This is a genomic window from Desulfoferrobacter suflitae (assembly GCF_022603395.1).
GTDB lineage: Bacteria > Desulfobacterota > Syntrophobacteria > Syntrophobacterales > Syntrophobacteraceae > Desulfoferrobacter > Desulfoferrobacter suflitae.
Genome location: NZ_JAIBKA010000002.1, coordinates 115,043 through 230,385, shown reverse-complemented (window position 1 = coordinate 230,385; position 115,343 = coordinate 115,043). Strand labels below are relative to the sequence as shown.

Annotated in this window: 85 protein-coding genes, 2 tRNA genes, 1 pseudogene and 1 riboswitch (2 of these 89 running past the window's edge); of the genes and pseudogenes, 55 read left to right on the top strand and 33 right to left on the bottom strand. The window is 55.3% G+C overall.

Translation table 11 applies throughout. From position 1 onward, the window contains the following. Both hemC and cobA read left to right on the top strand, forming a co-directional pair. On the top strand, window positions 1–757 hold the 3' portion of the coding sequence (gene hemC, locus K1V27_RS03895) for a hydroxymethylbilane synthase (RefSeq protein WP_258928215.1). 182 nt of this gene lie to the left of the window's left edge; 757 of the gene's 939 nt are visible here — the last part of the coding sequence; the start codon falls outside the window, past its left edge; it ends in the stop codon at window positions 755–757. A gap of 41 nt (window positions 758–798) precedes the next feature. Further along, window positions 799–2,388 carry a uroporphyrinogen-III C-methyltransferase gene (cobA, locus tag K1V27_RS03890; protein ID WP_258928569.1) on the top strand — a complete coding sequence of 530 codons (1,590 nt, stop codon included), beginning with the start codon at window positions 799–801 and terminating at the stop codon, window positions 2,386–2,388. Window positions 2,389–2,568: 180 nt separating this feature from the next. Here cobA and K1V27_RS03885 read toward each other — a convergent pair whose 3' ends face one another. After that, on the bottom strand, window positions 2,569–3,369 hold the full coding sequence (locus K1V27_RS03885) for an MlaA family lipoprotein (protein WP_258928214.1): 801 nt from the start codon (window positions 3,367–3,369) through the stop codon (window positions 2,569–2,571). A gap of 306 nt (window positions 3,370–3,675) precedes the next feature. On the opposite strand from K1V27_RS03885, the gene ftsH reads away from it, so the two are divergent. After that, a complete protein-coding gene (gene ftsH, locus K1V27_RS03880) occupies window positions 3,676–5,646 on the top strand; it encodes an ATP-dependent zinc metalloprotease FtsH (protein WP_258928213.1) in 1,971 nt (656 codons plus the stop codon). Window positions 5,647–5,660: 14 nt separating this feature from the next. Here the strand turns inward: ftsH and K1V27_RS03875 are convergent, their stop codons facing one another. Together K1V27_RS03875 and K1V27_RS03870 are read right to left on the bottom strand one after the other, a co-directional pair. Further along, a complete protein-coding gene (locus tag K1V27_RS03875; protein ID WP_258928212.1) occupies window positions 5,661–7,181 on the bottom strand; it encodes a leucyl aminopeptidase in 1,521 nt (506 codons plus the stop codon). 47 nt (window positions 7,182–7,228) lie between these two features. Further along, window positions 7,229–8,083, bottom strand: coding sequence for a HesA/MoeB/ThiF family protein (locus tag K1V27_RS03870; RefSeq protein WP_258928211.1), 855 nt, complete (start codon window positions 8,081–8,083; stop codon window positions 7,229–7,231). A 404-nt stretch (window positions 8,084–8,487) separates the two neighbouring features. On the opposite strand from K1V27_RS03870, the gene serC reads away from it, so the two are divergent. The 4 genes from serC to K1V27_RS03850 all read left to right on the top strand — a co-directional run bounded on the left by serC (window position 8,488) and on the right by K1V27_RS03850 (window position 12,647). Continuing rightward, entirely contained in the window at window positions 8,488–9,573 is a 1,086-nt protein-coding gene (serC, locus tag K1V27_RS03865) for a 3-phosphoserine/phosphohydroxythreonine transaminase (RefSeq protein WP_258928210.1), read from the top strand. 633 nt (window positions 9,574–10,206) lie between these two features. Beyond that, on the top strand, window positions 10,207–10,584 hold the full coding sequence (locus K1V27_RS03860) for an STAS domain-containing protein (protein ID WP_258928209.1): 378 nt from the start codon (window positions 10,207–10,209) through the stop codon (window positions 10,582–10,584). 21 nt (window positions 10,585–10,605) lie between these two features. Then, window positions 10,606–11,601 carry a zinc-dependent alcohol dehydrogenase family protein gene (locus K1V27_RS03855; protein WP_353740525.1) on the top strand — a complete coding sequence of 332 codons (996 nt, stop codon included), beginning with the start codon at window positions 10,606–10,608 and terminating at the stop codon, window positions 11,599–11,601. Between the two features lie 35 nt (window positions 11,602–11,636). Beyond that, window positions 11,637–12,647 (top strand): protease inhibitor I42 family protein, encoded by a 1,011-nt coding sequence (locus tag K1V27_RS03850; protein WP_258928207.1) that lies wholly within the window; start codon window positions 11,637–11,639, stop codon window positions 12,645–12,647. 9 nt (window positions 12,648–12,656) lie between these two features. Here K1V27_RS03850 and K1V27_RS03845 read toward each other — a convergent pair whose 3' ends face one another. The 6 genes from K1V27_RS03845 to K1V27_RS03820 form a co-directional block, all read right to left on the bottom strand. Beyond that, window positions 12,657–14,999: a PEP/pyruvate-binding domain-containing protein gene (locus tag K1V27_RS03845; protein ID WP_258928206.1), complete on the bottom strand. Its 2,343-nt coding sequence runs from the start codon at window positions 14,997–14,999 to the stop codon at window positions 12,657–12,659. Next, window positions 14,975–16,222, bottom strand: a complete 1,248-nt coding sequence (locus K1V27_RS03840; RefSeq protein ID WP_258928205.1) for a Glu/Leu/Phe/Val family dehydrogenase — start codon at window positions 16,220–16,222, stop codon at window positions 14,975–14,977. The genes K1V27_RS03845 and K1V27_RS03840 overlap by 25 nt, the downstream gene beginning before the upstream one ends. Window positions 16,223–16,346: 124 nt before the next feature. Next, entirely contained in the window at window positions 16,347–17,324 is a 978-nt protein-coding gene (locus K1V27_RS03835) for a P1 family peptidase (RefSeq protein ID WP_258928204.1), read from the bottom strand. 4 nt (window positions 17,325–17,328) lie between these two features. Then, window positions 17,329–18,165 carry an HD domain-containing protein gene (locus K1V27_RS03830; RefSeq protein WP_258928203.1) on the bottom strand — a complete coding sequence of 279 codons (837 nt, stop codon included), beginning with the start codon at window positions 18,163–18,165 and terminating at the stop codon, window positions 17,329–17,331. Between the two features lie 54 nt (window positions 18,166–18,219). Next, the gene (locus tag K1V27_RS03825) at window positions 18,220–18,738 is read right to left on the bottom strand and encodes a cyclic nucleotide-binding domain-containing protein (protein WP_258928202.1); all 519 of its coding nucleotides are present in this window, start codon (window positions 18,736–18,738) and stop codon (window positions 18,220–18,222) included. Further along, complete coding sequence (locus tag K1V27_RS03820; protein ID WP_258928201.1) at window positions 18,716–21,211, bottom strand: ABC transporter ATP-binding protein/permease; 2,496 nt, start codon at window positions 21,209–21,211, stop codon at window positions 18,716–18,718. Before K1V27_RS03820 ends, K1V27_RS03825 begins: the two co-directional genes overlap by 23 nt. A gap of 407 nt (window positions 21,212–21,618) precedes the next feature. On the opposite strand from K1V27_RS03820, the gene K1V27_RS03815 reads away from it, so the two are divergent. Further along, entirely contained in the window at window positions 21,619–22,812 is a 1,194-nt protein-coding gene (locus K1V27_RS03815; RefSeq protein WP_258928200.1) for an FprA family A-type flavoprotein, read from the top strand. A gap of 161 nt (window positions 22,813–22,973) precedes the next feature. Here K1V27_RS03815 and K1V27_RS03810 read toward each other — a convergent pair. Continuing rightward, a pseudogene (locus tag K1V27_RS03810) lies at window positions 22,974–23,249 on the bottom strand (HU family DNA-binding protein); the annotation flags it as partial. A gap of 300 nt (window positions 23,250–23,549) precedes the next feature. Then, window positions 23,550–23,627: transfer RNA gene (locus K1V27_RS03805), tRNA-Pro, on the bottom strand. Window positions 23,628–24,294: 667 nt separating this feature from the next. Between K1V27_RS03805 and K1V27_RS03800 the strand changes: the two genes are divergently transcribed. The 6 genes from K1V27_RS03800 (at window position 24,295) to K1V27_RS03775 (ending at window position 37,304) form a co-directional block, all read left to right on the top strand. Continuing rightward, complete coding sequence (locus tag K1V27_RS03800) at window positions 24,295–30,348, top strand: SdrD B-like domain-containing protein (RefSeq protein ID WP_258928199.1); 6,054 nt, start codon at window positions 24,295–24,297, stop codon at window positions 30,346–30,348. A 299-nt stretch (window positions 30,349–30,647) separates the two neighbouring features. After that, a complete protein-coding gene (locus K1V27_RS03795) occupies window positions 30,648–31,856 on the top strand; it encodes a multicopper oxidase domain-containing protein (RefSeq protein WP_258928198.1) in 1,209 nt (402 codons plus the stop codon). A gap of 13 nt (window positions 31,857–31,869) precedes the next feature. Then, the gene (locus K1V27_RS03790) at window positions 31,870–33,153 is read left to right on the top strand and encodes a multicopper oxidase domain-containing protein (RefSeq protein ID WP_258928197.1); all 1,284 of its coding nucleotides are present in this window, start codon (window positions 31,870–31,872) and stop codon (window positions 33,151–33,153) included. 18 nt (window positions 33,154–33,171) lie between these two features. Beyond that, entirely contained in the window at window positions 33,172–34,230 is a 1,059-nt protein-coding gene (locus tag K1V27_RS03785; protein WP_258928196.1) for a cupredoxin domain-containing protein, read from the top strand. A gap of 291 nt (window positions 34,231–34,521) precedes the next feature. After that, window positions 34,522–34,989, top strand: a complete 468-nt coding sequence (locus K1V27_RS03780) for a hypothetical protein (protein WP_258928195.1) — start codon at window positions 34,522–34,524, stop codon at window positions 34,987–34,989. A gap of 191 nt (window positions 34,990–35,180) precedes the next feature. After that, window positions 35,181–37,304, top strand: coding sequence for a hypothetical protein (locus K1V27_RS03775; RefSeq protein ID WP_258928194.1), 2,124 nt, complete (start codon window positions 35,181–35,183; stop codon window positions 37,302–37,304). 473 nt (window positions 37,305–37,777) lie between these two features. Here K1V27_RS03775 and K1V27_RS03770 read toward each other — a convergent pair whose 3' ends face one another. Next, on the bottom strand, window positions 37,778–38,179 hold the full coding sequence (locus K1V27_RS03770) for a hypothetical protein (RefSeq protein ID WP_258928193.1): 402 nt from the start codon (window positions 38,177–38,179) through the stop codon (window positions 37,778–37,780). A gap of 6 nt (window positions 38,180–38,185) precedes the next feature. On the opposite strand from K1V27_RS03770, the gene K1V27_RS03765 reads away from it, so the two are divergent. The 13 genes from K1V27_RS03765 (at window position 38,186) to K1V27_RS03705 (ending at window position 55,997) form a co-directional block, all read left to right on the top strand. After that, window positions 38,186–39,622, top strand: coding sequence for a S8 family serine peptidase (locus K1V27_RS03765; RefSeq protein WP_258928192.1), 1,437 nt, complete (start codon window positions 38,186–38,188; stop codon window positions 39,620–39,622). A gap of 390 nt (window positions 39,623–40,012) precedes the next feature. Then, the gene (locus tag K1V27_RS03760) at window positions 40,013–40,699 is read left to right on the top strand and encodes a nitrous oxide reductase accessory protein NosL (RefSeq protein WP_258928191.1); all 687 of its coding nucleotides are present in this window, start codon (window positions 40,013–40,015) and stop codon (window positions 40,697–40,699) included. A gap of 350 nt (window positions 40,700–41,049) precedes the next feature. Next, window positions 41,050–41,586, top strand: coding sequence for a nitrous oxide reductase accessory protein NosL (locus K1V27_RS03755; RefSeq protein WP_258928190.1), 537 nt, complete (start codon window positions 41,050–41,052; stop codon window positions 41,584–41,586). Window positions 41,587–41,728: 142 nt separating this feature from the next. Continuing rightward, a complete protein-coding gene (locus tag K1V27_RS03750) occupies window positions 41,729–42,031 on the top strand; it encodes a hypothetical protein (RefSeq protein ID WP_258928189.1) in 303 nt (100 codons plus the stop codon). Continuing rightward, window positions 42,028–43,164, top strand: coding sequence for an ABC transporter permease (locus K1V27_RS03745; RefSeq protein ID WP_258928188.1), 1,137 nt, complete (start codon window positions 42,028–42,030; stop codon window positions 43,162–43,164). Before K1V27_RS03750 ends, K1V27_RS03745 begins: the two co-directional genes overlap by 4 nt. A 23-nt stretch (window positions 43,165–43,187) precedes the next feature. Further along, the gene (locus K1V27_RS03740; RefSeq protein ID WP_258928187.1) at window positions 43,188–43,874 is read left to right on the top strand and encodes an ABC transporter ATP-binding protein; all 687 of its coding nucleotides are present in this window, start codon (window positions 43,188–43,190) and stop codon (window positions 43,872–43,874) included. Continuing rightward, complete coding sequence (locus K1V27_RS03735; RefSeq protein WP_258928186.1) at window positions 43,871–44,872, top strand: hypothetical protein; 1,002 nt, start codon at window positions 43,871–43,873, stop codon at window positions 44,870–44,872. The genes K1V27_RS03740 and K1V27_RS03735 overlap by 4 nt, the downstream gene beginning before the upstream one ends. A 107-nt stretch (window positions 44,873–44,979) precedes the next feature. Beyond that, window positions 44,980–46,629: an efflux RND transporter periplasmic adaptor subunit gene (locus K1V27_RS03730; protein WP_258928185.1), complete on the top strand. Its 1,650-nt coding sequence runs from the start codon at window positions 44,980–44,982 to the stop codon at window positions 46,627–46,629. 36 nt (window positions 46,630–46,665) lie between these two features. After that, window positions 46,666–50,577, top strand: coding sequence for an efflux RND transporter permease subunit (locus K1V27_RS03725; RefSeq protein WP_258928184.1), 3,912 nt, complete (start codon window positions 46,666–46,668; stop codon window positions 50,575–50,577). Window positions 50,578–50,835: 258 nt separating this feature from the next. Further along, complete coding sequence (locus tag K1V27_RS03720) at window positions 50,836–51,879, top strand: HlyD family secretion protein (RefSeq protein WP_258928183.1); 1,044 nt, start codon at window positions 50,836–50,838, stop codon at window positions 51,877–51,879. Then, complete coding sequence (locus K1V27_RS03715) at window positions 51,876–53,678, top strand: ATP-binding cassette domain-containing protein (protein WP_258928182.1); 1,803 nt, start codon at window positions 51,876–51,878, stop codon at window positions 53,676–53,678. The genes K1V27_RS03720 and K1V27_RS03715 overlap by 4 nt, the downstream gene beginning before the upstream one ends. A gap of 34 nt (window positions 53,679–53,712) precedes the next feature. After that, entirely contained in the window at window positions 53,713–54,873 is a 1,161-nt protein-coding gene (locus K1V27_RS03710) for an ABC transporter permease (protein WP_258928181.1), read from the top strand. Between the two features lie 14 nt (window positions 54,874–54,887). Continuing rightward, window positions 54,888–55,997: an ABC transporter permease gene (locus K1V27_RS03705; RefSeq protein WP_258928180.1), complete on the top strand. Its 1,110-nt coding sequence runs from the start codon at window positions 54,888–54,890 to the stop codon at window positions 55,995–55,997. A 75-nt stretch (window positions 55,998–56,072) separates the two neighbouring features. On the opposite strand, the gene glgX is transcribed toward K1V27_RS03705, so the two are convergent. From glgX to K1V27_RS03690, 3 genes are all read right to left on the bottom strand, one after another. Then, window positions 56,073–58,199 (bottom strand): glycogen debranching protein GlgX, encoded by a 2,127-nt coding sequence (gene glgX, locus K1V27_RS03700; protein ID WP_258928179.1) that lies wholly within the window; start codon window positions 58,197–58,199, stop codon window positions 56,073–56,075. A gap of 44 nt (window positions 58,200–58,243) precedes the next feature. Beyond that, on the bottom strand, window positions 58,244–58,684 hold the full coding sequence (locus K1V27_RS03695; RefSeq protein ID WP_258928178.1) for a universal stress protein: 441 nt from the start codon (window positions 58,682–58,684) through the stop codon (window positions 58,244–58,246). A gap of 121 nt (window positions 58,685–58,805) precedes the next feature. Next, window positions 58,806–59,978 carry a hypothetical protein gene (locus K1V27_RS03690; RefSeq protein WP_258928177.1) on the bottom strand — a complete coding sequence of 391 codons (1,173 nt, stop codon included), beginning with the start codon at window positions 59,976–59,978 and terminating at the stop codon, window positions 58,806–58,808. A gap of 282 nt (window positions 59,979–60,260) precedes the next feature. Here K1V27_RS03690 and ahbB point away from each other — a divergent pair, with 282 nt between their 5' ends. Next, entirely contained in the window at window positions 60,261–61,247 is a 987-nt protein-coding gene (ahbB, locus tag K1V27_RS03685) for a siroheme decarboxylase subunit beta (protein WP_258928176.1), read from the top strand. Window positions 61,248–61,253: 6 nt separating this feature from the next. Then, the gene (locus K1V27_RS03680; RefSeq protein WP_258928175.1) at window positions 61,254–61,592 is read left to right on the top strand and encodes a hypothetical protein; all 339 of its coding nucleotides are present in this window, start codon (window positions 61,254–61,256) and stop codon (window positions 61,590–61,592) included. Between the two features lie 97 nt (window positions 61,593–61,689). On the opposite strand, the gene K1V27_RS03675 is transcribed toward K1V27_RS03680, so the two are convergent. Beyond that, window positions 61,690–62,202, bottom strand: coding sequence for an FKBP-type peptidyl-prolyl cis-trans isomerase (locus K1V27_RS03675; RefSeq protein ID WP_258928174.1), 513 nt, complete (start codon window positions 62,200–62,202; stop codon window positions 61,690–61,692). A gap of 30 nt (window positions 62,203–62,232) precedes the next feature. Then, window positions 62,233–62,877, bottom strand: a complete 645-nt coding sequence (locus tag K1V27_RS03670) for a tetratricopeptide repeat protein (protein WP_258928173.1) — start codon at window positions 62,875–62,877, stop codon at window positions 62,233–62,235. A gap of 295 nt (window positions 62,878–63,172) precedes the next feature. Here K1V27_RS03670 and K1V27_RS03665 point away from each other — a divergent pair, with 295 nt between their 5' ends. The 6 genes from K1V27_RS03665 (at window position 63,173) to K1V27_RS03640 (ending at window position 68,384) form a co-directional block, all read left to right on the top strand. Next, window positions 63,173–63,409, top strand: a complete 237-nt coding sequence (locus K1V27_RS03665) for a dissimilatory sulfite reductase D family protein (RefSeq protein WP_258928172.1) — start codon at window positions 63,173–63,175, stop codon at window positions 63,407–63,409. 187 nt (window positions 63,410–63,596) lie between these two features. Then, window positions 63,597–64,871, top strand: coding sequence for a dissimilatory-type sulfite reductase subunit alpha (gene dsrA, locus K1V27_RS03660; protein ID WP_258928171.1), 1,275 nt, complete (start codon window positions 63,597–63,599; stop codon window positions 64,869–64,871). Window positions 64,872–64,882: 11 nt separating this feature from the next. Beyond that, window positions 64,883–65,983 (top strand): dissimilatory-type sulfite reductase subunit beta, encoded by a 1,101-nt coding sequence (dsrB, locus tag K1V27_RS03655; RefSeq protein ID WP_258928170.1) that lies wholly within the window; start codon window positions 64,883–64,885, stop codon window positions 65,981–65,983. A 68-nt stretch (window positions 65,984–66,051) separates the two neighbouring features. Beyond that, the gene (locus tag K1V27_RS03650) at window positions 66,052–67,527 is read left to right on the top strand and encodes a cobyrinic acid a,c-diamide synthase CobB (RefSeq protein WP_258928169.1); all 1,476 of its coding nucleotides are present in this window, start codon (window positions 66,052–66,054) and stop codon (window positions 67,525–67,527) included. A 13-nt stretch (window positions 67,528–67,540) separates the two neighbouring features. Next, window positions 67,541–67,858 (top strand): TusE/DsrC/DsvC family sulfur relay protein, encoded by a 318-nt coding sequence (locus tag K1V27_RS03645; RefSeq protein WP_258928168.1) that lies wholly within the window; start codon window positions 67,541–67,543, stop codon window positions 67,856–67,858. Window positions 67,859–68,198: 340 nt separating this feature from the next. Then, complete coding sequence (locus K1V27_RS03640) at window positions 68,199–68,384, top strand: ferredoxin (RefSeq protein ID WP_258928167.1); 186 nt, start codon at window positions 68,199–68,201, stop codon at window positions 68,382–68,384. Window positions 68,385–68,588: 204 nt separating this feature from the next. On the opposite strand, the gene K1V27_RS03635 is transcribed toward K1V27_RS03640, so the two are convergent. Then, on the bottom strand, window positions 68,589–69,056 hold the full coding sequence (locus tag K1V27_RS03635; RefSeq protein ID WP_258928166.1) for a cytochrome c3 family protein: 468 nt from the start codon (window positions 69,054–69,056) through the stop codon (window positions 68,589–68,591). A gap of 307 nt (window positions 69,057–69,363) precedes the next feature. On the opposite strand from K1V27_RS03635, the gene K1V27_RS03630 reads away from it, so the two are divergent. From K1V27_RS03630 to K1V27_RS03615, 4 genes are all read left to right on the top strand, one after another. Beyond that, the gene (locus tag K1V27_RS03630; RefSeq protein ID WP_258928165.1) at window positions 69,364–69,651 is read left to right on the top strand and encodes a DUF3303 domain-containing protein; all 288 of its coding nucleotides are present in this window, start codon (window positions 69,364–69,366) and stop codon (window positions 69,649–69,651) included. 3 nt (window positions 69,652–69,654) lie between these two features. Beyond that, window positions 69,655–69,938, top strand: a riboswitch (cobalamin riboswitch). A gap of 115 nt (window positions 69,939–70,053) precedes the next feature. Then, the gene (gene cobT / locus K1V27_RS03625) at window positions 70,054–71,127 is read left to right on the top strand and encodes a nicotinate-nucleotide--dimethylbenzimidazole phosphoribosyltransferase (protein ID WP_258928164.1); all 1,074 of its coding nucleotides are present in this window, start codon (window positions 70,054–70,056) and stop codon (window positions 71,125–71,127) included. Then, on the top strand, window positions 71,114–71,524 hold the full coding sequence (locus K1V27_RS03620; RefSeq protein WP_258928163.1) for a hypothetical protein: 411 nt from the start codon (window positions 71,114–71,116) through the stop codon (window positions 71,522–71,524). The genes cobT and K1V27_RS03620 overlap by 14 nt, the downstream gene beginning before the upstream one ends. 182 nt (window positions 71,525–71,706) lie before the next feature. After that, window positions 71,707–71,782: transfer RNA gene (locus tag K1V27_RS03615), tRNA-Ala, on the top strand. Window positions 71,783–71,990: 208 nt separating this feature from the next. Here K1V27_RS03615 and K1V27_RS03610 read toward each other — a convergent pair. The 4 genes from K1V27_RS03610 to lpxC all read right to left on the bottom strand — a co-directional run bounded on the left by K1V27_RS03610 (window position 71,991) and on the right by lpxC (window position 77,277). Next, the gene (locus tag K1V27_RS03610; protein WP_258928162.1) at window positions 71,991–73,358 is read right to left on the bottom strand and encodes a sigma-54-dependent transcriptional regulator; all 1,368 of its coding nucleotides are present in this window, start codon (window positions 73,356–73,358) and stop codon (window positions 71,991–71,993) included. 63 nt (window positions 73,359–73,421) lie between these two features. Then, a complete protein-coding gene (locus tag K1V27_RS03605; protein ID WP_258928161.1) occupies window positions 73,422–75,647 on the bottom strand; it encodes a sensor histidine kinase in 2,226 nt (741 codons plus the stop codon). 11 nt (window positions 75,648–75,658) lie between these two features. Further along, the gene (locus K1V27_RS03600; RefSeq protein WP_258928160.1) at window positions 75,659–76,240 is read right to left on the bottom strand and encodes a DUF4390 domain-containing protein; all 582 of its coding nucleotides are present in this window, start codon (window positions 76,238–76,240) and stop codon (window positions 75,659–75,661) included. 86 nt (window positions 76,241–76,326) lie between these two features. Further along, window positions 76,327–77,277 carry a UDP-3-O-acyl-N-acetylglucosamine deacetylase gene (gene lpxC / locus K1V27_RS03595; RefSeq protein ID WP_258928159.1) on the bottom strand — a complete coding sequence of 317 codons (951 nt, stop codon included), beginning with the start codon at window positions 77,275–77,277 and terminating at the stop codon, window positions 76,327–76,329. 418 nt (window positions 77,278–77,695) lie between these two features. On the opposite strand from lpxC, the gene thrC reads away from it, so the two are divergent. Then, a complete protein-coding gene (gene thrC / locus K1V27_RS03590) occupies window positions 77,696–79,204 on the top strand; it encodes a threonine synthase (RefSeq protein WP_258928158.1) in 1,509 nt (502 codons plus the stop codon). A 104-nt stretch (window positions 79,205–79,308) separates the two neighbouring features. Further along, on the top strand, window positions 79,309–79,866 hold the full coding sequence (locus K1V27_RS03585; RefSeq protein WP_258928157.1) for a gamma carbonic anhydrase family protein: 558 nt from the start codon (window positions 79,309–79,311) through the stop codon (window positions 79,864–79,866). Here K1V27_RS03585 and K1V27_RS03580 read toward each other — a convergent pair. Then, window positions 79,863–80,120 (bottom strand): hypothetical protein, encoded by a 258-nt coding sequence (locus K1V27_RS03580; RefSeq protein ID WP_258928156.1) that lies wholly within the window; start codon window positions 80,118–80,120, stop codon window positions 79,863–79,865. The genes K1V27_RS03585 and K1V27_RS03580 overlap by 4 nt on opposite strands. 221 nt (window positions 80,121–80,341) lie before the next feature. Here K1V27_RS03580 and K1V27_RS03575 point away from each other — a divergent pair, with 221 nt between their 5' ends. The 3 genes from K1V27_RS03575 to K1V27_RS03565 all read left to right on the top strand — a co-directional run bounded on the left by K1V27_RS03575 (window position 80,342) and on the right by K1V27_RS03565 (window position 84,258). Beyond that, window positions 80,342–80,755, top strand: a complete 414-nt coding sequence (locus K1V27_RS03575) for a hypothetical protein (protein ID WP_258928155.1) — start codon at window positions 80,342–80,344, stop codon at window positions 80,753–80,755. Between the two features lie 667 nt (window positions 80,756–81,422). Then, window positions 81,423–82,733 (top strand): L-lactate MFS transporter, encoded by a 1,311-nt coding sequence (locus K1V27_RS03570; RefSeq protein ID WP_258928154.1) that lies wholly within the window; start codon window positions 81,423–81,425, stop codon window positions 82,731–82,733. 178 nt (window positions 82,734–82,911) lie between these two features. Continuing rightward, window positions 82,912–84,258 carry a serine/threonine protein kinase gene (locus K1V27_RS03565; RefSeq protein ID WP_258928153.1) on the top strand — a complete coding sequence of 449 codons (1,347 nt, stop codon included), beginning with the start codon at window positions 82,912–82,914 and terminating at the stop codon, window positions 84,256–84,258. An 11-nt stretch (window positions 84,259–84,269) separates the two neighbouring features. Here the strand turns inward: K1V27_RS03565 and K1V27_RS03560 are convergent, their stop codons facing one another. The 3 genes from K1V27_RS03560 to K1V27_RS03550 all read right to left on the bottom strand — a co-directional run bounded on the left by K1V27_RS03560 (window position 84,270) and on the right by K1V27_RS03550 (window position 88,563). Next, the gene (locus tag K1V27_RS03560) at window positions 84,270–84,839 is read right to left on the bottom strand and encodes a GNAT family N-acetyltransferase (RefSeq protein ID WP_258928152.1); all 570 of its coding nucleotides are present in this window, start codon (window positions 84,837–84,839) and stop codon (window positions 84,270–84,272) included. Between the two features lie 9 nt (window positions 84,840–84,848). Beyond that, window positions 84,849–85,601 carry a metallophosphoesterase family protein gene (locus K1V27_RS03555; protein WP_258928151.1) on the bottom strand — a complete coding sequence of 251 codons (753 nt, stop codon included), beginning with the start codon at window positions 85,599–85,601 and terminating at the stop codon, window positions 84,849–84,851. 127 nt (window positions 85,602–85,728) lie between these two features. Then, the gene (locus K1V27_RS03550; RefSeq protein ID WP_258928150.1) at window positions 85,729–88,563 is read right to left on the bottom strand and encodes a DEAD/DEAH box helicase; all 2,835 of its coding nucleotides are present in this window, start codon (window positions 88,561–88,563) and stop codon (window positions 85,729–85,731) included. A gap of 179 nt (window positions 88,564–88,742) precedes the next feature. On the opposite strand from K1V27_RS03550, the gene K1V27_RS03545 reads away from it, so the two are divergent. From K1V27_RS03545 to K1V27_RS03535, 3 genes are all read left to right on the top strand, one after another. Next, window positions 88,743–89,213, top strand: coding sequence for an acyl-CoA thioesterase (locus K1V27_RS03545; RefSeq protein ID WP_258928149.1), 471 nt, complete (start codon window positions 88,743–88,745; stop codon window positions 89,211–89,213). Window positions 89,214–89,330: 117 nt separating this feature from the next. Then, window positions 89,331–90,647 carry a UDP-glucose dehydrogenase family protein gene (locus K1V27_RS03540; RefSeq protein WP_258928148.1) on the top strand — a complete coding sequence of 439 codons (1,317 nt, stop codon included), beginning with the start codon at window positions 89,331–89,333 and terminating at the stop codon, window positions 90,645–90,647. A gap of 64 nt (window positions 90,648–90,711) precedes the next feature. Beyond that, window positions 90,712–91,527 (top strand): glutaminyl-peptide cyclotransferase, encoded by an 816-nt coding sequence (locus tag K1V27_RS03535; RefSeq protein ID WP_258928147.1) that lies wholly within the window; start codon window positions 90,712–90,714, stop codon window positions 91,525–91,527. Window positions 91,528–91,630: 103 nt separating this feature from the next. Here K1V27_RS03535 and K1V27_RS03530 read toward each other — a convergent pair whose 3' ends face one another. After that, window positions 91,631–94,507 carry a PEP/pyruvate-binding domain-containing protein gene (locus K1V27_RS03530; protein ID WP_258928146.1) on the bottom strand — a complete coding sequence of 959 codons (2,877 nt, stop codon included), beginning with the start codon at window positions 94,505–94,507 and terminating at the stop codon, window positions 91,631–91,633. 278 nt (window positions 94,508–94,785) lie between these two features. Here K1V27_RS03530 and K1V27_RS03525 point away from each other — a divergent pair, with 278 nt between their 5' ends. From K1V27_RS03525 to K1V27_RS03500, 6 genes are all read left to right on the top strand, one after another. After that, window positions 94,786–96,159: an NAD(P)/FAD-dependent oxidoreductase gene (locus K1V27_RS03525; protein WP_337833346.1), complete on the top strand. Its 1,374-nt coding sequence runs from the start codon at window positions 94,786–94,788 to the stop codon at window positions 96,157–96,159. 193 nt (window positions 96,160–96,352) lie between these two features. After that, entirely contained in the window at window positions 96,353–96,853 is a 501-nt protein-coding gene (nuoE, locus tag K1V27_RS03520) for an NADH-quinone oxidoreductase subunit NuoE (RefSeq protein WP_258928144.1), read from the top strand. Beyond that, window positions 96,837–98,768, top strand: a complete 1,932-nt coding sequence (locus K1V27_RS03515) for an NADH-quinone oxidoreductase subunit NuoF (protein WP_258928143.1) — start codon at window positions 96,837–96,839, stop codon at window positions 98,766–98,768. The genes nuoE and K1V27_RS03515 overlap by 17 nt, the downstream gene beginning before the upstream one ends. Beyond that, entirely contained in the window at window positions 98,765–99,448 is a 684-nt protein-coding gene (locus tag K1V27_RS03510; protein ID WP_258928142.1) for a 2Fe-2S iron-sulfur cluster-binding protein, read from the top strand. Before K1V27_RS03515 ends, K1V27_RS03510 begins: the two co-directional genes overlap by 4 nt. Before the next feature lie 407 nt (window positions 99,449–99,855). Beyond that, complete coding sequence (locus tag K1V27_RS03505; protein ID WP_258928141.1) at window positions 99,856–101,997, top strand: SulP family inorganic anion transporter; 2,142 nt, start codon at window positions 99,856–99,858, stop codon at window positions 101,995–101,997. A 12-nt stretch (window positions 101,998–102,009) separates the two neighbouring features. Next, complete coding sequence (locus K1V27_RS03500) at window positions 102,010–103,248, top strand: response regulator (protein ID WP_258928140.1); 1,239 nt, start codon at window positions 102,010–102,012, stop codon at window positions 103,246–103,248. On the opposite strand, the gene K1V27_RS03495 is transcribed toward K1V27_RS03500, so the two are convergent. Next, a complete protein-coding gene (locus tag K1V27_RS03495) occupies window positions 103,245–103,877 on the bottom strand; it encodes an MBL fold metallo-hydrolase (protein ID WP_258928139.1) in 633 nt (210 codons plus the stop codon). The two genes, K1V27_RS03500 and K1V27_RS03495, sit on opposite strands and share 4 nt — an antisense overlap. A 522-nt stretch (window positions 103,878–104,399) precedes the next feature. Between K1V27_RS03495 and K1V27_RS03490 the strand changes: the two genes are divergently transcribed. Beyond that, the gene (locus K1V27_RS03490) at window positions 104,400–107,192 is read left to right on the top strand and encodes a glycosyltransferase (RefSeq protein WP_258928138.1); all 2,793 of its coding nucleotides are present in this window, start codon (window positions 104,400–104,402) and stop codon (window positions 107,190–107,192) included. Window positions 107,193–107,395: 203 nt separating this feature from the next. Here the strand turns inward: K1V27_RS03490 and K1V27_RS03485 are convergent, their stop codons facing one another. From K1V27_RS03485 to K1V27_RS03465, 5 genes are all read right to left on the bottom strand, one after another. Next, window positions 107,396–108,277: a glycosyl hydrolase family 65 domain-containing protein gene (locus K1V27_RS03485; RefSeq protein ID WP_258928568.1), complete on the bottom strand. Its 882-nt coding sequence runs from the start codon at window positions 108,275–108,277 to the stop codon at window positions 107,396–107,398. Beyond that, window positions 108,265–109,770, bottom strand: coding sequence for a glycoside hydrolase family 65 protein (locus K1V27_RS03480; protein WP_258928137.1), 1,506 nt, complete (start codon window positions 109,768–109,770; stop codon window positions 108,265–108,267). Before K1V27_RS03480 ends, K1V27_RS03485 begins: the two co-directional genes overlap by 13 nt. A 141-nt stretch (window positions 109,771–109,911) precedes the next feature. Next, window positions 109,912–110,670: an HAD family hydrolase gene (locus tag K1V27_RS03475; RefSeq protein WP_258928136.1), complete on the bottom strand. Its 759-nt coding sequence runs from the start codon at window positions 110,668–110,670 to the stop codon at window positions 109,912–109,914. A gap of 51 nt (window positions 110,671–110,721) precedes the next feature. After that, entirely contained in the window at window positions 110,722–112,494 is a 1,773-nt protein-coding gene (locus K1V27_RS03470) for an aldehyde ferredoxin oxidoreductase N-terminal domain-containing protein (RefSeq protein ID WP_258928135.1), read from the bottom strand. After that, window positions 112,487–112,912, bottom strand: coding sequence for a 4Fe-4S binding protein (locus K1V27_RS03465; protein ID WP_258928134.1), 426 nt, complete (start codon window positions 112,910–112,912; stop codon window positions 112,487–112,489). The genes K1V27_RS03470 and K1V27_RS03465 overlap by 8 nt, the downstream gene beginning before the upstream one ends. Window positions 112,913–113,350: 438 nt before the next feature. Between K1V27_RS03465 and K1V27_RS03460 the strand changes: the two genes are divergently transcribed. Continuing rightward, window positions 113,351–115,343, top strand: partial view of a 2-oxoglutarate dehydrogenase E1 component gene (locus K1V27_RS03460; protein ID WP_258928133.1) — the 5' portion only. 731 nt of this gene lie beyond the right edge of the window; the window shows 1,993 of its 2,724 coding nt (coding positions 1–1,993); the start codon lies at window positions 113,351–113,353; its stop codon lies beyond the right edge, outside the window.

Genomic DNA, 115,343 nt, shown 5'->3' with positions numbered 1-115,343 from the left:
GTTTGTCAAAGAAATTGAGGATGCCCTATTGAACCGGTCGGTGGACCTGGCCGTCCACAGCATGAAAGATGTCCCTGCGGATCTGCCGGACGGGTTGTGCATGGGTGCCATCCCCCCCCGGGAAGACCCGCGAGACGTTCTGGTGGCAAGCCGCGGGCAGAGCCTGTCGCATTTGCCGGAGGGGGCTAGAGTGGGCACCAGCAGCCTGCGGCGTGCAGCTCAATTGAAGAAATTGCGCCCCGATTGTGCCATAGAATCGTTGCGGGGAAACCTTGACACGCGCCTGCGCAAGGTCCGGGAAGGGATGTACGACGCCGTTGTGTTGGCGGCTGCAGGACTGCATCGGATGGGGTGGGAGGATCGAATCACCTGCTACCTCGATCCCGACGTGTTTGTTCCCGCCATAGGCCAGGGAGCCATCGGCATAGAAATTCGCAGTACCGATGAATACTTGCAGCGCCTGCTTGGACCGCTCCATCACACCGACACGGCTGTCGCTGTGAGGGCTGAGAGGGCTCTTCTGAAAGAGTTGCAGGGCGGATGCCAGGTGCCCATTGGCGGTTATGCGACGGTCTCCGGGGGCATGGTAGAGCTCACCGGGCTGGTGGCGTCTCTGGATGGTCAGGAAATGTTCCGGTTCACCAGGAGCGCAGCTCGAGAACAGGCCGAGGCGCTGGGACGCAGCCTGGCCGGTGAGATTCTCGCAGCAGGCGGGCGAAGAATCTTGGAGGAAATCTACCGGGACGGGGCGGCCTAAGCCCCTGCCTGTTGAACCCGAGGAGCGGGTGTGATTTGTCAGTGACAGACTTCAATAGCAAAGAGGTGCCGCACGTGGGTCGAGGAAAAGTGTATTTGGTGGGGGCGGGACCCGGAGATCCGGGTCTTTTGACGTTGCGCGCAAAAGAGCTGCTGCAGCAGGCCGAAGTGGTCATCTATGATTATTTGGCCAACGCAGAGTTCCTGCAATATGCTCCCGTCGAGGCCGAAAAGATTTATGTGGGCAAGCAGGGCGGCGACCATACTCTAAGTCAAGAGGAGATCAATGCACTGCTGATTGAAAAAGGCCGTCATCGGCAGGTCGTGCGGCTCAAGGGCGGTGACCCGTTTGTTTTCGGACGCGGAGGAGAAGAGGCCGAGGTGTTGATCGCCGCAAACGTTGCATTCGAGGTTGTGCCCGGGGTCACCGCGGCGGTTGCTGTGCCGGCCTACGCCGGCATTGCTCTTTCCCACCGTGACTATACGGCCAGCATGGCCTTCATCACGGGTCACGAACGAGACGACAACGATGAGTCCAAGATCAACTGGGAAAAACTTTCCACCGCCGTAGGGACCCTGGTCTTTTTTATGGGGGTGAAGAATCTCCCCGAAATTTGCCGGCAGCTCATCGCTCACGGTCGTTCCGAGGAGACTCCGGTGGCGGTCATACGTTGGGGAACGACTCCGGAACAGGAAACTTTGGTGGGCACACTGAAAACCATCGCCGCAGAGGTGCGGCGGACCGGCATGAAGCCCCCGGCGATCATTGTGGTGGGCGAGGTTGTCCGTCTGCGCGAAAAACTCAACTGGTATGAATCAAAGCCACTGTTCGGCCGCCGCATTGTGGTGACCAGGGCACGCCAACAAGCGAGTGAATTCAAATCACAGCTTGCCGCCCTGGGGGCGCAGTGCATCGAATTCCCCACAATCGAGATCCAACCTCCCCCGACCTGGGAATTACTCGACCGCGCCATTACAAATCTGACCACCTACCATTGGTTAATATTCACCAGTGTGAATGGGGTCCAATTCTTCATGCAACGACTGTCTGCCGCCGGCAAGGATGCCAGGGAACTGAAAGGCATCCGGTTGGCGGCTATCGGCCCCAAGACGGCGGAAATGCTTGGCAAGTTTGGTTTGCGAGCGGACTTTGTGCCGGCGGAATATCGGGCGGAATCGATTTTGCTGGGACTCCAGGGTGAAAAGGTGGCCGGCCGGAAGTTTCTTATGCCGCGCGCCATGGTGGCGCGCGACGTTTTGCCGGAGACGTTGAGGGAAAAAGGAGCCCTGGTGGATGTGGTGCCGGCCTATCAAACGGTGCTGCCCGCAAAGCGCAGCTCCCCTGTCCTCGATCTGCTGCGCAGGGGAGCGATCCACTGCGTGACCTTCACTTCTTCGTCTACAGTCAGCAATTTTTTCAGCCTGCTCGACCGGGAAGAAATGCTGCCCTTATTGGCCGGGGTTACAATCGCCAGCATAGGGCCCATCACTACGGAAACGGCTGAAAGATTCGGCTTGAAAGTCGATATCATGCCCTCGAATTTCACAATTCCTGCTTTGGTGGAAGCGATTTGCGCATATTTTGAGAGCGGTCGGAATGCCTCACTAAAACAGCATAACCGCATAGATTAGGTGTACATTTTGGACACCCTATCGGGTGGAGCTGGATTTATGGCGGTCAGTTGGCGGCAGCACTAAAAAAACCGGGCGAGCCGCGTGCGGCTCGCCCGATTGAATATGTCGCTGATGTGCTGTTTCCATTACGAAGGCAACCGCAGCCCGGGGGCTGTGATTACCGTGTTGCTGCCCGGGTTACTGCCTGACCAGATTCTCACGATACTGGATGAAAGCGTTGCGCATGGAGACATAGGGATCGAGCGAGGCTTTGAGAAAGTCCTCATATTCCCCGAGCCGCAGAGAAATCGCGTTGAACTGCTGTAACGCCTTGATGGCACCGACTCCATACCAGGGGATCGGGAGATAGAAAGTAGGGTCTGTGAATGCGTCGCCGACCAGACCAAAGCTGTTGCGCAAACTGGATGGGCCAATCACCGGCCAGACAATGTAGAATACGGGTTTCATCCCATAATGGCCGAGCGTCTGTTCGAAATCCTCTTCGTAAGGGCCCAGATTCGCCGTGCACTGTTTCTCAACGAAGTCATAAAACCCTGCAAAACCAAAGGTCGAATTGAGGACAAAGCGTGCTGTTTCTGCTCCTGCCCGGGTGATTTTAAGCTGGAGTATGTTGTTCACCAAGCGGACGGGGAAGATAAAATTGTAGAATGCGTTGCGTAGACCGATTCTTCCGGGTTCCGGGATGATCTTTGCGTAAACCTTGCCTACCGGTTTCAGGAACCAGAAATATAATTTGTCATTCAATTTGAACATTGCCTGGTTGAACGGTTCCAGCGGGTCTGCGATGGCCGCTTCTCCTGCCTCGGGCCAAGCCATAAAGGTCTCCACCGGATACAATTCCTTCATGTTTTGAGCATGGGCGGCGTCTGTTGCAACGAACGACAACCTGGTTGCGACCACATCACTCAAAGCAGGCCATAATAATGCAACAAAAACAGCAGCAGCCGAGATGATTAGAGCCCTTATGCCGGCCTTCATGTAACACCCTCCTTAACATTCCGTTTTGAAAGCACCCGTTGCCTCCGCGATTTGCGAACCATAATATCACGAAGTGCAAAGTAAGCAACCAAATGAAAGAGGCAAGCACGATAATTTCCTTTTTTCACGTAACTTTTTCATTGGGTTTTTTGTCGATGGTTGAGCAACGTTTCCTTGCGTGCAGCCGAGGCAGTAGGTATAAATTGACAGTTCCCGACGGCTGATGGCAAAGATCGGAGCAACCTGGACCGAACATGGAACGTAGGAATTGAACTGACAATCGGCGTTGAATAGAGAGGGTCATGCATGGCTCGGCAATCCAAAGATGATTCCAGTCCCATGGACAAGATCATGAATCGCCTCAAAGGGGCCTCAGGGGGCGGCGGCACGCCGCCGTCCGGTTCTTCGCAGAAGAAGATTCATTTTTCCTTCTGGTATTTCCTGCTGGCTTTGCTGCTGCTTTCCTGGGTGCAGAGCTATATGGCCGAACCTTTGCGCGAACAGATTCCCTATTCGCAGTTCAAACAATGGGTTAAGGAAGGTAAGGTGAACAACCTGGTAGTGGGGCCGGAAAAGATCCGCGGTGATATTACGGCCGAAGGCCAGACGCCGGGCGCGAAGGCGGAACCGCAAACGCCCGGCAAGCCTGTAAAGCACTTTGTGACCAATCGGGTCAACGATCCGGACCTTATCCCGCTGCTTGACGAGAAAGGCATCACCTACAGCGCCAAGTTGGAAAACAAATGGGTCCAGGTGCTGCTTTCCTGGCTGCTGCCCCTGGCTATTTTCATTTTCTTTTGGAGCTTCCTCATCAGGCGGATGGGCGGTGGTCCCCAGGGTGTGCTCTCTGTTGGCAAGGCACGAGTGAAGATTTTTGCCGAGAAGGAAGTGGGCGTAACCTTTGGGGATGTCGCCGGAATCGACGAGGCAAAGGCGGAACTGCAGGAGATTGTGGAGTTCCTGAAGACACCGGAAAAATTTCAGCGGCTGGGGGGCCGCATTCCCAAGGGGGTGCTGTTGGTGGGTGCTCCGGGTACAGGGAAGACCTTGCTCGCCAAGGCGGTCGCCGGGGAAGCGGGGGTGCCGTTTTTCAGCATGAGCGGTTCGGAGTTTGTGGAGATGTTTGTGGGGGTTGGCGCCGCACGGGTGCGGGACCTATTTTCGCAGGCCAAGGAGCATGCGCCGTGCATCATCTTTGTGGATGAGCTGGATGCGCTCGGCAAAGCGCGTGGATTAAACCCCACCGGGGGGCATGATGAGAGGGAGCAGACTTTGAACCAGTTGTTGGTGGAGATGGACGGCTTTGATCCCAGTTCCGGAGTGATCATAATGGCGGCCACCAACCGGCCTGAAATCCTTGACCCTGCGCTGCTGCGCCCCGGCCGCTTCGACCGCCATGTGGCCATTGATAAGCCGGATATCCGCGGTCGCGAAGCGATATTAAAAATTCACACCAAAGGGGTGACGCTGGGACCGGATGTGGATCTGAGCAAAGTGGCGGCCATGACCCCCGGCTTTGTCGGGGCCGACCTCGCCAACCTGGTGAACGAAGCGGCGCTGGTTGCCGCGCGGCGCAATGCGGATGCGGTTGCCATGGCGGATTTCCAGGCAGCGGCGGATCGAATCATCGGCGGTCTGGAAAAGAAAAATCGGGCGATGAATCCCAAAGAAAAGGAGATCGTCGCTTATCACGAATCAGGGCATGCATTGGTGGCCATGTCGGTGAAACATGCCGATCCGGTCAATAAAATTTCGATTATTCCGCGGGGCATCGCAGCCCTGGGCTACACTCAGCAACTGCCCACCGAAGACCGCTACCTGATGACGCGCAATGAACTGCTCGATCGGTTGCAGGTGCTTCTGGGCGGCAGAGTGTCCGAAGAGATCATCTTTGGGGATATCTCCACAGGGGCCCAGAATGATCTCCAAAGAGCCACGGACATCGCGCGAAGCATGGTGACCGAATACGGAATGAGCGAACGTCTGGGTCCTCTCACCTACACCCGCGAGCCGCGTTCCGCCCACCTGGACCTCGGGCTGGGACCGCGCGAAAGGGACTACAGCGAGGGCACGGCGCGGGAAATCGATGCCGAAGTGTCCCGTTTGATCAGTGAGGCGCATCAGCAAACCATCACTATTTTAAAAGAAAAGAAGGACTTTTTGACGCGATTGGCAAAGATCCTGCTCGAAAAAGAGGTCCTCGAAGGGGAGGAGCTGAAAAAATTGATAGCTGAAGTCAGGGGCTCCCCCATGACTCCGGCCAGACAAGACCCGTAAGGCAGGCCAAGAAGCTACCCACACTGTTTTGTGGGGTGCCACCGACGCGCCAGGTCGACCAGTAATCGAACACCGAAGCCGGTCGCCCCCTTGGGCGCACTGACTAAATCTTTTTCGGTCCAGGCGGGACCGGCTATGTCCAGATGGGCCCACGGCACATGGTCCGGAACAAACTGTTTCAGAAAAATCCCGGCGACTATGGCCCCACCCTTCCTCTCCCCAACATTCTTGAAGTCGGCCACATCGCTCTTGAGGTCGTCGAAGTAGAAATCCCATTGAGGAAGAGGCCAGAGGCGATCGCCCACTTGCATTCCGATCTCCTGTATCTTCGCCACAAGCGCATCCTCGTTGCCCATCACGGCTCCGACCCGGTCGCCCAGGGCGACAATGCAGGCCCCTGTCAGGGTGGCAATATCCACCATGGCGCAAGGTTTCAGGTCAAGGGCATAGGCCAGGGCATCACCCAGGATCAATCGGCCTTCGGCATCGGTGCTGATGACTTCCACCGTGACACCGGACATGGAACGGAGCACATCGCCGGGTTTGTAGGCCTTGCCGTCAGGCATGTTCTCTGTGCAGGGCAGGATTCCCACGATGCGCCTGGCCAATTTCATTTCTCCAATAATCTGAAAAGCCCCCAGGATCGCCGCAGCTCCTGCCATATCATGCTTCATCAGCTCCATCTTGCTGCTCGGCTTAATGGAAATGCCGCCGGCATCAAAGGTAATGCCCTTGCCGATCAAAACCAGAGGCCGGTCTTCTTCAGTGCCGCGGGGACGGTGCTCCAATACAATCATGTAGGCGGGTTCCCGGCTGCCCTGAGCAACGGCGGTAAACAGTCCCATACCCATCCGGCGGGCGGCGTCGAGGTCAATCAATTGCATCTGAAAAGCGAATTGATGGGCAAGCTCGCGCGCCTTGTCGGCCAGGAATCGAGGGGTCACAATGTTTGCCGGCGCAACGACCAGGTCTCGTGCCAGGCAGATGCCCCGCGCTGTTCGCTGCGCATCGTTTAGAGCTTCCTGCAGATCGTCGCCCGGTTCCTGCCCGGCCAGAAGGCAAAGCGTTTCGGGAAAAGCATCGGGCTCATCGTTTCTCGTCTTCAGTGCGCCATAGCGGTACAGACCCGTTTCCGCCCCTATCAAGGCCTCTCGCAGCGCCGTAGCGCCATCCAGCGGAAGGCCTTGCAGAGCCGGTAAAGGCAGCGCCGGATGGCTGATGCGTAACTCCCTGCATTTGCGCACGGCGACCGCTGCCGCATTTCTCAGCTTTTCCCGGTCGAATTTTTCCGCCGGTCCCAGCCCGACACATATCACCCGCGCTATGCAATGATCTCTCGGCCCGTAATAGATCGACGTCTCTTGGTGCTTACCTTTGAAATCCCTCAATGGGGTCAGCTCTGCCTGCCACCAGGGTTGACTGTCAAGCCATTGTACAAAGCCCGGCAACAGCGGCCGGGAATCTTCGAACGTAAAAAAGAGAATGGCCTCGGCTTGCCAGTCCGCAAGGGGTGAAATTGACCAGTGCACATGCATCAAATGCTCCTTGATTTTTTGGGTTTCGTGGCGGCGACAACCCCGTCTCAATCCGTTGACTCACACGCCAAAGGAATCAGCTCTGTCCGCCCGCTTTCTCCATCAAAATAGAGTAGTTTGTCGCAATAAACGGGATTCTTTCCGGCAAGCAGCCTCATGGCCTCAAGGGCTTCCAGGCTGCCGATGATCGCGGCGCTCGGGCCAAGCACCCCGGTGGCCTCTTCGGCTGGATCTCGCGAGCGCAATCCCCCGTATACGCTTTTCAAATCACACGAGGAATGCGGCATAAAGGTGCTGATTTGGCCCCACCAGCCGGCGACCGCCGCGTGTATGAAGGGGATTCCCTCCTCGCGTGCGGACTCCGCCAAAAGAAAGCGACCGGCCAGATTGTCCAGCGCATCTAGCACCAGATCATTGTCCCGCACCAGCTCTGCTGCGTTTCTCTGTTCCATGATCAAATTGACCGGTTCAACCCGGATCAGGGGATTGATCTTTTGGGTTTCCCGGGCGGCGATCAGCGCTTTGGAGTGCGACAGGTTGGAAACGTTGCTGAGTAATTGACGATTCAAATTGCTGGCATAGAAGACGTCGCCGTCCACAACCCGGAGGTGTCCGACTCCCGCGCGTGCAAGCAGTTGAATGATGATGCCTCCCAGCCCGCCACAACCGCAAACGAGCACCCTGCCGGCGCAAATGGAGTGCTGTTCGCTGAGTTTCAATGCGGTTAAGTTCTTGAGGTAACGCAGGGGGATGATCCCTTCCCGCAGGGCTGCCATCTGAGCTGCAGGCGGTGAAATGTTTGCCTGGCACGCCCAGCTTAGCAGCGGCTCGTCCTCGATGACGCGTTGCGGACTGCCAAAATAGTCAAGGCAATGGGCTCGCTCCAGCAGGGTCGCAGTCATCTTCTCTTGCGCTCTTATCCACCCTTTGGTTACGTGTTTTTTGGACCGCCGGATTTAAGTGGAGCCGGCACGGGCAGCATACAATCAAGGCAGCTCCGGCTGCAATATCATACTCGCGTCGGGCGCATTTTTGCCCTGGTCATCCAGAACGGAACCTCTGCCGCGAACACGCCGGCAATTTCTGCATGAAGTCACCTGTAAACCCGGGGGGAAATTGTAATTGACAAAATTCGGCTTGCTCATTAGCGTAGCACCTCTACACCGAAACTTTGCCCGGGAGGCTGCCCGAGCACGCTTTCTGCGCGGAGTGCAGTCACCCGGGACTGCTCGTTCCGGCAGGGCGTAACCCCCGCGGGCTGCATATTCTCTAACAGGCGTTGCAATGGTGCAGGGAGGACTTGATCATGGCACAGCGCATATACAATTTCAATGCGGGACCGGCGACCTTGCCGCTTCCGGTTTTGCAGGAGATTAGAGACGAGCTGATTGATTTTCATGGTTCGGGCATGTCCATATTGGAAATCAGTCATCGTTCCAAATGGTTTGAGGAGGTGTTGGACGATGCCATTGTCCGGACCAAGCGATTGCTCAAGCTGGACGATCGCTATCATGTGCTGTTCCTGCAGGGCGGCGCCAGCATGCAGTTTTGCATGGTGCCGATGAATTTGGCTCTGGAGGGCAGGCCCCTCGACTACATCGACACCGGAACCTGGTCGACCAAGGCCATCAAGGAAGCGAGGATTCAGGGCAAGCAGGTGAATGTCATCGCCAGCTCCGAAGATCGGGAATACACGTATATACCCGGACAGTTCGAGGTCGATCCCGATGCCGCTTATCTGCACCTGACGTCCAACAACACCATACGCGGCACTCAGTGGCACCAGTTTCCGAATACCGGAAAGGTGCCCCTGGTGAGCGACATGTCTTCGGATATTTTCAGCAGAGTGTTCGATCCGGCGCCGTTCGGCTGCTTTTATGCCGGCGCCCAGAAGAATGCCGGCCCCGCGGGAGTCACCCTGGTGGTCATGCGCGACGATATGGTGGAGCGCTGCCCGGAAAATATCCCCACCATGTTGAAATACAGCACGTACGCGAGCAAGAAATCCATGTTCAACACCCCGCCCTGCTTCGGGATTTACGTGGTGCAACTGGTCACGAAATGGCTCGAAGAGACCATGGGCGGCATTGAAAAAATGGCCGCATTGAATCGCAAAAAGGCTGAGTTGTTGTATGCCTGCATCGACCGGGAGGATTTCTACCGGGGTACGGCTGATGCCGATTCCCGATCCTTCATGAATGTTACTTTTAGATTGGCCGACCCGGATCTGGAGTCAAAATTTATCAGTGAAGCCACCGCTGCAGGGCTGGGCGGTCTCAAGGGACACCGCTCGGTAGGCGGTTGCCGCGCCTCCATCTATAATGCTCTGCCCCTGGAAGGAGTCGAGGCGTTGGTACAGTTCATGCGCGACTTTGTACGCACAAACGGTTGAGACACAAAAACAATGGGAGTCAGTCTCCTGCAGCTTCTTGCACCGTTTGGGTAGATATGGGCTTTTTCGGTAAGCTCATCATCAGCATCACTATCATTGTCGTTTGCACGCAAATCGGCAGAAAATATCCCTCCCTGGCCGGTCTCATGGCAACCATGCCGTAGACCGGCCTGATTGTTTTGGTGTGGCTGCATGCGGATTCCTCCGGCAACTATGAGCTCATGACAAGCTACACCAAGGCCGCATTGTGGGGGATTCTGCCGAGCATCCTGTTTTTTCTGACGGCCTTGGCCTGCTTCCAAAAGCACCTGTCTTTGCCCGTCGTGCTCGTCGCGAGCTTCAGCGTGTGGCTCGCTGGTGCGATCGTGCATCAGTGGTTCTTGCGTTAGGACTTGCTGGTACCACCAGCCACCCGCTGAATTGCCCGACCTCCCTCCTGCGTTTCCAAAAACTGCAGGGGCCTTTCTCGTCTGAATGGAACACAAAGTTAAATTTTATTCTTGAAATTAAAGTATTGGGAAAAGTATGGTCATCCGCAAAGGCTTGCAGTGGAGGAGCTGCCTTTTTTCGGATTCTTGTCGCAAGGATCGGGCAGGCAGCCCGGGGGGCTGTATGTGCATGGGAGACAACGCTATGCCATTGGAGGTCAGTTCTAAGGAAAAGGAACCGGGAGTGTGCGTCGTGCAGCCGGTGGGATCGCTGGATTCCAACACGTACATGATCTTGCAGGAGCATCTGCATACTCTTTTTGCGCAAAGTTGCCCGGACATCATCATCTTCGACATGGAGGGAGTCAATTTCATCAGCAGCATGGGGGTCAGGGTCATTGTCAAGACCGGAAAGCGGCTCAGGGAGAAGGATGGAAAGCTGCTGGTGAGCAACCTCCGACCACAGATAAGGATGGTTTTTGATATCATCAGGGCCCTTCCGCCTGAAAGGATCTTCACCAGTCTGCAGGAACTCGATGACTACCTGGCTCATATGCAGAGGAAAACTGTGGAAAAGGGGTGACGCATGGAAATTCCTGACAAAATGGGCGCCATGGTGCTGGAGAATCCGGGAGAACCGCTGCGCTACAGGGAATTACCTGTTCCTCGACCCGCACCCGAACAGGTACTGCTGCGCATCCATGCCTGCGGCGTGTGCCATACGGACTTGCACATCGTCGATCGAGAGCTCCCCCATCCCAAGCTGCCCCTCATTCTGGGCCACGAAATTATCGGCACGGTGGTTCGCGCCGGCCAGCGGGTGGACAAGTTCAAGACGGGAGACCGGGTTGGGGTGCCGTGGCTGGGCTCTACCTGCGGTGCGTGTCGCTACTGCAGGCGAGGCCAGGAGAATCTCTGTGATCATGCCCAGTTTACCGGGTATACTCTGGATGGTGGTTACGCAGAGTATGCCGTAGCGGATCAGCGTTACTGTTTTACCATTCCCGCCAGCTACCGGGATGCCGCAGCGGCCCCGCTGCTCTGCGCCGGCCTGATAGGCTACCGCACCTATCGGATGGCCGGCAGAAACCTTGAGAAAATGGGAATCTACGGATTTGGCGCAGCGGCCCACATTGTAGCTCAAATTGCCCTGTTTGAAGGGGTGCAAGTGTATGCGTTTACCCGTCCGGGAGACCGGGAGGCGCAGGATTTTGCCAGACGGCTCGGCGCCGTTTGGGCCGGGGATTCGACCCAGTCTCCTCCGGATCAACTGGATGCGGCCATCATTTTTGCTCCGGTCGGCTCTCTGGTGCCGGAAGCCTTGCGTGTGACGGCCAAAGGGGGTTCCGTGGTGAGCGGCGGAATTCACATGAGTGATATTCCTGCCTTTCCTTACCGGCTGCTGTGGGAAGAACGGGTGGTGCGTTCGGTGGCCAACCTGACCCGACAGGATGGAGAGGAGCTGTTGGCCATAGCACCGCAGGTGCCGGTGCAAACCGAAGTGCAGCTGTATACCCTGAAGCAGGCCAACCAGGCGCTGGATGACCTGCGCAACGGAAGAATGGAAGGCGCGGGGGTCTTGAAAATATCTCCGGATTGATCCATTGACATGTCCCCGGAGTCCAGGGAGGAGCCATGAGAAGACCGCATAAGCTCGCCGCTTTTTTCTGCATTCTTGTCAACCTCTTTATTCTTGCGGGTTGGGCCGCTGGCGCTCAAGAAACAAAGCCAAAGCAGGCGGTCGGGCCTGCCAGCGTGTGGCAGCCGGGCGCCGAGGCCATGGATAGTATACGGGGGGAATGCGCCGATTTTACCGGGCAGGTTTTTGAGGAATGCTTCATAGCCGCTATGGCCACATACGGAGCCTCGGTCGAAGCGGCTGCGTTTGCCAGGGGATCGGGCAACCTGGCCTATGTCAGAAATTTTCAGGAGAGCGGTAGAGTCGATATTGCTTACGTTGAATATCCCTTTCGGGCCAACGAGAACCAGGGCATTTTGCTGGTGAACGGCTTCCCTCAACTGATTGATGTGGATAACTTCAACGTTTTGCCGCGGGGCGAACTGCAGAAGGATCCGCTCTATGTTCACCTGGTCAGGGAGTTCCCGAATATCTCGGTGTGGCCGGGAGACCGCTCGAGCGACCAGGACATATCGGCGGAAGCACTGGCCGGCGGGGGGCAGCGCTTTATTCTGAATTACCGTCTCCTGGACGGATGCCATGCCTGTGAACTGCTCGGCCAGGCAAAATTTGCTTTTCGCTTTGACGGCCTGGGGAATTTTACCGGTACCAAGCTCGTGGGCGTGGAAAGCCTGGTGGAGGAGACGCAGGTGAACAGAGCGGACGACTCTCATCAACAACACCTGATTGTGGATGAGGGAGAACAGTTTTCGGTCAGCCTGGATTCCAATCCGACCACCGGGTATCATTGGGAGCTGGCGGAGCCATTGGACGAAAGGGTGGTCAGATTGATTGGGGATGTTTATCAGGGGCCTGAGACCAAACTGGTCGGTGCCGGCGGCAAGGAAGTCTGGACCTTCAGGGCGGTGGGTACGGGCGAGGCGACCATCGCCATGAAATACGTGCGCCCCTGGCAAAAGGATGTTCCCCCTGAAAAGACCGCGCAATTTGCCGTCACCGTTCGCTGAAGTCCGGCCCTACTGGTCTGCGTGACTCCAGAACCCGATTCCCTGCTGCCCCTGACCATCCTGGTATACCTGGAGGCAGCGGCCGTCGGTGCGGGCGGGCACGTCAATGACGCGCACCACATCCCTGCAGGCGGCGAAATCAGGCACCAGGGATGCGAGAAGATTGGGGGCCTCCAGGAGAAATGCTTCGCGGAAAACCGTTTCGGGTCGATCCGGATAGATGGCCAGAGGTAGAATACTCGCCTCGACCAGGTCGTTGAAAAAGTGCGTGCCGTAAGAAACTTCGGGTGTCGACCCGTCTTCCTTGAAGGCGACCTCCGCCAGAATCAAAGTGTGATTGATGTCTTCGTAGCCCACTTTGACCCCTTGATTGATATCGCTGCTGCCCCATCGGGTGGGGCCAAACAAAGCGTAACGCTTGCCCTTCAGCAGCCGGTTCACTTTGCCGACCAGCCGGGCGATCAGCATTTTGTCTTCGTATGTGTCGAGCAGAGTGTACGCTTTGGGATCGACATAGACGATATACTCGACATCCCTGACGATACCGTTGAACACGCCGACGTTGTTGGTGAAGAGAATGGCGTCCGGGGCCACATTGTCCGGCAGCACCACCCGGCCTATTTTCTCGCCCACCGCAAGGGAGCGGCATTGCAGGATATACAATCTGTCATCGTCCCAGGCGAATTCGACATCGACCGGGTGGCCGTAAGCTTCCTCCAGTCTGCGCAGCACTTTTTTCATGAGAGGAACGAAGGGGGTCTTGGTCAGGAAATTTTCAAAAGTGATGATGGAATTCTGCAGTGCAACCGTTTGGGTCTTGTACATGGGCGCGGCCATGTGCTCATTGGCATAGCTCGAAAGGGCGTAGTACAGGTCGGGATAGTCGATCCGGCCAAATAAATCCACGTATGGGATGGTTTCCACCCGGCGCGCTTCAAGGTTGATGACGTCGATCAGCTTCTGGGAATACTTGCGAATTCGTGCCGGTTCGACTTCGGGCCTGAGGGTCGGGTGGCTCAGGGGTACCATGCGCGGATAGTCCGACTCCACGGGATCCACGGCGCGCGTTCCCAACCCCAGAACCATGCGCACCATGCCTTCTTCTCTGATGATTCGAGGCGTCCAGGCATAGGCGTTTTGCGAAAAAGCCACGCCGCCCGCAAAAGGGAAAAAATAAGGTCCGAAGCGGCGCCCGACGACCTTCTGCACCAGGGCGCTCATCCTCTCGTCGAAATCGATCAGTTGGTGATCGCGCCGATAGAGGATGGCAGCCGGGCTGAAGATGCTCATAAGAACCCGCTTGAGCCCCCACATGAAGTCATTGAGACGATTTTGCAGCTCTCCCTGATTGGCCAGGAAGACCGATTCATACTTGCCCGAGAAGGCGTAGCCGAAACTGTCTTCCAGCAGGCTCGAAGAACGGACAATCAGGGGGTGCTCCCCAACCTTTTGCAAAAATTCGCGAAAATCCTCGATGACATCGGGAGGAAAGGAAGCCTTTTTGAAAAGCGCGGACATGTTGCGGTATTCTTCTTCGATGGTCTCACTGGCTTTGTACTTTTGGCTGTGAAACGAATAGAGCCGGTTGTAATCCAGAAAATCGGAAAAATTGCCCGAATTAAAATAATAGGATTCCGGAACGTGAATATATTTCTCCAGTTCGGGATCGCACTCCTGCAGCCGCGGCAGAATGATTTTGTAGGCCAGGAACATGCCCGCCGCTTTGCCCCCTATTTTGCCGGATCGACGGCGGTTCCAGTAGCAGTGATCGATCAGTTCATCGATGTCGCGAATGGTGATATGGTTTTTGGCAACGCCGACAAAGGGCAGCTGACTGGAAATGAAGTGACTGATCAGCGCGACCCGCACTCCTTCTGCCTCACTGGGGGGAATGTACAGGTTGCCCTGGGGAATCTCACAGAACGCTTTGAGGGCCTTTTTGATGCGTGCAGAAGTCGCATCCTCTCGATTGACCACTTCATGAAGATGTTGAAATGCTTCGAGCTTCCTCGCCAGATTGATGTGGTTATCGATCTCCGACTGGGTGAAGTGGCGGGCAAAGTATAGATCGATCAAGGCGTTCTTATATTCGTTCAGAGCTTCCCGGTCCGCGTCCCGCCCCTCTTCGCGCAGGGCCCGTCGCGCCTCGCGCTCAAGCGCTGCGTCATTGACGATGCCCCGCTCCTCGAGGGCAGTGAGAAAAATGCCGCGGATCTCCCTTTGCAGGGATTCGTAACGCACGATGGTGCGAACGATGCGATGCACTTTTACGAGCTCGGCAACACAGCTGGACTCTGACAATTTCAAACCTCCGCCCGCTCGAATCGTTACACCCAGCCGCGCAGCTTGCATGCTTCCGCCACCCGGGCCACCGCAACGAGGTAGGCTGCCCGGCGCAAGCTGATTTGCTTCTTTTGACTCATCTCATACACACTCTGGAAGGCGTGCGTCATCTTCTTGTCCAGGCGCCAGTGCACTTCCTGCAGTTCCCAGTAGAGATTGTTCGAGTTCTGCACCTGCTCGAAATAGGAGACCGTGACGCCGCCGGCGTTGGCCAGGAAATCCGGCAGAACAATAACCCCCTTGTCATTGAGGATGCCGTCGCCGTCAGGAGTGGTCGGTCCATTGGCCAGTTCACAGCAGATCCTGCACTGTATTCGAGGAGCATTGTCCCGCGTGATGACATCTTCCAACGCAGCCGGAAACAGGACTGTTGCGTCCAACTCGAGAAGTTCCCTGTTGGTCACCGCCTCTGCATGGGGGAACCCCTTGAGCTGCCCGTTTTTGAGCTTGTAGTCGACGAGCTGTGCCGCGTCAATGCCCGAAGGGTTGTACACGCCGCCTTTGGAATCCGATGCGGCCACCAGCTTGAGCCCGAGGATCTCTTCCCCGAGCAGAGCGGCATGCTGGCCGGCGTTTCCGAAACCCATGACGGCCATGGACTGCCCGCTCAGATCAATGCCATGCGCTTGAGCGGCCTCCCGTGTAACGTAAATCCCGCCGCGCGCGGTGGCGTCGCCACGGCCCTGTGAACCGCCCAGGGGAATCGGTTTGCCGGTGATCACTCCGGGGTGGTTTTCACCGACGATGGTTTCGTATTCATCCATCATCCACGCCATGATCTGCGGAGTGGTATAGACATCGGGGGCCGGCACGTCCTTGGTCACCCCCAGAGACCTTGCCATGGCCCTGATATACGCTCTCGCCAGTTGCTCCTTTTCACGCTCCGACAGTTCTTTGGGATTGCAGACGACGCCTCCTTTGCCTCCGCCGAGGGGAATATCCACTACCGCCGTCTTCCAGGTCATCCAGGCAGCCAGTGCCCGCACGGTATCAACCGTTTCCTGGGGGTGCCAGCGTATACCGCCCTTGGCCGGGCCGCGCGCGGTGTTGTACTGGATTCGAAAAGCATGAAAAATCCGCGTCGAACCGTCATCCATCCTTACGGGCAGCGTGGCTTTGATCTCGTGCATGGGCCAGCGCAGCAACTCGTGCGTTGCGGGGTCCAGGCCAAGCTCCCCGGCTGCCTCGTCCAACTGCTGCTGGGCGGTGGTGAACGGATTGAACCGATCCATGTGGGACTCCTTATCTTCTGGTTAGGGATCAAATCCTGCCATCGAGCCGGCCGGTTCTCAATTGTGGTCCAAGCAAGGCGGCAATAGCACAGGGCGGCTCGCGCCCTGTCATGGAACGTTTTGGTTACCGAGGATGGAGGTCGGCGAAGGCAGGCAGCCGTCCCCATGAGCAGGCTTTGCGAACTCCGTGCAGGATCGCCCGGGCTGTCGCCTGAGCCGCCAGCGAACCGACCACGCTCACTTCCACCCCTTCCAGGTCTCCACAGCTCAAACTGAAAATGGTATCGCCGTCGTATTGCGTGTGGGCCGGATAAACCGTGCGTGCCAAACCGTCATGGGCCATTTGCGCCACCTTGGTGAGTTGGGTCTTGGTGAATTTTACATTGGTCGCTACCACGCCCACAACGGTATTCTGACCTTCGGAGAATCCCTTCAGTTGTTTCAGGTGTCTAAGCTGAGCGTCGGCGTCGATGAGCTGCAAGCTGTGCGGACTTTTGCGGCAACCGGCAATGGGATGATTGAGGGCGGGATCGATGACGTCGCCGAAAGCGTTCACCACCATCAACGCAGCCACTTTAACCCCACTGGGTGCCTTCACACAGGCACTGCCCAGCCCGCTTTTCATGGCCTGCTGCAGACCGTATAACTTACCGACCGAGGCACCGGTGCCGGCCCCCACGCAGCCCTGCGGCACCGGCTCCGATGAGGCTTGGGTACAGGCCTCGAAGCCGAGGGCCGCATCGGGGTAAAGCCCCGATTGGTTGAGACCGAGGTCAAAGATCACTGCTCCGGATACGATGGGAATCAATCCATGGCCGCTGTCAAAGCCGATTCCCCGGCTGCTGAGATAATTGCGCACCCCCTCGGCCACGCTCATGCCAAAGGCGCTGCCGCCGGTAAAAAAAATACCATGCACACGGTCCACCAGATTCAGGGGATTGAGTGTATCTGTGCCGTAGGTGCCGGGAGCACCGCCGCGCACGTCTACACCGGCGGTCGCGCCGCCTCGCGTCAGAATGACGGTACAGCCGCTGGGACCGTTTGCCAGCGATGCGTGCCCCACCTGGATGCCTTGGATGGCCGTGAGGGTATCGTTTGACATAGAGCTAATCTCCAAAATGTTGCACCAGGTAGCGGTAGATTTCCTTGCCGATTTCCATTCCCGTCTCGATAATCTCGGGTCCGAACTGTCGCCCTGTGGCGGTGCGAAATGTGTCTGCAATGCGCACCATGCCGGTCATGCCCCACGGAAAGCGCGCAATGAGCTCCTGCGCGGTGAGCTCCTGATAATTCATCATGTGCCAGAGGGTGTGAGTGAAAGTGTCGGGCCCCCAGCGGAACTTGTCCGCATCATACAGGCAGTCGCTCACCAGCTGAAATGACGGCCGTGCGCAGGTTTTGGGCGTGACGAACGCTTCATGATTGCGGATGGCCTGGCAGATGCACTCGATTTCTTCGGTTTGCAGGGGGAGGGCCTCGAGATACCTGAGGGCCTCGCGCGCGCCCACCTCCGCGTGACGCTCTTCGCCCCGGCTGATGTCATGCAGCAGCCCTGCAATCAAGCCCATGAGGATCAGTCTCTCGAGCCGCGCCGGCTCCATGGGATTCGTTTCCATTTCCGCCTGTATCAGGGCGGCTCCGTCAATGCTCACGCGCGCGCTGTGGTACATGCCGTGTCCCAGGTCCTCCTGCAAAACGGGCTCCAACCTGTCGCGCAGCAGAATCAGGAGGGGATGGTTGAAGAACAGCCTGCGCGCGAAGGAAAGAGGAGCCTTAAATTGTACATAAAAGGCCGGGCAGGGGTGCCTTGAGGCGATACGTTCGGCTTCTCTTTGCAGGTTTTGCGGCAGCGGGTTCATCGGCTCTCCTACTGCAGACGATATTTTTCCGCCGGCAGACGCCTGAAGCGCGGGGTATATTCCGATGTCATGGTATTGCTCCATGGCCCGTCCTTCGGCAGCGGTCCTCCACCGGCGGTGGTCCGGGCGTTTTGGGATTCATCCGTAGACGCACTCATGCACATGTTTTTGCATGAGTTTTTCTTCCATCTGCACGATTCTTTTGATCATCATGTCAAGCACCTTCACTCCCACTTCGGGGAATTGTACGAGCAGCTTGCGGAAGCTCTCACGGTCCAGGGTGAGGCACTCGACGTCGGTGGTGGCTCTGACCGAAAACAGCCTGCGAATGTCGGAAAGGAGTGCCACACCACCGAAAAACTCGCCCGCACGAAGCTCATTCAGGTAGACTGAATGGTTTTCATATTCCCTGACGACTTGCGCACTTCCGGAAAGAAGGATGTACCCGCGGTCATCCGCATCGCCCTGGCGGAAGATGAATTCACCGGCCCGGTAGCAAGCCCGTTTGCATAGATAAGCGTAAAGTTTCAGGCGTTGCAAGGGTATTCCCGAAAAAACCGGGATCTTTCGCAACACGTCAAGGTTGGCATCCAATTCGCACTGACCCGCGCGTTCACTCGGAACACATGGGGCGTTATTCTCCGTGGGCGAGTTCATAAAAAAGCCCCTTTCGTGCCAGGAGTTCTTCGTATTGACCGGCTTCGACGATTTTGCCCGCCTTCATTAATACAATCTGATCATAATCTCTAACTAATTCAAGCCGATGGACTACCGCAATCAGTGTCGCCCGGCCTTTCAATGTAGTCTTGAGAAGCTCCTGCACTCTCGCTTGTGAGCGGTTGTCCAGACTGGCGGTGGCCTCATCCAGGATGAGAATGCGAGGCCTCTTCAAGAACAAACGGGCCAGCGCTATTTTCTGCTTTTGCCCTCCCGAAAGCCGGTCTCCCTTGCTTCCCACTTGAAAAGCCAAGCCGGCCTCCATGACTTTGTCAAGCAGATTTTGCTCGTCCAGCAACTGGACCACCCGCTCCTGGACCTGTTCCATGGCGCGCGGATGATCCGCTTTGGGATGACCGAACAGGATGTTCTCCATGATGGTGTGAGTGAAAAGATATCGGTTCGGTTGATAAAAAGTGAATGCGTGCGGATCTCGCTCGGACATTTGTTGGTAAAATTTGTGGCGTGCCCGAATGATCTTATGTTCCAGAGAGCTCGACAAGGTGGCCATCTTGTGGATGGAGGGGGTGAAGCGCAGGGCGAGCTTGAGGACAGCCTCCAGCTCTTTTTTTGGCAGGTGCTGGTGCCCGGCCTTTTTCAGGCGCTCGATAAGGGCGCTGTAGAGATCAAATTCGTGGCGCGGAATCGGGCTCATCTCGAAGAAGAATTGATCGTCCTGCAGATCCTCGAGCAGAGAAACCGTCTGCTTTGCCAGTTCCAGTCCAAGTCCGAGCAAATCCTGAGTCAGCTGCGTTTCCTCCAGGAATTGCCTGAAGGCCTTGTTGGCGGGCAGTTGTTCCAACTCCCAAACCTTACGGTTGGGATAGCCGAAGGTGATGTTCTCGGCCATGTTGGTGTTCCTGAGCAGTCTTTCGGCGTCAAAGAATTCGATCTGTTCCGCCAGTTCGCTTCCCCATTGACGGTAAAACTCCTCGCGCACCCCGACCAGCCTGTCAGCCAACGCAGCATGCCGGTTGATGTCGAGCATGGTATTCAGCCCAAAGCGGAGAATGTCGTCCGTCAGTCCCACTTCGTCCACCACCTGAAGAATGCGGGCCAGGTCCGGAAGCGGCTCATCCTTGAGCAGCTCATTGAGCTGCAGAGACTTGCAGGCATAGAGAATATTTTCCAGGATGGAATCGTCGAAGATGAAGGGATGCTGAGCAACATAGCCCACGTTGTAGCTGACATCCAGTTTGGTCAGCTGCTTGAGTTCCATGCCGTCAAACAGGACATGCCCGCGGGAATAACTGTAGAGCTGCCCGATGACCATGGCCAGAGTGCTTTTGCCGCTCCCCGAAAAGCCGACAACGGCCAGTTGCCGGCCGGGCTCCAATCCCAGGGAAATCTGGTCCAGAATGTGTATATCGCCGTCAACGATGTAATCCAGACCGCTCACCTGGATTTTGCCCTGCAACCGGTAAGGCTCTCGTGGCTCCTCCGGCTCGAGCAGAAATTCCGGGGCCTGGTCGAAATAGCTCATGACCTGATGGTAGCGCACCCTGCTGTCTTGCAGGTCCTGATAGTAGTCCATCAGTTCTTTCCACGGATCGTACAACTTTTCGTAGGCCGACAGAAAAGCAACCAGAGCGCCAAGATCGAGTCGGCCCTTGATGGTCAAATAGCCGCCCAGCAGAAACAAAATGAAAGGGCCCAGACTCTGAAAGAAGTTGTTGATGAATTTGACCAGGTACTTGTTCTTGTTCATGCGATGGCGCAGACCGAAGAGCATCGAGCCGAAGGTGTCAAGCTTCTTGTTTTCGATTGGATAACCGGCGTTGCCGTGAATTTCGTGCATGCCGGAGATGGCTTCGCCTATGGCGTTGCTCATGCTGCGGGTGACGTTGATGCGCTCCTGATTGAGCCTGTTATAGCGTCGCTGCAGTACAGGAATAATCAGAATTTCAGCCGGATAAATGGCGAAGCTGAGGAAGGCCAGCAGCGGGTTGAGATAGACCATATAGCCGGCAAACGTGATTAACGTGAGCAGGTTGATGACCGGCACCGCCAGGGCGCTGCCCAAAAAATCACCCGGTCCGCTGAGTTCCGATGTCAGTGAAGAGATGACCATGCCCGGTGGCGTTCTTCGGAAAAACGCCAGAGGCAGGCTCAAAATGTGCGCATAGATCCTGGTGCGCATTTGATAGAGGATTTTTTGTCCGATATAGCCCTGCAGCACATTGATGAAGTATTTCAGCACGCCGGCCATGACAACCGCGCCGATGTAAAGGCCGCAGTATACAAACAGGGCGTTCAGGTTGCGTGACTGGATGGCGACATTGACAATGCGCTTTTGCATCTCCAAAGGAAAGACGCGGAAAAAGACGGTGAACAGGACCATGATGAACAGAGCAAACTGCAGTCCGCGGCAGCATTCCAGCACCCAGGAAAAAAGAGACTTTTTCGTCACCATCAACGCCATCTCCAATTTCGGCACAACGCCTGTCAAGGATTCAGAAAAATGCCGGACAACCACACCTGACATTGCGGCATCCAGCGAATCCGCGATGCAGGAGTCGGCAGCCGGAATGAAGCGACCAGCTGCAGACAAAAAGGCATATTATCCTAGCACACCTCGATTGCCCATTGCACCTGCTTGTTCCCGGCCCGCGTATAATGTCGTTGTGCTGATTTTTGAGCGGGAATTCAGCGTTCCAAGACTGCACTGCTGTGAATTGCACCCCCTTCCGACTCTTTCAATTCCAGGTGCGAGTCATTATTATATACAGGTTGCACAGTGGACCGGTTTGAAAACGCCCGGATGAACAACTGAGCCCAATGCTGCGAATCTCATGGCTGACCATTGTAAGGGAGGAGAACATGCTGCCTGTCGAAGTCAAAAAGGACATCTACTGGGTCGGGGCTGTGGATTGGAACATCAGAGATTTTCACGGCTATTCGACACCCAAGGGAACAACCTACAACGCGTACCTGCTGCTGGACGAAAAAACAGCCTTGTTTGATACGGTCAAGAAGCCCTTCAAGGATACCCTGCTGCACAACATCAGCCGCCTTATCGAGCCGCGCACAGTGGATTATTTGATCGTGAACCACGTGGAGATGGACCATTCCGGGGCTCTGCCGGAGATCATGGAAGCGATCCGGCCGCACAAGGTCTTTTGCTCGGCCATGGGCAAAAAGGCCCTCATGGAGCATTACCGTCGCGACGACTGGCCGTATGAAGTGGTCGAATCCGGCCGGACCATTCGCCTGGGGAAAAAGAGCGTGCAGTTTCTTGAAACGCGCATGCTCCACTGGCCGGATAGCATGATGTCCTACATTCCGGAGGATCGGCTGCTCATCTCAAGCGATGGCTTCGGTCAACACTGGGCCACCAGTCAGCGCTTCGACGATCAAGTGGATTTCAGCCAACTGATGCGGCATTCTGCCAAGTATTACGCCAATATTCTGCTGCTCTATTCGCCGCTCATTCAAAAACTGCTCGGCAGTGTGCAGCAGATGGGCCTGCCGATCGATATGATTGCACCCGATCATGGACTTATCTGGCGGGGAGAGCCGCAAAGGATCATCGACGCCTATGCTGAATGGAGTCGCCAGCAGGGCAAGGAAAAAGCCCTCATCATCTATGACACCATGTGGCACAGTACTGAGAAAATGGCCTATGCCATCGGCGATGGGTTGAGTCAGGAAAACGTCGATTTTGAGATCTTCAATCTGAAATATGCCCACCGCAGTGATGTCATGACGGAGGTCCTGGATGCCAGAGCACTGATTTTCGGATCGTCCACCCTCAACAACGGCATGATGCCGGCCATGGCCGACATGCTCACTTACCTGAAGGGGCTCAAGCCGCTCAACAAGTTGGGGGCCGCCTTCGGGTCGTATGGTTGGAGCGGGGAGGCGGTAAAATTGCTGACCGGGGTCATGGAGGAGATGAAAATTGAACTGGCGGATGCCGGGCTGCGGGTGAAATACGCCCCGTCCCACGCCGATTTAAAGCAATGCATCGAGCTCGGACGCAAGATCGGTGCGGCGGTCAAGGAAAAGAGCTGATGGGCGCAGCCGGTGAAAGAAGCGAGAAAACGAGACCCTCTTTCACTGCGCTGAGCTGGTGTGTTGACAATTCGCTGAGAAGAAAAAGGCGGGGCGGCTCAGGATATCGTTCCCATTGCGTTGCTCAGTGACCCTCCCATGGAAGGCTGGCAGCTGCCGGTTTATTTGACTCGATCTTTCAGCGCCTTTCCCGGTGTGAACTTGACTACCTTAGCGGCAGGAATCTTGATCTTTTCACCGGTCCTAGGATTTCTGCCCTCTCTTTCAGCACGCTCCGCCACTTTGAAGCTCCCAAACCCGAGTAAAGAAACGGACTGCCCCTTCTCCAGTGCGGTGGAAACCCCATCGGTAAACGCATTGATGGCGGATTCTGCTGCCTTTTTGGTGATGCCGGCCTTATCGGCTACAAATGCGGTCAGTTCTGCTTTGGTCATTCTTTCCCTCCTTTTTGAAACAACCGATTCCCCGTAGAAAGCCGCCCCACCAACTCTTTAATACTAAACCGGAGTGCAAGTCCAGTGTTTTCATGCGGTTTTATGAGCTTTCGGCAAATTTTTTTGCGGATCAGCGGACGATGTTCATCAAAGTTCCAGGCAACGGAGGTATTCGGCCGGGCCTGCCCGGCGAACTTCCGGTGAAACTCCAGTAGCCTTTTGCCCCCGGCGCCACTGAACGGCTGCAAAATCAAAAGGGCCGCTTGAGCACATGCGCCCAAGCGACCCTTTTTGCTGTTTTGCTGGTCGGGACGAGAGGATTTGAACCTCCGTCCTCTTGCACCCCAAGCAAGCGCGCTAACCAGTCTGCGCCACGTCCCGATGAGGACGTATGCTTAGCATTTATCGGTGCGCCTGTCAAGCTGCTCATCAGGGCGGCAGCAATTCTATGCTGGTTAAGGGACCAAACATGTATTTTTTGCCCGCCGTCACTGCGGCACTACGCCAAACCCGTAGCCACTGATGATGTAGGATGGGTGGAGCGCAGCGAAACCCATCAACAAGGCCTGCAAATCAGGAAGCATCTATTATAGAAAAGATACATCGGGCGCTCACATGGGTCGGGTTGGAGGAAAGCCGAAAGCCGAAAAACCTGTGTTGCCAGTAGGGTATGTAGATGAAAAATACCGACTATTGCTAATTGAATATTTCACCTCTCTAAGTAGATTTATATTCGGGTGTTTCTTAACAAAGCGACATTGTCGAAAATGGGATAGGCAAAAACAAATAATCATTCTTATTGCTGATTATTGGCTCTCGGTTGGTTGGGCACCGCCTGTGCTCAGCCGTTTGTATTCAATCATGAACCTAACGAAATGAGAGACTCCTTGGCTTCATTGTCAGTCATCACAAGGAACAACATTTTTAGACCATATATTTAGACCATATATATTGAGGAAACGGTTTTACAGCAAATTATAGCAGTGGTGGCGCAACGTGGTTCTGAGTCACCCAGGGCACCGGCTACCGGTAACGATGAGGAGGAAACATGGGATCTTCAATGCGAAATGAGGCGGCCCGCAGGGCCGGCCGATACCCGAAATTGTTTTTTGTGGCGTTGTTCCTGGCAGCCGCTTTGTGTTTTGGGGCGCCGGACCTTCAGGCACTCACTTTGAACGTGGTCAACCCCAATGGGCAACCTGTCAGCAGTTACCAATGGGTCATCGAGGAAGATCAGACCTTTCATCCCATTCCGGGATTTGCCGACCCGGAGCCCATCGCTTTGAATTTTCACAAGAGTTACATGCCGGTCGTGGCGGTGGGAAACCAGGCGACGCCGTTGCCTCCGATGTGCACGGGTGCCGCCGGCGACCCCATCTGTCTTGACCCCGCCAAATATTACTACATTTCGGTATTGCCCGATTCGGGTTATACCAACGGCGGTGTGTCGGTCGCTCCCGGTCAGGCTACCGCCACGGCGATCGTCAACCAGCTGCCGCTGCCGACCGCGCAGATTTCCATTTTTGTCTTTGAGGACACTTACCCCATCAGTAACGCTCCCGACCTTCCCCAGGAGCTGGGCCTGCAGGGCTTCAAGGTGATCCTGGAAGAGGCGGGCGGCCGCTATGGGGCGAGCGGCGGCCAGGTGCTGCAGGATGCGTTCGGCAATCCATTGGGCACCACCTATAACCCCGACGGATCGATTATAACCGAGGGGACCGGCACCATCGAGACCGACGTCAACGGTCTTGCCTTGATCAAGTACCTCCCACCGGGCAAATACGGCGTGCGCGTCTCGCCACCGGCCGTCCCGCCTGGTCAGGCCCCCTGGATCCAGACCAGCACCATCGAGGGAAGCCGGGTGATCGATGCCTGGGTGAAAGCCAACGAGCCTCCCTATTTCACCGAATTCGGTCCCGCCGGGCACCATTGCGATTTCGGCTTTGTGCGCCAGATGAAGGACACCACGGTGCTCACGGGAGGCGCCACCATCACCGGCCAGGTGGTCAATACGCACATGTCCCGGCCGCCCGATTACACCTTCTGGGCCGGTCAGCCTTTTCCCGGCGCATGGGTTGGGCTGAACGACATGTCGGTGGGGCTCGGACGAGGCATCTATGCAGCTCCTTGCGGCGCCGACAGCACCTTCACCATTACCGATGTGCCTCCGGGAAACTACCAGTTGGTCATATTTGACGAAAATTTAAATATCATTTTTGCTTCTTTGGGTCTCACCGTAAATCCCGGCGACACGACGGTGACGTTGGGGCCGGTAGCGGTGTTTGACTGGTTCGCCCACCTCATCGGTACGGTATTCTACGACGCCAATCAAAACGGCTTCCAGGATCCGGGAGAGGGCGGCATTGGGGGTCAGGCGGTCAATATCCGCTGGCGGGACGGCTCCGTCTATCAATCGACGACAACCGATGACGGCGGGAATTACGCCCTCGACCAGGTTTTCCCCTTTTTCAACTGGCTGGTGGCGGAAGTCGATTTTCTCCGCTTCAAGGCGACCGGGGCCACTATTGTGGTGGATGCCGGCGGCGAGGTGCTGCCCGACAACAGCTGGACCTGGCCGTCCCGCAACCGCTTGACGCCGCAGCGGCAGCCGGAGAATTTCAACCGGCCCTATCGCACCGAGACCGGAGAAGTGCTCACCCAGGCCTTCCAGGCTTTTCTCGGGCAGACCAACGAGATCAACTGGGGCAAAGTGAACTATGGCCCCGGCGAGAACGGCGGCATATCGGGTATTGTGTTCTATGACACGACGCGGGCGGAAGATGATCCGCGCTTTAACGGAGGCGAAACCTGGCAGCCCGGAATTCCCAGGGCGCAGATGGTTCTTTATCGGGATTCCAACCTGGACGGCGTTATTGACGATCTCGACGGCAGCGGCGGTCCCACCGTGGCCGACGTGGACAACTACCCCTTCCAGTGGACGGGCCAGTTTGATACCACTCATCCCGACTACACGGGTGTTCCGGGGCCGGAAGACGTCGATCATCTTCTGAACGGAACTTTCGAGCCGGGGGATGCGATTCAGATCACCTGGACCGACAGTTGGGACGACAGCCTGCCCGAGGGCTGCCCCGGCGATGTCACCGATCCTTTCTATAATCTGGGCAAGTGCTATGACGGACTGCGCAACTTCAACCAGGTGCGGCCGGGCGTGTTCGACGGCGGCTATGCCTTTGGCTCCTACTTCCCCGGCGGCATGGCTTCCGGAAGCGACGAGGTAGACGGTCTCCCGACCGGCATGTACATCGTGCAGGCGGCGACTCCGCAAGGATACGAGCTGGTCAAAGAGGAGAGCAAGAACGTCGATTTCGGCGACTCCTACACCCCCAGTCCGCTGGCCCTGCCGCCCATATGCGTGGGCGACAACCACCTGGTGCCGCAATATTTGACGTTGTTTGCGAACAACCCTGAAGTGAGGGTGGAAGCCCCGTTTGCCGGTCAGATGAGGCCCCTTTGCGACCGCAAGCAGGTGCCCCTCGAGGAGAGTAGAAATGCGGCGGCGGACTTCTTCTTCTTCACTCCGGCCCCCGTTTCGGGCCACATCAAGGGCATGATTCTGAACGATTTGGCCAACGAGTTTGATCCCAACAACCCGACCTTCGGGGAAAAGCAGGCGCCGCGCTGGGTGCCGGTGTCGATCCGCGATTTCAACGGGGTGGAGATCAACCGGGTTTATTCCGACCAGTACGGCCAGTTCAACGCGCTGGTGCCTTCGACCTACACAACCAATATTCCCAGCCCCAGCGGCATGTCGCCCAATATGTTGATCACCTGTATGAACGATCCGGGGCCGGTGGTGGACACCAACCCCGCTTCGCTGACATTCGGGCAGATGATCACCGATCCGTACTACGACCGGCAGTACAGCACCTTCTGCTATACCTTCCAGTATATGCCGGGGGTGACCACCTATCTCGATACCCCGGTGCTGCCCATCGCGGCCTTTGCCGGGCCGAACCAGCTGCCGCTGGACTGCGAGCTGCCCAACGGCACCCCGATGATCAAACAGGCTTTCACCAACACCTGGATGGGGCCGTATGTGCAGAATCCCAACGACCAGTTGAGAATTCTATCGATGGGTGATACCGAGGTGAGCAACCCGGCCTACAATGAAACCCTCGGCACGCCGCAAACCATGCAGCGCGATTACGGATTTGGTGACACAGAGGGAACGGTGAGCATCGGCGGCGTGGTGGTGCCGGCGGCGAATGTGGTCTGGACCAACCTGGAGATCGACGTGACGGTGCCCAACACTATTCCTTCCGGGCAGCTGGTCATCACCCGGGCGGACAACGGCAGATCCACCCAGGTGGGTGTACATGTGACCATGGGTTGGGATTTCAACGGCGTGGTGCGCCGGGTGGATCCCCAACCCGGCCAGAATGTCATTCAAGGAGCCATTGACGGCGCCAGTCCAGGCGACCTCGTGCTGGTGACTCCGGGCATCTACAACGAATTGGTGGTGCTCTGGAAGGATGTGAAACTGCAGGGCGCCGGCGCGCCATCGACCATGATCAACGCCGTCAAGGCGCCGGGCGAAAAGCTGCAGGCGTGGAGGGATAAAATCACCAATCTGGTCAACCTGGGGAATGTGGACCTGCTGCCCAATCAGACCATTGATTTCGATCCGGTCAACAATGAACCGGGACTTTTGAATGACGCGGAGGGACCGGGTGTTATGGTGATGGCGCCGGACATTACCCGTCCGAACGCCTGGAAAGCCGGTCCCAATGCCCGCATCGACGGCTTCACCATCACCGGCTCGGATATCGGCGGGGCCATCACGGTGAACGGCTATGCTCAATATCTGGAAATCAGCAACAACAAGCTGGTGGGCAACCACGGTATTCACGGCGGCGGCATTCGGCTCGGTCATCCGATGATCGGCGATCAACTGATCGATTCCCACAATGATTTCATCAATATCCACCACAACCACATCACCCAGAACGGCACCACCACCGATGGAGCCGGCGGGGTTGCCGTGTACAAGGGATGTGACGGCTACGTCATCGATCAAAACTACATCTGCGGCAACTTCACCACCGGTTCGGGCGGCGGTATCGGCCATCTGGGATTGAGCGATAATGGAATGATCACCAATAACAAGATCCTCTTCAACCAGTCCTTTGTGCAGCTGGGCTCCAATGCCGGCGGCGGCATCGCCATCGAAGGCAGTCCGCAGCCGGTGATCGTCGGCGGCCCGACCGAAGGCTCCGGGTCGGTGAGCATACTGGCCAACCTGATCCAGGGAAACCTGGCTTCCTCGGGAGACGGCGGCGGCATCCGGCTGGCCCTCATCAACGGGCTGGATGTGCAGAACAACCCTGACAATGTCGAGCCTGCCCAGCCGACCGATCCGCCCCAGTGGCACGCCATCGACATCATCAACAACATGATTGTGAACAATGTCTCGGGTCTTGCCGGCGGCGGCATTTCATTGCAGGATGCGGTGCAGGTCAAGATCATCTACAACACCGTCGCCAACAACGACAGCACCGCCACTGCGGGGGAAGCCTTCACCCCGGGAAATCCCATCGGCGTCTCCAGCCAGCAGCCGGCGGGCATCATTTCGCGAGCCCACAGCAGCGATCTGGCGGCAATCCTGCCGCCCGGTCAGGCGGGTTACTCCAACCCGGAACTGGTCAACAACATCATCTGGCACAACCGCTCCTTTTACTGGGACGTGACCGCCAACGGCGGCATCGGGGGGCTGCTGCCCACCACCCCGGATTATTGGGACCTGGCGGTGCTCGGCATTACCGGCAATCTGAACCCCCGCTATTGCGTGCTGACGGCGGCCTACCCGGGAGGATCGAACAATATCATCGGTTCGCCTCTGTTCGTGGACCCCTACGTCAACAACGGTTCAGGGCAGCTGCTCGTTCCTGAAAACACCACGCCCCTCAACACGGCTGCGGCCATCGACGAAGGCGGCAACTTCATCGATGTCCGGTTTGGACCCCTCACCCCCATCGGCGATTACCATCTGCAGGACGGATCCGTTGGCATTGGAAACGCTCTGAGCAATGTGCAAGACCGCTTTGGGTCCAATATAAACGTCGATTACGACAATGATTCCAGGGCGTCGGATAGAGGCGCCGATGAGTACACCAATCAACCCAATGCCACCGGTGTGAGTGTCACCTGGGCGACCACCGGCGGCAGCCCGGCGGGAACTCCGGCCGGAACCCCGGTGCAGTTCACCGCGGGAGGCCAGGGGCCGACGGGGAGATTTGAGTATCAGTTCTATTTGTGCAACGCGGATGGCTCAGTATGTAACCCGGTGCAGACCTGGTCGACCCTGGACACCTGGGTTTGGGCGACGACGCTGGCGGATTTGGGAACCCATCAGGTGAGAGTCGACGTCCGTTCGGCCGGAGACAATACGGTGGTATCGTCCACGCCCCTCAGCTACATTATCACCAACCCGGGCCAGCCGGTCGTTTCCATGACATCCAATTTGACCAGTCCGCAGTATGTCGGCACGGTCATTGCCTTCATTGCGCAGTCATCGGGCGGCAGCGGACAGGTGGAATTTCAGTTCTCACGTATGGGTCCGGGAACGGGAGGCACCTGGCAAATCGTTCAGCCGTTTGCGCTGAACAGCACTATCTGGTACTGGAACGCTCCTCTGAATACCCAAGTCGGCACCTCGTTGATCAAGGTGGAAGTGAGGAACGTGGGCGAGACCCCGGCGGTGCCCAATTCGGCGACCATGAGGTATGCCATCCAGCGCAGCACCGATGCGCTCAGGCTGACCAACAGTGCGCCGCCGCATCTGCCCGGAAAGCTCATCACCTTCACGGCAACGGGCTACCTGGGCAGCGGCAATCTGCAGTATGAGTTTGCCTGGAGAGCCGGGGGCAGCGCCACCTGGACCATCGCACGGCCGTTTGCGGCGGGTGCCGACTGGACCTGGGACACCACCGGGCTCAATGTCGGCTCCTACGAAATCCGCGTGCGCGTCCTGAACGTCGGCACCCAGGCCACCACCGGGTACGATGCCGAGTACATCAAGGCGTTTGTGCTCAGGTCGCCCGGCGGCAGCCTGGCTCCCGTCTACAATCTGCTGTTCGATTAAACATCCGTTCCGCCCCCCTGATCAGGGGGGCGGAACAGTTAGAGCTACAGAACCGTGAAAGAACCAAAAGCCATTGAAAATATTCGGTTGACCTGCTGCATGCATCAAGGGCGGGTCGGTGTTTGTAGGTCGGGGTGTGCGCAGCACTCCCTGACGGACCGTGTGTGGCAGGCAGCTCCCGCCGGTCGCAACCCGACCTGCACCAGGAACTCGCTGCACGCATCGTTAAAAGCCGATCAATCCAATAAAGTTATGAGGTTTACATACCATTCCAAGGATCGAATGAGAGGAGGGTTCCAATGAGGTCAAAGGCAAGAGGCAAATGGACTTGTCTCGTATCGATCGTGCCGATTCTGCTCCTGCTTCTGGCGGCAGGTCCGGCGCGTGCGGTCTTGACGCAGTGTCCGCCGGGGGCGACCTGGATCAGCCCGGGTCAGGCGGGAACCGGCAACGTCGTTTGCATGCACATTACCGGCGGCGACGGTTTCACCTACATGGGCGACGGCTACGAGCAGTATCTGCTGAGCTTCGGGCATGTGACGCCGGGTGTGCCGGATGCGCAGGTGTTGGCCAATTATACGCTCAAGGCAACATTTCCGGCCCCGACCATAGTCCTGAAAGAGGGCCAGGAACTGTACCTGACCATGACCAATGTGGGGATGACCATGCGGCCCGACCTGTTCGATCCCCACTCGGTTCACTGGCATGGATTCAAGAACGCCGCGCCCATCTTCGACGGATTGCCGGAGCCCTCCCCCACCGCCAACATGGGGGCCAGCTTCACGTACTACTACAAGGCGAGGCATCCCGGCACCTTTTTCTATCATTGCCACGTGGAGGCCGCCGAGCACATGCAGATGGGCATGATCGGCAATCTGTGGGTGCTGCCGGCGCAAAATGAATTGCCGGACAGCACTGTGTTCCCCAACGGCTTCATCCACATCCAGGGCAATAAGTACGCCTATAACGACGGGGACGGCTCCACCTATTACGACCGTGAATTTGCCGTGCAGCTGACCGGTTTTGACCCGGCCTTTCATGACGCCTCCCTTTTTGTTCAACCGCTTCCCTTTGCCGCCATGGAAGACAAGTATCCCATGATCAATGGGCGGGGATACCCGGACACGATCAATCCCAATCCGATACTCAACCGGGATGGCTTTGCGGCGCAGCCGATGCACGCGAGAATTTCGGCCAATGCGGGGGAAAAGATCCTGCTGCGGGTGTCCAACATCTCCACCACCGATTTTTTCACCATCACCACCACGCTGGGGGTTCCCATGAAGGTGGTGGGAAATGGAGCACAGATATTGCGCTCGCCAACCGGCCAGGATCTCAGTTACGAGACCTTCATCTTGAATACCGCCGGCGGTGAGCACTATGACGTCATCCTGAATACCGCCGGTGTCCCCCAAGGGACCTATTTTCTGTATACCACGGACCTCAAATTTCTCAGCAATAACCAGCAGGAACGCGGTGGTCTCATGACTGAAATCGTGATCAACTGAAAGGGGGTTCGCAATGGCAAAATATCTGAAGATTGAAATACCAGGGACCCTGCTTGCCGCCGCTGTCCTGCTTTTGATGGTCGTGGGGATTGCGGGGAACGCAGCGGCGACGATCGTGGGGGAAACCGGCACCAGCTTCAACCTGGTGGCACGAACCGGCAACATCATCACCTCGGACGGGGACAGCTTTCTCATGTGGGGGTATGGTCTGGAAAGCGGCACATCCATGCAGTATCCGGGACCGACCCTGATCCTGCAGGAGGGCCAGACCATCACCGTAACCTTAAAAAATGAACTGCCGGCCGCCGCCGGCAATGTTTCCATTGTGTTTCCGGGTCAGATCGTGACCGCCAGCGGAGGTGCACAGGGGCTGCTCACGCGCGAAGCGGTCCCGGGTTCCGCCAATGCGGTGACTTACACCTTTGTGGCCAAAGAGCCCGGAACCTACATGTATCACAGCGGCACCAGGCCTGATTTGCAGGTGGAAATGGGACTGGTGGGGGCCATCATCATCCGCCCCAAGCTGGGAGCCAAGTATGCTTACAACCATGCCAACACCCGTTTCGACCGCGAGTTTCTCTATCTGCTGACGGAAATGGACCCGCGCATTCATCGCGCCATTGCCTTCGGCCAATACAACCTGGTGGATACGAGCAATTACTTTGCGACCAACTGGTTCATCAACGGCCGAAATTTCCCTGACGTGATGCAGGCAAACTACGTTGCCACGTTGCCCAATCAGCCATACAACTGCCAGCCGCGCATGCTTCCGGGAGAAACGGTGCTGCTGCGCTTCATCGGCGGGGGGCGCGACCCGCACCCCATGCACGAGCACGGCAATGACTTTTCCGTTCTCGCCGTCGACGGCAGAATGCTGCAGAGTGCTCCGGGGAAAGGGGCGGACCTCGCGTGGATGGCCAACACCATACGGGTGCTGCCCGGCCAGACGGTGGACGTCACCTGGACCTGGACCGGTGCCGGGATCGGCTGGGATATTTACGGCCATCTGCCCGGTCAGCAACTGGCGCCGGGGGAAGATCCCGCCGATCATGCCAAGCCCTTCCCGGTGGTCATCCCGCCGCGTGACGAGCTGACCTTCGGCCAGTTCTATTCAGGCAGCCCGTTCCTGGGCGGCATGGGGGAACTGCCAACGGGCCATCCCGGTTTCAACGCATACGGCGGCTTTTTCTACATGTGGCATTCCCATACGGAAAAAGAATTAACCAGCAACGATATCTGGCCCGGAGGCCTGGTTTCCTTCATGATCGTGGAGCCTCCCGGAACGCCGATTCCATAGAAGAAAGGGGGGTTGCGCATGTTGAAGATAAAATGCTTAGTGGCAGGCTTTATGGCGGCGGCGTTGTGTCTGGTCTTGGTCGGAACGTCGTCGGCAGTGGTTTATAATCTCAGGGCGGAAGCGACCACGGTGACCATGCCGGACGGGACCGTTATCCCGGTTTGGGGCTACGCCCTGGATTCCGCTCCGGGAGCCGGCGACGGTCAGATCATGGTGCCGGGGCCGCTGTTGACGGTCCCTTTGGACGAGACGGACACCACCCTGACCATCAACTTGACCAACAAGCTGCCGCGGCCGACATCCATCGACATCGTCGGCCAGGTGATGACGAACAACCTGGGGCCGGTCTGGACCGACGGGCTGAGCGACAGTGTGATCTCATCGGGATTCCGCCCGCCGGACAACTACACAGCACGGATGCGATCCTTTGCTCATGAGACGTCGCCTAACGGCACCCAGACCTATGAATGGACCAATGTTCGACCGGGAAGCTACATCTACAAGAGCGGCACCAATCCGGCCATGCAGGTGGCCATGGGGCTTTACGGCGGGCTGATCGGCGGGTCCCGCTATTCCAAGGAAGTCATCCTGTTCTTCAGTGAAATCGACCCGGTCATCAACAATGCCGTGGCCAACGGCAACTACGGACCGGGGCTGCCGGTGTCGAGCCTGATCGACTATCACCCGAAATACTTTTTGATCAACGGCAAGGCTTATCCCGCCCTGCAGCCTCTCATTGCGGGGCATGCCAATCAGAACATCCTGCTGAGGTTCTTCAATGCCGGGCTGGAAACCCATGTGCCGACGCTTCTGAACATGCCGCACATGTCCATTGTGGCCGAAGACGGCATCCGCTTTCGCTATCCCAAAAGGCAGGTGACCATCGAACTGGTCGCCGGCAAGACGGTGGATGCGGTCCTGCAGCAGCCGCATGCGCAGGGGCAGTTCTCCCTGTATGACCGGCGGCTCAATCTGACCAATGCCGGCTCGGCGACTCCCGGCGGTATGCTCACTGCGCTGCAGATCCAGGAGCCGCTGGTGCTGGTGCCGACCTACCAGCTGTTGCTGCTGGATTGATGCCGGAGGGCGAAGGACCAAGATTTCTGATGGGTTTCGTCGCGTAGACCGCGGGACGAAGCTCCTCCAGCGATATCGCTTGCTCTCCTCCGTGGATCGAGAGTAGGATGGGTGAAGTCACGCGCTCCGCGTGACGGAGCCCATCGCCGGTTCGCGGCAGGAAGGTGAGCCTTGCCCTTCACCACATATAAGTCTGGGACCGGTTCATGTCTCTGTATGGAACCAGGCTGGTATTGAAACAGCTCCGTGAACCGAATAGGAAGGAATCAATAAAGAAAGTTTCGATTGGAAATGTCTCAGCATCAGCACATCATTCGAATCGTCAGGACAACCCCGTTTTGTTTGGGTTTAACCATTCTATTCATTGTACTCTTTACCCAATTGAGCTGCACCTCCGATTCCGGTTCAAAATCCGAATCAGCCAGGGCTGCCGCGCAACAGTACGGCATCCGGGTGGAAAGCGTCAGTCTCACCGCCGCGGGGCATTTCATCGATTTTCGCTACCGCGTGCTGGATCCCGAAAAAGCGGCGGCACTCCTGGATCGCAACAAGAGTGCTGTGCTTATCGATCAGGCCAGTAAGGCGGAACTGCCGGTTCCCATCACCAAATTGGGTCCCATCCGACAAACCACGCGCAAGCCTGAGAAGGACCGGGTCTATTTTTTGTTGTTCACCAATGCAGGTAATCTTGTGAAATCCGGAAGCAGAGTGAACGTGCGCATCGGCGAATTCCAAGCAGAAAACATCGTCGTTCAGTAATCGCCCGCCGTTCCACTTCTCCCCCCCTGGCGCAAGCGAGCATGGCTCTTCAGTAGACTCGAGCAAACCGTGCCGGCAGTCGATGCAAAAGTGCTGAGGCTGTGGGTACGAACCAAGTGAATGGAAAATCACTGACTTTGTTTATTGTCTTGGTAACGTGCTGACTTGACTGTAAAAGGAGGAGGAACGTCATGAGGCCCAAGTCGATTCTATTTACGTTCATGTTTCTGTTTGCCCTGCTTTCGGCGAGCAATGCTTTCACGCCGCTCCCGGTAGCGGATGATCCCCTGGTCCGGATGCCGGGAAGCCAGCCCGATCAGGGCATAGTGCTGCAGAATCCGCGCGATTGCATGAACTGCCACGGCGAGGATCCGACGGCCCCGGGACCTGACGGCCCGATTACTGTGGTTCCGGGGTTCACCTGGTCGGGATCGATGATGGCCCAGGCGGGGCGTGACCCGATTTTCTGGGCGTGCATGGCGGTGGCCGGCCAGGACTCGGTTTGGGCCCTCGGCAATCCCAATGCGGTGGACATCTGCGAACGCTGCCATTTCCCCGCCGGATGGCTGGGAGGACGGTCCGATCCGCCCAATGCCAGCCGTATCGGAAAACCCGCTCTGTCGTTTGAGGACGATTTCGACGGCGTTCACTGCGAAGCCTGCCACCGCATGTGGGACCCCTTCTTTGAGCTCACTTTTGCCGGTTCCAGGGAAGGAAGCGACTGGGAAGGCTACTGGGATGAGTTTGGAAACTGGGGGATCTACAGCAACACCGACTCCCAGAGAGCGGCTGCCTTCACGCGCGAAGAAGACCGCACTTTGTCCCTGGATATCAAGTTCTTTTCTCAAGGTGAGCTCATCCCGCGCAATTTCTTTTCCAACTATCTGCCGTACTATGGGGATTACAACGAAAACGGCGCAGGCCAATACTTTGTGAGCGACGACAACGGCTTCGCCAAGAAAAGGGCCAGCTTTGCCGACACCCGCGAATCCGATCACACCGTCCTGTACAGCCGCTATCATAAGTCCAAATATTTCTGCTCCACCTGCCACGATGTTTCCAACCCGGCCCTGGCCAACGCCTGTGAGACCCTCAACGCATCGTTCCCCTCTCTGGAATGCCTGCCCGATCGCTCCGGGGGCAAGGACCTCATTACCGAACAGTATGCCGCCCATCGCTACTTTCATGTCGAGCGAACCTTCTCGGAATTTATTTTGTCGGGTTACGGGAAGCAGGGGGGCGCCGCCACCAATCCGGAGTTTCGTACGGCCACAGGAATTTCGTCGGCGGCAAAATGCCAGGATTGTCACCTGCCGGATGTGGTGGGGAAGGGTTGTGAAGAAACCGGCGCTCTGCTGCGACCTGACGAGAGCACGGAGCATCCCAAGTCAGGGGCGCCGCTGCACGACATGCAGGGAGGCAACCTGTGGATCACTCATATTCTGGGAAGCCTGGATGATGACTACCCCGCCACTTTTGATGAAACCAACCACAACCTGCTCGTGCCGGCGGATATCAGCAACCTGACGCTGGATATGGAAGCCGGCATCACCCCGACAGACAACGGCGACGCCCTGCTGGCTGCTTCCACCAGGGCCGGCAATCAGCTGACCTGGGCGGCCACCATCAAGAATGCCGTATATAATCCAATCAACGGCAGCCTCACCTTTCGCATTCAAAACAACACGGGCCACAAGCTGATTTCGGGGTTTCCCGAAGGGCGGCGCATGTTCGTCAATATCAAGGCCTTTGATTCTCTGGATAATTTGATTTATGAAATAAATCCATATGATTACGGCAATGGGACACTAAAAGGATTCCCATCCGCCGATCCTGTCGGGGCCAATGAAAGCTATGTGGACGCCCTTGTCTACGAAGTTCACCCCAAGAGCGATCTGACCGGGGAGAACGAAACGTTTCACTTTGTGCTGGCCACCGGCCGTTACAAGGACAACCGCATCCCGCCCAAAGGGTTTGACATCGCCAATGCCGCCACCCGGCTGATCGATCCGGTGGACCACGGGGTTTCCGCCCCCAATTATTTCACCGAAGCCGAATACGCCGGCGGCTATGACGATGTCAGCCTCAGAAACATCCTCCCCAAAGGCGCGGCTAAAGTCGAGATACTGCTGTATTACCAGGGGACTTCGCGGGAATACGTGGAATTTCTGCGGGATGAGATCAATGGAACCGCCACAACCCTCTCCCGTTCAACGCCGTTCAAACCCGAAGGGGATCCGGGTGCCTATATTGTTCAAACGGACCCGTTTTTCGAAGGTCTCAAGGGTTGGGGGAACACCATCTGGAATCTGTGACACCACAATCATGGTCTGGACGGCAGCGGCGCTTCGGTGCCGGGCATCGTGCCCTTCGAGATGACCAGCGCCACAGCGGCAGAGGGCAACACCGTCCTGTCCCCCATGTATCTGTTGTTGATCTTGTAAAGTTGTAACGAACTTGGGCAGAAACCACCATTTTATTGTGGCGGGGAAATAACCCCCGCCTTTTTTTGTTGTGGGCAAAGGGTTGGGGGCAGAAGCGGGTTTGTCAGAGGGTGCCGCGCACACCCTGACCTACAGCTGCAGATACGCAAGAGGATGCGTGTCTATCTCACGATGCGATCGCAGATTCTGCAGCCGTTCACCCTACAGCCCTTCATGAACCACAAAGGCGCAAAGAACGCCAAGGTCGCAAAGGTTGCGTGCTTCGCGTCCTGGCGGTGAACGATTACCAGATTTTTGGAGGTGGTCTTGCAGATTCTAAGGGTATAGGGCCGCAGGCGCGCCCGCTACTTGCCGTCTTCGCAGCGTTTGGTCCCCAGTTCTTCCAGGGTCCTGAGGTTTCGGATAATGCCCTCATGGAACCCTTTTTTTTCCAGCAGTTCCGCGGGACATTCCTGGCGGCAGGTCGTAACGATTTCCATGAATCTTTTGGCGTAAAGGGCTGTCCGACAGCTGTCGCCCTGGATAGAATAAAACCTCGCGCTGCGAAAGTGATCCAGGAGGAGCTCGATTTGCTCTTCACAGAATTCTTTTTGCTGTTGATCTTTCCAGACAATCCCCTGTGGAGGCAGCGTCAGCGGCTCATGGGACAAATCCTCCGCAAGCGCGGCGGCGGGCGCGAGCAGGAAAGCGCACAGCAGGCTCAATTGAATGATCTTTTCCAGTTTCATGACAACAAGATAGCACAAAACCACATGCCGGGGAAAAAAGATTTGTGCAAGAAGTTCGGCAGACTGATCATCATTCTGTGGCTGCCGCTGTGGCTGGGTATCGCAGCGGGCGGAGCGAGCGCACAGGCCGGTACGGTTGACCCCGAACTGCAGAAAATGCTGGATGTTCTGGGGCCGAACGACGAACTTCCGGTGATCGTAAAGGTTGCGGACGATGTGGGATCTCGCCTCGGACCCTTGCTCAAACTGCGGCGCGCAGAGATGATCCAGGGTTTGAAGGAGAGGGCCGAGCGAAGCCAGAAGGACTTCCGGGCGTTTGTGCAGCGTTCGGGCGTTAAAAAACTCAGGACCCTTTGGCTGGTCAACAGTTTGAGCTTTACCGTCAAGGCCGGGCTCATTCCCGTCATTGCCCGTTACCCGAAGGTTGACGCCATCCTTTTGGATGAGACGATCCGGGTGCCGGAGACCACTTTTTCGTCCGCTTCCGCCGTGGAATGGAACATCGAATTGACCGGGGCCCCCGCTGTCTGGTCCCTGGGCTACAGCGGCGAGGGGGTTGTGGTGGCCGGCATGGACACGGGTGTGGATGTGGATCACCCGGACTTGACCGATCGCTGGCGCGGCGGGACCAACAGCTGGTATGATCCCAATGAAGAGCGTGTGGATCGTCCCTATGATGCCGACGGGCATGGAACTCAAGTGATGGGCCTGCTGGTGGGGGGTGATGCCGGAGGGTCGTCCATAGGGATGGCTCCGGGAGCCCGGTGGATTGCGGTAAAAATCTTCAATGACGCGGGAGAGGCGTCGGATAGCGCGATCCACCTCGGTTTTCAGTGGCTGCTCGATCCGGACGGCGATCCTTTGACCGACGACGCCCCGCACGTCGTCAACAACTCCTGGGGACTGGATAGATTGGCCGGCCAGTGCGAGCCGAAATTTCAAGAAGACGTGCAGCTGCTGAAAGCTGCGGGCATCGGCGTTGTGTTTGCCGCGGGCAACGCGGGGCCGACCAGTGCGAGCAGCGTCAGCCCCGCCAACTATCCCGAAAGTCTGGCGGTGGGAGCCATTGACAACGCCCTGGTGATCGCACTTTCCAGCAGCCGCGGCCCGTCCGCCTGCGATGAACCCGTTTTCCCGCAGTTGGTGGCTCCCGGAGTAATGGTCAGGACTTCATACCTTACTAATGGGGGTAATGAGCCGAACTCGTACACTACGGCTACGGGAACTTCCTTCGCCGCTCCGCACGTCACGGGGGCGCTGGCGCTGCTGAAGAGCGCATTTCCCGAGGCCGCAATGGCCGACCTGGAAGCGGTCCTCATCGAAACCGCGCGGGATCTGGGGACGAAAGGGCCGGATAACGACTACGGCTACGGGTTGATCGATGTGTATGAGGCCTTCTACCGCATGAGGGGCGACCGCGGCTTGACGGCGGCGCTGTACCTGTTGCTGCTGAGCGATTAGCTGCAGTGTTTAAGCAAATGTTCCGGCTTTGTCATCCATGGCCGTTATGGCAGGGGGCTCATGCGTCTCCGCAGGTTGACAGTGCGTTTGGGCAATGCTTAATACAGAACGCGTAGGTTGGGTAGAGCGCAGCGAAACCCAACAACCACGCCAGTCCGCCCAGTCCATGTCGGGTTTCGTCCCGCGTACCGCGTGGCTCTACCCAACCTACGGAATTCGGCCACTGGATTGGGTAGAGCGCAACGACGCCTATCAGTGACCGCGGGCATAGAAATGCAAGTTTCTCTCCTTAACAAATATGATTGTCAGCTGGAGGAAAAGGGTTGGGGTGGGGGCGCATTCACCTCGATGATCCGGGAAATTAAATGCAAGGGAAAGGTGAGGGTGATCATGCCGATGGAAAGAGCAACGATTTATAGCGTATTGGGAGTGCCATTCGTGTTCATCTGCTGCTTCGGGCTTCTTGTCGTCACTGCGTCGGCGGATACTGCGACTGCCGGTTCCGAGGCCGCCCTGGAGCAGCAGCTCAAGAGCATCGAGCAAACCCTCCAGGCCCAGAGGGACGTATGTCTGGAGCACTGCGGAACCAGTGAGGCGTGTGTGGAAAAGTGCGAGCGGGCTTACAGGCAGAGGTATGAAAATCAGACGGCACACCTGGTGCAAAAATCCACACCGCCGCAAAAACCAACGGAGCAGGACAAATGCCCGGTGTGTGGCATGTTCGTGAGCAAATACCCGGACTGGCTCGGACAGATCCTGTTCAAAGATGAGACCGTGGCTTACTTTGATGGCGCCAAGGATCTTTTCAAGTATTATTTTGATCTCAAAAAATATAACCCGCAGAAAAAACCCTCGGATATCGCGGCGATTTATGTGACCGAATACTACAATCTCAAGTCGATCGACGCCTGCAAGGCCTATTACGTGATCGGCAGCGATGTCTATGGTCCCATGGGCAGGGAGCTCATCCCGTTCGAGAAGCGAGAGGATGCCGAAGAGTTCATGCAGGACCATAAAGGCAAAGCCGTGGTTGAATTTCAAGCAATCAATCCGGCTCTCATCGCGACTCTTGATTAGCAGCCTGCCCGGGAACGGAAAACTCCTCTCCCTCATTGGACGGCCCGGTTACCTACCCCCTCCCCCCCGACCCTCTCCTTCTGCCGCGCGGGGGGAGGGGGGGCGTCCCCCGAGTACTGCGGGACCATGTGTGAGTAATTGTCAGCCGGCGGGGGGAGAGGGAATGTGGCTCGCGGGGCTGTGTGCGGGTAACCGGCAGCTCAAGGGAGGCGGAGCTCGAATCATTTCCGATAAATTTTTTTGTTTCGATGGAAGTATGTGCTAATCTCAGGGGAAAGTTTGCGCCGTCTGAGGGGCGCAGGCGTGCTGGGGTGGTCTCATCAGTTATCACACTACATGGAGGAGCCTGTATGAAAGCTATCACAAGTGGTTGGATGAAAGGGTGTATTTTCCTGATGATTTTCGCGTTCGGCGTCACCGGCCCGGTGGTCTTTGATGCAGCCAAAGCATCCGCGGCCCAGGGACAAGACATCAGTTGCAGGTATTGCGGAATGATGAAGGCCAAGTTCGGCTACTCCTGGATGGTGATCGATTACAATGACGGCACCCAATCGGAGGTTTGCTCCATCCACTGCGCGGCTCTGGACATGGCGCTCAACACCGGCAAGACCCCGAAGGCCATTGCGGTTGGGGACTACAACACACAGGAGCCCATCGATGCGGAAAAAGCCTACTGGGTGATCGGCGGCAACAAGCCGGGAGTGATGACGGCAAGGGCCAAATGGGCCTTTGCCGGCAAAGAGGCGGCCGATAAATTTATCAACGAGCACGGCGGCGAGCTCGCAACTTTCGACGACGCCGTCAAGGCCTCCTTCGAGGACATGTATCAGGACACCCTCATGATTCGCAAGAAAAAGGCAGCCATGCAAAAGAAGATGGGGAGTTAGCGCCTCCGGCAGAATTTGCGGCGTTTGCCCCGGGGTTGTGAATGGCGAACGATTTCTCCCCGTGCCGTTCATGGAGCGATGCTGTTCCCATGAACGGCAAATCCGTTCAGCAGAGGCATTTGTTCGAGCCGAGTACCCGTATATGAGAAGGTCTTCGATTTATCTGGGGTTTTCCTTATCGTGTCTGGTTGCCCTGGGTTTTCTTTGCTTTATTTATCCTCACTTGTCAGCGGAGCAATACGACCGGGTCCTGGCTGAACAAAAGCGGGTTGTGCGGGATTTGCAGCTCACCGATCTGTGCCTTTTTAGCGAAGCACGCTACACCCGCAATCTCTCCCAGGCGGATTGGCACGCTCCCTTCCAGGACAACCCCATGGCTTTTGACACCTTCCCTTCCGGGTCCCTTGTGCGGCCGACCGTTCTGCTTGCGGATGACACGCCATGAAGTGGCTCGATCGCCAGCGCTGCCTGATGGACTTCACGCTTTCCTGCGTGTGGCGCAGAAAGGGCAAAAATCTTGGGTTCCTGCTGGTGTATACGCTCATCATATTTGTTGTCTGTTCGGTGATCTTTTTTTCCAATGCTCTGCGGCGCCAGGCAGACGCCGTTTTGCACGATGCACCGGAAATGATTGTGCAGAAAATGATGGCCGGCAGGCAGGAACTCATGCCCCTTGCTCACCAGGAAGACATTGCTTCCATTCGCGGTGTCCGCTCCGTTGAGCCGCGTGTGTGGGGCTACTATTTTCATCCCGCGACTCAGACCAACTATACGTTGATTGGGCGCAAGGATTTCCGCCACGGGGACGATGCGGTCGAAGTCGGGCAGGGGGTGCTGCGCACGTGGGGAGCGGTTCAGGAAGACAAGCTGTATTTCCGCATGGTTGACGGCAAGGCGCTGGATTTGAAAATTGCCGCGACCTTCAGTGCTGCAACCGATTTGGTCAGCGCCGACCTGATCATGATGTCGCAAGCGACCTTCAGAAGACTGACCGGCATGCCGGATCAATTCGCGACCGATTTTTCCGTGCGCGTCCGCAATCCCCAGGAGTGCACGACCATCGCCGAGAAGATCACGGGCATCGTGCCCGGAGCCAGACCCATCCTGCGGGAGGAAATCGTTCGAACCTACAGCGCTCTTTTCAATTGGCGCAGCGGCTATATGATTGTCATTCTGAGCGCGGCAATCCTGGCGTTTTGCATTTCTGCGTGGGACAAGGCCACCGGTCTCAGTGCCGAGGAAAAGGCCGAGATAGGCATATTGAAAGGGGTCGGGTGGGGGACTTCGGACATCCTCGGCATGAAATTCTGGGAGGGCATGACCGTCTCGCTGGCGGCTTTTTTTGCAGGCGTGATCGGTGCCTACATCCATGTTTTTTTCTTTTCCGCGCCCTTCTTCGAGCACGCCCTCAAAGGCTGGTCAATCCTCTACCCCAGCTTTCGACTGCGCCCCGAAGTCAACCTGTTTGAACTGGCCGTGCTTTTTTTCCTGACGGTGGTGCCGTACACGTTCATCACCATCATCCCCATATGGAGAGTTTCCGTGACGGATCCCGACCTCGTCATGAGGCAGGGATAGACGGGATTGGACAGCAGCTCCTCATGATCGAATTGTCCCAGGTTTCAAAAGTGTTCAACCCCGGCAGGCACAACGCGTTCACAGCGTTGCACGGGATAGACCTGAGTATCAAAACGGGCGGTGTCACGGTCTTCAAAGGACCCAGCGGTTCAGGCAAAACGACGCTGCTGAGTGTCATTGGATGTATGGCCAGACCGACCACCGGCAGGATTTTTCTGGATGGAACGGAAATCACCGGCTTGCCGGAACGATTTGCCACGCTCACCCGCCGGCAGACTTTCGGCTTCATTTTCCAGAATTATAACTTGATCAGGGGACTGACGGTTCTCGAGAACACCATGATTCCTGCCTACCCAACCGGGCGCAACTATCAGGAGATCAGGCAAAGGGCACTGGAATTACTGGAAAAACTGAAAATCGAATCAAAGGTGCCCATGAAGGTGGAGCATCTTTCCGGCGGCGAGCAGCAACGCACGGCAATCGCCCGGGCGCTGATCAATGATCCGGCCGTTGTCATCGCGGATGAGCCCACAGCCCATCTCGACACCGAACTGTCAATGGAGCTTCTGGAAATCGTAAACGACCTCAAAAATGAAGGAAAAACGATACTGGTCGCGAGTCACGACCCGCTCATTTTCGAATCCACGGCAGTGGATCGGGTGGTCAGCTTGCGCGATGGTAAAATGATTGATCAGGAAACCCCCAGGTGATTCTAAGCCCCGCCATAATAGCTTTGGAGGCCGGAGCGGTGCTGGCTGCGGGCTATGCGGCCTATGCGTCGGCAATGGCCATGCAGATCATCCAGGGGTGGGATATCGCCAGCGGCAGCGAGCAGCAGCTGCTCCTCGAGAAAAAGACTTACCTGATCTCGACCATTTTTGCCTGGCTGATGGCGTACCAGATCATTTCCCTGTTTCTGTTCAGCTACACGGCCGAAAACCTGCATGATTTGTTCGTCGGTGCCATGTGTGCGGCCGGCTCTTTGAACGTCAACGATTATGGCTATCCGACCCTGGTGCTCAAGGCTTTCAACTGCCTTTTGTGCGGCATCTGGCTCATTGTCAACAGGACCGACAACAGCGTGGCCGATTATCCGCTGATCAAGCCCAAATACAAGCTTCTCATCGGCATAGCGGTGCTGCTGCTGATCGAAGCGATCTTCCAAACCACTTATTTCGTGCAGATGAAGGCCGATGTCATCACCTCGTGCTGCGGCATGCTCTTCAGCGAAACTGAAGAGACTGTGGCGGGTGGGCTGGCGGCGTTACCCTCGTATCCCACCAAGGTGATTTTTTATTTGAGCGTCCTCATCACACTGCGGGTCGGAATCCACCACTACCGGACCGGCAGAGCGGCCCTGGTCTATTCCTTGTCGGCCGCATGGCTGTTGATCCTGTCCATTGCCGCAGTCATCTCGTTCATCGCGCCGCATTTTTATGAACTGCCCGGCCATCACTGTCCCTTCTGCATTCTTCAGAGAGAGTACCACTACATTGGCTATCCGCTCTACCTGGCGTTGTTCACGGGCGGCATAGCGGGGCTGGGTGTCGGGGTTATAGATCGATTCAAGGGCAGCCCTTCCTTGCACGCGGCCGGCCCCCTTTTGCAGAAACATCTTTGCCTGTTATCGATGATCGGATATATGTTATTTGCAGTGATATCCGTGTACCCGATGATCTTTTCAGACTTCAGGCTGGAAGGTTACTGAGCGAAGGCAGGCTTTCCCATAGAATCGAAGGGCTGCTTGCTTCCTCACCAGTCGAGAAGGATTTTTGTCAACTGCCGAGGCGGTTGATGTTTTTCCTGGAGAATAACATGGCGGACAACGGCAGAAGTTTTTCACCCAAAACACTGGCCATTGCACTGGTTGGTGCGATGCTTGCGGGAATCGTTTTTGGTTATGCCATGCGCGGCGGCACTGGTGCAGGCGGGTCCGCCGGCGTCGAGCAGACCGCTTTGAAGCCGGGTGAAAGCGACGGACACTCGCGTTATGTATGCCCGATGATGTGCATCCCGCCGATGGATAGGGCCGGCACCTGCCCCATCTGCGGCATGGAACTGGTTGGAATTTCAGGTGAAGCCGATGCCGAGGGTGCTGCGGCGAAGCTGGAGTTGACGGCGGAGGCGATGCGCTTGGCTGAAATTCGTACGGCGCCTGTGGAACGTAAGTTCGTATCGGCCGAGGTCAGGCTGTTCGGTAAAATCGACTACGATCCCGCCCATGTGACTTATATCACTGCGTTTACCCCGGGCGTCATCGATCGCGTGTATGTCAAGCGTGCAGGCCAGTTTGTGCGCTGGGGGGACGCGCTGTTCGACATTTATTCATCCGACCTCCTTCAGACCCAACAACAGCTGGTTGAAGCGACCAGGTATGTGCCCAGTTTTCTCTCTTTTCAGGACAAATCACCCCATGTCGCCCGGGACGTCGAGGTGCAGCCGCGCCAGCAGAACAGTCTGACGCCCGGTGAGAGGACCCCTGAAGTGGAGGAGGCTTACCGGACCGTGGAGGCCATCAGGCATAAGCTCCGCATCCTGGGCATGCCCAAACGAGACATCGACGAACTGATGAAAAAGGGTGAGGCAACCGGTATCGCCACGGTTTACGCGCCGATGTACGGCCAGATAACGGAGCAAAACGCCTTCGAAGGGACCTATGTGAATACCGGTACGCCCATTTTCACCATAGCCGATCCGCAATTTGTGTGGGTGAAGCTGGATGCCTACGAGATCGATTTTCCCTGGATCCGAAAAGGCCAGGAAGTGGATTTTCAAACCGACGCTTATCCCGGCGAGGTGTTCCAGGGGAAGGTTGTTTTCATCGATCCTGTGTTCAATAGCAAGGCTCGGACCTTTTCCATCGCAGCGGTTTGTTCCGACAAGGGCGGCCGCTTGAAGGCGGGAATGCTGGTGCGGGCGGTCATTCGAGCGCAGTTGACCGCCGCCGGCAAAGTGTACAGACCGGCCGGCAGGGAGGAACAGGCACCCCTCGTGATACCGGCTTCGGCACCCTTGATTACGGGCAAGCGTGCGGTGGTCTACGTGGCTTTACCGGATAAAGATGGCGTGTTTGAGGGGCGAGAAGTGCTGCTTGGGCCTAAAGCCAAAGATTCCTACGTGGTTCTGGGTGGGCTGGAGGAGGGGGAACGGGTCGTTGTCAACGGCAACTTCAAAATCGACAGCGCGGTGCAAATTCTTGCCAAGTCGAGTATGCTGGGCATCGGCGGCGACCATTCAGCCATCGCTCACAACCGCCCCGGCAGTTCCGATGCGGTGCACCAGGACTATTGGGATGAGCGCACCGAAAGTCGCATGCAGGCTTTGCAGGGGGATGACCCGGTCGGCGGCAAACTGCAGCATGATGAAGCTTCCCGAAGTCGAAGCAGCCAATCGATCATCAACCGAAGGCGGCCAGGCACCTACGGCGACACCACCCGACCGATCCCGCCGAGAAGGGAAAATTAGCGTGTTCACGTTTCTCGGTATGTGACCAGCACCTCCATGAACGAGTCCGCAAAAAATTCTCCCCCCCATCTTTCCAACTGGATGGATCGCGTTATCTGGTTCTCTCTGGAGAAGCGCATCATCGTCTTTGTGATGATTCTCCTCATCGTCTTCTGGGGCGCTATGGTGGCTCCCTTCGACTGGCGTTTGGGTGGACTGCCCCGCTACCCGGTGCCGGTCGATGCCATTCCGGACATAGGAGAAAACCAGCAGATTGTTTTCACCGAATGGCCGGGAAGATCTCCCCAGGACATCGAGGACCAGATCACCTATCCGCTCACCGCCGCCCTCCTTGGCATTCCCGGGGTCAAAACCATTCGCGGTTACTCGATGTTCGGCTTCTCTAACATCTACATCATCTTCCAGGATAAGATTGACTTTTACTGGTCGCGGACCCGGGTGCTGGAAAAGCTCAACAGTCTCCCTGCGGGAACTCTGCCCCCCGGCGTTCAGCCCGCTCTCGGGCCGGATGCAACGGCTCTGGGGCAGGTTTTCTGGTATGTGCTGGAGGGCCGCGATGAGAGCGGCCGGCCCAGCGGGGGCTGGGATCTGCATGAGCTGCGGACGCTGCAGGACTGGTACGTGCGCTATGCCCTCCTGGCGGTGGACGGAGTGGCTGAAGTCGCCTCGGTTGGGGGTTTTGTCCAGGAGTACCAGATTGATGTCGATCCCAACCTCATGCGGATCTACAACGTCAAGCTGGAAGACGTGGTGCGCGCGGCCCAGAGGGCCAACATCGATGTGAGTGCGCGCACCATTGAAATCAACAAGGTGGAGTACGTCATCCGCGGCTTGGGTTTTGTGGAGAACCTGGAGGACCTGCAGCATGCACTCATAAAGGTCCAGGACGATGTTCCGGTGTTCATCCGCAATGTGGCCAACGTCGCTTACGGTCCTGCGGCGCGCCGCGGCGCCCTGGACAAGGGGGGCGCCGAAGCGGTCGGCGGGGTCATCGTGGCCCGGCATGGAGCCAATCCCTTGGCGGTCATCAAGGGAGTCAAGGAGAAAATCGAAGAGATCGCTCCCGGACTGCCGCAGAGGACTCTCCTTGACGGCACGGTGAGTCATGTCGCCGTTGTGCCGTTTTATGACCGCAGCCACCTGATCCATGAAACTCTCGGGACCCTCAATGACGCCATATATGAGGAAATCCTGGTGGCCATCGTGGTGATTATTCTGGCCGTGATGCATCTCGAGAGCGCCCTGCTCATATCGGCGGTGCTTCCCCTCGCAGTCCTCATCGGTTTCATTGCCATGAAACTATTCGGCGTGGACGCCAACCTGGTTTCCCTGTCGGGAATCGCCATTGCCATCGGTACCCTGGACGACATGGGGATCGTCATCTGCGAGAACATTCTGAAGCACACGCAAGCGGCCGGCGCCGGTGACAATCGGCTGAAGGTGGTGTTTCGGGCGACGCGCGAGGTGGGCGGTGCGGTGCTTGCCGCGGCTCTGGCCACGATCGTCAGCTTTTTGCCGGTCATTGCCTTGGAAGGGCCGGAAGGAAAGCTTTTCAGACCTTTGGCATTCACCAAGACTTTTGCCCTGGCGGGATCGGCGCTCGTGGCGTTGACCATGTTACCCCCGCTGGCCGCGATGCTGTTTGGATCGAAACAGCGCAAGATCAAAGCACCCCGCTGGGTCCTGTTCGAAGCGTTGATCTATCTGGGTCTGCTCGTCGTCTTCCTGGTGAACTGGTGGATCGGCCTGGTGGTGGCCCTCATAGGCGCCTACCGGCTGTTGCTCTACTGGCTTCCCCAGGGTTTCGGAAAGTATATCAACTCCATCAATTGCGGGTTGGTGGCGGTTATCGTCACCATCTTACTGGCGCGACACTGGCTTCCCTTCGGCCCGGAACAGGGCCTGCTGCTGAATACGCTGTTCGTGGGCGGCCTCATCGGCGGTTTACTGGCATCCTTCCTGATCCTGCAACGCTATTACGAGCAAATACTGTTCTGGTGCCTGGGTCACAAAAAGATCTTCCTGGCGTTGCCGGCGGCCATGCTGTTCTTTGGGGTGATCGTGTGGACGGGGTTCGCCCCCGTTTACTCATGGCTGCCAAATTTCATAAAAAAAACGACGGCGGTCACCTCCATCGCCCGGCAGTTCCCCGGCCTCGGTAAAGAATTCATGCCGCCCCTCGACGAAGGATCGTATCTTTTTATGCCGGTCACCATGCCTCATGCTTCCATAGGTGAGGCTCTCGACATCGTGCGCAAGCAGGATACGGCCATTCAGGCCATTCCCGAGGTGGAGCTGGTGGTGGGTAAACTGGGCCGGGCCGAGAGCCCCCTTGATCCGGCCCCGACGTCCATGGTGGAAACGGTCATCAATTACAAGCCGAAGTTCATCAGCGATCGGGCTGGGCGTCCTTTGTCTTTCAAGTATTCAGCCGATGAGATCGATCTCTTCCGCAGCACGACAGGGATCCCCCTGAAAGCTCCGGATGGGCTGCCGTATTTGGTCCGCGGCCGGTTTGAACGCGATGACGAAAACCGGCTGATCGCCGACCCCAACGGCAAGCCTTTCCGCCTGTGGCGGCCGGCCCTGGACCCCGGGCTGAACCCGGGACGTCAGGCATGGCGGGGGATTCAGGAACCCGACGACATTTGGCAGGAGATCGTCGAGGCGGCCAATGTTCCAGGCACTACACGAGCGCCCAAGCTGCAGCCCATCTCAGCCAGAATTGTCATGCTGCAGAGCGGCATTCGGGCGGCCATGGGCGTCAGGGTCAAGGGCGCCGATCTGCAGACCATCGAAAAGACCTGCGGAGAAATCCAAAAATACCTCAGAGAAGTTCCTTCGGTGGCCTCATCTTCGGTCATCGCCGATCGCGTGATCGGCAAGCCCTACCTGGAGATCGATATCGATCGGCAGGCGATCGCTCAATATGCCATCGATCTGCAGCAGGTGCAGGATGTTGTTGAAGTGGCCATCGGGGGCGACCAGATCATGACAACGGTTGAGGGCAGAGAGAGGTACCCGGTGAGGGTTCGATATCTGCGCGAGCTGAGAGACGACCTTGAATCCCTGGGCAAAATTCTCGTCCCCTCGGCAAACGGAACCCAGATTCCTCTGATGCAGTTGGCGGACATCAGGTACACACGGGGACCCGAGGCAATCAAGAGTGAAGATACGTTCCTGGTGGGCTATGTATTGTTTGACAGCAAGCCCGGTTTTGCCGAGGTCGATGTGGTCGAGCAGGCCAGGCATTACCTTAAATACAAGCTGGAGAGCGGGGAACTGCAACTGCCCGAGGGAGTCAGTTATTCCTTCACGGGAAGTTATGAGAACCACATCCGTTCGGAGAACAAATTGAAGGTCATCCTGCCCATCGTGCTGCTGATTATTTTTGTGATTCTCTACATGCAGTTCAATTCGGTGGTTACGACGCTTCTGGTTTTCTCGTCCATTCCGGTGGCCTGGGCCGGCGGCTTCATAATGATTTGGCTTTATGGGCAGCCGTGGTTTCTCGATTTCAGCCTGCTCGGCACCAACATGCGCGAGCTCTTCCAAATTCACCCCATCAACCTGAGCGTGGCGGTATGGGTGGGCTTTCTGGCTCTGTTCGGAATCGCCGCCGATGACAATATCGTCATGGCGACTTACCTGGAACAACGATTTGCCGGGCGGGAGCCGGAAACCACCGAGCAGATCAGGCGAACCACCATTGAAGCCGCCAAACGGCGCATCCGGCCCTGTCTGATGACAACCGCCACCACCATCCTTGCGCTGCTGCCCGTGCTGACGTCTACCGGGCGCGGCTCGGAAATCATGGTCCCCATGGCGATTCCTTCCTTCGGCGGCCTGACCTTTGAAGTGATCACGATGCTGACAGTCCCGGTGATCTACTGCGCCATCAAGGAATTTCAGCTGAACAAGCGGCTGAATACAGCTCCGCACAATTGAGTCGCCGGACCGGCAGGTTGGGTAGAGCGCAGCACAACCCAACGAATGTTGGAAAGATACTCCCGGAAGCTACCGGATTGACCGGTATCGGCTTTTGCCGGGGGCATGGGGGCAGCGGATGGGAGTGAATAACAGGTCCATTTTTACGGCATTATCTGCTAGACTACACGACTGTGTGATGAGGAGGCCACAGACGGAGGAACCTTTCGGATAGCCGCCTCGTTTGTTTTGTCACCTGAAAAGAGAGCTTGGAAGCACATGCGGAAAAAACGGGTTGCTGTTATAGTGGTGTTGCTGATGGCCGCCGCGGCCGGAGGCGCCTATTGGCGGTGGCGCCAAGGTCAGCCGGAACAAGCCCAAACGGAGCTTGTGCTCTACGGCAATGTGGATATTCGCCAGGTGGAGCTGGCCTTCAACGGCAGTGAGCGCATCGCCAAGCTGGCGGCGCAGGAGGGCGATCGCGTCAAGCAGGGGCAACTGTTGGGAAGCCTGGAAAAAGTGCGTCTGGAAAACATTGTTGCCCGTGTTGCGGCGCAGGTCAAAGCGCAGGAGCAAATTGTCGAGCGCCTTGTGGCAGGGAGCCGCCCCCAGGAGATTCACAAGGCGCGTGCAGAAAAGGAAGCGGCCGCAGCGGAGGCGCGCAATGCCAACCAAATCTATGAGCGCAGACGGCCGTTGGCGAAGCAGGATGCCATTTCCAAGGAACAGACAGCCGTCGCCCGAAACAATGCGAGAGCGGCCGAGGCCAGGTTGAGGGCGGCCGGGGAAGTACTCGATCTGGCTGTGGAAGGGCCGCGCAAGGAAGACATCGCCGCGGCCAGGGCGACACTGGAGGCGTACCGGGCGGAACTGGCCTTCGAACATCAGAGGCTGATGGATGCGGATCTTTTTGCACCCACCGACGGGGTCATTCAAAATCGAATTTTGGAACCCGGCGACATGGCTTCACCGCAACGGGCGGTTTACACCCTGGCTCTGACCAATCCCGTGTGGGTGAGAGCCTATGTGCCGGAAAATCAAGTGGGCAAAATTTGGCTGGGCATGTCCGCCCGGGTGGAAACCGACAGCTACCCCGGTAAAAGGTACGAAGCCTGGGTCGGGTTCATTTCCCCGACTGCCGAGTTCACTCCCAAAAGTGTGGAGACAACGGAACTGAGAACCAAGCTGGTCTATCAGGTACGGGTTTATGTCTGCAACCCGGAAAACCAACTGCGTCTGGGCATGCCGGCTACAGTGACCATCCCGCTGGATCAGCCGGTTGCCAACGAACGGACCGAAGCCGATCGCTGCAAGCAAAATTGAACGACAACGAAGCCACGACACACCATCACGGCAGTCCACCCGACCAGGTGGTGCTGGAGTTCAAAAACGTCAGCAAGACCTTCACGGCCGGTAAACGCAAGATCAAGGCGCTGGATAACGTGGAGGTGCGCGTGCCGGCAGGGGTGATCACCGGCTTGATCGGGCCGGATGGAGCCGGCAAGACGACGCTGATGCGCCTGGCGGCGGGATTGCTCGTTCCGGATACCGGTACCATCACGGTCCTGGGCCTGGATGCCACCCATGATTCTTTGGCGGTGCAGGCCTCCATCGGTTACATGCCCCAGCGGTTCGGCCTTTACGAGGACCTCACCGTTCAGGAAAATCTGGATCTTTATGCAGACCTGCAGGGAGTCGCCAGGGACCAGAGGGTCGATCGGTACCGGGAGTTGATGCGCATGACGGGGCTCGCCCCGTTCACATCGCGCCTGGCCGGTCGCCTTTCCGGTGGCATGAAGCAAAAACTCGGCCTGGCTTGCACGCTCATCCATCCACCGCAGCTGCTGCTCCTGGATGAGCCCACGGTCGGAGTGGACCCGGTTTCCCGCCGCGAGTTGTGGAGCATCGTGGATCGACTGGTGCGCGAGCAGGGCATGAGTGTTGTGCTGAGCACGGCTTATCTGGACGAAGCCGAACAGTGCCACGAGGTCATCATGCTGCATCTGGGCAAGCTGCTTGGCAAAAAGCCCCCCGGCGAATTCAGCAGGAAACTGGAAGGTCACGCTTATACAGTCCGCGCACCGGGGTTGAACAAACGCAACGTACAAAAAAAGCTCGCCCAGGGTGCGGGCGTTATCGATGCCGTCATCCAGGGGGAACGGGTGCGGTTGGTCATGGATTCCACCGAGCGACCGGCCATCAAAGAACTTCTGGAAGGTTCCGATGATGCGTTGCTGCAGCCGGTTCCGGCACGGTTTGAAGACAGCTTCATCGCCATGCTCAGATCGCAGACGTCCAAACCTAAGAGCCTGGCGCCGCAAACCGATTTTAATCAACGTCGGCGGATAGGCGGCGGCGACAACAAGGTCATCGAAGTGCATGATGTGGCCCGCCGGTTCGGTGATTTTTACGCGGTGAAGCATGTGACTTTTGATGTGAAGCAGGGGGAAGTGTTTGGACTGCTGGGCGCGAACGGGGCGGGAAAGTCTACCACTTTCAGAATGCTTTGCGGCTTGCTGCCTCCCAGTGGGGGGCAGCTGAGGGTGGCGGGGCTGGACTTAAGGAAAGCTGCTGCCGCTGCTCGCGCCCGCATCGGTTATATGTCACAGAAATTTTCATTGTACGGCAATTTGAGCGTTCGACAGAATCTCAATTTTTTCAGCGGAGTGTACGGTCTGCACGGACAGCGCCGTGCGGCAAAGATTGCCTGGGCTTTGCAGCAGTTCGAATTGGAGGGCCAAGCCGATGCGGTCAGCAGCGATCTGCCCCTGGGTTATAAACAGCGGTTGGCCATGGCCTGCGCCCTCATGCATGAACCGGAAATACTGTTTCTGGATGAGCCGACATCGGGTGTCGATCCGTTGGCGCGCCGCGAATTTTGGCTGCGCATCAATGAACTGGCCGAACAGGGCGTGACCGTATTGGTCACGACTCATTTCATGGAAGAAGCCGAATATTGTGACCGGCTGGCCATCATGTCGGCCGGTAAAATTCTCGCCCTGGGAGTGCCCGCGGAAATTAAGCAGGAAGCGAGCTCTCGGGAAAATGCCGATCCGACCATGGAAGACGCCTTCATCAGTCTCATCCAGGCGGACGAAGAGGAAAGCGAGAGCAACGGTTGAGGGCGATCATCCGGTTTTCGCACGGGGTTGAAGCATGATGGGGACAAAGGCCGACGAAACGAGCAGCTCGAGACGCGGGGGCGCGGCGATGCGCCTGCGCGGTCTGATGCGCAAGGAATTCCTCCAGATCCTGCGCGATCCGAGCAGCATTGCCATTGCTTTCCTGATGCCCGTTGTGCTGCTCCTCTTGTTCGGTTATGGTGTTTCTCTGGATGCGGAGAATGTCCCGATCACTCTGGTGGTGGAACATCCATCTGCTGCAACCCACCGATTCACTAAGGGGTTTTGGGGCTCGAACTATTTCGATCCCCGGCAGGTGCCAAGCATCCAGGAGGGCGTGCGGTCACTCTTAACGCATCAAGCCAACGGCCTCGTCTATGTGCGCGAGGATTTTGCCGAAAGCCTTGAGCGTGCCGACGGCGGAGCCATTCAGGTCATTATCAATGGGGTTGACGCCAACAATGCGCGCCTCATCTCAGGTTATGTGGAAGGGGTTTGGAACGACTGGATCAGACGCGAGTCGCAGGCCCGGGGCAGCGGACCCCCCATGCCGGTTCAAGTGCAACAGCGGATCTGGTTCAACAGTGAGGTGAGAAGTCAAAACTTTCTGGTACCCGGGTTGATCGCTGTGATTATGACCCTGATCGGGGCCTTGCTGACCGCACTGATCATGTCGCGGGAGTGGGAACGGGGCACGATGGAGGCCCTCATGGTGAGCCCCGTCGCCATGCGTGAAGTGATCATCGGCAAGCTCCTGCCTTATTTTGTCCTGGGCATGGGCGGCATGGGATTGTCGGTTCTGATGGCGGTCTTTTTGTTCCACGTTCCGCTGCGTGGCTCCCTTTGGCTTCTGTCTGCGGGCGCGGCCTTGTTCCTGTTGACGGCTCTCGGCATGGGGCTGCTCATTTCCACGCTGGCCAGGAGTCAGTTCGTCGCCAGCCAGGTTGCCATCATTGCCACCTTCCTGCCGGCTTTTATCCTGTCCGGATTCATTTTTGACATAGGCAGCATGCCCCCCGTCATACAGGGGCTCACTCATGCGGTTGCCGCCAGGTACTTTGTGGCCATTTTGCAGAGTGTATTCCTGGCCGGGAATGTCTGGTCGGTGGTGTTACCCAACGCTCTGGCTTTGATGGCGATGGCAACCCTGTTTCTGGCAATCACCCGCAGGCGCTCGCGCAAGCGTCTCGAGTAGGCAGGATACGACGTATGGGCAGGCGCATCATCGCTCTCACTATCAAGGAATTTTTGGCCTTGCTGAAGGACAAAAAAAGCCGCACCGTGATTATCGTGCCGCCGCTTGTCCAGTTGCTGGTCTTCAGCTATGCGGCCACTTTCGATCTGAACCGCGTCCCTTATGCCGTGTACAACGAAGATCCGGGCAGTGCCAGCCGGGACCTGCTGGCCGCTTTCACCGGTTCCACCAACTTTCGCGAAGTTGCGAGGATTTCAAGCAACAGGGAAATCGCTCCGCTCATCAACGGCCGCAAAGTGCTCCTGGTGCTGCATATCGGCCCGCAGTTCACGCGCGATTTACTGTTGCGCCGCCCGGCTGAGCTGCAGGTCATCGTCGACGGCAGAAATTCCAATACCGCGATGGTGGTTCTGAGCTACGTGCGCTCCATTGTGACCGGTTACAACGACCGCTGGATAGAACGCCAGGGGCTGCCCAAATCTCCCGCGCGCCTGGTGACTCGATTCTGGTTTAATCAAAACCTGGAAAGCCGCTGGTTTATTGTGCCGGGGGTGGTGGGCATCCTCACGCTGGTGGTGACCATTCTGGTGACCGGCCTGTCGGTGGCACGCGAGCGCGAACAGGGGACGTTTGATCAATTGCTGGTGACCCCTTTACGCCCGGTCGAGATCCTGTTCGGGAAGGCCCTGCCCGGATTTATAATCGGTCTCGGAGAGGCTTCCCTGATCATGCTGCTGGCCGTCGTGTGGTTTGAGGTTCCGTTGCGCGGGAATATCCTCACTCTGTATACGGGCATTGTGCTTTTTCTGCTCTCCGCCGTGGGAGTGGGGCTCATGATTTCTTCCCTTGCGGTAACCCAGCAGCAGGGGCTGTTGGGTGCTTTCCTGTTCATAGTGCCGTCAATTATTCTGTCCGGATTTGCCACACCCATTGCCAATATGCCCGAGATCGTCCAAGAGCTCACCCTGCTGAACCCTCTACGGTATTATCTCGTGGTTCTGCGCAGTGTATTCCTGGAAAATTCTTCCTTTACTCTGCTCATCCATCAGTTCTGGCCCATGGCCGTGATCGGGGTGGTGTGCCTGGCGTCGGCAGCCTGGCTGTTCCGGCACCGCATGCATTAGGGGCGTCGCCGGCAAGCCGGACCGGTGTGTGTGGCCGGTTCAAGATTGCCCCGGCCTATGGATTAGAGCGGTCTGTCAGGCACCGTCAGGGTTGTTACGGGAAACCAGGATGACCATTGACCGAGCTTCCATATCGAAGTGATGCCGGGCGGGGAGAATGCGCTCTTCACCTCGACGACAAATATCGTCCGGCGGCTCTTTGGCGGTATCGACTGCCACATGCCAGGCGGCACCCTGCGGCGGGGTGGGCAGTTTAAAAGTCACCCGGCGTTCTTCGGCATTGAACAGGATGCCGAGCGTCCGATCCGAAGGTGCGTTTGGGCGCGCGTGAATCACCAATCCCAGTGATTTGTCCGAACTGCTCCAGTCCGGGCTGTCACCCTTTGGATCGAACCACAAAACATCTTTATCGGTATAAAAGCTTTCCAGGCGCAGCAGTTTATGCCGTTTGCGGAAGGCAATCATTTCCTTGCAGAAACGGTGAACGGCTCCATACCTGCCAAGATAACTCCAGTCATACCAGGAAATCTCATTGTCCTGGCAGTAGGCGTTGTTGTTGCCCTGCTGTGTTCGGCGGAACTCGTCGCCCCCTGCTATCATTGGAACTCCCCGGGCGATGAGAAGCGTTGCCAGCATGTTCTTTATCTGTCTGGTGCGAATTGTTTGAATCAATGGATCATCCGTTTCACCTTCGCAACCATAATTGTGACTGTAGTTGAAGTCTGTCCCGTCGCGGTTGCCTTCCCCGTTGGCTTCATTGTGCTTGGACTGATAACTGACCAGGTCGTTGAGGGTGAATCCATCATGGCAGGTGATGAAATTGATGCTGTTGAGAGGCTCCTTGTCGATCTGCTGATAGATATCCGCGCTGCCGCAAATGCGGCTTGCCAGATGGCCGATCATGCCTTCATCACCGCGCCAGTAGCGCCGCACTTCGTCTCTGAAACGACTGTTCCATTCGGACCAGCGGCGGCCGGGAAAGCACCCGACCTGGTAGGCTCCGCCGGCATCCCACGCTTCGGCGATCAGTTTCACGTCACGCAAAATGGGGTCTTCGGCGATCCGTTCAAGCAGCGGCGGATTCGCCAGCAACTCTCCGTCCTGGCCTCTACCCAGAACAGACGCCAGGTCGAAGCGGAAGCCGTCCACGTGCATTTCCGCAGTCCAGTAGCGCAGACAGTCGAGGATATAATTGCGCACCACAGGATGATTGCAATTGTTGGTGTTGCCGCATCCGGAATAATTCCGATAGAAGCGCGCGTCATCTTCCAGCATGTAATAGATACGGTTATCCAGTCCGCGGAAATTGATGGTCGGCCCCAGTTCGTCGCCTTCGCCGGTGTGGTTGAACACAATGTCCAGAATCACTTCGATGCCGGCCCGATGAAGCTCGCGCACCATGGTTTTGAACTCCGTCAGCTGGCAGCCCGGCCGTGAGCAACCGGCATACTGTTCTCTCGGAGCAAAGAAACAAATGGTGTTGTATCCCCAGTAATTGCGCAGGGGGGCACCGGTCACGGGATTGATGCGCTGCAACTCATTCTCATTGAATTCCTGGATCGGCATGAGCTCCACGGCAGTGATGCCCAGGTCCTTGAGATATGGAATTTTCTCCACGACTCCCAGGTATAATCCCCTATGAGTGACGGCCGAGGAAGGGTGCATTGTCAGACCGCGCACATGCGTTTCATAAATGATGGTATCGGACCAGGAATGGCGCAGCGGCCTGTCGCCCTGCCAGTCAAATGCGCCGTCGGTAATGAGGCATTTTGGACTGTGCGGTGCATTGTCGCGGGTCGAGCAGGAGAGGTCGCCGAGCGGTGATTTGGGATCGTAGCCTCGGGCCTTACGGAAATCCCAGTTCCTTGTTCCGTGCAGGGCGACAGCGTATGGGTCCAGCAGCAGTCTGTTGCGGTTGTACCGGTGCCCTTGATGAGGCAGGTATGGCCCGTCGGCCCGGAAAGCGTAGAGCTGGCCCTGGCCGATCCCATGCACTCTAATGTGCCAGATGTCTCCGGTTCGGTGATTGCGGGCATCCAATTCAATGGTTCTTGCCGCTGCTGTGTCGCTCGGGTCATCAAACAGTTCCAGCCAGACGCGGCTGGCATGACGACTGAACACGGCGAAATTAATCCCTGCGCCGCATACATGCGCGCCGAGGTGGATGGGAGTGCCGATATCCACAGTGATTGTGTCGATCATGCGCTGAGCTGTCTCTCCCGAGCAGTTTTCTGAGGAGTAACGTTTCAATGCACCAGCAGAATGGCGCAGGGCATTTTGCGCACGATGGTCTCATTGGTGCGGCCGAACAGGAAGTGTTCTAAACGCCCTTCCTGATGCGCCAGCATGATCAACAAATCAATCTGTTCGTTTTCCACGATATTCAAAATTTCTTCTACCGGTTTTCCGTCCCTTACCCATTCGTGAATCGTCAATCCCTCGGCTTTCTCTTTGCTGATGATACGATCCAGATCGTCCTTGGCAGCTTCCTTCAGCCTTTCGTATTCTTCGTGCAGGGAGGGAACGGGCAGGTTCCAACCCTCCAGGCTGAAAGGATCATGGATCACATGAACGACATACAGTTCCGTTCCATATTTCTTCGCCAAAGAGACGCCGTAATGGACCGCTTTGCGGCAGTTTTGGGTCGATCTGCTGACAACCAGAATGCGTTTGACATCATCCATCATGCAACTCCTTTTTGATCAGGGTTTTGTTGTAACGGACAAGAGGACAGCAAAACATGCCGCATCATACAATTCATTGGCGGCATTGACAACCGGAGGTGGTCGTTTATCCATAGCTCTGGGGTCACGTTCTGCGACAAGCGGCCGCCGCTTCTCGCAGCGCCCGGCACAGGGCAATGACGTGCTCCCGCGCACGCGGCCTCAAAAACTCCCCTTCACCGGCTTCCACCAGGCCGTCATCGATAACGTGAGGAACCAGGGAGAGCCAATCTTCCCGGGTGAAGGCACCCATCACCTGCAAAATCTCATGGCAGGAAGGCAGGTGAGGGGTGCTGCGATGTTTTTTCGCCCATGCTTCCAGAAAACCCTCGGTCATTCCCGTCAAGCTGTCAGGACCTGCCCAGGCCAGTGCTCCGGTGCCGTCCAACCTGTCCAGTCGCAGGCGCATGGTCGCATTGAGGAAAAAATGTAAAATGGCCGCCAGGATATTTTCACAGCCCGGACCGGGTGCGAGCAGACAACGATAGTCCCGTACCGTGACGAGTCGAAGATCAATGGCACCCTGCTTCACCCGCACGACGAAATCGCCGGCGGCGTGATGCCAGGGATAGATCTGCTCAAAGGAGCGTTCATCGAGATAGGTTGTCAGGATGGCAGCGGCGCAGCGGTAGAGAGAACGGGTCTGTTCCCGGGTGAGCACACTGTCTGCTGAATCAGCATTCCACACTTGGATGACGGGGTGAGCCTCCTTTGGCTGTGTGGTGAGGTGGAACTCATGGAAATCTTCGAACCATTCGGCGACAAAAAACTGCAGGTTCATGCAGCCAAGGCTTTCATCTCTATAGAGTGCTCCCCCCTTCAAGTAGGGGGTAGGCAAAAAAGCCGGATAAAATTTATCACACAAGTGTTGCAGGAGATGAAACTCGTTTTCCAAAAAGGCGTGTTGTTCCGGATAGGTTGCCACATTCACCGCCAGTGAGTATGCTCCCTCGTCCAAATCGGCGTTCAGCCGGGCCACTTGATAAAGGGTTCCGTGTTTTTCGCTGATCAGGTCAACCCGCTTGATTTCGGCCAGAGAAATGGAGCGTTTGACATGCTTGGAGAGAAGCTCCAGCAGGGGCTGACACGCGTTGCGACATAAACAATCGGAGATGGCCTTGAGGTATGGCCCGTAGCACAGTTGCGACAGGGCATTGTCGGGTCCGCCGGGAAGCGGAATCCGTTCGCCCTCTGCGCTGAGCGGCACCGGGCCGGCCGGCGTATTGACGAGGTGGCGGATGGTGAGGGCGGTGGCCATTGGTAAATACCTCATGTTTGGCATAAAATGGTGAACCACACATATCACGAGACGGGGGTGAGAACAAACGGGAAAGGGAGCCGGGTCGAAGTTTTCAGTGAGTTGTTGTATCATTACAGTGATGTTGAGCTGAAACATTTGCAGGACAATGTCCTTGCCGCAATGCAGTGAAGAATTTTATGATGGTTTGAGGGATTGGCTGAGGATCACCGATCCTTTGCGAGATCTGAACGGTGAAGTTGCGGGTGGGCCTCGCTGTGAATGAGCGATAAGGAGTGACGTTTGGATGCCGTAAACCGGGTCATACTCGACCGCATACAGCGCGCATTTCCAATAGTGCCGAAACCCTACCAAAGGTTGGCGGAGGGATTGGCAATAGATTCGCGAGAAGTGCGCGGCCGCATCAAGTTCCTCAAGGATGAGGGATTGGTGCGGCAAATCAGCGCCATTTTTAATACCGGTGCACTCGGCTATCGCAGCAGCCTGGTGGCCATGGCGGTGCCGCAGGATGAGGTGGAAAGGGCCGCCGCTGTCATCAACCAATACCCCGGGGTCAGCCACAATTATCTCCGTCCCGGGGCTTACAACATTTGGTACACCATTGCGGTTCCTCCCGGGCAGTCCCTGGAAGGGACAGTGGAGCGGCTGTCGTCTGCTGCGGGAGGCTGGCCGGCGCTCATTCTGCCGGCGCTGAAGAAGTATAAACTGGCGGTAGTGCTCGACGTGCTCGAGGAAGGGGAAAGCGCAGCGAATGATGATCGGTCCGGGCAGCCGAAAACAGAATCGGACGATACGTTCGATTCTTCTTCCGCAAATATCAGGATTGTGAGAACCATACAGGAAGATTTGCCATTGGTGGAAAGCCCCTTCGAGTTGTGGGCCAACGATTTGGATATGAAAGAAGAAGAATTGTTGACGCTTATCTCAAAATGGCTTGATCACGGTGTGATAAGGCGCTTTGCCGCGGTCCTCAACCATCGCCAGGTGGGATTCAGCGCCAATGGGATGGTCGTGTGGAGCTGCCCTGTGGAAGGAATTGACAGGTATGGCAAAATACTCGCATCGCATGCCGAAGTGAGCCACTGTTACCATCGGCCGGCGTACCCGGTTTGGCCGTACAACCTGTATGCCATGGTGCACGGCCGTACTATGGAGGAATGCCGAAGGATTGCTGAAAAACTTGCGGAGGCGATCCACCTGCACGACTATGAAATTCTCTTCAGCACGAGAGAATTCAAGAAGATCAGGCTGAAACTGTTTTGGGAGTAGAAATCAATGGCGCATGATGAGCAAGAGTATGAAATACGCAAGAAAGCCATTTTTGATGGCATGTCCAAACGCGGCCAGGAACGCATTTTGCGTATGGGCTACGATAAGTGGAATCCTTTCCAGGAGCCGAAAGACCCGCGTGAGCGGATGTTCAGCCAGGTTTCATTGAATGCCGGCACGCTGCTGCGGGAGTTTCTGCAGGTCCACCCCCAGAGCGGGCATTCCGAGGTGATTCAAAAGGAGCTGTTCGAATTGTGTGTGGGTTTGCTGCGCGGGGAACCTCGAGCACGCATCCTTCTGGAATTCTGCAACTGGTACGGCAAACGAGTTCCCGCCAAGGAGTGACAGCTTGCGAGCGACACATGCCACTCCAGCCGGGACGATTGCCCCCGGCCTGCATGGAATCCAAAGTCATCTTCCCGTGAAAGCGTGGACGGTTTTGTTACGCATGAGCCAACGATGAGACCTGCGGATTTTCGTTGCCCTCGCACGGTCTCAAATATTCGAGTTCTTCCGGCAAAGCCGGGCGAATATGGGTGACTTCCACTCGATAGTAGAGGTCTTGTCCGGCAAGGGGATGATTGAAGTCCAGGGTCACCGACCGGTCCGTCTTTTCCTTCACATAATAGCTGTACCGGGCCTGGGTTTGTTCGTTGGTTGCCACGGCCCATTTGCCTTCCGCCAGGTGACGTCCCTCGGGAAATTCGTCAAAGGTCTTGGTGCGCACCTGGGACGGATCATGCTCCCCAAAAGCTTCTCGCGCCGGGATCACAAAATCCGCCTTTTCCCCTGCTCTGAGCCCCAGCAGCCTGCGCTCGAGGGCCGGCAGTATCTGGTTGTAATCGACCACAAAATTGAGTGAAACCGGTCCCTTTTCCCCCTTGACGTAGGAACCGTCCTGCAGGCGAACGGTATACTCGATGATGACGAACATGTCCTTGGATACTTCCATCATGCAGACAGCCTTTCACTATGCCGGTGAGGTCTATTCAAGCTCATCCCATTCGGCCCGGGCATCCGGATCAACGGGATAACCAAGGGCTAAGGCTCGGTCGTAATGTTCCCTGGCTTCTTGCGGTTGGCCATTCATGCGGTAGGCAACCGCCAGATTATAATGGGCAGGGGCAAAGCTCTCGTTGAGCCCGAGTATGTTCTGTGAAGCTTCGATGCTTGCCTGCACTTGATCCGTCTGCAGGTAGGCAACGGCCAATGTATTATACGCCTGAAGCAGGTCCGGAGAAGATTCAATGGCCCGCTTGCTCGATTCAATGGCTTTGGCGTAATCGCCTTTCTGCAGGTAGGCAAAGCCGAGGTTACTGTGTGCCATGGGCAGCTTCGGGTCGATTTCCAGAGCCTTGAGATTGGCTTCAATGCATTGCTCCAGACTGCCTTTTTGAAAGTATAATCCTCCCAGGTTCACGTGGGCCTGGGCCAGAGTGGCATCGCATTCGAGGGCCTGCTTGAATTCGGATATGGCATCATCGGCCAACCCCTTGCGCGCGTAGGCCAGCCCCAGATTGTAGTGTAACGAGGCGGACTGCGGTTCAAAAAACACGCGCTCCTTGAGGTAGCGGATATATTCTTTCAACTGGGTTTCAACTTCGCTCGGTTGAGTTGTCTGAGTTGTCATCGCATTATCCTGTTGCTTGGCGGTCGATTGAATTTGAATTGAGCATTGGGTCATGGTAGAAGGTTACTTAACCATGTGTGAAAAATGTGTCAAGGGGACCTGCCAGCGGTGCACCGCCGATTTTGCTTCAGATGTGCTTCCGCCCCGATTTCGCAGGGAATTTTCTATTGACAAAGCGAATCCAGCGCGATAGAGAGTCAAAGTGAATCTATTCACGTATAGACCTTTCTGGAGGCTGACAGGAACGAACCCCTGTTGTTTTCAATGAATCCATATGCATAGCGAAGGAGATGTCATGAGTGAGGAAGCTAAACAAAAAATTCTTGACTATGTCAAGGGTCAAAAAAAGACAAAGCACTACTTCAATGACTTGTGCAAGGCTGTTCCTGAGCTGAAAATGATGCAAGCCAAAAAGGTGGTCAACGAACTGGTCAATGAAGGCAAGCTCAAGTATTGGTCCAGTGGCAGCACGACCATGTACATGCTTCCTGGCGAAGGCGATGTTGAAAAGGAAGAAAAGGGAATGAATTAACCCGCAATTGGCTTTGTTTTCCGGCTGGTACCGGAAAATATTCGATATGAAGGCTAAGCGATTCTTGAAGAAGAGAGCCGTCGAGTTGGAAGGGGGTGAAGGAGAGAGTCAACTGAAATTTATTGTGGAAGAGGATTCTGAGTTGCGTTCAACCTGAAGAGGTGTTTTGCCTAAGGAGGTAAATCGAATGGCGCTAAAGCATAAAACTCCTATGCTTGATGAATTGGAAAAAGGGCCATGGCCGAGCTTCGTGACAGACATGAAGCGCATGGCGGCCAGAAAGGCTACCTGTGAGGATTGGCTGGGATTGATGGAAATGTCCTATGAAGATAAGGAGGGACATTGGAAGCATGGTGGTATCGTCGGTGTGTTCGGCTACGGCGGTGGCGTCATTGGCCGTTACTGTGACCGTCCCGAATTGTTTCCCAATGTTGCTCATTTCCACACCATCCGTGTGAATCAGCCCGCCAGCAAGTTTTACAGCACTGAAATTTTGCGCAAACTGTGTGACATGTGGGAAGAAAAGGGCAGCGGTGTGACCAACATGCACGGGTCCACCGGGGATATTATCCTGCTCGGTACCACCACCGATCAATTGGAGCCGGTTTTCTATGATTTGACCCACGAGTTTGGTATGGATCTGGGTGGATCGGGCTCCAACCTGAGGACCCCGGCGTGCTGTGTTGGCAAAGCCCGGTGCGAATGGTCCTGCATCGACACGCAGGACATAACCTATGATCTCACCCAGGAATACCAGGATGCGCTGCATCGTCCGATGTTCCCATATAAGTTCAAGTTCAAAACATCGGGGTGCCCGTGTGACTGCGTTGCCGCGATTGCCCGGGCAGATTGCTCCATCATCGGGACCTGGCGGGATAAGATCAGAATCGATCAGGAAGCGGTCCGCGCCTATGCCGGTGGCGAACTGGTGCCGCACGGTGGCGCCGGTGGCTCGGAAAAACGCGCCGTGGATGTGCAAGCGGAAATCGTTGACCTGTGTCCAACCCGCTGCATGGAATGGGATGGAAAGACCCTGAAGATTTGGGATGAAGACTGTGTCCGCTGTATGCACTGTATCCGGGTTATGCCGCGCGCCCTGCGGCCTGGTACCGATACCGGCGCAACCATTCTGGTAGGAGCGAAGGCCCCGATCCTTGAAGGAGCACAGCTGTCCAGCGTAGTCATTCCATTCATGAAGATGGAAGCGCCCTACGAGGAATTCAAGGAATTTGTCGAGAAGATGTGGGATTGGTGGATGGAGAACGGCAAGAACCGCGAACGCCTGGGCGAGCTGATTCAACGCCTTGGCCTGCAGGAATTCCTCAAGAACTGTGAGCTGACCCCCGATCCACGCATGGTCAATACTCCGCGCTATAACCCCTACATTTTCTATGATCCAGCGGAAGTCCCCGGTGGTTGGGAGCATGATATTGCTGCATATCGTTCACGGCATCAAGCTTAGGAGGTTAAACTATGCCTTTTGATCCTAATGATCCATTGAAAGACCGAATAACTGATATTGGTCCTCCAAAATATGACAAGTTCTTTCCACCCATCGTCAAAGAAAACTATGGCAAGTGGAAGTACCATGAAATATTGGAGCCCGGTGTTCTGATGCACGTATCGGAGACCGGTGCAGAGATGTATTCCGTCCGTGTGGGTGCGGCCCGGCTGATCAGTGTCGATTTGATTCGCGACATCTGTGACGTTGCCGATAAGCACTGCGGTGGTTACGTGCGCTGGACGACCCGTAACAACGTCGAGTTCATGGTGGATGATAAAAGCAAGCTGCAGCCGCTGATCGACGATCTGAGAAGCCGTGGCAACTGGTTTCCCATGGGTGGAACCGGCGCCAGCATCACCAGTATCGTCCACACCCAGGGCTGGGCTCACTGCCATACCCCGGCCATCGACGCTTCGGGTGTCGTCAAGGCGGTGATGGATGAGCTGTTCGACTATTTTGGGTCGCACAAGCTGCCTGCCCAGGTGCGCATTGCCCTGGCCTGCTGCTTGAACATGTGCGGTGCGGTGCACTGCTCCGACATCGCCATCCTCGGAGTGCACCGCAAACCACCCTTGATCGAGCACGAACGCGTCCAGAATGTGTGCGAAATTCCGCTGGTTATCGCTGCCTGCCCGACCGCCGCCATCAAGCCCAAAAAGGTCGGCGAATTGAAGAGCATCGAAATCAACAATAGCCGCTGCATGTTCTGTGGAAACTGCTATACCATGTGCCCTGCTCTGCCGCTCGCCAACGCTGAAGGTGACGGCATTGCTCTGTGGGTTGGCGGCAAAGTCTCCAACGTGCTTTCCACCCCGATGTTTTCCAAGCTGGCGGTTCCCTACATCCCCAACGAACCGCCCCGCTGGCCGACCACGGTCAACACCATCAAGAAAATCGTGGAAGCGTATGCGGCCGGTGGACGACGCTATGAGAGAATCGGCGACTGGATCAATCGGATCGGTTGGGAACGGTTCTTCGAGACCACCGGTATCGAGTTCAAGCATGAGCATATCGACGATTATCGTTTGGCAATGACGACGTGGAGAACTACGACTCAATTTAAATTTTAGTCGTTTGTGAAGTGTTAGCGCACCGGAGAGTTCTGCTCTCGGGTGCGCTTGTCAACGAGATGAATTCAATGATGTTTGACAAGCCGCGGCTCATGATTGCCGCCCTGCGTGGGGGTGCAGGCAAAACGGTTGTTTCCCTTGGCCTCACGGCAGCGTGGCGGCTGCGTCATGGGTTGCGCGTGGTGCCCTTCAAGAAAGGTCCCGATTATATCGATGCCGGCTGGTTAGCGGCGGCGGCGCAAAGGCCGTGTTATAATCTGGATCCTTATCTCATGCAAGCGGATGATATTCTGGAGTCGTTCATCCGCCACTCGACAAGCGGAGACGTGAGCTTAATTGAAGGAAACCGGGGCCTGTTTGACGGGGTGGATATTCAAGGAAGTTTCTCCACCGCGGAATTGGCCAAACTGCTTGGCGCCCCGGTCGTGCTGGTGCTGGATGCAACCAAGATGACGCGCACTGCTGCGGCATTGGTGATGGGCTGCCGGCAGTTGGATCCGCAGCTCAACATGGGCGCTGTCATATTGAACCGGGTGGCAGGCAGGCGGCATGAAAAGGTTCTGCGTGGAGCCATCGAGGAATATTGCGGGATACCCGTCCTGGGAGTTTTGCCGAAAGACTGCAACATGTTCTTTTCGGAGCGTCATATGGGGCTTGTTCCTCCCCAGGAAGCGCAGAACGTTACGGCAGCCATGCAAAGTGCCGCCGGGAGCGTAGGTCGGTGTGTGGATTTGGAAGCTCTCTGGCAGCTCGCCACTTCGGCCGGTGCCCTGGGATGGCCGGCGGCAATGACGGGTCCTTCGGAGGCCGAGATTGGATTGCACAATCCGGTGAGGATCGGTATTGTCCGGGATGCGGCCTTTCAGTTTTATTATCCTGAAAATCTGGAAGCACTGGTGGAAAAGGGGGCTGTTCTGCAGGAAGTCTCGAGTTTTGAAGAACGCCCACTGCCATCCCTGGATGCCTTGTATATCGGAGGAGGGTTCCCGGAAACCCATCTGGAAATCCTTGCCGGCAACGAGGTGTTTCGGGAGTCGTTGAAACGGGAAATTGAGGCAGGGTTGCCTGTCTATGCGGAGTGTGGCGGGCTGATGTTTTTATGCGCCAGCATCAGCCAGGCCGAGCGTAAGTTTCCCATGACCGGAATATTTCCTTTTGACGTGGTCCTGGAGCCCAAGCCCCAGGGGCACGGCTATACGATCCTGGAGGTAGAGCGAAGCAATCCGTTTTTTGCACAAGGCGCGAAATTCAAGGGTCATGAGTTCCACTATTCGCGTATCGTGGGATGTGACTCCTCCGCTCCATTGGTATTTCGCCTGCAAAAAGGGCATGGAATAGTGGCCGGCTGGGATGGAATATGCTATAAGAACTCCCTCGCTTGTTACTCGCATGTGCATGCCGTTGGCAATGCTGTTTGGGCCGACGCGGTGGTTCGAGCAGCCAGGGGCCGACGGCGGGAAAATACGAGCAAGTCTTTGGATCACAAGGGGATCCGCAGTCAGAAGTGCCGGAAGTCTTTGCACTTTTTAACCCAATCTTTTTAAGGAGGTAGTGTCCATGGCACAAATTGAATATAAAGGCAAAAACTTTGAGATCGATGAGGATGGATTCATCAGCAGTTTTGATCAGTGGTGTCCCGAATGGGTCGATTATGTAAAGAGCTCTGAGGGCATCAGCGAGCTCACCGAAGAACACTGGAAGGTCATCCATGTGTTGCAGGACTACTACAAGAAACACGGTATTGCTCCGATGGTGCGGATTCTCACCAAGGTGACCGGCTACAAGCTGAAATATATCTATGAGCTGTTCCCGTCAGGACCGGGTAAAGGTGCCTGTAAGATGGCAGGGCTGCCCAAGCCGACCGGCTGCGTGTAAATTCATGAGCTGGCTTCAGGATGGCCTTCAGTGTCTTGGAGCCGGCATCAGTTCAGGCAATGCGGTTGCGTGAAGAGCATTGCCACAGGGGATTGGCTGGAACGTGACAGCCAATCTTTTATTTTTTTAGAGACTCTAGTGATTGAACACAAGGGGATTTTGGCTGACCAAATGTTTCGTCCAAGCGGCGTGAGCGACCCTCGTCAAGATGGAGAACTCTTGACATTATGCGAGCTTGGGGTTAGGTAAACCCCGGTCCTTTAAGATTTACATGAAGGAACAGCGAAACAAAGACCAATTTGTGGTCTCAGATGAATGGATGAAAGGGAGGACGTAGAAGATGTGGAAAGTAACCGTTGACAAGGACAAATGCACCGGCGATGCTGAATGTGTTGATGTATGCCCTGTGGACGTATATGAACTGGTGGATGGCAAGGCTGAACCGGTTAATGAGGAAGAATGTCTTGGCTGCGAAAGTTGTGTGGAAGTCTGTGAAGCGGGCGCCATTACAGTAGAGGAAGTGTAGTCGCAGGACCGTCCCTTTTGATCGGTACATTTGTCACACATTTGGGCCGCCTGGATCGGAGATCGCGATCCAGGCGGCCTTGTTTGTTCGACAGATCACCAAGCACACAAGAACGATTGACCTCACTGGAACAAAACAACCCGCCGGGTACAGAGTTCCCGGCGGGTTGTTTGCTACAATTCGAAGCCAATCGTCAGCAGGGTGTTACGGGCATTCCTTGGGATGGCAACTGGTGCAGGTAACCGGAGCAGTTGTTGCGGCATCTTCCTTTTTCTTGGCTTTATGGCATTCCACACAATTGTTGTGGTAGGCCAGCTTCAGGTTGAGCTTCTGGTCCTCTTCAGAAAGTTTCTTTTCGCCTTTGATTTCCAAGTTTGTGTGGCATGACGAGCAGCGACAGGCAGGATCGCCTTCCTTCCATATGTTCTTGCCGTCTTTGTAGTCATGATGGCAATCGGCACAGGCGATGCCGTATTCTTCTGCATGCGTCGTATGGTTGAAGGGCACGGGACATTTGGTATGTTCTTTCCATGCCGGGTCTTTTATGTGCATCTCTCCTTGGGGCGGCTCCGTTTTGCATTCTTCGGCAGCTTTTACTAAAAGCGTACCTGCAAAAATAAATGCCACCGCCAAAATCCCGCACAGCAAAGTCTTTCCTCCCAGTCTATTCACGTCTAGGGCCTCCTTTCACATTAAGCAGTTATTAAGCAAACACGGGTTGGCAAAAACCAGATTGCGCCTCATTGTAGTGAAATATTTCTCTTGATGTCAAGCGAGTAATTGGGGTCCCGCCGGGGGGCTGAGGCTGGAGGCGGATTACATTGGCGGCAGACCAGGAGAATGCCAGGAAGGCATCTGCGGGCGGGTCCGCCGCGGCGTGCAGGCCATACGAGAAAAGTTGGTTGGTGTTTTGCTCCGAATAAATCTATAATGCACGTATCCAACTAAAAATGCATCATTCAAAGGAAAGGAGGTGCCCATGTTGTTTTTGGCTATATTCAGCTATGCACCCGAGGACCGCGATCAGGTTATCGAGAGAGGCATGGAAAGTAAGGACAGGGGAAAGAATACCGGAGTCGAGATTAAGGGTGAATGGTTTGATATCTCGGGGCACAGAGTATTCCGACTGTTTGAGGTGGAAGATGAGTTGCATCTTGCCAATTCCGTGTTCCGCTGGTCAGACCTGGGGGTGGCCGAGGTCATTCCCGTGCTGGAGACCGAGAAGGCCATTAAATTCTTGAAACGGGCGAGTAAAAAGTCGCAGTAGTTGTTTTTTCACTCCTTTGACGGCGTGCTCAACTTAATAGGGAAGACGGTGCGAATCCGTCGCGTGTGGCCGGCGCTGTAAGCGGGGATGAAATCCAAAATAGCACCACTGTACTGAGACAAGTCGAGTGACGTGACCGGAAGCCGGATGCGGCAGGGCACAAGCAGCGCATGACACAGCTGCACGGCGATTGCCGCTGACGGTTTGGCGGTGGACGAGAGTACGGGAAGGTTTGGAGAGTAAAGGGAACCGCAAGTCAGAAGACCTGCCGTCAAAGGATGGGGTCGCGTTGCAGAACGCGACCATGATGTGGTAGGGATTGCCGATGCCATCAAGCGATCCTTCAAGCCTTGAAGCTGAGGTTTGAAGGATTTTTTATTTTAACAGGGAGGTTATGGCCCAATGGACCAATTGAACAAACAGTTTGATGAGCTCTTGCGGAGCATAAAGCCTGTGTCCAGGGAGTGGGAGGAAAAAGCCTGGCACAGGTTGAAAGCGCAAATTCGCCCCAGGGGTTCGCTGGGACAGCTGGAAATCATTGCTGCCAGGCTGGCTGCAATCAAGGAGACGCTCGCACTGGATCTGCGCAGAAAGCTGATCTTCACTATGGCAGGGGACCATGGTGTGGCTTCTGAGGGGGTCAGCGCTTACCCTCAGGAGGTGACCGCCCAGATGGTCTACAGCTTTACGCAGGGATGGGCTTCCATCAATGTTCTGGCTCGGCATGTGCGGGCAGACGTCAAGGTAGTCGATTGCGGGGTGGCCGCAGACCTGCCTGCGGAATGGCCGATTTTGCACCGTAAACTGGCAAAGGGAACCGCCAATATGGTCAACGGACCGGCCATGAGCAGAGAGATGGCGGTGAGAGGCCTGGTGCTCGGAGCGCAACTGGTGCAGGAAGCCCATTCCAAAGATCGCTATCAGCTGTTTGGGACGGGTGACATGGGTATCGCCAATACCACCCCCTCGACGGCGATCATTGCCGTGTTGAGCGGCAGACCGGTGGCAGAACTGACCGGTCTTGGCACAGGAATCGATACCGCTGGGCTGGCGCGAAAAATTGGAGTGATAGAAAAAGCACTGGATGTGAACCGGCCCAATCCGAAGGATCCTCTGGATGTGCTGAGCAAGGTGGGAGGGTTTGAAATTGCAGCCCTGGCGGGAGCTGTGCTCGGTGCCGCCGCCGTCCAGGCGCCTATCGTCTGTGACGGCTTTATCGCCACTGCGGGTGCACTCATCGCCTGCGAGATTGAACCTGTGGCCAAGGAGTATCTGTTCGCTTCACATCGCAGTCATGAAATTGGCCATGGCGCCATGGTGCAAAGGCTTGGGCTGAGACCCATTCTCGATTTGGACATGCGCCTGGGAGAAGGCACGGGCTCGGCTCTTGCCATGGGCATTGTGGAAGCATCCGCAAAAGTTCTCCAGGAAATTAAGACGTTTCAGGAGGCGGGAGTGACCGATGCTGAAGGTTGAAACGGGAACTTTCAACGGGAGAGAGGCAGGTCTTTTTCCAATTTTCGGAGAATGTTTGCCTATGGTTGACGTTTTCTTCAAATGGTTGCATAAGGCAGTATGGATGGAGGGGGATGGCCCGACATTCGCAGAGCGAAATGTCTTTGATAGTGTGCTTGCTGGTGAAATTCAACCCATTCCTTACAAGGAGAAGTTTTCGATGACCAATATCATGCCCGAAGGGGAGGCCATTCGCAAGGCGGTCAAGTGGATTTCAGCCGAACTGGACGAGGAGCCTGAAAAATCTCTGCTAAAGCTGGTGAATGAGGCGGTTCAACGTTTCGATCTCTCCCCGAAGGAGGCGGAGTTTTTGATCGAATTCTATCGCCAGAGCAAGGCCAGCCTGAACCATGATTGAACCGGGACCAGACTCCTATTTTCCACCTGTGTTGACCGCTTTCGCGCAGTGCATTGTTGGTGGAAACCGGGCGCACCTCTTGACTGCACTCCGCAGACATGGGGCCTCTCACAGGGAGCGGTTTTACCAGTTTTCGTTTCTTGACACCCTGGCAACAGAAGATATATAAGAAGCTTGGGCGTGGGGATGTAGCTCAGCTGGGAGAGCGCAGCCTTCGCAAGGCTGAGGTCGTCGGTTCGATCCCGATCATCTCCACCAAATAAAATCAATTACTTATCTTATCTGTCGCCGGCCTCCCAGGCCACCGTCCGGGTACTAATAGTATCCAAGCAACTTCAATCCTTGCTGACCAGCACATAGTACAAAGCAATGTTTCATGTACCGGGACTGCAGGCATAAAAGCGAAAGTCTCCTTCCTTTCGGAGACGTTACAATTGCGGGCAGTTTCCTGCCTGAAAAATGGCGGCTATTCGGTGTCTTCCTTGATGCCCAAAAGTTTCATCTTGCGATGCAGATGGCTGCGCTCGATGCCGATTTCCGCGGCGGTAAGCGACACGTTCCAGGAGAATTGTTCTAATTTTCTCAGAAGATATTCCCGTTCAAACTGCGCACGAGCTTCCCTGAGGGTGTCCTGCGCATACGGATCAACGGTCTCCTGTCTGTCCGGCAGCAGGCGAAGGAAATCCTGTGGGACATCCTTCAGCCCGATATTCTCCTTGGGACTCATAATGATCAGTCGTTCGATGAAGTTGCGGAGTTCCCTGACATTTCCAGGCCAAGAGTAATGCTGAAGCATGGCAAGGACTTCGGGCTCGATCTTTTTCCTCCCCAGTGCGCTCTCGTAAGCGTAGGCGTCGATGAACTCTTCCACCAGCAATGGGATGTCTTCAAGCCTCTCGCGAAGAGGTGGAACGTGGATGGGGATCACGTTCAGCCGGTAAAAGAGATCCTGCCGGAAATTTCCGGTGTCAATTTCTTTCTGCAAATCCTTGTTGGTTGCTGCCACAATTCGCACATCCACAGATATCGGGGTAGCTCCCCCCACTCTTTCGAAGATTTGCTCTTGTATGATGCGAAGAATCTTGGCCTGAGTTTTCAAACTCATGTCACCGATCTCATCGAGGAACAGGGTTCCTTCGTTGGCCAGGTCGAACTTGCCTTTGCGCCTTTCTGTTGCCCCCGTAAATGAACCCTTTTCATGGCCAAACAGCTCGCTTTCGATCAGCTCCTCGGGAATTGCGGCACAATTCACCTCGATCATCGGTCGGCCACTTCTGCGGCTCTGATGGTGAATCATCCTGGCCACCAGTTCCTTCCCGGTACCGTTCTCTCCCGTAATGAAAACAGTGGCGTTGGTTGGGGCGGCGCGCTCGATTTGGGCACTCAATGATTGGATCGCGGCACTCTCGCCGGTGATCTGATGGCGGTGCATGGCGCGCTGTCGCCAAAGCAGATTTTCTTCTTCAAGTCTTTGAAATTGTATTGCATTCTGGATGGATACCAGAATCCGTTCAAGGGAGAGGGGCTTTTCCACAAAATCGAATGCACCGAACTTCGTTGCCTTCACGGCGGTTTCAATGGTGCCGTGCCCGGAAATGATTATGACCGGAATCTGGGGAAAAGATTTCTTGATTTCCTTAAGCGTCGTTAAACCATCCTTGCCGGGCATCCATATATCAAGAAAAATGAGGTCCGGAGGGTCTTTGCGAATGTCTTCCTGAGCCTTGTCGCCGGATGTAGCCAGGCTGACGCGGTAGCCCTCGTCCTGCAGCGCACCGCCGAGGGATTTCAAAATGCTGGCTTCATCGTCAACGATCAGGATTCTCGATTCCACTGATGCCTCACCACCACTTCGTACACTAGATTGATCGCAAGGGAAGAACTCCACGCTTCCCCGTCAGGCTGATCCGGGCAGCTCTATCGAAATGACAGTGCCTTTGGGGTCGTTGTCGCGCACCCTGATGAAACCGCTGTGGTCTGCCACGATGCTTGCCACGATGGTCAACCCGAGGCCGGTGCCCTTTTCCTTCGTCGAATAGTACGGTTCAAACATGCGCACCTTGTCTTTCTGAGAGACTCCGTGGCCGTTGTCTGAGCAATCTATTCGTACAATTTTCAAGACCGGGTCGTAGGAGAGTTTCACTTCAATTTGACCGTCGTCCCCACCGAGAGCGTGGACGGAATTGTCGAGCAGGTTGGCCATCACCTGTCTAAATTGCACCGGATCAAGCATAATTGAAGGAAAATCTCCAGTGGTCTTGGATAAAAACGAGATCTGAGGGTAGGTGTGCCGATAGATAGCGAGGCTCTCTTCAATAATTGCCGGCAGGTGGGAAGGGATGGGCCGTACTTGGGGAAGGCGGGCAAATTTTGAGAACTCGTTTACCAGGTGTTTCATCAGTTCGACCTGCTGCAAAATGGTGCGAGTGCATTCGTCGAACGTGGATTCACCGTTGCCGAGCAGTTCTGAATAGCGACGGCGAAGCCGCTGGGCGGATAGTTGAATGGGGGTGAGCGGGTTTTTGATCTCGTGGGCTATGCGCCGGGCCACCTCGCGCCACGCTGCCATCCGTTGTGCCTTCTCCAGATCTGTCAGGTCGTCGAGTACAACCACCAGGCCCAGGTGCCGATTCCGTTCGTCACGCAAAATGGATGCCTTGATAAGCAAAGTTCTCGGAATCCTGTTGATGCTGACTCTCAGCTGCTGTTCAAAATAGAGTTGGCGGGTGGCTTGATATGTCCGACGAAAGGACTCGACAATCTCCCGGTGATCGTGCTCCAGAAACTCGTCATAAGGCCTTCCCCTGACTTGTTCCGCTGGGAGTCCAAATATGCCCTCCGCCGATTTGTTCATGGTCACAATCTTTCCCTCGGCGTCGACGCTCACGACTCCCGCAGCGACATTCTTCAGCACGATTTCCATATACACTTTGCGATCTTCAAGCTCTGCGTGGTTTTGTTGCAACGCGACGTAGGCGCTGGCCAGTTGTTCGCGGCTTTCGCGCAGGTCATGCACCATGGTATTGAACGAGTTGATGAGCATGCCGAGTTCATCCTGTCGCTCGGACTTCAATTCTACCTCGAGATTCCCGTCTGCAACCTCGCGTGTGGCGGAAACGAGCGACTGGATGGGAACCGTCATGTTCTTGGCAAGAAAAAAGCCGAACCACACCGCCGCAAAGATGACCAGCAGGGTCACGATGGAAAAGGTTATGAAGTTGCTGGTCTTGAGCGGATTCTGCAGCAATTTTAGCTGCAGGTAGTCTTCGTAACCGCTGGTTATGGACGCCAATTTGTCGGTGATGACTGCGGGCAGGAAGCGGATGGCGATGAGGCTGGCGGAAATCATCCGCAGAGAACCGTCGGAAATGGAGAGCGGAATAACCACCGCCAAACCTTGCCTTTTGCCATCAAAACTCAGGTGCTCAACAGGGGGATGAGCTTCGTTGCCCTGCCAGAGGAGAAGAGGCAATTTACGCACATCGTCCACGCCTATTTGCGGGTCATGAACGCTCCAGATGACCGTTTCGTCAGCATTGGCGAGAAAGATACCATCCAGATGATATTGTTCGAGTAACGGAGGGTAGAATGGTTCCGACTTCTGGGGCATGGCACCGTTTAGCGCGAAAAACTTCTGCAGTTCATTCCTGACCAGTTTGGCATCGAACATCAGATCCTGCTTTTCCTCGTTGAGATAGTCCTTGCCAAGTTGCACGGATTGTTCCAGGGATTGTTCGACCTGGTGACTGAACCAGTAGTCAAGACTGAAGGAGATGAATTGAGTGGCAATCCAAAACAGCGGCAGGGTCGGGATGAGGCAGAGGCCGATGAAGGCGATGACCAGGCGGGTGCGCAGTTTGTGCCCCAAGATATTGCGTTTGCGTTCGAAAATTAGCTTGACGATATTGCGTAATACCAGATAAGCGAGGAGCAGGAGCAGAATGACATTGAAATTGATCAGTCCAAACAGCAAAATGTTGCTCAAAAGGGACAAGTCCGACTGAAATTCGAAGAACCATCCGCCCAGAGATCCAAAGGTCACAATTAGAATCAGGAGCGCGATCAGCCAGAAACGCTCTTTGCGCCGATATCGATTCGGATCGGGTGATAGGGTGTGATCCATGGGAATTGACATCACAGGGTGAATGTTACCTCATGCCACTTGGTTTCAAAGTCCCAGAGCGACACGAAATAGAAAATGTAGCGGAAAAAAAGAGGCAGGCGAACTTTGGAAAGTTCCGCCTTGATCCGCAATTTGTATTCGGTTTCTTTTTCCAACCGCCAGACGGGTATGAGGGAGAGATCTTCCACTCTGCTCATCCATTGTTTGGCCTCAGCGAAATCGGCAGTGGCCAGGACTTTCCCGGGCTGTTCGGGAAGCGTCACGTGAAATTCATTGTTCAACCGGTCGTATTTGATGGAGTGTTCGAGGGAGAGGTTGAGCAGTTTATTGCTGAAAAAAAGAAAACCCTTCTTTTCCAAGACCAACAATATCTTGAACGTGGTCTCCACACCGCTCAGGATCGCCTCTTCCATTTTGGGGGTGAAGCAATTTTCGATGTGCAAGCTCAGTTCGAGGTTCTTCATGTGGGGCTTCAGGTAGACTTCGACGATCTCCGCTCTATTCCTGGCGGCTGCAGTGGCAGGCGCGAAGCCGCCCAGGGCGGCAGCGCAAACGCCGCAGCAAAGTATGAGTGGGAACGCGATTCTCATCATTTCCAAAGCCGCTCATAACAATTTTGACAATAGCGGCTATCTTAACGGAGAGGCATTCCAAACTCAAGGAGTTTTGCCGGGAGAGCCTAAAGGGCCTTGGTGGCGGGCGAAAATCTTTCGGGAAACAGGGGAAAGGATGGAGACCTCAGGTAGGACCGGGGTATTGGTGCAGCAACGTTTAATATCGCATAGTTGCTGGGTGCGGATACGAGTTGGTTCAAGAAGCGATTATGCAGGGCATGGCCCGCCTTATAGGCCTGAAAATGGCCCACCAAAGGCATTCCGGCCAAAGCCAGATCTCCCATGAAATCAAGGATCTTGTGGCGTACGCATTCATTATTATACCTCAAACCATCGTTGTTAAGGATGCGATGTTCATCAAACACGATGGCATTATCCAATGATCCGCCGCGAGCCAGACCCATGCCCTGGAGCTTTTGAACATCCTTGAAAAAGCCGAAGGTTCTGGCTTTGGCAATTTCACGGGCAAAGCTTTTTTCGTTGAAGCTCCAGGAATACTCTTGTCTGCCAACCAGAGGGTGGGAAAAGTCTATCAGGTAGTGGACGCGAAAGCAATCTGCGGGAAATGCCTTTATAAATGAGTCGCCCTCTTTGACTAAAATGGGTTGTTCGATCTTCAGGTAGGTACGCGGCGCCGTTTGTTCTTGCAGTCCCGCCCGCTCCAACAGCCGTAAATAGGTGGCCGCACTGCCGTCAAAAATAGGGACTTCGGGCCCATCCAATTCCACCATTATATTATCGATGCGCGAACCGAAAAACGTTGCCAGGAGGTGTTCTACGGTGGAGACCACCACCCCGTTGAAACCGATGGTGGTAGCGAACAGGGTATCGACCACCTGATTGTGATGTGCGGTGATGACCGGGCAGTCAGGGATATCAGTCCGGCAAAAGCGATAGCCGAAATTGGGCGGTGCCGGTTTCAATTTCATCAAAACCTTTGCGCCGGAATGTAAACCTATCCCTCTACACCACACTTCTCTCTTGATAGTGTGCTGTCTCAGAAAACCGTTATTCAAGCCCCTTTTCCTCCTCGCAAAAACCCTTCAAGCACCAACCATGCCAAAGGTCTAATTACGACTTTCCCTCGATTCTGTCAAAGGAAAGTCTGAAATCTGGAAGTCCTTTTACATGGATTTCGTTAAAAGGTCAAGCTATGGATTTTCTTGAGAAGAATTAAAGGGGAAGTGGTAAAAAATACACACTGAGGTCCCAATGTGTGGCATTTATGCAACATTTGCTGCCATTGCGCAGCGCGGCGCAGTTATGCCTGCTCGCTGGAAACCCCGTCAGGGTTCTTGCTGAAACAACCGCAGCTGACCTCCAATGGTTGCTTGACACGATCCGCCGCTGCGAATAGTAATGGGAGACTCTCGAGGCAATGCGGCGTGTGAGGCATCGCACATTCGATCATCGAACATTCAGGAGCCATAGCCGATGAAAATCGAACATTTTCCACAGGAGGTACAGCCCTACCTCATTCCCCAGCCCTCCGGCGAATATGTGTATCAATGTTTCGGCTGCAACCAGCAATTCAGTGTCGGGAGTCTTTTCTACACATGCCCGGATTGCAAGAATGTCCTGATGATCAGGGATAACCAGTGGGATCGCTTGAAGCTGATTTCCGGCCGGCTGTGGCGCAAGATTTTCGATTATCGAGCCATGCTGACCGCTGCGCCGCTGAAGGGCATCTATCGTTATCATGAGTTGCTTGGTTCGGTGCTGCCGTTGGATTCCATCATCTATCTCGGGGAGGGCCATACTCCGATAGTGGAGGCGAACAGCAGGCTGCGCGATTGGGCGGGATTTCGTTTTTGGTTCAAGAATGACGGGCAGAATCCCAGCGCATCTTTCAAGGATCGGGGAATGGCGAGTGCTTTCAGCTACCTGAACTTTGCTGCAAAAAGTCAAGGTTGGGGGGAGATACTGGCCATTTGTGCCTCGACCGGTGACACATCTGCGGCCGCCGCTTTGTATGCGTCCTACATGACGCATCACGTGAAATCAGCTGTGCTGCTGCCCCAAGGCAAGGTGACTCCACAACAGTTGGGGCAGCCGCTCGGGAGTGGAGCAAAAGTGATAGAAATCCCGGGTGTATTTGACGATTGCATGAAGGTTGTCGAATATCTTTCCGAGAATTATCCGGTGGCTCTGATGAACTCCAAAAACGCCTGGAGAATTCTCGGGCAGGAATCATTCAGTTACGAGATTGCTCAAGACTTTGACTACGATGTCGAAGATCTGGTTGTAGTGGTGCCGATCGGTAATGCCGGGAATATCACGGCGGTGCTCGAAGGGTTTTTGAAGCTTTACGAATTGCAGATCATTACTTCTTTGCCGGTGGTGGTCGGAGTGCAGTCGGAACATGCAAATCCTGTCTACCTCTACTATCTCGAAGCCGACCCCGGCAAGAGAGAGTTCCGACCGGTTGTGGTGAGGCCGAGCGTGGCGCAGGCGGCCATGATCGGTAATCCGGTTTCGATGCCAAGAGTGGTCCGACTTGTCGAAAAATATCGTGAAATTGCCGGCTACAAGGGCGTTCAGGTAGTGCAGGTGAGTGAGCAGGAAATCATGGATGCCATGTTGACGGCTAATCGAAATGGTCATATCTCCTGCACACAGGGCGGGGAGTGTTTAGCCGGTCTGCGCCGCTTGGCCAAAACCGGCGAGCTGTCAGGGGAGCGCGGAGCGGTACTGGATGCCACGGCCCATGCTCTAAAATTTGCCGTATTTCAGGAAAAGTATTTCGCCGATGACTTCGAGCCCGCATTTGGTGTAGTTCCCAAAGGGGAGTTGAGAAACGCCCCCGTTGTGCTGGCTCCTCCCGACGACATGGCCACGCCGGCGGTCGGCAGGCGGTTGAAGGCCACCGAGCTGCAACTTTTTGTCGAGCACAGCGCCGAACAGATCGCCGCTTTACTGGGATTGAGCAGATTGAGCAAATGAGCACGCAGCAGAAAGCTGGCGTGCCTGAACCGAGGACAGGTGGTAAGCCAACAAACCTGTGCAAAAAGAGACTGCGCGGGAGTTCATTTTGTGGGAGGACAGTAATGATGGGGATTTTGCCCTATAAGCATAGCTACCCGAGGCTGGGTGAGGAAGTATTCATTGCGCCGGGGGCCTGGGTCATTGGCGATGTTGTGATTGGCGATCGTTCGAGCATCTGGTTCAACACGGTCGTGCGTGGTGATGTCCACTACATACGGATTGGTTCGGAAACCAACGTCCAGGATAACTGCGTTCTGCATGTCACTGAAGGGAAGTTTCCGCTGGAGATCGGCAATCGAATAACCATTGGCCACCGAGCGATTGTACATGGTTGTATTATTGGAGATGAGTGCCTGATTGGTATGGGCGCGATTATCTTGGATGGTGCAAAGATTGGTGCGGGATCCGTGGTGGCCGCCGGCTCAGTGGTTGCGCCGGGGACAGAGATCCCTCCCCAGTCATTGGTGATGGGTATTCCCGCAACGCTCAAAAAGGCGATTGGGCCGGATGAGCGGGAGCTCACCCGGAGCAGCGTTCTTCATTACCTGCAGCTGGCGGATGATTACCTGAACCCCGAGCTGCTGGGCGAAAAGAAAAAAATAAAAGGTTTTTTGGGTTAGTTCCCGAGCCATTCTTTTCTCGGATTGATGTGCAGGGAACTGCCCTCTTCGAGGGGGAGTGTTCCGCTCGCAACTCCCTTTTGAATGAGTTCTTCTGCGGCCAGCAGCAGACTTTCACTGCTGCCGTTCCACAGGGTCCGGATACGCTCCAGCGTCGGAGATTCGCCCTGGTCGACAAGGGCACAGGTCAGTATGTAGAGGGATGTCGCTTCAACTCCCAGGTTAATTTTGAAAATTTCACGGTCCATGTTCATTGATGAAGCTCCCGGTAAAGTTCGCGATGATGCTGAAGTCCACGTGATTGACTACTTTATTAAACTAAACAAATTGGGACGATGTGTCAATTTCACATGGTGCTGCCGGGCCGCGGCCGCTCGGTGCCGATGGCGGGGTGGAGAGGGACGGTTGGGCCATGCTGGCCAGCAGCAGGTGGAAGCTGTTGCGGTAGCAAGATGGATCGAGGAGGAGGGAATTGATGGAAGAGGTCGTTGGGCGAGATTTTCTTGAGTGGAAAAAAGAGCTGGAATCCTGCTGGCGAGCGATTCCAAGAACCTTTCAGAATGATCATACGGTGCGCAGGACTCTTCAGTGCCATTTGTACCAGTATTTGCGCAGCTTGGGATACCGGGCGGTAGCGGATTACCTGCCCCCGAGAATTCAAGATCGAGCGAGCGATCTCATTGCATTGAATGACCAACAGGAAATTGTCTACGCCATCTGCCTGGAGACCGTGGTGACTTTAGCCGCGGTCAAGAGCCTCTCCAGTTTTGCTGCGGCCAATAAAGTCATATTCACGACGGGTCTGCTGGAAAAAAAGGTGCAGGAGAGCCGCTTTTTTCTCAAACCGGATATTGTACACTTGCACCTGCAACCCTATGGGCCCAAGTAGCGGGGAGCGTTCGCAATGTTCCTCCATTCGCGGGACAGTCTTTTCATGAGCCCTTGTGCATTTCGTAACAATTTAAAATTTATATGATTTATGCTTGACACCCCAGGACCGCTGCTCTATAAGGTGGGTCACGGGTAGGTGGAACAGTCGATGACGGAACCGCATTAAGGAACAAGGGAGGTGATAGGCAAAACGCTCGGTAAAGGAGGTGAGAAGGCATAAGTGTATTTGATTGGTATTTTTTAGCGAAACTTTTATTGTTTAATCCGGTGTTATTTAGCAGAATTTGAAATAATCCCATCTCAATATCTTCACCGTTTTGTTGTTTTCAACCGAAATTTCATGCCGCAGTTCGTTTACTGCAACTCGTGTTGTGCATCGTTGAGGCTCTCGCTCGCTTAGCTCCTGGTTGTTGAGTAAAGACATTTCTACGTTTACAGCATTTCTAACTTGCTTTGGAAGGCCTGGATCCGAAGGCTGCGGAGGATTCAGGAGGTCCGAGAACCGGTGTTTAATCGTTGTCGGGCAAAGCAGTCTGTGCAGCAGGATGGAATGGAATGATCGAATTGGTCTGGACAGCAGTTGTTATGAGATTGTTGGCGGCGGACAGTCTGGCCCGCGGCGAAAAGAATTTTCTTGTCAAAATTTGCTGAACTAGGAGGGTAACATGGCACAACCGTTGGAAAAGGTTCCAGGAAAAGCCTGGGTCGTCACCTTCGCGGGGACCGCAATAAACTTGTGTTTGGGTATTTTGTATGCGTGGAGTGTTTGGACCAAGTCCTTGATCAACGTGGACTTGGCGGGGCAGCCCTTGCCGGCGCCCAATGAAGGTTGGACGTACTTGACCAATGCTGAGGCGGCTACGCCGTTCTCCCTTTGTGTAGTCATTTTTGCCTTGTTGATGATTCCTGGCGGGCGCATCCAGGACAAATTCGGCCCTAAAGTGGGCGCCACTGTGGGGGGGCTGTTCCTGGCGGCGGGCTGTATCATATCCGGCTTGGCCAAGAGCTACGGCGGACTCATTTTTGGATTTGGAATTCTCGGTGGGATCGGCATGGGCATTGGTTATGCAGCGCCCACTCCCGCCGCTCTGAGGTGGTTTGGACCGCACAAGCGTGGCTTAATTGCGGGTCTGGTTGTGGGTGGCTATGGCGGCGCCGCGCTCTACATTTCCCCTTTGGCGCGCTACCTCATTGACGCTTACGGACTCACCGGCAGTTTTGTCATTCTGGGTATTTTCTTCGCGGTCGTCGTGATTATTGCCGGCCAACTTTTGGCATGGCCTCCGGCAGGATATGTGCCGCCAGCTGCAAAACCCGCCAGCCCGACCAAGGAAATGACAGGGGCTCCGGTCAAGACGGCGGTCACGGCGATAGACTGGGTTGCCCAGGATATGGTCAAAACCTGGCAGTTCTATGCTTTGGTCTTCATGTTCATCCTGACGACGCAGTCGGGTCTTCTGATCATCGCCAATGCTGCAAAAATCCTGGCAGTGGCGGCAAAGGATGTGCCTTTCCTGGTTGCCAACGCGTGGATCCTTGTCTCCTTTGGAGGGCTGGTCAATGCTTTTGGCCGAGTCGGAACAGGCATGTACTCGGATAAAATCGGCCGAACCAATGCGTACACCCTCAACTGCGCAGTCTCGGCCCTTTGCTTGTTTCTGTTGCCGAGCATTATCGCAAGTGGTAACGTTTTCGTTCTCTTCTTGGCAGTCGGTATTGCGTACTGGCAGTATGGAGGAGGTTTGGCGCTGATGCCTTCGTTCACCGCAGACTTTTTTGGGCCGAAAAACCTGGGCTTCAACTATGGTCTGGTGTTCATTGGCTGGGGCCTCGGCTTCTTCATGGCGAGACTGGGCGGCACCATTCAGGACGTGACGGGAAGTATGAACTATGCTTTCTATATTTCCGGAGTCTTGCTAATAGTCGGCGTGCTCCTGGCTCGGGCCACCAAACGCCCCATGGCACTCAATGAATAGGATGGCTTGACGGCCTGCTGGGAAGACGGACGATCGGAATGAACGGCTCCCGAGGCCGATAGGATCAACGGCGGGGGGTGGAAAAGCAATTTTTCCACCCCCTTTTTTTGTGTGTCGATACGGGTTGATAATCATGGCAAACAGATGATGAAGTCCACATCGAGAAAGCTGCGTCTGTATGATTTCAGATACCGTTTTGCTGATCAATTTGAATTCCGAAGAGGAATCGTTTCTGCGGAATTTAATTGCGAACATGGAGATTGAGGAACTGGAGGAGACTGCTTTGAAGTCTGTTGCCGTCTCATCGGTGGAGGAAGCCAAACACTTTTTGGATGATGAGACAACCCGCTTGGTGATCATGCGATTGGAGGAGAAAGGTAGGAGAATTGATCATGAAATTCGTCGCTTCAAGAAGTCCTTCCAAAGACCGGTTCCCCTGATGATTCTTGTGCCAGAAATTCACATGCGCAAAGTGAAGGACTATTTGCGAGCAGGCGCTGATGAATTTTGGATATTGCCGTTGGATTCGTCTGCCTTTGTGGTGCGGTTGCGAGTGCTTTTGGAGTTGGGGCAGAGCATTAGAGAAACCCATGGCTCGATGTCGCAGAGGCAAAGTGCGGGGTCCCTCTGGTCTCATGTCGGCAGTCGTTTGAGGCGCTTGTTTGCTGCCCCGGATACTCCCGCACAGACTGCGATCTCTGAAACCTGGAGTCAACTGATTGCCGGTAAGTGGCAGAGAATTCGTCGGCTCGGTTTTGGCAGTTTTGGCGAAGTCTGCCTGGTGAAGGATCAAACTGGCGGCGGCCTGGCTGTGGCTAAAATTCCTCATGATAAGAAAATGAATCGCAAGTTCCTGAGAGAGGCGGTCATTTTGAAGACTCTCAACGGTCATCCCAATGCGGTGCACTTGAAAGAGGTTGTCAAAGAAGAGGATAAGCTGGTATTAATACAAGAATATATCGAGGGTTCGACGTTGCATGATCTGCTCGCCGAAGGGCTGAGCAGTGCCTCTAAAGAAAAGGCTTTTCTGCAATTACTGGATGTGGTCGCCTACGCCCACAAACACAACATAATGCATCGTGACATTAAGCCTGAGAATATCATCGTCACTCCCAACGGCGAGCTGAAGCTGCTCGATTTTGGAACCAGCAAGGACCTCAGCCGGGGCAGCATCAGTAGTACGGTTATCGGTTCCCGCCCCTACATGGCGCCCGAGCAGATTATGGGCAAGAGCCGCATTGCCAGCGATGTCTGGGCGCTTGGGGTGGTTCTCTACTCCCTGGCAACGGAGTTTTTGCCCTTCTATGATGAAAATGAAAAGCAGCTGATGGATTTCATACTGGAGACGGAGCCGGACCCACCGCGCGAACTTGAGCCAAGCTTGAGCCAGGAATTGGAGGCCATCATTCTCAAGTGTTTGAAAAAAGACTGGGCAGAACGCTATGCGGATGCCCATGAGCTGCGCCAAGACTTGCTTCAAAAATTTCCGGATTTTGGAACGGGAGTGGCGCTCCCCCAGCAATGACCTGCGAATTACTATGTTTTCTGTGACCAACGACGATCAAAATATGATGCAATATCACAGACCATGATCAGGATGTCGAGATTTTGATTTTGGGCGTTCTTGACCAGTTCCTCGATGACCGCCTTGCATGCAAAGCCCGCATTTCGACAGGCGCGAATGGCGCCGACCGAATCCAGCGGAATTTCCGCCCAGAGCTTTTCCAAACCCAGTTCATGCCCGAGCTCGACCAGTTCATTGAGCATCAATGTTGCCATGCCCTGGTTTTGATAGCGTGGGGAAACGACCACACGAATCCGTCCGATGTGTCGCTTCCATCCGTGAGGAACCCGATGGAGTGTGGCATCCGCCACGATTTCTCCATCCACCAGGGCCACCAGGGGAAGCACCCGTTCGTAATCCAGGTTTTGCGACCATTCGCGCACCACTTTTCTGTCCCTGACATTGTGCCGGATGAACATCAGCAGCTCATCCGAGAGGCTCAGAAAAAATCGGTACAATGATTCCTCGTCTTCCTTGACCATCGGCCGCAGGGTCACGGGGGTTCCATCTTTCAGTTTAGATTCTTTGCTTCCAAACATCATGCCTGCCTCCTAAATCCCATCCTGAAGGCGGTGTGCCAAATATTTCGGCAATTTTGCCTGCAAGATCTTTTTCTGAGCCTTTTCGATGTCGTATGGCACGGCCTTGAAACATACGGTCGGTCCACTTGTGTCAAACAGCAGATAACGCGAGCGGTTGTCCTGCTGCCTGGGTTGTCCCACGCTGCCCGGGTTGATGAGATACATGTTCTCCTCTTCCGACAATTTGATCTGGTCGGGCATCTCGGAGGGGGAGGTGACCTTGCCCCGCTGGTCGCAGATCCAGAGTTTTTGGATGTGGGTGTGACCAAAAAAGCAGATGCGTATCCCGCTGAACCGTTTGCGCAAGAGATTGAAGATCCTTTTTGCCTGAAACAGGTTGAGTAAATAAGATTCCAGGCTTTCAGGCGTTCCGTGGCACAAGAGATATCGATCCCACAAAACTTCGATGCGCGGAATGGTCTGGAGGTAGCGTATTTCAGATTGGGTCAGCTGCTGTTGACAGTAGGTGATGGCTTGATGGGCTAAGACGTTGAAGCCTTTTGCCATTCTCGGCTCGAGGATCGCCAGGTCGTGGTTGCCCAAAACAGACACGGCACGCTTTTCCCGCATCAGGGCGACACATTCACGCGGGTTGGCATTGTAGCCCACCAGATCACCCAGATGAATGAGATAATCGACGCCATCGGATTCTATGGATTTCAGCACCGCCTGCAGGGCTTCCAGGTTGCCGTGAATATCTGAAATGATGGCGGCTCGCGGCATGTCTCAGTCTCTTCGTGTGCAGGTTGTATTGCGACCTGACAGGGTTAGGTTGTCGCCTTCATTTATAGGGGCTGGTGCCTCATTAATCAAATGCATTTCACGCGATCGTCAATCATTTTGCCCAAGCTCATTCGATCAGCACCGGTTCTCGCAGGATCAAGTCAATGGCTTTCCGTGCCGAGTCTGCCAGCCGTGGATGAGTCTCCGTCAAGGACTCGATTTGTCGCAAATGATCCGCCGTGCGCAGTATCACCATGGCGAGATCCCCCTCGGCCATGCCGGAGACTTCCCGCACCTCATCCCAGGATTGGCCAAGGGCCCATTGGTGCAGGGTGATGGTGGTCCAAAATGGCAGCGGCACAGTGGGAAACCCGCATGTTTTCAGGTGATCCATAAGGGGTTGAAGTTCATGCAACATTTTGCAGAAGGGCTTGGCCATGTCGGGATATTTCCACATGAGCGCAGAGAGTTGTATATCGCCCACTCGATCCCTGTCCATCACGAAGGGGGCGATCAATGCTGCCAACAGCTCGGGCTGGTCTTCGGGAAAGAGTGACTTGCGGATTCCCTCGGATATGAGCAACGGTTGGTCGATCCTGAGGTTGCAGGCCCATAATCCATCCTGGGTCAGGTGTCCCTTCGCGTCCACATAGCCCTCATTCTGCAAGAAATCGAGATGCTGCTTGAAAGAACGCCAGAGCTCCTCCTGGATGGAGGATAGCTGCGCTTTGTACTGAAAATACTGTGCAATGAGGTGTGTGAATGGATGACTGCTGCCTTTCTGGCAAGGCCCGAATAAATCACAGCGTTCACAGGGCAACTCCGCTTTCTGTAAGATGAGACGCGCCAGTTCGCGATTGCTCTGTTCCACAGGGAGAGCTTCCGGCTGGGTGCCGCCGGCCAATGCATTAAACGGTTGGGAAGCGAGCTCGTGGACCAGTTTTTCCCATTTCTTCCGATCCATCGGCCGGGGAACATCCGCAATCAGTCTTCCCAATTGGGCGATTCGACGAAGTTGCACCCGGTAGGTGCGGATGTTTCCCTTTTTCCAGTGCAGAGGAAACGCAACACGCACCGCCTCCACCACGCCGGCCTCATATGCGGGTGGTGAAACGGCCACAAAAACACCCCCTCGCCGGTTGCGAAAGAGTCTTCCCGTGTCGAGCAAGCCCTCAAAAGCCCATTGAGTTGCCTGCTTATTCCAGCGCTTGCGCGTTTGTCTCACCCGGTTCTGCAATTCTTGAAACTCCGGCTGCACCTTCTCAAAATTTTCAATGGTACCGCAGGCACTCTCAGCGAGCCACTGGCGCATCGTCTTTTTGAGTTGCTGGAATTCCTCGGCAGTGCGCGGATCTTCATTGAGATTCTGGAAGGTTGCAAAAGACGCCGACAATAGGGTTCGAATTTCTTCGGGAGTGTGAGACAAAAGCAAATTCAAGATCATGGAAAAATTGATGCGGATTTGGCTCTGGATAGAATCGGGCGGAGAGTTGAACAGGTCATGAATCAATTGCGGATCCTGATACCTGCCGGGCACCACCAGAGCGAAGCCGATTTCATCCATCCCGCGGCGCCCTGCCCGCCCGGTCATTTGCAGAAGATCCGTGGCGCTCAGGGGGACAAATTCCTTGCCGTTGAAGCGATCGCTTTGGGGTATGACCACCGTTCGAGCGGGAAAATTGACGCCGGCCGCCACCGTTGAGGTAGCAAAGATGGCATCCAGATGACCCGCCTGCATCAACTTTTCCAGAAGGAGTTTCCAATGCGGCAGTTGGCCCCCGTGGTGGGCCCCCACGCGACACTTCTTGAGAATGGCGAGATGCTGATGCTGACGCAGGAAAGGATAGGCATCCAACAGGTCATGCAGTTGGCTGAAAAACCGTTTGGACGCATCGGTGCCACTCTTGGGGCGAGAGACCCTGGGACACATGGCAATGGCTTTTTCGCAGTCGGCTCTGGACTTCAGAAAAAATATTGCGGGGAGCAAGTTGGCCTTGCGTAGAGCCTCCATAAGTCGGGGGATGTCGAGGAACTCCCGGGGCGAAAAGGAGCCCGGATCGACGCTTCGAATTTTTCCGTACAGGCCCCGCCGCCCACTTAAGGGGCTCAATTCACCAGACGGAAACAAGAACAGCGGGTATAAGGGCACGGGTCGTTCCGATGCTTTTATCCAACGGCAGCGTTTCTGCCGCAGCCAGTCAAGCCAGTCACATATTTCCTGTGCGTTTTGGATGGTGGCGGAGAGCATGAGAAGCCTGGCCCTTGTGGGGAGGTAAATCAGCACTTCTTCCCATACGACGCCGCGGTCTGGATCGCCCAGGTAATGTGCTTCGTCCAAAACCACCAGATCGACAGGCAAGTCTTCACCCCGATGCATCGTATCGTACAACTGGTTGCGCAGAATTTCGGTGGTACCCACGATGATGGGGGCGTCCGCGTTTTCTTTTCTATCGCCGGTCAGGATGCCGACATTTTGCCCACCAAAAATATTTGAAAACTCTTCATATTTCGCGTTTGACAGGGCTTTGAGAGGGGAAGCGTACCAGCTTCTTGCTCCCTCCCTAAAAAGACTTTCGATGGCCTTGATGGCAATATAGGTCTTCCCTGAACCGGTCGGTGCGGTGACCAGCACATCCGAGAGGGGCAGCGCCTCGAGCGCTTTCAGTTGGAACGGGTCAGGGACGAACGGCGCCAGCTCGGGAACCTTTATTTTTTCGAGCACCGGTTCCAGAGCGCGGTGTATGTGGAATTTAAAGGTATCGTCATTCTCCTTCTTCGATACGTTCTTCTTCCTGTATCTACGGAAAGTGACGGCAGTTTTCTTATATTTTGAGCCAATGGTCAAATGGCAGTCCTCTTCTGGGCAAAATATCCCGGGCCCCTCTGTGGCAGTCGAAAATATACCGCTTTGGGCGTGCAGATCTGCTTTTGCCGACAGTACCCCGGAACTATTATCAGTCATGCAGGGCAGGATTCCAAGTGATGGAGTTGCGTTTTTCCGCAATCGAATCAATAATGAAAACGGACCGCCAGGCGACAGTCAATGTCTCTGCCGGTTTCATGTCGATCATAAAAATTTTAAGCTTTCCTGATAACATGCAGATGAAAACCTGGTTGCAGAAATGGAGCGTATTTTAGAAAATGACATCTCTCGGAAACATGGAAAAAAATGCAGGTGCCCATTGCCACATAAGTCGGCTGAGAGTGCCTCTTTTTGAAGTGGACCTGGGCCATGCAGTCTACCATGGCAATTACTTCCATATTTTTGAGCTGGCCCGGGAGAATTTTTTGCGCGATATGGGCTATCCCTATCGACGCTTCATGGATCAAGAACTGCATCTCACGGTAGTGGAGGCCACCTGCGCTTACCGTCAGCCGCTGCGCTATGATGATCGCATCGAGGTGCACAGCAGGATTATGTGGTGGCGCAGGCGCAGCCTTGCGTTCGCCCAGGACATTTACCGACTGGAGGAGCAGAGGGGCCAATCGCTTTGCACCAGGGCGAGTCTGAATATGGTCTGTGTTCGATTCAATGGAAAGCCGACGGCAATTCCTGAAGATTTCACGGCTCTTCTCAGAGCGCAGGGAGTCCAGCAACTGAAACAGGCGTAACGGATTCCAATTTCCACGGGAGCTCACTCACATTTTATGTTAATGAGCTGTTCCCATCAGATTGACGATTCCGGCAGATTCCCAGGACGGGGCAAGGACAAGAAAGGGTTCGGTTGTATGAAAATTGCGATTATTGGAACGGGTTACGTAGGACTGGTGAGTGGCGTTTGTTTTGCCGAATTCGGACACGAGGTGACCTGTATCGATGTGGACGAAACCAAGATCGGTCGCCTGCAGCGCGGCGAAATTCCAATCTATGAACCGCGTCTCGATGTTTTGGTGCATAAGAATTTGAATGACAATCGCCTGATTTTTACTACCGATTATGCTCCCGGCGTGCCCGAGGCGGAAGTGGTCTTCATCGCCGTGGGTACCCCCGCGTCCAGGCGCGGCGACGGCTATGCAGATCTCACCTATGTCTATGAAGCCGCAAGGCAAATCGCAGGTCATCTGCGTGATTACACGGTGGTGGTGAACAAGAGCACCGTTCCGGTCGGTACGGCTCGCCAGGTCAAGAGGATCATATCCGAAGTCAGTCCCGGAAGTTCTTTTGATGTGGCAAGCAATCCCGAGTTTTTGCGGGAGGGAGCCGCCATCAACGATTTCATGCATCCGGATCGGGTCGTGATTGGGGTGGACTCGGACCGGGCGCGGGAGGTTCTGAAGGCAATTTACCGCCCTTTGTACCTCATTGAAACCCCCTTTGTGATGACCACCATCGAAACGGCCGAGCTGATCAAGTATGCAGCCAACGCGTTTCTCGCGACAAAAATCAGTTTTATCAATGAAGTGGCAAACCTTTGCGAGGAAATTGGCGCCAATGTTCAGGATGTGGCCAAAGGAATGGGACTGGATGGGCGCATAGGCAGAAAATTCCTGCACGCCGGACCGGGCTATGGGGGATCGTGCTTTCCCAAGGATACCAGTGCGATGCTGCGCATTGCCCAGGAACATGGGGTGGCTTTCCGCATTGTGGAGGCTGTGGTGGAGGTGAATGCCGCCCAGCGGGCACGCATGACCAGAAAGGTGAGACACGCTTTGGGAGGCAGCGAGGCGGGTAAAATCATCGCCGTACTGGGGCTTTCATTCAAACCCGAGACCGATGATGTGCGTGATGCACCCGCGCTGACCATCCTGGCAAACTTGTTGGAAAAAGGGGCTAAGATTCGGGCTCATGACCCGCAGGCAATGATCGAGGCGGCCAAGGTGCTTCCCGAAGTTAAATACTGCAGCTCTCCTTACGAAACGTGCGAAGGGGCGGATGCCGTGGTGCTCATGACCGAATGGAATGAATATCGTGCCTTGGACCTGGAAAGAATACTTGTCTCGTTAAAAGAGCCTGTTTTTGTCGACCTGCGCAACGTGTATGTCCCGGATGTCATGAAACGGCTCGGGTTTCGCTATTACAGTGTCGGCAGAGGCAAACATGAATAGCTGTGACGCAGGGTCTGGCTTCTCGATCCGCCTCCCAGGTTTTTTTGCGTCCTGGTTTGCCCTCATGTCAATGGCTGTGCTCCTGGCAAACGGGGATGCACCCATTCTGGCGGCGCAAACCAGCCGCAATCAGGCTGCCGAGCAGGCCGCCGGTGTCGGGGTGGTGCGCCCGGCTTCACCCGTCGGCGGTTATCAGGTCGTCCATATTTATCCGCATGATCCTGAGGCCTTCACGCAAGGGCTTACCTACGATGCGGGGCGCCTGTATGAAAGCACAGGCCGGTACGGACGGTCCTCCATCCGCCTGGTGGAGCTTAAAACGGGCAAAGTGATCAAGAGTAGATCGCTGCCCGTCTTCTATTTTGGAGAGGGCCTCACCCTTTGGGGGGATCGTTTGATACAGCTCACCTGGAAGTCGCACACCGGTTTCGTTTATCGCAGAGACACTTTTGAGACTTTGGGCACTTTTCAATACCATGGGGAAGGATGGGGCATCACGCGCGTGGAATCCTTGCTGGTGATGAGTGATGGCTCCGCCGCCCTGCGGTTTCTGGATGCTGCTTCCCTGCAGGAGATCAAGTCACTCGAGGTGACCGACGGGGGCCGGCCGGTGATGGCTCTCAATGAGTTGGAGTATATCAACGGGGAAATTTTCGCCAATGTGTGGCCCACTGATTGGATTGCGAGGATTTCTCCTGAAACGGGAAGGGTGGTCGGATGGGTGGACCTTGCCGGGCTGAGAATTGCCGGCCGTGCCACCGGCAAAGAGGACGCTCTCAACGGTATAGCCTATGACGCCGAAAACGACCGAATCTTTGTTACCGGCAAATTATGGCCGAAGCTTTTCGAAATCCGATTGGTTCCCCCTCCCAGTGGCTGATGCCGCCGTGATCCCTCACGGCTTTTCGTTGGGGAGTGGTTCTGGCGCCGCATCCGACAAGCTTTGGGGGAATGCAGGGAGCGTGCGGCGTGCCTGTTCGACGTCAATCTGAACGCTTCGCACCGGGGTCGGTGAGAAACTCCTTGAGGTCTTCCATGATGTGCCCGAGATCCTTTTTGTCGAACCGAATCCCGACGGCGGCAATGACCGAGTGCCGCCGATAAGGGTCCACTTCAAACTGCCACGGTCGAATGGATGTGTCTTTACCCCTTGCCCTCAAATGGCCCTGAAACCGTCTGACTTCCGACATCAGGCGTTCGTAGTCCTCCTGTCCGTAAACCTGGCCGTTGAACTCCCCGAATGAACATCCACCGAAGGTCAGGAAGTAATCTTCCTCCACATTGGAGTCGACTGATCGGCGGGTTATGCTGAATTCCGGATAACGCGCAAAGAAGGGATCGAGGTGATAGAGCTCCATGAAATCGTTCATTGGAATCTTGTTCTGCAATTCCGATAGATCGACGGCGTGTCGTTTATCCAGGAAAGATCTCAGGTAGCGGCAGACCAGGTCAAAGTCGCCATTGGGGATAGAGATCCCGATGCTGATGATGCGGGCATGGCCTTCACCCAGCGGCGGCTCGCCTTGAACGATCCGCACTTTCTGGTGGATTGCCGGGTTGATCTCTTCCAGGTAGCTCAAGAACTGTCTGGCCAGGTTTTCTTTCTCCGCGTAGTTCAATGCTTCCGGGCCAATATCGACTTTGTCCAGATCCTGACCATACTCGAAGTTGCTGGCAAGGATTAGAAAATAGTGATCCGGCACCTGCATCACATGGAAGCCTTCTTCTTCAAAACCTTGCACCAGGCTCATGGTCCGGTTCTTTAGGAAGATATCGCGGATGACGTCATTCTCGGATTCGCCGCGCCGTCGAGCTTCAATGACCATCAGTTCATGCACCCAGTGGGTTCGCCAGGTCGTGCAAAGCATCAGCGTTCTGAGAATCTTCATGACCTCTTTGCGCAAATCTTTCCCACGATAAACCAGGGGAGGGCCGAAATCGAAATCTTCCACATTGACGTCCTTGAGGTGCAGCGCACGATGGCGGTCGCGTTCGGGCAGGTAAGAGAGGTAAGTGCTGAACGCATTGAGAAGTTCCTGTTGTGAGATGGGGGTATCTTTCCCCTTTTTCTCCCGCAAATGTTTTTCCAGCCATTGGTAGCGCGACAGTTCAAGTTCCCACTGATAGTGCAGATCAAGAAGGCTCTCGTAGTCCAGTTCCTGGTGATTTCCCTGTTCAAACTGCTCCCTGACGAATTCCCAATCCACATAAAGTTTTTTTCTGCCTTTCCTGTCCTCCAGAAAATCAACTGCCTGGGTATATGCCAGGATGCCGCGCTCACAATCGACGAAAACCTGCTTGCCGAGGTAATTGTACAGGGCACTTTCCGGGTTAACCTCCAGCTTCCCGTTTCGAGAGATGATGAGCGGCTGTCCTTTGGCATCCACCAGGTTAATGAGGTAGGGTTTGCTGTAGGCCACCGCAGAGACCGCTTCGTGGCCGGTAGTGTTCCCGTCGCAACGAACGACGCCGCGCACGCGAGGGTGGTTGACCGCCACATCGGTTTCTCCGTACGGCCGTTTGCGAAACAAAATCACATCCTTGCCCTGTTCGGCTAAAATCAGTGCTTCTTCCGTCCCAAAAGCCAGTATGCCGTTATCGGCACTATCGGTAATCGGTTCCCCGCGAGCCAAAATCTCATAGTCATGAAATCCGTCCTTCAGTACTTTTTCTTTTTGCTCCAATGCCTTGTTGATAATCATGGATGCGCGTTGAATGATGGTTTTGCCTTCATCCACAAAATCCCACATGGAGCGCACTGTTGCATGGAACGTCATGCGCAGAGGTCGACGCTGCAAGATGTATAGCTTGCGGTTCTCTACCGTGAACTCTATATCCAGGGGGCGTTTTGCGAGATTTTCAAATGCTTCGCGCACCATCAGCAGGTGGTCGTAAATGTCCGGAAATTCGTCTTTTAGATCCAGAGTGTCGCGCAGATGTTTGCGCAGTTTTCCTGAAACTATCTTGTCGCATTGAACCTTGGGGGCCCATTCGATGACCGGGAAGTCTGCGCCGGTGCGTTGATTTCTGGTGAACAGAACACCGCTGAGAGAGTTGGCTTCGTCTCGATTACCAAAGACCATACTCTGTATGGTGACGGCGGTCCCCATATCGTCAGATACCCCGCCCTCTTCCGACTCTCGACTGCGCCGGGCTTCTACGGCGGTAGGGGCCATCCATGAGGCGAGCACTGCCTCTATGGCATAGCGAAGCTGCAACGAAAGGTCCTTTTGAAACGCATCCTCAAACCTTCGGTCGCCTGTCTCCCGGAGCAATTTCTTATAGGAAAGAATGAGCCTGTTGATCAGGGGAACTTCGATGGATCCTTCGTCGCCCACTTTGAAATGCATGAGGATATCGTAGAAATGATCGTATTGAATGCCCAACACAACTTCCCCAAAAATACGAATGGCAGTCAGGTAAGTATTGAGCACAAAACCCTCATCTTCCCCTGCCGCAATAAGGGCGGCGACCACCTCGTCGTTCAACCCCACGTTGAGAATGGTGCTAATGGCGCCGGGCAGGGAAATGGCCGCTCCTCCCCGGACTGCAACAATCAGCGGCATTCGACCGCTGCAATCGCCAAACGTGCGACCCACTCTCGTGCCCAAATCGGTGAGTTCCTGATTGATCTGCGCGAACACATCATCCGGCAACCTGTCACCGGCGTCGCGGTAGGCTCTCCAGACTTCTGAGGAAAGAATGAAACCGTCCGGGACGGAAATGATATCGTCCGCGCCAGGGAATAACTCTCGCGCCTTTTGAAAGTCCTCCGCCAACTTAGCACCCTTGGCGCCCAATTTATCGATCTGTGTGGGATCTGCTTTTTCGAAGGAAACGATCAACGGTTTAGACTGCATGGTTTGTCCTTGGGGTTCCTCGTCCTGGCGATCATGTTCGTATGAATCCCGAGCCCTGCCCGAATTCCCGCAGAAAGAATGGGCAAATGACCATCTGCAGTGAATGGGCGACGGTGGAATTATTGAGTATCACACAATCGATAACAGTTCCAGTATGATGGCATGGGGGGCAGGGGAAAAATAAGAACTTGCTTTAGGTCAAAGCAGTTCCATGCGATGCGGCGGCTGCCCACAGGAAGATGCGATGGCATCATGGGGTGAATACTGTTAAATAGAGGATGCCCTGCGCGTCAAAGCCCTGTCAGGTATTGGCATGTCTAATGGTTCGCAGGTGGCGGCGGAGTGGACGGGATAGATGGCGGCATGAGCCGGCAACCACGTGTCAGGAGAAAGACTCATTTATGCAACCCAGGAAGAACGATGTGATCATCATAGGGGGCGGTGTCATCGGCGTTTCAGTGGCCTATTATGCTGCCGATTTAGGGGCGTCTGTGCTGGTTATCGAAAAGAATCACATAGGTGCGGGCAGTTCCTGCGGGAATGCCGGCCTGCTGGTTCCCAGCCATTGTAATCCTTTGCCGACGCCCGGTGTGGTGGCCCGCGGGATTCGCTACCTGTTCAATCCCGAGGGGCCGTTTTACATACACTTCCGAGCGGACCTGGAGCTCGTGCGATGGCTGTGGAGGTTCTATCGATTTTGCAATGCCAAACATTTTTACCATTGTGTCGGAATCTTTAGCAAAATGGGTAGGGAGAGTTTGCAGCTCCACAGACAATTGGCCGATCTGGGGGGACACCGGTATCAGTTCAGACAGGATGGAATGCTCAATTTGTATATTACCGATCAGGCGTTTCAGGAGGCCCGGGAGGACGTTGTTCGGGTAAAGAGCTGTGGCGAGCACTCGGTGATACTCGACGCCGATGAGGCTCGTGAACTGGAGCCGGCTGCGGGGGTGCGCGTGGTTGGCGGGATACTGAATAAAATTGATGGGTGTATCGATCCGCTGGAATTTGTCAAGTGGTTGGCTGAGAAGGCCCGGGAAAAGGGAGTACGATTCCTTGTGGATACCGAAGTGTTTTGGCTCAAGACGGACCGGCGCAGGGTCAGCAAAGTGGTCACAACCCGGGGTGATTTTGAGGCGGGTCAGGTTGTGCTGGCAACGGGAGCATGGCTGCCTTTGTTGGCTGCGGAACTGGAGGCCAAGATCCCCATCGAGGCGGCTAAAGGTTATAGCATGACCTTTGCGAAAACTCCGGGGGCACCGCAAATTCCTCTAATCCTTGAAGAGGCCCGGGTGGCAGTGACGCCTTTTGCCGATGCGCTGCGGTTGGCAGGTACGCTGGAATTGTCCGGGTTGGATTTGGCCATCGGGCGAAGGAGGCTGAAAGCCATCGAGTCGGAGACGTATCGCTATCTGCCCAAACTCGGTGGGCTTGAAATAAGAGAAATCTGGCGTGGATTGAGGCCCTGCACCCCGGACGGTCTGCCGGTTATTGGGCGTTTACGGCCCTGGTCCAATGTGTTTGTTGCCGGTGGTCATGCAACAAAGGGGATGTCACTGGGCCCGGTGACCGGGAAATATCTCAGTCAAATGTTGGCGGGGGAATCCATAGGCATGTTGGAGCGATCCTTGAGCCCCAATCGGTTTTGAAGGAAACTCAAACGGCTTTGATGCCTGCCTCCTTCCTATTTGTTAACAAATGTGATAAACATATTCAGTACTTATATAATCGCTGCAAAACCGTATGGGAACCGCTGAAGTTCCTTGAAATGGGTTCGACGATCAGGGGGTGTAAGACGACGTGGATAGGGATGATCCATCGAAGGTTTCGGAAGACGAAGCTATGTTGAAAGACATCGACGAAATGCTTTTAACGAGTGAAAAGAAAAGGGAAAATCTTATTCCCATCCTGCAAAGAATCCAACAAAGGCATGCTTATCTTTCCCCGGATGCCATGAAGCTGGTGGCCCTGCATCTGGGAATCTCGAGCAGTGAAGTGTACGGCGTTGCCACCTTCTATAATCAGTTTCGATTTCATCCTCCGGGCAAGCATCAGATCAAGGTATGTCTTGGTACGGCCTGTCACGTGGTTGGAGGAGATATTATCCTGGAAAACTTTGAAAGAAAGCTCGGCATTAAAGATGGCGAAACCACTCCCGACAGGGAATTCAGCATTGAAAGGGTTGCCTGTGTAGGCTGTTGTGCGCTTGCTCCCGTGGCCGTAGTGGATGATGTGGTACAGGCGTGTATGGCGCCGAGCAAGGTAGAGGGAATTTTGTTGGGGTTCGACATAGAGCGGGAACGCGACGAAAGGGAGAAACAGGAGAGTGAAGCAAGCCAATAGCGACGTTTTGGAACGTTTCCGCACACTGATCCGGCAAGCGCGCCAAACAGTTCAGGAGAGCAAAGAGCCTGGCAAGCCGCACATCTACATCGGTATGGCTACGTGCGGATTGGCTGCCGGGGCCACTGAGACCAAACAAGCATTCGAGGAAACCCTTGCCGAGCGGGGAATTGAAGCTCGCATTATTCCGGTGGGCTGCATCGGTCATTGCTACGGGGAACCCCTTGTCGTCATCGAAAACCCGGGCTTCCCTGCCATTTGTTATCACAAAGTGACCGCAGGTAAAGCCGGAGCGCTGGTGAGAGCTTTTTTGGAAGAGGGAGACCCACTCTTTGAATACGTTCTGGGTGCTCTGGAGGAAAACGATTTGATTCCCACCGTCATGGATTTTCCGCGTTTCAATCTGGAGCGGCGAGTTGTGATGGCCGACTGTGGTGCTTTGGATCCTGAGAACATCGATCAGTATCTGGCGGGCGGTGGTTATGAATCGTTGCTTAAGGCTCTGGAGATGACGCCCGAGGAGGTGATTCAAGAGATCATTGATTCGGGGCTCAGAGGCAGAGGGGGAGCGGGCTTTCCCACCGGACGCAAATGGCAGGCGGCGCGCAGTGCCGATGGGAGTCGCAAAACGGTCATATGCAATGCCGATGAGGGGGACCCCGGTGCCTATATGGATCGAACGATTCTTGAAAGCAATCCTCATCAATTGCTGGAAGGTTTGGCTGTGTGCGCTTATGCGGTTGAAGCGGAAAATGCCGTCATATACGTTCGAGCCGAGTACCCTCTGGCGGTCAAGATGATTCGTCGCGCCATAGATCAAGCCGGCCAGGCAGGACTGTTGGGCGCGCATATTCTGGGCACCCGGTTCAGCTTAAGCGTGAGTGTCTTCGAGGGGTCGGGAGCATTCGTATGCGGGGAGGAAACGGCGCTCATTCAATCGCTTGAGGGCAAACGGGGAATGCCGCAGCATCGGCCTCCCTATCCGGTCCATAAGGGTCTCTGGCAGCAACCCACGGTGATCAACAACGTAAAGACATTGTCCAGCGTTCCGACGATTGTAAAGAAAGGCGCCGCCTGGTACCGTCAGATAGGCACGCAAAGCAGCCCCGGCACCGCAATATTTTCTGTTGTGGGAAAAGTGGTGCATCCCGGGTTGGTGGAGATTCCCATGGGGACGACTCTCGGCCGGCTTATCTTCGAAATCTGCGGGGGGATTCCCAATAGGAAAAAGTTTAAAGCGGTACAAATCGGTGGTCCTTCGGGAGGATGTCTGCCCGAGAGCTTTATGGACACTCCGGTCGATTTTGATTCGTTAACGCAAGCCGGGGCCATGATGGGGTCCGGCGGAATGGTGGTGATGGATGAAGACAGCTGCCTGGTCAACGTGGCGCGCTTTTTCATCGATTTTACTCAGAACGAATCGTGTGGGAAATGTACCTTTTGCCGCATCGGAACGCGTCACATCCTGAACATTCTGGAACGTATCACCAAGGGAGAGGGGAAGGAAGGGGACCTTGAGACTTTGCGGGAGCTGAGTCAGGACATCAAGACAGCCTCGCTGTGCGGGCTTGGCAAAACCGCGCCCAACCCGATACTCACCTCACTCGAGTATTTCAGGGAGGAATACCAGGCCCATATCCGCGAAAAACGCTGTCCCGCTATGATGTGTCGGGCCTTGACGGCTTTCTACATCGATCTGGACAAGTGTGCGCGGGGCTGTGATGCCTGTGTAGGGTCCTGCCCGGTGGATGCCATATTCACCACCAAAGGTCGCAAGAAAGCCATTGATCAGGAGTTGTGCGTAAAATGTGGAGAGTGTATGGTTGCGTGCCCGACGGAGTATGACGCCGTCGGAAAAGTCTCACCGAGTGAGCTGGCTCCCGTCATTGAACGCCCGCAGGAAAAAGCGTCATGATCAAAGTGAATGTGGATGGCAGAGCAATAGAGGTCGGTGAGGGGCAGAGCCTGCTGGCTGTATGCCTGCAGCAGGGTATCTTTATTCCACATCTGTGCTTTCTGGAGGGGATGCCGGAATCACCCGCTTCGTGCAGGCTTTGCTTCGTGGATATCCAAGGGGAGCCTGCTCCGGTCGCCTCCTGTAAGGTGCCGCCCTGGGATGGCATGGTGGTCAGGACCGACACCGAGCGCGTCAGACGTTTGCAGAAAAGCGCTTTGCGGCTGCTGCTTTCGGTGCATCATGTGGACTGCCGCAACTGCCCGTCGAATAAAAAATGTGTCTTGCAGGATCTGGCTAAATTCCTCGGCGTTCCTCTGAAATCCAAAAAGTTGGAGCACCTGCAACGGGAAATCGGGGTCGAGTTGGACCATCCGCTTTTTCAATTCGTGCCGGAGCGGTGCGTTTTGTGCGAAAAGTGTATTGCTGTTTGCAGGCAGCACAATGACTTCAGTTTGCTGACATTTGCCAAGAGAGGCTTCAACACGGTGGTCACTTGCTTCGAAAAAGATCCGGACAGGCTCCCGTGTTCCGACTGCCGCGCATGTGTAGAAATCTGCCCGGTAAGTGCAATTTTTCTCAAAAACGAGGCGGCCGAAGCGTGCCTTGATCAACCTCCTCCGTTCCCAGATTCACCTTAGGCAAGCCCGACCCGTCAACCGCACACCTAATCCCGCCGGGCTCTCCGGGAAAAAGCCTTGAAGTGGGATTTTCCATAAAACAATTTGACAACTCGTACCGAAGTTCACTAATGTTCCATCTCGCCTGAACCTTGACACGATGGGCAGGCGGGTGATGTTCGCGCAATTCCTCAGCTCAGACTCGAAAAATCAAATGATTTGATGCTCACACCACTACGCTTTTCTGATGATCTCCTGCCTGCAGATAATCGAGGGTGTTACTGCGAACACTCGTTCCCGCACAATGTGTCATTGATAGCAAAATCGCAGCGTTGCAATGTTTTAGGGAGGGGAACCATGGATTGTGTTGTGGTTTCACATCAAGAGCGGATCACTTGGTTGGTTGAACATGGATTGGGTGAGCAAATATGATTAAGAAAATCTTTCCTTTTCTTGATTGGGTCGGCGAAATTAACTTAACTACCTTAAGAGCGGATTTGGTTTCGGGGTTGACGGTTGCGCTCATCCTGATCCCTCAGTCCATGGCGTATGCACAACTTGCGGGGATGCCGGCCTATTACGGCCTTTATGCCTCGCTGCTGCCGCCGATGCTGGCCGCCCTGTTCGGTTCCAGCCGGCAGTTGGCGACGGGCCCGGTAGCGATCGTTTCATTGATGACCAATGCGGCTTTGGCCCCTTTGGCGACAGCGGGAAGCGAAGCCTATATTGCCTATGCGATCCTGTTGGCCCTGATCGTGGGCCTTTTCCAGTTCGCTCTGGGAGTCCTGCGTTTGGGCCTCGTCGTCAATTTCCTGTCCCATCCGGTAGTCAACGGTTTCACCAATGCCGGTGCTATAATCATTGCCACATCGCAGCTCTCCAAGATGTTTGGGGTGAGCGTTGACAGTGCAGCGCACCATTACGAGACGGTCTACAGGGTGATCAAGGCCGCGACGCATTATACCCACTGGCCGACTTTGGGCCTTGGGTTGCTGGCTTTCGGTATCATGTATGGACTCAGACGGTTGAATCCAAAGATTCCCTATGTATTGGTCGCCGTCGCCGTTGCTACGATCATTTCCTGGGCCACCGGCTTTGAAAAAAACCAAAAAGTGCCGCTGCAGGATGTCATGTTTCAGCCGGCTCGTGCTTACATCGAGCAATTCAATTCGGCCGTCAATGAATTTGAAGAGCTGGGCCGGCAGAGGGCGGAGCTGAGTCCTCAAGTGACCCGGGCAGAAGAAAGCTACGGTCACAATTCGAGGGAAGCCCTGGATCTCAAGCACAAGGCTTTGTTGATGTCCATGCGCATGGATGAGCTCAAGGGACAGATTCAGGAATACCGCGCCGCCTTGCGGGAATATCTGTTCACCGGGGTCAAGGGGGGCGACGGCCGGCTCCTGTTGTATCCCGAGGATGAAGTCCCCCGGGGTTATGAGAGTGACGGAAACATCTGGCGCATCAAGGTCAGGAATTCACCCATCGATGCGAGTGCCGTGACCGTGGTCGGTGGAGGTGATGTTGTGGGGGTGGTTCCCCAGGGTCTCCCATCCCTGGCTGTTCCAAAGCTCGACCTGAAGATCATGTTGCATCTCTTGCCGGTGGCCGCCATCATTTCCCTGCTGGGGTTTATGGAAGCCATCTCCATTGCCAAGGCCATGGCGGCAAAGACGGGCCAGCGCCTCGATCCCAACCAGGAATTGATCGGCCAGGGTATTGCCAACATCCTCGGCGCTGTGGGCAAGAGCTACCCGGTATCGGGTTCATTTTCACGCTCCGCCGTCAATATTCAGTCGGGTGCCGTGACCGGTCTATCCAGCCTGTTTACCAGCGTGACGGTCGGCATAGTGCTGCTGTTCTTCACCCCGCTGCTTTACTATCTGCCTCAATCGGTTTTGGCCGCGGTGATCATGATGGCGGTTCTCGGCCTGATCAACGTTTCAGGTTTCATCCACGCCTATAAGGCACAGTGGTATGACGGCCTTTTCTCCATCATCACCTTCATCGCGACTTTGATCACTGCGCCGCATCTGGATCGCGGCATCATGATCGGCGTGGTGCTTTCCCTGGTGATGTTTCTCTATAAGAGCATGCGGCCGAAGGTCACCACCCTGTCCATGTATGCGGATCATTCATACCGGAGCGCGAGGGACTTTGGTTTGAAGGAATGCCGCCACATCGCTTTGATCCGGTTTGATGGATCGCTTTTCTACGCCAACGCCGGGTACCTGGAAGAAAAGATTACCGAGATCACCCTCAGCATGCCCGAGCTCAAGCATATCATCATCGTATCCAACGGTATCAACGATATGGATGCTTCCGGCGAGGAAATGCTCTCGCTCATAGTTGACCGGGTTCGGAGTGCCGGATACGATATTTCATTCAGCGGCATCAAAGAAAATGTGCTCGAGGTGATGAAGCGCACTCACCTGGATGCCAAAATCGGCTACGAAAATATGTTTCCAACGATGCACGAGGCCGTCAGCACGATCCATTCCAGAGCGCACACGCAATGTGATGAAAGGTCGTGCCCGCTATTGTCGGTTTGTTTTCTGGAGCAATCTCAATAAAGGAAAGAAATCATGTCCGTGATCTCTCTTTTCAGCGGTTCCTACTGCCACGGAGAAGAAGTCGCCCAAAAGATCGTTGATCTGCTGGGATACAAGCTGGTTGATGACAGTGCTTTGGTTGCTCAAGCAAGCGAGCGGTCCCAAGCGGACCAAAGCAAGCTGATGAAAGCCATCAGCGGCAAGACATCCATTTTTAATAAATTCACCCATGAGCGAGAGCGTTCTCTGGCCATTCTCAAGGCGACGCTGGCCGATCTGCTCAAAGGGGACAACTTCCTCATCTTTAGTTTTTGCGCTCACATGATCCCGCGTGACATTTCTCATATGCTGAAAGTCTGTGCCATCGCGGATATCAAGTATCGAACGAGTCTCGCCCACAAGCGCGAAGGTCTGTCCGAAAAGGACGCCTTAAAAAAGATTCACAAGGAGGATGAGGGACGAGTCCTGCTGACCGAATACGCATTCAATAAGGCAGATCCATGGGATCCGTCCCTCTACGATATCGTTATCCCCATGGATAAGACCAGCCCGGATGCTGCCGCAACCTTGATTCTTGACAATCTTCAAAAGGACGTTTTGAAGGTGACGGACGTATCTCGCCAAGCCGTCGAGAATTTTTCACTGGCTTCGCAGGTTGATTTGAAACTGGCGGAAGAAGGGCATGACGTGGCTGTAACGGCCAGTGACGGAAACGTAACGGTCACCATCAACAAGAACGTATTGAGGCTTTCGGCACTGGAGGACGAACTGAAGAGGATTGCCGGCTCGGTGGCCGGTGTGAAAAGCGTCGCGACCAAAGTGGGGCCGGGTTACTATAAGAGTGACATTTATCGGAAGCATGACTTCGATTTGCCTGTACCCTCCAAGGTGCTTTTGGTGGACGATGAAAGGGAATTTGTTCAGACGCTGTCGGAGCGTCTGCAAATGAGGGATATGCCTTCGGCGGTAGTGTATGGGGGTGCAGAAGCGCTGTCGGTGGTCGACGAAGATGAGCCGGAAGTCATGGTTCTGGACCTCAAAATGCCCGGAATCGATGGCCTCGAGGTGCTGCGCAAGGTCAAGCAGGAGCACCCCAGTGTCGAGGTGATTGTTCTTACCGGGCACGGTTCCAAGGAAGTTGAAAAGCTCTGCATGGAGCTGGGGGCCTGTGCTTACCTGGAAAAGCCGGTAGACATCGACAAACTGACCGACACCATGAAGGAAGCCTACCGTCGCCTGCATCAGAGGAAGCATGAGCAAGGGTCGAACTAACTGATAAATGGATTGTGGCGCTTTTCCTGGCCGATGGTGGAGCGCGGAGAGTGACCATAATTATGCCCCGGAAGCACGACCGTATCTTCGGGTAAAGCCAACAGTTTGGTTCGAATGGAGTGAATCAGGGTTTGGGTGGACCCTCCCGGCAAATCCGTTCGTCCGACACCTCCCACAAACAGGGTGTCACCCGTGACGACATAGCCCGGAGTGTACAGGCAAATGCCTCCGGGGGTGTGCCCCGGGGTGTGGATGACATCCACATGTTCATTGCCGAACACGATGCGATCGCCCTCTGCAACCAGTTGATCCGGCGGCGGTGACGCCTCGCACTGGAAGATCTGCAAAATAAAATCTGCCGGATTAGCCAGCCGTTCGGCATCATCTCGATGGACGACAATCTCCGCCCCGGTCAACTCCTTGAGCTTGCGGTTGCCGCCGGCGTGATCCGCGTGGCTGTGGGTGTTGATGATGTATTTGATGTGCTTGATTCCCTTCGATTCGGCTGTCTTGAGAATATGCTCCACCTCGGCTGCAGGATCAATGACGACTCCCCGGCCGGTCTCCCGGCAGCCAAGGATATAAGCAAACACCGCGAAATTACCAACTTCCAGTTGCTCAATCAGCATCTCTATCTCCGTGTTTCGACATTATCCGGTTTTTAAACTCCATTGTCCCGCTGGCTCACTATAGAAGCCCTGACCCCCTCTGTCCATAACTACTGACAAGAGACAATCTGACAATTCCAAAATCCCTTTCCCGGCGCCCCGCCGCCCACCCCGGGGGCATAAATTTCTCGGGGTCTCGCTTCCTGCCGCACGGGCGGTATCCTGCCGGCATGTCGCAGCCGGCATTTCGTATGCCTGTCCTTCATGGGGCGTCGGCCATTCAGGTCATGTGGGCAAAAATCGTAACCAGATGTGAAAGGATGGTACGCCGCAGGCAGGGGCTCGTCCCCCACCGGACTCCCGGAGCCTTGTCCACTGAACTCCCGGCCGCTTGGCATGTTTATTGATTGTGCCACGGTGCCTGGATCTTTTTGGTTTCCCGGCAGCAGCGGGCCACGTTTCATAAACCTTTTCCATGGAAGGAAGGCTCGCTGGCAAAACGGGACTGTGACCTTTTGATTTTATAACTCTCATGAGGGCGAAATGGCGATACCGGTATTCAAAGAAAACATGTCATCAGACAGCAACGATTTGTGGCCAAATGTGCATACGGACCGCGCTTCCAGCGCTGCTGAAATAGACGATGAAGCGGAGCGGAGCCTGCAATGGTCTTTTGGCTGCAAAGGTATCCACGGTGGTAAGCGCTGCATGCCAGGCGGCGTTCGTGCAAAGGAATTGCGCCGGGATGAACCTGTGAGAACTTCAATTGATCCGGCGTCTCTGTTGCGCGCCGCTGCTTCGGAGCCGTGGTCACGCAGCGGGGTAGCGCAGTTCTTCCTGCATCCGCCCAAATCTGTTGCGGTTGTCGCAGGAGTGCGCCCCAGGGTACACGGCAAGTTCATATTTGTTGGAGAAGAGAAGCTTTATATCCGCGGAGTCACCTACGGACCCTTTCATCCTGATGAAAATGGCTGCGAATACCATGACGAGGCGACTGTAGAAAGAGACTTCAGGCAAATGGCGGAGAACAACATAAACGCAGTGCGCATTTATACCGTGCCGCCACGCTGGTTACTGGATGTTGCTCAACGTTGCGGGCTGCGTGTCATGATTGGTCTTCCCTGGGAAGAACACATCACCTTTCTTGATGATAGAAAAGTGGCGCGGGACATTGAAAATCGAGTTCGTGCCGGAGTTCGGCAGTGTGCAGGTCATCCTGCGGTTCTCTGCTATACCATCGGCAACGAAATTCCCGCCTCGATAGTGCGCTGGTACGGTAACCGGCGAATCGAAGCGTATCTCGAGCGGCTTTATCACGCGGCCAAGGCTGAAGATCCGGAAGCCCTTGTGACCTATGTGAACTTCCCCACCACGGAATACCTGCAGTTGCCCTTTGTGGATTTCCTCTCCTTTAATGTGTACTTGGAAACACAGGAAAAACTGGACGGCTACCTGGCCCGTCTACAGAACCTGGCGGGCGATCGTCCCCTGGTGATGGCCGAGGTCGGTCTGGACAGCATGCGCAATGGCGAACAGGCGCAGGCTTCGATGCTCGATTGGCAGATTCGTTCTACCTTTGCTGCGGGGTGTGCGGGCGTGTTCGTATTTTCCTGGACCGATGAATGGTATCGAGGGGGATTTGATATTGACGACTGGGGGTTCGGCATTACCGATCGCAACCGGCGTCCCAAGGAATCCATCGCCGCCGTACGAAAGGCTTTCTGTGACGTGCCCTTCCCGCCTGACTTGAGTTGGCCGAGCATTTCGGTGGTAGTGTGCACCTACAACGGCAAGCGCACCATCCGGGACTGCCTCGAGGGACTTAGAAGACTGGAATATCCTAATTTTGAAGTGATTGTGGTGAACGATGGTTCAACGGACGGCACAGGAGCCGTTGCCGAGGAATATGGATTCAAGGTCATCACCACCGAAAACCGTGGGTTGAGCAGCGCGCGGAATACCGGCATGCGCGAGGCTGGCGGGGAAATAGTGGCCTATATAGACGACGATGCTCGTCCAGATCCCCACTGGCTGACTTATCTTGCCGCATCGTTTTTACGATCCGACCACGTGGGCATCGGTGGACCGAACCTCCCCCCCCCTGGTGACGGACCAATAGCGGAATGTGTCGCCAACTCGCCGGGAGGACCCATTCACGTTCTCCTCACGGACCAGGAAGCCGAGCACATACCGGGATGCAATATGGCTTTCCGCAAGGCCGCACTGGAGGCGATTGACGGGTTTGATGTCCGCTTTCGCATAGCGGGGGATGATGTTGATCTGTGCTGGCGGCTCCAACAGCGCGGCTGGACGCTGGGATTCAATCCGGCGGCCGTGGTCTGGCATCATCGCCGCAATTCGATCAAGGCCTATTGGAAGCAGCAGCTCAATTACGGCAAGGCCGAGGCGGATCTGGAAAAAAAATGGCCGGAAAAATACAATGCCGCGGGCCATATTCCCTGGGCCGGCCGACTCTATTTCAAGGGATTCGAGCAGCTGCTCGGTTGCTTCCGCGGTCGAATTTATCAAGGGACGTGGGGCAGTGCCCTGTTCCAGTCTATTTATCAGCCGGCCCCGAGTCTCTTGTGGTCTTTGCCCATGATGCCCGAATGGTATGTGATCATTGCGGCACTCATGGGCATTTCCCTGCTGGGGCTGGAATGGCCTCCCTTGTTGACGGCGTTGCCGCTGTGTGCAGTGGCCCTGTTCATCCCGATGTTAAATGCCGCCATTAATGCCGCCCGCATCAACTTCGGTGCTGAGGGGCGGGCACCAAAAGATATCCTGAAGCTGCGGGCATTGACTGCCGGTATGCATCTCATACAGCCTCTGGCACGCCTGCTCGGCCGCCTTCGTCTGGGCCTCACCCCATGGCGCAGATGCGCGGCTGTGGGCATTTCACACCCGCTGCCGTGGCCGCGGACATTCACTCTCTGGAGCGAACATTGGGATTCGCCTCTCAGCTGGTTGGAATCTTTGGAGGCGAGCTTGAAGAGTCTGCGGACGGTTGTGTTGCGCGGCGGCGATTTTGACCGATGGGACTTGGAATTGCGTGGGGGGTTGCTCGGCTGCGTGAGAATCTTGATGGCGGTGGAAGAACACGGCGGCGGCAAGCAGTTGGTCCGTTTCAGAGCATGGCCCAGGTGTCCGCGAGGTGGGGTAATTATCACTTTAGTGTTTGCCGTTCTTGCAGCACTTGCGGCTATCAGTCATGCCTGGGTCGCGTGCGGAATGCTCAATTTTATCGCCCTGGTTCTTATGACCCTCGTTTTTAGAGAGTGTTCATCGGCCATGGCCGCAGTCAGCACGGTTCTCAAGTCTGTTGAGAATAAGTGAAGCCTGGTGATATCCGGCCGACCTCTTTGTCATGCCGACAACAGTCGACATCCGGTGGGGAGCAGCAAGGTTGGGTTGAATGCAATGCCGACAATGCTCATCCTAAAACGGCATGAAGCAGTACAAGGATGGGTGGAGCGGAGCGAAACCCATCAGTGGGTGTGGACATAAAAATGAATATTTCTTTTCTTGACAAGTATGAATCAGAGGCGGGTGATTGGTCTGGTTGCGGAGGGGCTGTCCCCTGTGAGGCGCAGCTTTTCATCCTCGTGCCAAAGTTCCAGCGCCTCCCCTTTCTGCAGTGTGTATGTCGCCGATTCCCGTTTGATGTCCACCTGCAAGACACAACTGCCTATTGTCAGAGGAAACCGGAGCCTGGTTAAGACTTTCGGCAGACGTGGATTAAAGCTCCATCTACCCCCGTGGTCCCGCATGCCCGCAAAGCCGTAGACAAATACCATCCATGATCCGCCCATGGATGCCATATGACAACCGTCTTTAACGTTGCCGCCGACATCGGCAAAATCCATTAAAACGGCGTAGGCTGCGTAATCGGCTGCGATATCCTCATACCCAAGCTCTGCCGCCAGCACGCTCTGGATGCAAACCGAAAGAGAAGAATCCCCGGTCGTTAGGGGATCATAAAAATCAAAATTACGCTTTTTCTGTTCCCGGGTGAATTCCTGCCCGAGCAAAAGCATTGCCAGAACAATATCCGCCTGCTTAATGACCTGGTGACGGTAAATGACAAGGGGATGATAGTATAGAAGCAGGGGGTACGTGTCCCCGGGAGTATTTTCAAAGTCCCAGGGCTGTTTATCGAGAAAATCGTCATCCTGCGGATGGATCTGCAATTTTTCATCATAAGGGATGTACATCAAGTCGGCGGCCTTCTTCCAATCGTCCACCTCAGCCAGTTTGAGGTTGGTCTTGAACACCAGCTCGGCGTATTCTTCCGTTTTTTCCCGCCGTAAAAAATCCACCGTCGCCGCAGCCTCCCGCAAATTTTTGCGCGCCATCAAATTGGTGAAGGTATTATTGTTGACGACCGTATTGTATTCGTCCGGTCCCGTTACGCCATGGATAAAAATTTGCCGCCGCGCCTGGTCGAATAAAACCCCAGGTCACACCACAGGCGGGCAGTTTCAACCAGCATTTCCGCTCCCTCACGGTAGAGGAATTCTCGATCGCCGGTGACATTGACATACTTTATCAAAGCGTACGCCACATCTGCGTTTATATGGTATTGGGCAGTGCCTGCGGCGTAATAGGAAGATGCTTCCTCGCCGTTTATGGTGCGCCAGGGAAACAGAGCCCCCCGCTGATTAACCTGAAGTGCACGCTGCCTGGCCTTATCCAGCATGCTGTGGCGAAATTTAAGCAGGTTTTTGGCAAGTCGCGGTCGCGTGTAAGTGAGGAAAGGCAGTATATAAATCTCTGTATCCCAGAAATAATGGCCTTCATAGGCCTGTCCGGTGAGGCCCTTGGCCGGAATACCCACACCTTCCGCGCGCGCGGCTGTTTGCAGGATGTGAAACAGATTCAACCGTATGATCTGTTGAACATCCTCGGTTTTAGTGATGGGATGTTCCGGGTCGACATTCACTCGAACATCGCTGTGCTGCCAAAAATCATCCAGATACTTGCGCTGACAATTGACCAGTTCTTCAAAGCTGCTGTTCAAAGCACGATCAAGGGTCCATTCCGCGCGTTTGCAAAGTTCCTCGGGCGCAGCGCTCCTCGAGGTGTGATAGGTGACGTATTTGATGATCTTAATGGGCACTCCAGGTTGAGCCGTGCAGGAGAAAATAACTTTGCACGCATCTTGAGCGCACTCGGTCTTGTGGGAATAGGAGCAATCGGTTTCGACCAGATGAGTCATGCCGCATGCCAGCGACATGTTGCTGTTCTCAGTAACAAAACCTTGTATGGTGCGCAGGCCGTCGGCGTAATTGATTTTTTCTACAAGCACGCGCTCCTTGCGGTTTCTGGCCCGACGCGGGTCGCCATTGGTTCCCGTGAGGTTTGCCTTCTGATTGACCATTTCGGACGAGACCACTATCGGGGCGTCAGCATTGACAATCCTCACTTCGTAAAACATGGCGGCCAAATGACGGTGCTCGAAGGAAACCAGGCGGCGCGAACGAATGGCGACCCTCTTGCCCGATGGCATTTCCCAGAGTATTTCACGGTCCAGAGTACCGCCCTGCATGTCGAGTACACGCTCGAAGTGGATCAAATTGGCAGTTGGCAGGAAAAATGGCTCATCATCGATGTAAAGCCGGATCAATTTACTGTTTGGCACATTGACAATAGTCTGACCCGTCTGGGCGAACCCATAGGCTTCCTCTCCGTAAACGATCGGCCAGGATTCATAAAAGCCGTTGACAAAGGTCCCCTCCTGATCCACCGGAACACCCTCCTCGAATGTGCCACGCATCCCGAGATACCCGTTGCCGATAGCAAAAATACTCTCCATCTGCGCCATGAACTGGGGAGCAAATCTTCTTTCGATCAATTTCCACTCGTGGTCAGGATAAATGTAGGGGGGAGGAATCGTTCTTTGACGATGGAGCATGATGGGGTCACACCTCCGAGGCTTCGAGGGCTCAGAAGAGCCCCTCCTGGATCTCGTTGAAAAGCCCAAGGCAAATCCCGAGGGTTGCCTGGCGGTGCTTTCGAGCTGGTTGATGGTGGGGGTCCCTAGACCCTGCAAATCTCACTGCAGCAATTCTCCCAGCCCTTTCAGCACAATATCGGCGCCGTGCTCTCTCAACTTCTCCGGATCTGCCTGGTGATCGACGCCTATGACAAGCCCGAAGCCACCAGCTCGGCCTGCTTTTACACCGGCGACTGCATCTTCCACAACTACGGCTCTACGCGGTTCAACGCCGAGCATCGCCGCAGCCTTTAAAAATGTATCAGGTGCAGGTTTGCCGGGCAGCTTGAGCCGATCTGCCACATTCCCATCCACTCTGATGTCAAACAACTCTTCAATCTGTGCTGTTTGCAGCACCTTCTTGCAGTTCTTGCTGGCTGAAACCACGCCGATTTTAAATCGGTGGCTGCGAAGATGCTTGATTACCGCAATGGAATCCTCATAGATCACAACTCCACCGGACTCCACGGATGCTTTAAAGAGCGCATCTTTCATGTTGCCCAGTCCGGTCACCGTGTCGTACCCGGGAGGATCCTCAGGATGGCCGTAAGGCAGCCGGATACCGCGCGAGGTCAAAAAGCTCTCAACTCCATCGTAGCGCAGTTTACCGTCCACATGTTTCTTATAGTCGGCGGCAATATCAAAGGGTCTGAAGGTACTCTGACCGGACTGCCGTCGATGATTTAAGAACTTGTCGAACATTTCCTTCCAGCACGTGGCATGAATGGATGCGGTGTCGGTTATCACCCCGTCCAGGTCGAACAAGACGGCATCAAAGCGGGAGCGGGCTATGACCTCGTCCAGCCTGGCGTGTTTCATGGCAGACCTCCATGTCCAAAGGATGGCATTCTTCGTGCGCAACTGAGGATCTCAACGGGCTTGCACGCTGCGCTGAAATTCCGCACTTTGTGCCAGTTCTCTTACAGCCTCTTGATAACCATGCGCCAGTTGATTCAGGAAATCTTGATCGATCGGTCCCTGCCAGGTAGTGATCTCACTAAAGCGTTTGGGAATTTTTATTTGGGTAGGATCATGGCCGCTTGCAAACTTTAAACGCCAGCGCTCCGCCTGAACCCGTTTGGTTTGCGCAGGGAGACTCACCGCCGCCTGCTCCCGCCCGACGACGCTCAAGCATTCCTGCAGCCGTTCCTGCGTATAGACGTTGCGAGCGAACAGGCACGACACCATACAGGTGAGCTGTACGCGCCTGCGCTCTTCCTCCAGAAAAAACTCGACGGCAGCCCATAGGTCCTTGTTTGGGGATTTCTGATCAAAACTATAGCCGGCGCTGTCCAAATGCGAATGGCGCAGACCATAGGCCTGGGATACAAAGAAAGCTTCTCCTGTGGCATAGCCGGCCATTTCTTGCCCAAGCACGCAGGCGAATTCTTCACCGCCGTAAGCCTTTGCCGCCGTCAGTGTGCCCTGGCCGAGGAGATAGTAGAATTCATTGGTCCGATTCCCCAGATGACGGACGGCCTGCCGGTAGCCTTCGGCATTCCCGAACCGCAGCGGAACAAGGGTTTCCTTCTCCGCAATCACGCCTCCTGCCAGTGCCTCTGTAGCCCAGGCCAGACCAACTCCGGCGCTGATCACGTCAATGCCCTGCCGTTCCATTTCCTCCAGCAGCATCAGGACATTGCCGGCCCGAGTGACCCCAAGCATGGAGCCGGCAGCGAAGATCGGCTCATGGTCGTAGGAAACCTGCCGATAGAGATATTCGTGATCGTCGGCAAAATTCTCACGCAATAGCCCCACATGAATGCACCCAACCGGGCAACCGGCGCAGGCCGTTTTGCGCAGGAGCAGTTCTTGGGCGAACTTCTCGCCAGATATTTCCGCCGCTGCGTCGTCCCGGGTTGCCTGCATGTTCCTCCAGGGCACCGCGTGCATTTCGTTCAGGGGAATCATGTTTTCCGCCGTGCCCAGATCGTGATATTTGCGCATCACATCAGATTGCGTCATTTCCTGATAAATGGTCTTGTAAAGCTTCTGATAATCTTTTCCCCGGGGAAGCTCTAAATTGGTGTCGCCGATGACAATTATGCCCTTTAAATTCTTGGCTCCCATGATGGCACCGCCGCCAAGACGGCCGAAGTGGCGATAGGTATCCACATTGATGCCGGCAAATGCAACCTGTTTCTCTCCGGCTGGGCCGATCCTCAGGATACTGCGGTGTCCCGAATGGCTTCTATGGATTCTTCTCAACCACTTGCCTGTTGCCAGAACGTCCTGTCCCCACAGATAATGAACATCCACAATTTCGAGAGTCCTGCCGCCGATGATCAGACAGGCGGGTGTCTTGGCGATACCACGGATTACCACTCCATCGTATCCGGCAAAGCGCATTGCCATGGCCAGCCTGCCGCCGGCGTGGCTTTCTGCAAATTGTTCGTGGTAAGGAGACTTGAAAGTCAACACCACCTTGCTCATCAATGGGAAATAAGCGGTCAGCGGACCAATGGCAAAGATCAGGGGCTGATCGGGGTGGTTGGCCGGCAGATCCGGTTGGCTGTATGCGGCATAAAGGGCAGCTCCCAGTCCGCTTCCTCCAAGCATTTCCTTGGCATTGCCAAAGTCAATGAGGTCCCCCTTTTGCCTATCCAGATCAACCATCAAAACTTTAAAGGTCTCACTATTCATCGGTATCTTTCCCATTGGTGGTGTCCACCATTTCCAGACACGCGTGAGGACAAAACGATACGCATCGTCCGCAGTGAATGCAAACCACCGGATAGCCGGTCTCAAGATCCATGTATACGGCGTCAACCGGGCAGGCTTCGGCGCATGCCCCGCAGCGAATGCAGGTTTCTCGTTTGACTTTGACTCCGCCTCCACGTCTCTGCCCAAAGGCATCAGTTGGACAGGCTGCCACACAAGGAGCGGGATCGCAGGCCAGACACACCTGAGCCTCGAACCCCGTGCTCAATCCACCTGCAGATCGGATGCGGATTCCCGCCCGATGCCAGGAAAGGCTATTGTGCACCAGGCGGGCGCAAGCCAACGAACATGAATAACATCCTATGCACCGCTCCATGCGGGTTGGTCTTAAGGCTTTCATGGGTCTTCCATGGTGCAGGGTTCTAGGGCAATGAAAATGATTCTACACAAGCACACATAAAGAAACAGGGGCTTTCTGTCAATCCTTGTGCCAGCCCCCCCAAGGGGGCTGGAAAATCAGGTTATCCGGACCGTTCCCCAGTTTAACCCGCATGCGGGAAAGTGATTCCCTGTGCTTTCCTATTGCAAAATCGGCATTATTATAATCACTCAATGGCAACTGCTGCGCAACGGGATTCGGTTCGATCGAATGATCCAGCCGGGTGTCGGGCTGACAGCCATGGGGGGTGATTGCCATGGTTGCCTCGGAGGGGAATCATTGTGCTGACAGCGATGGTTTTTGTATAATGCGGCAAGCGTCGTTTAGCATCCAGGCTGCACGGGCCGGGTGGCCGTCGGCTTTGCTTGACCTTGACTTGATTTGAGGGGCTTTGCGCTGATGAAACTTCCAACTGCATTGAATGCAGAATACATCGACTCGCAGTATCGAATTTGGAAATCTAATCCCGAAGCCGTTTCCCGGGAATGGGGGATTTTTTTTGCAGGGTTTCAACTGGCGGGTTTGCCTGAACCCGGCATGGAAGTTTGCGAAAAGGCCCAGGTGTTGCGCCAGTCACGGGTTGATGAGCTGATCTATCGTTATCGCGATCTTGGCCACTTGTTGTCCTGTTTGGATCCGCTGGTCGCCTGCCCGACGGATCACCCTTTGTTGCAGCTCGATGCCTTCGGCCTGGCGGATGAGGATCTGGATCGAGCTTTCTACGCGGAACAAATCCCCGGCTGGGAACAGGCAACTCTCGGGGATATACTCAGGTTGCTCAAACAGACGTATTGCCGCTCTGTTGGAGTGGAGTACATGCACCTGCAGGACCCTGAGGAGCGGCGCTGGCTGCAGGAGCGGATGGAACCGGTGAGGAATCGCCCCGAATTGGACGGCGAAGCCCGGCTCCGTATCATTAAAGGGCTTTGCCGAGCGAACCTGTTCGAGCAATTCCTCAATGCCAAGTACATGGGGCAGAAGCGATTTTCTCTGGAAGGTGCTGAAACGGTTGTGGTCCTGCTCGATGCCCTGGTTCGGCATGCAGTCGGCCGGGGCTGCCGGGAGTTCATCATGGGGATGGCGCATAGAGGGCGTCTGAATGTTCAGGCGAACATCCTGCGGAAACCTTATGAACATATCTTCTGCGAATTTGAAGACAACTACGATTTTGAGTCCCTGGTTGGAAGCGGTGATGTGAAGTATCACAAGGGACTGTTAACCGACGTCAAATTGGCTGATGAACAGTCATTGCGCATGTTGCTGGTGAGCAATCCAAGCCACCTCGAGTCGGTCAATCCAGTCGTTGAAGGCATCGCTCATGCCCGCCAGGTGCAATTGCAGGATAAGCATCACAATCTGGTATTACCGCTCTTGATCCATGGGGATGCCAGTTTTTCCGGTGAGGGGGTGGTATATGAGACTCTCAATCTTTCTCAGTTGGAGGGCTACCGTACCGGGGGAACGATTCACGTCATCATCAACAATCAAATCGGATTCACAACCCTTCCCGAAGAAGCACGCTCCACCCGCTACTCGACCGACGTTGCCAAAATGTTGATGGTTCCCATATTTCACGTGCATGGGGAGGATCCGGAGGCAGCCGTGCACGTGATAAGGCTCGCTTACGATTATCGACGTCACTTCAAGAAGGATGTGGTCATCGATGTTGTGTGTTACCGCAGGTACGGGCACAATGAGGGAGATGAACCCTACTTCACCCAACCGCAAATGTACGAGCGGATAAAAGATCGACCAACGCCCGATCAGCTTTACGCCGACAGGCTGGTGGACAGCGGCCTGATCACCCGGGAGCAATTGGACGGAATCAAGCAGCGCATCAACGAAAAGCTGCAGCGGGCTTATGATGCAGCTCACGATAAAACCTGCCAAATGCCCCGGGTGCGCTACTATGAAAACTGGAAGGAATTCGACGTGGAGCCCGACGATGCGCCGGTCGAGACGGGCGTTGACGCCCAGAGGCTGACGTCTCTGATGCACAAATTGAGCGAATATCCGGAAGGGTTTTCCATCTTTAAGAAACTCGATCGCATCTTACAAAGACGAGTGGAAGTCGTTGCAAAAGGTAAAGCAATCGATTGGGCCACGGCCGAGGTCCTGGCGTTTGCTTCCCTGCTGAAGGAAGGCGTGCAAGTCCGGCTGAGTGGCCAGGATTGCCAACGGGGTACGTTCAGCCAGCGGCACAGTGTTCTGGTGGATGTCAAGACAGGGGAGCGGTACATTCCGCTGAACGCATTGGGCGACGAGCAGGGCTCATTTTTTGTTTATGACAGCATGCTTTCAGAAAATGCGGTGTTGGGCTTTGAATACGGGTATTCTCTGGTCAGCCCTCATGCGTTGGTGATGTGGGAGGCGCAGTTCGGTGATTTTGCCA

Coding starts and splice junctions, on each gene's coding strand:
- K1V27_RS03885 (WP_258928214.1), bottom strand. CDS start 3,369: ATGAAGGCCGGCATAAGGGCTCTAATCATCTCGGCTGCTGCTGTTTTT.
- ftsH (WP_258928213.1), top strand. CDS start 3,676: ATGGCTCGGCAATCCAAAGATGATTCCAGTCCCATGGACAAGATCATG.
- K1V27_RS03875 (WP_258928212.1), bottom strand. CDS start 7,181: ATGCATGTGCACTGGTCAATTTCACCCCTTGCGGACTGGCAAGCCGAG.
- K1V27_RS03870 (WP_258928211.1), bottom strand. CDS start 8,083: ATGACTGCGACCCTGCTGGAGCGAGCCCATTGCCTTGACTATTTTGGC.
- serC (WP_258928210.1), top strand. CDS start 8,488: ATGGCACAGCGCATATACAATTTCAATGCGGGACCGGCGACCTTGCCG.
- K1V27_RS03860 (WP_258928209.1), top strand. CDS start 10,207: ATGCCATTGGAGGTCAGTTCTAAGGAAAAGGAACCGGGAGTGTGCGTC.
- K1V27_RS03855 (WP_353740525.1), top strand. CDS start 10,606: ATGGGCGCCATGGTGCTGGAGAATCCGGGAGAACCGCTGCGCTACAGG.
- K1V27_RS03850 (WP_258928207.1), top strand. CDS start 11,637: ATGAGAAGACCGCATAAGCTCGCCGCTTTTTTCTGCATTCTTGTCAAC.
- K1V27_RS03845 (WP_258928206.1), bottom strand. CDS start 14,999: ATGCAAGCTGCGCGGCTGGGTGTAACGATTCGAGCGGGCGGAGGTTTG.
- K1V27_RS03840 (WP_258928205.1), bottom strand. CDS start 16,222: ATGGATCGGTTCAATCCGTTCACCACCGCCCAGCAGCAGTTGGACGAG.
- K1V27_RS03835 (WP_258928204.1), bottom strand. CDS start 17,324: ATGTCAAACGATACCCTCACGGCCATCCAAGGCATCCAGGTGGGGCAC.
- K1V27_RS03830 (WP_258928203.1), bottom strand. CDS start 18,165: ATGGAGCAATACCATGACATCGGAATATACCCCGCGCTTCAGGCGTCT.
- K1V27_RS03825 (WP_258928202.1), bottom strand. CDS start 18,738: ATGAACTCGCCCACGGAGAATAACGCCCCATGTGTTCCGAGTGAACGC.
- K1V27_RS03820 (WP_258928201.1), bottom strand. CDS start 21,211: ATGGTGACGAAAAAGTCTCTTTTTTCCTGGGTGCTGGAATGCTGCCGC.
- K1V27_RS03815 (WP_258928200.1), top strand. CDS start 21,619: ATGCTGCCTGTCGAAGTCAAAAAGGACATCTACTGGGTCGGGGCTGTG.
- K1V27_RS03800 (WP_258928199.1), top strand. CDS start 24,295: ATGGGATCTTCAATGCGAAATGAGGCGGCCCGCAGGGCCGGCCGATAC.
- K1V27_RS03795 (WP_258928198.1), top strand. CDS start 30,648: ATGAGGTCAAAGGCAAGAGGCAAATGGACTTGTCTCGTATCGATCGTG.
- K1V27_RS03790 (WP_258928197.1), top strand. CDS start 31,870: ATGGCAAAATATCTGAAGATTGAAATACCAGGGACCCTGCTTGCCGCC.
- K1V27_RS03785 (WP_258928196.1), top strand. CDS start 33,172: ATGTTGAAGATAAAATGCTTAGTGGCAGGCTTTATGGCGGCGGCGTTG.
- K1V27_RS03780 (WP_258928195.1), top strand. CDS start 34,522: ATGTCTCAGCATCAGCACATCATTCGAATCGTCAGGACAACCCCGTTT.
- K1V27_RS03775 (WP_258928194.1), top strand. CDS start 35,181: ATGAGGCCCAAGTCGATTCTATTTACGTTCATGTTTCTGTTTGCCCTG.
- K1V27_RS03765 (WP_258928192.1), top strand. CDS start 38,186: ATGCCGGGGAAAAAAGATTTGTGCAAGAAGTTCGGCAGACTGATCATC.
- K1V27_RS03760 (WP_258928191.1), top strand. CDS start 40,013: ATGCCGATGGAAAGAGCAACGATTTATAGCGTATTGGGAGTGCCATTC.
- K1V27_RS03755 (WP_258928190.1), top strand. CDS start 41,050: ATGAAAGCTATCACAAGTGGTTGGATGAAAGGGTGTATTTTCCTGATG.
- K1V27_RS03750 (WP_258928189.1), top strand. CDS start 41,729: ATGAGAAGGTCTTCGATTTATCTGGGGTTTTCCTTATCGTGTCTGGTT.
- K1V27_RS03745 (WP_258928188.1), top strand. CDS start 42,028: ATGAAGTGGCTCGATCGCCAGCGCTGCCTGATGGACTTCACGCTTTCC.
- K1V27_RS03740 (WP_258928187.1), top strand. CDS start 43,188: ATGATCGAATTGTCCCAGGTTTCAAAAGTGTTCAACCCCGGCAGGCAC.
- K1V27_RS03730 (WP_258928185.1), top strand. CDS start 44,980: ATGGCGGACAACGGCAGAAGTTTTTCACCCAAAACACTGGCCATTGCA.
- K1V27_RS03725 (WP_258928184.1), top strand. CDS start 46,666: ATGAACGAGTCCGCAAAAAATTCTCCCCCCCATCTTTCCAACTGGATG.
- K1V27_RS03720 (WP_258928183.1), top strand. CDS start 50,836: ATGCGGAAAAAACGGGTTGCTGTTATAGTGGTGTTGCTGATGGCCGCC.
- K1V27_RS03710 (WP_258928181.1), top strand. CDS start 53,713: ATGATGGGGACAAAGGCCGACGAAACGAGCAGCTCGAGACGCGGGGGC.
- K1V27_RS03705 (WP_258928180.1), top strand. CDS start 54,888: ATGGGCAGGCGCATCATCGCTCTCACTATCAAGGAATTTTTGGCCTTG.
- glgX (WP_258928179.1), bottom strand. CDS start 58,199: ATGATCGACACAATCACTGTGGATATCGGCACTCCCATCCACCTCGGC.
- K1V27_RS03695 (WP_258928178.1), bottom strand. CDS start 58,684: ATGATGGATGATGTCAAACGCATTCTGGTTGTCAGCAGATCGACCCAA.
- K1V27_RS03690 (WP_258928177.1), bottom strand. CDS start 59,978: ATGGCCACCGCCCTCACCATCCGCCACCTCGTCAATACGCCGGCCGGC.
- K1V27_RS03680 (WP_258928175.1), top strand. CDS start 61,254: ATGGCGCATGATGAGCAAGAGTATGAAATACGCAAGAAAGCCATTTTT.
- K1V27_RS03675 (WP_258928174.1), bottom strand. CDS start 62,202: ATGATGGAAGTATCCAAGGACATGTTCGTCATCATCGAGTATACCGTT.
- K1V27_RS03670 (WP_258928173.1), bottom strand. CDS start 62,877: ATGACAACTCAGACAACTCAACCGAGCGAAGTTGAAACCCAGTTGAAA.
- K1V27_RS03665 (WP_258928172.1), top strand. CDS start 63,173: ATGAGTGAGGAAGCTAAACAAAAAATTCTTGACTATGTCAAGGGTCAA.
- dsrA (WP_258928171.1), top strand. CDS start 63,597: ATGGCGCTAAAGCATAAAACTCCTATGCTTGATGAATTGGAAAAAGGG.
- dsrB (WP_258928170.1), top strand. CDS start 64,883: ATGCCTTTTGATCCTAATGATCCATTGAAAGACCGAATAACTGATATT.
- K1V27_RS03650 (WP_258928169.1), top strand. CDS start 66,052: ATGATGTTTGACAAGCCGCGGCTCATGATTGCCGCCCTGCGTGGGGGT.
- K1V27_RS03645 (WP_258928168.1), top strand. CDS start 67,541: ATGGCACAAATTGAATATAAAGGCAAAAACTTTGAGATCGATGAGGAT.
- K1V27_RS03640 (WP_258928167.1), top strand. CDS start 68,199: ATGTGGAAAGTAACCGTTGACAAGGACAAATGCACCGGCGATGCTGAA.
- K1V27_RS03630 (WP_258928165.1), top strand. CDS start 69,364: ATGTTGTTTTTGGCTATATTCAGCTATGCACCCGAGGACCGCGATCAG.
- cobT (WP_258928164.1), top strand. CDS start 70,054: ATGGACCAATTGAACAAACAGTTTGATGAGCTCTTGCGGAGCATAAAG.
- K1V27_RS03620 (WP_258928163.1), top strand. CDS start 71,114: ATGCTGAAGGTTGAAACGGGAACTTTCAACGGGAGAGAGGCAGGTCTT.
- K1V27_RS03605 (WP_258928161.1), bottom strand. CDS start 75,647: ATGGATCACACCCTATCACCCGATCCGAATCGATATCGGCGCAAAGAG.
- K1V27_RS03600 (WP_258928160.1), bottom strand. CDS start 76,240: ATGATGAGAATCGCGTTCCCACTCATACTTTGCTGCGGCGTTTGCGCT.
- thrC (WP_258928158.1), top strand. CDS start 77,696: ATGAAAATCGAACATTTTCCACAGGAGGTACAGCCCTACCTCATTCCC.
- K1V27_RS03585 (WP_258928157.1), top strand. CDS start 79,309: ATGATGGGGATTTTGCCCTATAAGCATAGCTACCCGAGGCTGGGTGAG.
- K1V27_RS03580 (WP_258928156.1), bottom strand. CDS start 80,120: ATGAACATGGACCGTGAAATTTTCAAAATTAACCTGGGAGTTGAAGCG.
- K1V27_RS03575 (WP_258928155.1), top strand. CDS start 80,342: ATGGAAGAGGTCGTTGGGCGAGATTTTCTTGAGTGGAAAAAAGAGCTG.
- K1V27_RS03570 (WP_258928154.1), top strand. CDS start 81,423: ATGGCACAACCGTTGGAAAAGGTTCCAGGAAAAGCCTGGGTCGTCACC.
- K1V27_RS03565 (WP_258928153.1), top strand. CDS start 82,912: ATGATTTCAGATACCGTTTTGCTGATCAATTTGAATTCCGAAGAGGAA.
- K1V27_RS03560 (WP_258928152.1), bottom strand. CDS start 84,839: ATGATGTTTGGAAGCAAAGAATCTAAACTGAAAGATGGAACCCCCGTG.
- K1V27_RS03555 (WP_258928151.1), bottom strand. CDS start 85,601: ATGCCGCGAGCCGCCATCATTTCAGATATTCACGGCAACCTGGAAGCC.
- K1V27_RS03550 (WP_258928150.1), bottom strand. CDS start 88,563: ATGACTGATAATAGTTCCGGGGTACTGTCGGCAAAAGCAGATCTGCAC.
- K1V27_RS03545 (WP_258928149.1), top strand. CDS start 88,743: ATGACATCTCTCGGAAACATGGAAAAAAATGCAGGTGCCCATTGCCAC.
- K1V27_RS03540 (WP_258928148.1), top strand. CDS start 89,331: ATGAAAATTGCGATTATTGGAACGGGTTACGTAGGACTGGTGAGTGGC.
- K1V27_RS03535 (WP_258928147.1), top strand. CDS start 90,712: ATGTCAATGGCTGTGCTCCTGGCAAACGGGGATGCACCCATTCTGGCG.
- K1V27_RS03530 (WP_258928146.1), bottom strand. CDS start 94,507: ATGCAGTCTAAACCGTTGATCGTTTCCTTCGAAAAAGCAGATCCCACA.
- K1V27_RS03525 (WP_337833346.1), top strand. CDS start 94,786: ATGCCCTGCGCGTCAAAGCCCTGTCAGGTATTGGCATGTCTAATGGTT.
- nuoE (WP_258928144.1), top strand. CDS start 96,353: ATGTTGAAAGACATCGACGAAATGCTTTTAACGAGTGAAAAGAAAAGG.
- K1V27_RS03510 (WP_258928142.1), top strand. CDS start 98,765: ATGATCAAAGTGAATGTGGATGGCAGAGCAATAGAGGTCGGTGAGGGG.
- K1V27_RS03505 (WP_258928141.1), top strand. CDS start 99,856: ATGATTAAGAAAATCTTTCCTTTTCTTGATTGGGTCGGCGAAATTAAC.
- K1V27_RS03500 (WP_258928140.1), top strand. CDS start 102,010: ATGTCCGTGATCTCTCTTTTCAGCGGTTCCTACTGCCACGGAGAAGAA.
- K1V27_RS03495 (WP_258928139.1), bottom strand. CDS start 103,877: ATGCTGATTGAGCAACTGGAAGTTGGTAATTTCGCGGTGTTTGCTTAT.
- K1V27_RS03490 (WP_258928138.1), top strand. CDS start 104,400: ATGGCGATACCGGTATTCAAAGAAAACATGTCATCAGACAGCAACGAT.
- K1V27_RS03480 (WP_258928137.1), bottom strand. CDS start 109,770: ATGCTCCATCGTCAAAGAACGATTCCTCCCCCCTACATTTATCCTGAC.
- K1V27_RS03475 (WP_258928136.1), bottom strand. CDS start 110,670: ATGAAACACGCCAGGCTGGACGAGGTCATAGCCCGCTCCCGCTTTGAT.
- K1V27_RS03470 (WP_258928135.1), bottom strand. CDS start 112,494: ATGAATAGTGAGACCTTTAAAGTTTTGATGGTTGATCTGGATAGGCAA.
- K1V27_RS03465 (WP_258928134.1), bottom strand. CDS start 112,912: ATGAAAGCCTTAAGACCAACCCGCATGGAGCGGTGCATAGGATGTTAT.